Annotated in this window: 107 protein-coding genes, 1 tRNA gene and 1 riboswitch (2 of these 109 cut by a window edge); of the genes, 74 read left to right on the top strand and 34 right to left on the bottom strand. The window is 59.7% G+C overall.

The genetic code is table 11. From position 1 onward, the window contains the following. The 3 genes in view from B0H98_RS03060 to B0H98_RS03050 are tightly spaced (at most 8 nt apart) and all read left to right on the top strand, a layout consistent with a single transcriptional unit that may run on beyond the window. Positions 1-779 carry the 3' portion of a FecCD family ABC transporter permease gene (locus tag B0H98_RS03060; RefSeq protein WP_106373577.1) on the top strand. The gene continues 235 nt to the left of window position 1, outside the view, so only the last 779 of its 1,014 coding nucleotides appear in the window; the start codon falls outside the window, past its left edge; its stop codon occupies positions 777-779. A gap of 8 nt (positions 780-787) precedes the next feature. Next, the gene (locus B0H98_RS03055) at positions 788-1,921 is read left to right on the top strand and encodes a FecCD family ABC transporter permease (protein WP_106373576.1); all 1,134 of its coding nucleotides are present in this window, start codon (positions 788-790) and stop codon (positions 1,919-1,921) included. Continuing rightward, positions 1,918-2,727 (top strand): ABC transporter ATP-binding protein, encoded by an 810-nt coding sequence (locus B0H98_RS03050; protein ID WP_106373575.1) that lies wholly within the window; start codon positions 1,918-1,920, stop codon positions 2,725-2,727. Before B0H98_RS03055 ends, B0H98_RS03050 begins: the two co-directional genes overlap by 4 nt. Positions 2,728-2,769: 42 nt before the next feature. Here B0H98_RS03050 and B0H98_RS03045 read toward each other — a convergent pair whose 3' ends face one another. After that, on the bottom strand, positions 2,770-3,345 hold the full coding sequence (locus tag B0H98_RS03045) for a hypothetical protein (protein ID WP_244182952.1): 576 nt from the start codon (positions 3,343-3,345) through the stop codon (positions 2,770-2,772). A gap of 127 nt (positions 3,346-3,472) precedes the next feature. On the opposite strand from B0H98_RS03045, the gene B0H98_RS03040 reads away from it, so the two are divergent. Next, positions 3,473-3,549: transfer RNA gene (locus tag B0H98_RS03040), tRNA-Ile, on the top strand. Positions 3,550-3,717: 168 nt separating this feature from the next. On the opposite strand, the gene B0H98_RS03035 is transcribed toward B0H98_RS03040, so the two are convergent. The 3 genes from B0H98_RS03035 to B0H98_RS03025 form a co-directional block, all read right to left on the bottom strand. Then, positions 3,718-4,827, bottom strand: a complete 1,110-nt coding sequence (locus tag B0H98_RS03035) for an ABC transporter substrate-binding protein (protein ID WP_106373573.1) — start codon at positions 4,825-4,827, stop codon at positions 3,718-3,720. A gap of 305 nt (positions 4,828-5,132) precedes the next feature. After that, positions 5,133-6,023, bottom strand: a complete 891-nt coding sequence (locus B0H98_RS03030) for a sucrase ferredoxin (RefSeq protein ID WP_106373877.1) — start codon at positions 6,021-6,023, stop codon at positions 5,133-5,135. Next, positions 6,020-6,871 carry an ABC transporter ATP-binding protein gene (locus B0H98_RS03025; protein WP_106373572.1) on the bottom strand — a complete coding sequence of 284 codons (852 nt, stop codon included), beginning with the start codon at positions 6,869-6,871 and terminating at the stop codon, positions 6,020-6,022. The genes B0H98_RS03030 and B0H98_RS03025 overlap by 4 nt, the downstream gene beginning before the upstream one ends. Before the next feature lie 225 nt (positions 6,872-7,096). Between B0H98_RS03025 and B0H98_RS03020 the strand changes: the two genes are divergently transcribed. The 6 genes from B0H98_RS03020 to B0H98_RS02995 all read left to right on the top strand — a co-directional run bounded on the left by B0H98_RS03020 (position 7,097) and on the right by B0H98_RS02995 (position 17,123). Further along, positions 7,097-9,238: a TonB-dependent receptor gene (locus B0H98_RS03020; protein WP_208623570.1), complete on the top strand. Its 2,142-nt coding sequence runs from the start codon at positions 7,097-7,099 to the stop codon at positions 9,236-9,238. A gap of 187 nt (positions 9,239-9,425) precedes the next feature. Beyond that, the gene (locus tag B0H98_RS03015; protein ID WP_106373571.1) at positions 9,426-11,237 is read left to right on the top strand and encodes an IucA/IucC family protein; all 1,812 of its coding nucleotides are present in this window, start codon (positions 9,426-9,428) and stop codon (positions 11,235-11,237) included. Further along, positions 11,230-12,489, top strand: coding sequence for a type III PLP-dependent enzyme (locus B0H98_RS03010; RefSeq protein ID WP_106373570.1), 1,260 nt, complete (start codon positions 11,230-11,232; stop codon positions 12,487-12,489). The genes B0H98_RS03015 and B0H98_RS03010 overlap by 8 nt, the downstream gene beginning before the upstream one ends. A gap of 45 nt (positions 12,490-12,534) precedes the next feature. Continuing rightward, entirely contained in the window at positions 12,535-14,391 is a 1,857-nt protein-coding gene (locus tag B0H98_RS03005) for an IucA/IucC family protein (protein WP_106373569.1), read from the top strand. After that, a complete protein-coding gene (locus tag B0H98_RS03000) occupies positions 14,385-15,158 on the top strand; it encodes an HpcH/HpaI aldolase family protein (RefSeq protein ID WP_106373568.1) in 774 nt (257 codons plus the stop codon). Before B0H98_RS03005 ends, B0H98_RS03000 begins: the two co-directional genes overlap by 7 nt. 57 nt (positions 15,159-15,215) lie before the next feature. Next, positions 15,216-17,123: an IucA/IucC family protein gene (locus B0H98_RS02995; protein ID WP_106373567.1), complete on the top strand. Its 1,908-nt coding sequence runs from the start codon at positions 15,216-15,218 to the stop codon at positions 17,121-17,123. Between the two features lie 110 nt (positions 17,124-17,233). Here B0H98_RS02995 and B0H98_RS02990 read toward each other — a convergent pair whose 3' ends face one another. From B0H98_RS02990 to B0H98_RS02970, 5 genes are all read right to left on the bottom strand, one after another. Then, positions 17,234-17,857 carry an RraA family protein gene (locus B0H98_RS02990; RefSeq protein ID WP_106373875.1) on the bottom strand — a complete coding sequence of 208 codons (624 nt, stop codon included), beginning with the start codon at positions 17,855-17,857 and terminating at the stop codon, positions 17,234-17,236. 42 nt (positions 17,858-17,899) lie between these two features. Then, on the bottom strand, positions 17,900-18,940 hold the full coding sequence (locus tag B0H98_RS02985) for a FecCD family ABC transporter permease (RefSeq protein ID WP_106373566.1): 1,041 nt from the start codon (positions 18,938-18,940) through the stop codon (positions 17,900-17,902). Beyond that, complete coding sequence (locus B0H98_RS02980) at positions 18,937-19,941, bottom strand: FecCD family ABC transporter permease (RefSeq protein ID WP_106373565.1); 1,005 nt, start codon at positions 19,939-19,941, stop codon at positions 18,937-18,939. Before B0H98_RS02980 ends, B0H98_RS02985 begins: the two co-directional genes overlap by 4 nt. Beyond that, positions 19,935-20,855 carry an ABC transporter substrate-binding protein gene (locus tag B0H98_RS02975; protein WP_244182962.1) on the bottom strand — a complete coding sequence of 307 codons (921 nt, stop codon included), beginning with the start codon at positions 20,853-20,855 and terminating at the stop codon, positions 19,935-19,937. The genes B0H98_RS02980 and B0H98_RS02975 overlap by 7 nt, the downstream gene beginning before the upstream one ends. Positions 20,856-20,938: 83 nt before the next feature. Then, entirely contained in the window at positions 20,939-22,354 is a 1,416-nt protein-coding gene (locus tag B0H98_RS02970) for a DHA2 family efflux MFS transporter permease subunit (RefSeq protein WP_106373563.1), read from the bottom strand. A gap of 330 nt (positions 22,355-22,684) precedes the next feature. On the opposite strand from B0H98_RS02970, the gene B0H98_RS02965 reads away from it, so the two are divergent. Next, a complete protein-coding gene (locus B0H98_RS02965; protein ID WP_244182951.1) occupies positions 22,685-23,215 on the top strand; it encodes an MFS transporter in 531 nt (176 codons plus the stop codon). Positions 23,216-23,246: 31 nt separating this feature from the next. On the opposite strand, the gene B0H98_RS02960 is transcribed toward B0H98_RS02965, so the two are convergent. The 4 genes from B0H98_RS02960 to sstT all read right to left on the bottom strand — a co-directional run bounded on the left by B0H98_RS02960 (position 23,247) and on the right by sstT (position 26,164). After that, positions 23,247-23,591, bottom strand: a complete 345-nt coding sequence (locus tag B0H98_RS02960; protein ID WP_106373562.1) for an AzlD domain-containing protein — start codon at positions 23,589-23,591, stop codon at positions 23,247-23,249. After that, entirely contained in the window at positions 23,588-24,328 is a 741-nt protein-coding gene (locus B0H98_RS02955) for an AzlC family ABC transporter permease (RefSeq protein WP_106373561.1), read from the bottom strand. The genes B0H98_RS02960 and B0H98_RS02955 overlap by 4 nt, the downstream gene beginning before the upstream one ends. After that, positions 24,325-24,855: a helix-turn-helix domain-containing protein gene (locus B0H98_RS02950; protein ID WP_106373560.1), complete on the bottom strand. Its 531-nt coding sequence runs from the start codon at positions 24,853-24,855 to the stop codon at positions 24,325-24,327. Before B0H98_RS02950 ends, B0H98_RS02955 begins: the two co-directional genes overlap by 4 nt. Positions 24,856-24,943: 88 nt before the next feature. Continuing rightward, complete coding sequence (sstT, locus tag B0H98_RS02945; protein WP_106373559.1) at positions 24,944-26,164, bottom strand: serine/threonine transporter SstT; 1,221 nt, start codon at positions 26,162-26,164, stop codon at positions 24,944-24,946. A 287-nt stretch (positions 26,165-26,451) separates the two neighbouring features. On the opposite strand from sstT, the gene B0H98_RS02940 reads away from it, so the two are divergent. Beyond that, on the top strand, positions 26,452-26,781 hold the full coding sequence (locus B0H98_RS02940) for a hypothetical protein (RefSeq protein WP_106373558.1): 330 nt from the start codon (positions 26,452-26,454) through the stop codon (positions 26,779-26,781). Between the two features lie 68 nt (positions 26,782-26,849). Here B0H98_RS02940 and B0H98_RS02935 read toward each other — a convergent pair whose 3' ends face one another. Continuing rightward, entirely contained in the window at positions 26,850-27,164 is a 315-nt protein-coding gene (locus B0H98_RS02935; RefSeq protein WP_106373557.1) for a hypothetical protein, read from the bottom strand. 865 nt (positions 27,165-28,029) lie between these two features. Here B0H98_RS02935 and B0H98_RS02925 point away from each other — a divergent pair. The 7 genes from B0H98_RS02925 to B0H98_RS02895 all read left to right on the top strand — a co-directional run bounded on the left by B0H98_RS02925 (position 28,030) and on the right by B0H98_RS02895 (position 36,834). Further along, on the top strand, positions 28,030-29,673 hold the full coding sequence (locus B0H98_RS02925) for a DASS family sodium-coupled anion symporter (protein WP_106373555.1): 1,644 nt from the start codon (positions 28,030-28,032) through the stop codon (positions 29,671-29,673). 184 nt (positions 29,674-29,857) lie between these two features. After that, positions 29,858-30,367, top strand: a complete 510-nt coding sequence (locus B0H98_RS02920) for a CinA family protein (RefSeq protein ID WP_106373554.1) — start codon at positions 29,858-29,860, stop codon at positions 30,365-30,367. Between the two features lie 77 nt (positions 30,368-30,444). After that, positions 30,445-31,269 (top strand): ammonia-dependent NAD(+) synthetase, encoded by an 825-nt coding sequence (gene nadE, locus B0H98_RS02915; RefSeq protein ID WP_106373553.1) that lies wholly within the window; start codon positions 30,445-30,447, stop codon positions 31,267-31,269. A gap of 77 nt (positions 31,270-31,346) precedes the next feature. After that, positions 31,347-32,495 carry an exonuclease SbcCD subunit D gene (locus B0H98_RS02910; protein ID WP_106373552.1) on the top strand — a complete coding sequence of 383 codons (1,149 nt, stop codon included), beginning with the start codon at positions 31,347-31,349 and terminating at the stop codon, positions 32,493-32,495. Then, positions 32,492-35,560, top strand: a complete 3,069-nt coding sequence (locus B0H98_RS02905; protein WP_106373551.1) for an AAA family ATPase — start codon at positions 32,492-32,494, stop codon at positions 35,558-35,560. Before B0H98_RS02910 ends, B0H98_RS02905 begins: the two co-directional genes overlap by 4 nt. Before the next feature lie 66 nt (positions 35,561-35,626). Then, positions 35,627-36,355 carry a tellurite resistance TerB family protein gene (locus B0H98_RS02900; RefSeq protein ID WP_106373550.1) on the top strand — a complete coding sequence of 243 codons (729 nt, stop codon included), beginning with the start codon at positions 35,627-35,629 and terminating at the stop codon, positions 36,353-36,355. Beyond that, positions 36,355-36,834 (top strand): phosphatidylglycerophosphatase A family protein, encoded by a 480-nt coding sequence (locus B0H98_RS02895; RefSeq protein ID WP_106373549.1) that lies wholly within the window; start codon positions 36,355-36,357, stop codon positions 36,832-36,834. The genes B0H98_RS02900 and B0H98_RS02895 overlap by 1 nt, the downstream gene beginning before the upstream one ends. A gap of 78 nt (positions 36,835-36,912) precedes the next feature. Here the strand turns inward: B0H98_RS02895 and B0H98_RS02890 are convergent, their stop codons facing one another. Further along, positions 36,913-38,295 (bottom strand): NAD-dependent succinate-semialdehyde dehydrogenase, encoded by a 1,383-nt coding sequence (locus B0H98_RS02890; protein ID WP_106373548.1) that lies wholly within the window; start codon positions 38,293-38,295, stop codon positions 36,913-36,915. A gap of 243 nt (positions 38,296-38,538) precedes the next feature. On the opposite strand from B0H98_RS02890, the gene B0H98_RS02885 reads away from it, so the two are divergent. From B0H98_RS02885 to B0H98_RS02845, 9 genes are all read left to right on the top strand, one after another. Next, positions 38,539-40,200 carry a GMC family oxidoreductase gene (locus B0H98_RS02885; RefSeq protein WP_106373547.1) on the top strand — a complete coding sequence of 554 codons (1,662 nt, stop codon included), beginning with the start codon at positions 38,539-38,541 and terminating at the stop codon, positions 40,198-40,200. Positions 40,201-40,387: 187 nt separating this feature from the next. Beyond that, the gene (locus B0H98_RS02880; RefSeq protein ID WP_018916514.1) at positions 40,388-40,594 is read left to right on the top strand and encodes a cold-shock protein; all 207 of its coding nucleotides are present in this window, start codon (positions 40,388-40,390) and stop codon (positions 40,592-40,594) included. A gap of 195 nt (positions 40,595-40,789) precedes the next feature. Further along, positions 40,790-42,559 (top strand): SLC13 family permease, encoded by a 1,770-nt coding sequence (locus B0H98_RS02875; RefSeq protein ID WP_106373546.1) that lies wholly within the window; start codon positions 40,790-40,792, stop codon positions 42,557-42,559. A 70-nt stretch (positions 42,560-42,629) separates the two neighbouring features. Continuing rightward, the gene (locus B0H98_RS02870) at positions 42,630-43,295 is read left to right on the top strand and encodes an alpha/beta hydrolase (protein ID WP_106373545.1); all 666 of its coding nucleotides are present in this window, start codon (positions 42,630-42,632) and stop codon (positions 43,293-43,295) included. 74 nt (positions 43,296-43,369) lie between these two features. Then, entirely contained in the window at positions 43,370-44,050 is a 681-nt protein-coding gene (locus B0H98_RS02865) for an NADH-quinone oxidoreductase subunit K (RefSeq protein WP_244182950.1), read from the top strand. Continuing rightward, a complete protein-coding gene (locus B0H98_RS02860; RefSeq protein WP_106373544.1) occupies positions 44,047-45,537 on the top strand; it encodes a complex I subunit 5 family protein in 1,491 nt (496 codons plus the stop codon). The genes B0H98_RS02865 and B0H98_RS02860 overlap by 4 nt, the downstream gene beginning before the upstream one ends. Then, a complete protein-coding gene (locus B0H98_RS02855; RefSeq protein WP_106373543.1) occupies positions 45,534-47,039 on the top strand; it encodes a complex I subunit 5 family protein in 1,506 nt (501 codons plus the stop codon). Before B0H98_RS02860 ends, B0H98_RS02855 begins: the two co-directional genes overlap by 4 nt. Beyond that, complete coding sequence (locus B0H98_RS02850) at positions 47,036-48,808, top strand: proton-conducting transporter transmembrane domain-containing protein (RefSeq protein ID WP_106373542.1); 1,773 nt, start codon at positions 47,036-47,038, stop codon at positions 48,806-48,808. Before B0H98_RS02855 ends, B0H98_RS02850 begins: the two co-directional genes overlap by 4 nt. Next, the gene (locus B0H98_RS02845) at positions 48,805-49,803 is read left to right on the top strand and encodes a YihY/virulence factor BrkB family protein (protein ID WP_106373541.1); all 999 of its coding nucleotides are present in this window, start codon (positions 48,805-48,807) and stop codon (positions 49,801-49,803) included. Before B0H98_RS02850 ends, B0H98_RS02845 begins: the two co-directional genes overlap by 4 nt. Before the next feature lie 49 nt (positions 49,804-49,852). On the opposite strand, the gene B0H98_RS02840 is transcribed toward B0H98_RS02845, so the two are convergent. Beyond that, positions 49,853-51,262: a PhoH family protein gene (locus tag B0H98_RS02840; protein ID WP_106373540.1), complete on the bottom strand. Its 1,410-nt coding sequence runs from the start codon at positions 51,260-51,262 to the stop codon at positions 49,853-49,855. Positions 51,263-51,441: 179 nt separating this feature from the next. Next, positions 51,442-52,311, bottom strand: a complete 870-nt coding sequence (locus tag B0H98_RS02835; protein ID WP_106373539.1) for a LysR family transcriptional regulator — start codon at positions 52,309-52,311, stop codon at positions 51,442-51,444. 188 nt (positions 52,312-52,499) lie between these two features. Here B0H98_RS02835 and B0H98_RS02830 point away from each other — a divergent pair, with 188 nt between their 5' ends. Then, positions 52,500-53,366 carry a cation diffusion facilitator family transporter gene (locus B0H98_RS02830; RefSeq protein ID WP_106373538.1) on the top strand — a complete coding sequence of 289 codons (867 nt, stop codon included), beginning with the start codon at positions 52,500-52,502 and terminating at the stop codon, positions 53,364-53,366. Positions 53,367-53,478: 112 nt separating this feature from the next. Beyond that, a complete protein-coding gene (locus B0H98_RS02825; protein WP_106373537.1) occupies positions 53,479-53,748 on the top strand; it encodes a hypothetical protein in 270 nt (89 codons plus the stop codon). A 74-nt stretch (positions 53,749-53,822) separates the two neighbouring features. On the opposite strand, the gene B0H98_RS02820 is transcribed toward B0H98_RS02825, so the two are convergent. Beyond that, entirely contained in the window at positions 53,823-54,008 is a 186-nt protein-coding gene (locus B0H98_RS02820) for a DUF3008 family protein (protein WP_106373536.1), read from the bottom strand. 123 nt (positions 54,009-54,131) lie between these two features. Here B0H98_RS02820 and ybaK point away from each other — a divergent pair, with 123 nt between their 5' ends. From ybaK to B0H98_RS02790, 6 genes are all read left to right on the top strand, one after another. Next, positions 54,132-54,599: a Cys-tRNA(Pro) deacylase gene (gene ybaK / locus B0H98_RS02815; RefSeq protein ID WP_106373873.1), complete on the top strand. Its 468-nt coding sequence runs from the start codon at positions 54,132-54,134 to the stop codon at positions 54,597-54,599. 101 nt (positions 54,600-54,700) lie between these two features. Further along, positions 54,701-56,098 carry an ATP-dependent RNA helicase DbpA gene (dbpA, locus tag B0H98_RS02810; protein ID WP_106373872.1) on the top strand — a complete coding sequence of 466 codons (1,398 nt, stop codon included), beginning with the start codon at positions 54,701-54,703 and terminating at the stop codon, positions 56,096-56,098. A gap of 54 nt (positions 56,099-56,152) precedes the next feature. Continuing rightward, entirely contained in the window at positions 56,153-57,028 is an 876-nt protein-coding gene (locus B0H98_RS02805; RefSeq protein ID WP_106373535.1) for a PA4780 family RIO1-like protein kinase, read from the top strand. Between the two features lie 71 nt (positions 57,029-57,099). Beyond that, positions 57,100-58,143, top strand: coding sequence for an AbrB family transcriptional regulator (locus B0H98_RS02800; protein ID WP_106373534.1), 1,044 nt, complete (start codon positions 57,100-57,102; stop codon positions 58,141-58,143). A gap of 19 nt (positions 58,144-58,162) precedes the next feature. Next, a complete protein-coding gene (locus B0H98_RS02795) occupies positions 58,163-60,031 on the top strand; it encodes an ABC transporter ATP-binding protein (RefSeq protein WP_106373533.1) in 1,869 nt (622 codons plus the stop codon). Positions 60,032-60,088: 57 nt separating this feature from the next. Beyond that, entirely contained in the window at positions 60,089-61,096 is a 1,008-nt protein-coding gene (locus tag B0H98_RS02790) for a zinc-dependent alcohol dehydrogenase family protein (protein ID WP_106373532.1), read from the top strand. Between the two features lie 57 nt (positions 61,097-61,153). Here the strand turns inward: B0H98_RS02790 and B0H98_RS02785 are convergent, their stop codons facing one another. Continuing rightward, a complete protein-coding gene (locus B0H98_RS02785) occupies positions 61,154-61,420 on the bottom strand; it encodes a hypothetical protein (RefSeq protein WP_106373531.1) in 267 nt (88 codons plus the stop codon). 159 nt (positions 61,421-61,579) lie between these two features. On the opposite strand from B0H98_RS02785, the gene B0H98_RS02780 reads away from it, so the two are divergent. Further along, a complete protein-coding gene (locus tag B0H98_RS02780; protein WP_106373530.1) occupies positions 61,580-62,758 on the top strand; it encodes a hypothetical protein in 1,179 nt (392 codons plus the stop codon). Positions 62,759-62,766: 8 nt separating this feature from the next. Continuing rightward, complete coding sequence (locus tag B0H98_RS02775) at positions 62,767-63,621, top strand: mechanosensitive ion channel family protein (RefSeq protein WP_106373529.1); 855 nt, start codon at positions 62,767-62,769, stop codon at positions 63,619-63,621. Between the two features lie 24 nt (positions 63,622-63,645). On the opposite strand, the gene B0H98_RS02770 is transcribed toward B0H98_RS02775, so the two are convergent. Continuing rightward, positions 63,646-64,377, bottom strand: coding sequence for a YebC/PmpR family DNA-binding transcriptional regulator (locus tag B0H98_RS02770; RefSeq protein ID WP_106373528.1), 732 nt, complete (start codon positions 64,375-64,377; stop codon positions 63,646-63,648). 199 nt (positions 64,378-64,576) lie between these two features. Between B0H98_RS02770 and B0H98_RS02765 the strand changes: the two genes are divergently transcribed. Next, positions 64,577-65,200, top strand: a complete 624-nt coding sequence (locus B0H98_RS02765) for a LysE family translocator (protein WP_106373527.1) — start codon at positions 64,577-64,579, stop codon at positions 65,198-65,200. A gap of 76 nt (positions 65,201-65,276) precedes the next feature. Beyond that, positions 65,277-65,762: a glutathione peroxidase gene (locus B0H98_RS02760; protein WP_106373526.1), complete on the top strand. Its 486-nt coding sequence runs from the start codon at positions 65,277-65,279 to the stop codon at positions 65,760-65,762. Here the strand turns inward: B0H98_RS02760 and B0H98_RS02755 are convergent, their stop codons facing one another. Next, positions 65,763-66,146, bottom strand: coding sequence for a DUF7079 family protein (locus tag B0H98_RS02755; RefSeq protein ID WP_106373525.1), 384 nt, complete (start codon positions 66,144-66,146; stop codon positions 65,763-65,765). A 158-nt stretch (positions 66,147-66,304) separates the two neighbouring features. Between B0H98_RS02755 and fabV the strand changes: the two genes are divergently transcribed. The 10 genes from fabV to astB all read left to right on the top strand — a co-directional run bounded on the left by fabV (position 66,305) and on the right by astB (position 77,411). Continuing rightward, positions 66,305-67,501 carry an enoyl-ACP reductase FabV gene (fabV, locus tag B0H98_RS02750; RefSeq protein ID WP_106373524.1) on the top strand — a complete coding sequence of 399 codons (1,197 nt, stop codon included), beginning with the start codon at positions 66,305-66,307 and terminating at the stop codon, positions 67,499-67,501. Positions 67,502-67,647: 146 nt separating this feature from the next. After that, positions 67,648-68,175, top strand: coding sequence for a PRC-barrel domain-containing protein (locus B0H98_RS02745; RefSeq protein WP_106373523.1), 528 nt, complete (start codon positions 67,648-67,650; stop codon positions 68,173-68,175). A gap of 292 nt (positions 68,176-68,467) precedes the next feature. Next, positions 68,468-68,812, top strand: coding sequence for a hypothetical protein (locus B0H98_RS02740; RefSeq protein ID WP_106373522.1), 345 nt, complete (start codon positions 68,468-68,470; stop codon positions 68,810-68,812). A 264-nt stretch (positions 68,813-69,076) separates the two neighbouring features. Beyond that, positions 69,077-69,820: a PRC-barrel domain-containing protein gene (locus B0H98_RS02735; protein ID WP_244182948.1), complete on the top strand. Its 744-nt coding sequence runs from the start codon at positions 69,077-69,079 to the stop codon at positions 69,818-69,820. A gap of 255 nt (positions 69,821-70,075) precedes the next feature. Beyond that, positions 70,076-71,050, top strand: a complete 975-nt coding sequence (locus tag B0H98_RS02730) for a GlxA family transcriptional regulator (RefSeq protein ID WP_106373520.1) — start codon at positions 70,076-70,078, stop codon at positions 71,048-71,050. Between the two features lie 173 nt (positions 71,051-71,223). Next, positions 71,224-72,438 (top strand): aspartate aminotransferase family protein, encoded by a 1,215-nt coding sequence (locus tag B0H98_RS02725; protein ID WP_106373519.1) that lies wholly within the window; start codon positions 71,224-71,226, stop codon positions 72,436-72,438. Between the two features lie 37 nt (positions 72,439-72,475). Beyond that, on the top strand, positions 72,476-73,543 hold the full coding sequence (locus B0H98_RS02720) for an arginine N-succinyltransferase (protein ID WP_106373518.1): 1,068 nt from the start codon (positions 72,476-72,478) through the stop codon (positions 73,541-73,543). Next, positions 73,543-74,571 carry an arginine N-succinyltransferase gene (gene astA / locus B0H98_RS02715; protein WP_106373517.1) on the top strand — a complete coding sequence of 343 codons (1,029 nt, stop codon included), beginning with the start codon at positions 73,543-73,545 and terminating at the stop codon, positions 74,569-74,571. The genes B0H98_RS02720 and astA overlap by 1 nt, the downstream gene beginning before the upstream one ends. An 18-nt stretch (positions 74,572-74,589) precedes the next feature. Next, positions 74,590-76,062: a succinylglutamate-semialdehyde dehydrogenase gene (gene astD, locus B0H98_RS02710; RefSeq protein ID WP_106373516.1), complete on the top strand. Its 1,473-nt coding sequence runs from the start codon at positions 74,590-74,592 to the stop codon at positions 76,060-76,062. Beyond that, positions 76,059-77,411 (top strand): N-succinylarginine dihydrolase, encoded by a 1,353-nt coding sequence (gene astB / locus B0H98_RS02705; protein ID WP_106373515.1) that lies wholly within the window; start codon positions 76,059-76,061, stop codon positions 77,409-77,411. The genes astD and astB overlap by 4 nt, the downstream gene beginning before the upstream one ends. 4 nt (positions 77,412-77,415) lie before the next feature. Here astB and B0H98_RS02700 read toward each other — a convergent pair whose 3' ends face one another. Then, positions 77,416-78,012 carry a putative adenosine monophosphate-protein transferase Fic gene (locus B0H98_RS02700; RefSeq protein ID WP_208623568.1) on the bottom strand — a complete coding sequence of 199 codons (597 nt, stop codon included), beginning with the start codon at positions 78,010-78,012 and terminating at the stop codon, positions 77,416-77,418. Further along, positions 78,012-78,176, bottom strand: a complete 165-nt coding sequence (locus tag B0H98_RS02695; RefSeq protein ID WP_106373513.1) for a YhfG family protein — start codon at positions 78,174-78,176, stop codon at positions 78,012-78,014. Before B0H98_RS02695 ends, B0H98_RS02700 begins: the two co-directional genes overlap by 1 nt. Before the next feature lie 64 nt (positions 78,177-78,240). Between B0H98_RS02695 and B0H98_RS02690 the strand changes: the two genes are divergently transcribed. After that, on the top strand, positions 78,241-78,666 hold the full coding sequence (locus B0H98_RS02690) for a GNAT family N-acetyltransferase (RefSeq protein ID WP_106373512.1): 426 nt from the start codon (positions 78,241-78,243) through the stop codon (positions 78,664-78,666). A 15-nt stretch (positions 78,667-78,681) separates the two neighbouring features. On the opposite strand, the gene B0H98_RS02685 is transcribed toward B0H98_RS02690, so the two are convergent. Next, on the bottom strand, positions 78,682-79,626 hold the full coding sequence (locus tag B0H98_RS02685) for a DMT family transporter (protein ID WP_106373511.1): 945 nt from the start codon (positions 79,624-79,626) through the stop codon (positions 78,682-78,684). Positions 79,627-79,696: 70 nt separating this feature from the next. Between B0H98_RS02685 and B0H98_RS02680 the strand changes: the two genes are divergently transcribed. Next, positions 79,697-80,194 (top strand): MarR family winged helix-turn-helix transcriptional regulator, encoded by a 498-nt coding sequence (locus tag B0H98_RS02680; protein ID WP_340162373.1) that lies wholly within the window; start codon positions 79,697-79,699, stop codon positions 80,192-80,194. A gap of 265 nt (positions 80,195-80,459) precedes the next feature. Next, a complete protein-coding gene (locus tag B0H98_RS02675) occupies positions 80,460-81,977 on the top strand; it encodes a Na+/H+ antiporter NhaC family protein (protein ID WP_106373510.1) in 1,518 nt (505 codons plus the stop codon). A 99-nt stretch (positions 81,978-82,076) separates the two neighbouring features. On the opposite strand, the gene B0H98_RS02670 is transcribed toward B0H98_RS02675, so the two are convergent. Beyond that, a complete protein-coding gene (locus tag B0H98_RS02670) occupies positions 82,077-83,000 on the bottom strand; it encodes a LysR family transcriptional regulator (RefSeq protein WP_106373509.1) in 924 nt (307 codons plus the stop codon). A gap of 87 nt (positions 83,001-83,087) precedes the next feature. On the opposite strand from B0H98_RS02670, the gene B0H98_RS02665 reads away from it, so the two are divergent. From B0H98_RS02665 to B0H98_RS02635, 7 genes are all read left to right on the top strand, one after another. After that, complete coding sequence (locus tag B0H98_RS02665) at positions 83,088-83,840, top strand: NAD(P)H-dependent oxidoreductase (RefSeq protein WP_106373508.1); 753 nt, start codon at positions 83,088-83,090, stop codon at positions 83,838-83,840. A gap of 95 nt (positions 83,841-83,935) precedes the next feature. Continuing rightward, entirely contained in the window at positions 83,936-84,391 is a 456-nt protein-coding gene (locus B0H98_RS02660; RefSeq protein WP_106373507.1) for a GNAT family N-acetyltransferase, read from the top strand. A gap of 147 nt (positions 84,392-84,538) precedes the next feature. Next, entirely contained in the window at positions 84,539-85,228 is a 690-nt protein-coding gene (gene bluB / locus B0H98_RS02655; protein WP_106373506.1) for a 5,6-dimethylbenzimidazole synthase, read from the top strand. A 91-nt stretch (positions 85,229-85,319) separates the two neighbouring features. Next, complete coding sequence (locus B0H98_RS02650; RefSeq protein WP_106373505.1) at positions 85,320-85,808, top strand: GNAT family N-acetyltransferase; 489 nt, start codon at positions 85,320-85,322, stop codon at positions 85,806-85,808. A gap of 9 nt (positions 85,809-85,817) precedes the next feature. Then, positions 85,818-86,729 carry a LysR family transcriptional regulator gene (locus tag B0H98_RS02645; protein ID WP_106373504.1) on the top strand — a complete coding sequence of 304 codons (912 nt, stop codon included), beginning with the start codon at positions 85,818-85,820 and terminating at the stop codon, positions 86,727-86,729. A gap of 153 nt (positions 86,730-86,882) precedes the next feature. Further along, a complete protein-coding gene (locus B0H98_RS02640) occupies positions 86,883-87,110 on the top strand; it encodes a hypothetical protein (RefSeq protein WP_106373503.1) in 228 nt (75 codons plus the stop codon). Then, positions 87,103-88,620: a sodium:solute symporter family protein gene (locus B0H98_RS02635; RefSeq protein WP_106373502.1), complete on the top strand. Its 1,518-nt coding sequence runs from the start codon at positions 87,103-87,105 to the stop codon at positions 88,618-88,620. The genes B0H98_RS02640 and B0H98_RS02635 overlap by 8 nt, the downstream gene beginning before the upstream one ends. A 64-nt stretch (positions 88,621-88,684) precedes the next feature. Here the strand turns inward: B0H98_RS02635 and B0H98_RS02630 are convergent, their stop codons facing one another. Continuing rightward, positions 88,685-89,746, bottom strand: a complete 1,062-nt coding sequence (locus B0H98_RS02630; protein ID WP_106373501.1) for an SPFH domain-containing protein — start codon at positions 89,744-89,746, stop codon at positions 88,685-88,687. Between the two features lie 2 nt (positions 89,747-89,748). Next, complete coding sequence (locus B0H98_RS02625; RefSeq protein WP_106373500.1) at positions 89,749-90,246, bottom strand: nodulation efficiency, NfeD-like protein; 498 nt, start codon at positions 90,244-90,246, stop codon at positions 89,749-89,751. A 139-nt stretch (positions 90,247-90,385) separates the two neighbouring features. On the opposite strand from B0H98_RS02625, the gene B0H98_RS02620 reads away from it, so the two are divergent. Continuing rightward, positions 90,386-91,105, top strand: coding sequence for a trimeric intracellular cation channel family protein (locus B0H98_RS02620; RefSeq protein WP_106373499.1), 720 nt, complete (start codon positions 90,386-90,388; stop codon positions 91,103-91,105). 9 nt (positions 91,106-91,114) lie between these two features. Here the strand turns inward: B0H98_RS02620 and B0H98_RS02615 are convergent, their stop codons facing one another. Further along, positions 91,115-94,069, bottom strand: a complete 2,955-nt coding sequence (locus B0H98_RS02615; RefSeq protein ID WP_106373498.1) for a translocation/assembly module TamB domain-containing protein — start codon at positions 94,067-94,069, stop codon at positions 91,115-91,117. Between the two features lie 108 nt (positions 94,070-94,177). Here B0H98_RS02615 and B0H98_RS02610 point away from each other — a divergent pair, with 108 nt between their 5' ends. Continuing rightward, positions 94,178-94,885 (top strand): DUF3581 family protein, encoded by a 708-nt coding sequence (locus B0H98_RS02610; RefSeq protein WP_106373497.1) that lies wholly within the window; start codon positions 94,178-94,180, stop codon positions 94,883-94,885. 51 nt (positions 94,886-94,936) lie between these two features. On the opposite strand, the gene B0H98_RS02605 is transcribed toward B0H98_RS02610, so the two are convergent. Then, positions 94,937-96,676 (bottom strand): potassium/proton antiporter, encoded by a 1,740-nt coding sequence (locus B0H98_RS02605; protein WP_106373496.1) that lies wholly within the window; start codon positions 96,674-96,676, stop codon positions 94,937-94,939. Between the two features lie 353 nt (positions 96,677-97,029). On the opposite strand from B0H98_RS02605, the gene B0H98_RS02600 reads away from it, so the two are divergent. Further along, positions 97,030-98,529 carry a CoA-acylating methylmalonate-semialdehyde dehydrogenase gene (locus B0H98_RS02600; protein ID WP_106373495.1) on the top strand — a complete coding sequence of 500 codons (1,500 nt, stop codon included), beginning with the start codon at positions 97,030-97,032 and terminating at the stop codon, positions 98,527-98,529. 50 nt (positions 98,530-98,579) lie between these two features. Here B0H98_RS02600 and B0H98_RS02595 read toward each other — a convergent pair whose 3' ends face one another. Continuing rightward, entirely contained in the window at positions 98,580-99,278 is a 699-nt protein-coding gene (locus B0H98_RS02595; RefSeq protein WP_106373870.1) for a hypothetical protein, read from the bottom strand. A 310-nt stretch (positions 99,279-99,588) separates the two neighbouring features. After that, positions 99,589-99,691, top strand: a riboswitch (TPP riboswitch). Between B0H98_RS02595 and B0H98_RS02590 the strand changes: the two genes are divergently transcribed. From B0H98_RS02590 to B0H98_RS02570, 5 genes are all read left to right on the top strand, one after another. Beyond that, a complete protein-coding gene (locus B0H98_RS02590) occupies positions 99,681-101,066 on the top strand; it encodes a sodium:solute symporter family transporter (protein ID WP_106373494.1) in 1,386 nt (461 codons plus the stop codon). Its footprint overlaps the riboswitch before it by 11 nt. Positions 101,067-101,121: 55 nt before the next feature. Then, the gene (locus B0H98_RS02585; RefSeq protein WP_106373493.1) at positions 101,122-102,525 is read left to right on the top strand and encodes a diguanylate cyclase domain-containing protein; all 1,404 of its coding nucleotides are present in this window, start codon (positions 101,122-101,124) and stop codon (positions 102,523-102,525) included. 25 nt (positions 102,526-102,550) lie between these two features. Further along, positions 102,551-103,519 (top strand): magnesium/cobalt transporter CorA, encoded by a 969-nt coding sequence (gene corA, locus B0H98_RS02580; protein WP_106373492.1) that lies wholly within the window; start codon positions 102,551-102,553, stop codon positions 103,517-103,519. A 110-nt stretch (positions 103,520-103,629) separates the two neighbouring features. Then, the gene (locus tag B0H98_RS02575) at positions 103,630-104,805 is read left to right on the top strand and encodes an alcohol dehydrogenase catalytic domain-containing protein (RefSeq protein ID WP_106373491.1); all 1,176 of its coding nucleotides are present in this window, start codon (positions 103,630-103,632) and stop codon (positions 104,803-104,805) included. Then, complete coding sequence (locus B0H98_RS02570; protein ID WP_106373490.1) at positions 104,802-105,845, top strand: proline racemase family protein; 1,044 nt, start codon at positions 104,802-104,804, stop codon at positions 105,843-105,845. The genes B0H98_RS02575 and B0H98_RS02570 overlap by 4 nt, the downstream gene beginning before the upstream one ends. Before the next feature lie 5 nt (positions 105,846-105,850). Here B0H98_RS02570 and arfB read toward each other — a convergent pair whose 3' ends face one another. Then, the gene (gene arfB / locus B0H98_RS02565; RefSeq protein ID WP_106373489.1) at positions 105,851-106,267 is read right to left on the bottom strand and encodes an alternative ribosome rescue aminoacyl-tRNA hydrolase ArfB; all 417 of its coding nucleotides are present in this window, start codon (positions 106,265-106,267) and stop codon (positions 105,851-105,853) included. A 59-nt stretch (positions 106,268-106,326) separates the two neighbouring features. Continuing rightward, a complete protein-coding gene (locus B0H98_RS02560) occupies positions 106,327-107,274 on the bottom strand; it encodes a D-2-hydroxyacid dehydrogenase family protein (RefSeq protein ID WP_106373488.1) in 948 nt (315 codons plus the stop codon). A gap of 80 nt (positions 107,275-107,354) precedes the next feature. On the opposite strand from B0H98_RS02560, the gene B0H98_RS02555 reads away from it, so the two are divergent. The 4 genes from B0H98_RS02555 to B0H98_RS02540 all read left to right on the top strand — a co-directional run bounded on the left by B0H98_RS02555 (position 107,355) and on the right by B0H98_RS02540 (position 109,589). Beyond that, entirely contained in the window at positions 107,355-107,969 is a 615-nt protein-coding gene (locus B0H98_RS02555; RefSeq protein ID WP_106373487.1) for a flavin reductase family protein, read from the top strand. Positions 107,970-108,095: 126 nt separating this feature from the next. Next, a complete protein-coding gene (locus B0H98_RS02550) occupies positions 108,096-108,725 on the top strand; it encodes an SDR family oxidoreductase (RefSeq protein WP_106373486.1) in 630 nt (209 codons plus the stop codon). Further along, positions 108,709-109,215 carry a metallophosphoesterase family protein gene (locus B0H98_RS02545; RefSeq protein WP_106373485.1) on the top strand — a complete coding sequence of 169 codons (507 nt, stop codon included), beginning with the start codon at positions 108,709-108,711 and terminating at the stop codon, positions 109,213-109,215. The genes B0H98_RS02550 and B0H98_RS02545 overlap by 17 nt, the downstream gene beginning before the upstream one ends. A gap of 32 nt (positions 109,216-109,247) precedes the next feature. Then, positions 109,248-109,589, top strand: a complete 342-nt coding sequence (locus B0H98_RS02540) for a hypothetical protein (RefSeq protein WP_106373484.1) — start codon at positions 109,248-109,250, stop codon at positions 109,587-109,589. A gap of 1 nt (position 109,590) precedes the next feature. Here the strand turns inward: B0H98_RS02540 and B0H98_RS02535 are convergent, their stop codons facing one another. After that, on the bottom strand, positions 109,591-109,806 hold the full coding sequence (locus B0H98_RS02535; RefSeq protein WP_106373483.1) for a DUF3820 family protein: 216 nt from the start codon (positions 109,804-109,806) through the stop codon (positions 109,591-109,593). 141 nt (positions 109,807-109,947) lie between these two features. On the opposite strand from B0H98_RS02535, the gene mqo reads away from it, so the two are divergent. After that, a complete protein-coding gene (gene mqo, locus B0H98_RS02530) occupies positions 109,948-111,648 on the top strand; it encodes a malate dehydrogenase (quinone) (RefSeq protein WP_106373482.1) in 1,701 nt (566 codons plus the stop codon). Between the two features lie 85 nt (positions 111,649-111,733). Here the strand turns inward: mqo and B0H98_RS02525 are convergent, their stop codons facing one another. Then, positions 111,734-112,597 carry a LysR family transcriptional regulator gene (locus B0H98_RS02525; protein WP_340162372.1) on the bottom strand — a complete coding sequence of 288 codons (864 nt, stop codon included), beginning with the start codon at positions 112,595-112,597 and terminating at the stop codon, positions 111,734-111,736. A gap of 140 nt (positions 112,598-112,737) precedes the next feature. On the opposite strand from B0H98_RS02525, the gene B0H98_RS02520 reads away from it, so the two are divergent. Then, on the top strand, positions 112,738-112,891 hold the 5' portion of the coding sequence (locus B0H98_RS02520; RefSeq protein ID WP_106373480.1) for a VOC family protein. Its footprint extends 272 nt past the window's final position; only the first 154 of its 426 coding nucleotides appear in the window; it begins with the start codon at positions 112,738-112,740; its stop codon lies beyond the right edge, outside the window.

Here is a 112,891-nt window from a genome sequence, read left to right as displayed (position 1 = left end):
TTTCCGGCGCACTGCTGCAAGCCGTGGCGCGCAACCCGCTTGCCGAGCCCGGCCTGTTGGGCGTCAGTGCAGGGGCCGCCTTTGCCGTGGCGCTGGCGCTGGTGCTGGGGGCAAGCGCCGCCTCTCTGCGTATTTCCGTGGCCCAGGTGGGGGCGCTGGCGGGCTGTTTGTGCGTGCTGGGCGTGGCCCGCTGGCGTGGGGTGGGCAACGACCCTATACGCCTGGTGCTCGCCGGTGCCGCCTTTTCGGCGCTGCTGGGCGCGTTGACGTCATTGATGCTGCTGTTCGATCAGCGCTCCGCCGATGAAGTGCGCTTCTGGGTGATCGGCAGCCTGGCTGGGCGCCGCCTGGATGATCTATGGGCGGTGTTGCCTTCCATGGCATTTTGCACCGCGCTGATTGCTCTGATTGCCCGGCCGCTTTCGGCGCTGGCACTCGGCGAGCGCATGGCCTCGGGGCTTGGTCATCATCCTCAACTTATCCGTGCCCTGGTGGTACTTTGCGTTGCCCTGCTGGTAGGGGCGGCTACCGCCATTGCCGGCCCTATCATTTTTGTCGGGCTGGTGGTGCCTTTCATCGCCCGCGCCTTTGCCGGGCCGGACATTCGGCGTACGCTGTGGTTCTGCCTGCCGATTGGCCCCTTGATCATTCTGGCCGCCGATATCATTTCGCGGGTGGTGGTCGCGCCTTCCGAGCTGCCGCTTGGCGTGCTTACTGCCCTGTGCGGGGCGCCTGTACTGATCGCCGCCGTACGTGCCCGCCGGTTACCCATGCTATGAGCCTGTCTATGACCCCTCGCTGGTTAAAACCTGAATTCAGAAAACAGGGCGCGGCCGCACTGCTTTCCAGCGCGCCTTTGACAAGTACCGCGGAGGACGCGCCGGTAACGCCGCCCAGTGGCTATTGGTGGTGGGGCGGGCGTGGCGCCAGCGTTCTGATCGAGCAGCGCGCCGTGTGGGTCAACCTGGGGCTTTTGCTGGCGCTGGTACTCGCAAGTATCGCTTATCTGTGCCTGGGCAGCCTGGCCCTCGACCCGCGCGAGGTGATTGGGGCACTGGCCGGGCAGGGCAGCATGATGACCACCTTCATGGTTCAGGAGCTGCGCCTGCCGCGCCTGGTGGCCGCCTGCCTGACCGGCGGCGCCTTCGCCCTGGCGGGTATTCTGATGCAGACCCTGGCGCGCAACCGCCTGGCCACACCGGGTATTATCGGCATCGATAACGGCGCCACCGCGTTTGCGGTGGCTTCTGTAGTGGGGCTTAGCGTGTCGCTCGCGCCTTCCGCCATGGCGCTGACGGGTGCGGTGACCGCCGCCGTGCTGACCTTCGGACTGGCCGCGGGCAGCGGCACCCAGGGGTATCGCTTTATCGTGGCGGGTATTGGCGTGGGCGCCGTGTTCGGCGCCATCACCCAACTGCTGCTGGCGCGAGTGGCCATCGACACCGCCAACGCCGCCTACCCCTGGACGGTCGGGTCGCTCAACGCCCGTGCCGGTGGCTCGGTGCAACTGCTGGCCGTTGGGCTTGCGCTCGGATTAATAGCCGCACTGGCGCTGGCCCGCTCGCTGACCATTCTGCGATTTTCCGAAGCCACGGCCAACGGCCTGGGGGTAAACGCCAAGGCCCGGCGGATGCAGATTCTCCTGCTCTCGGTCGTGCTGACGGCGCTCGCGGTGGCCGTTGCCGGGCCGGTGGGCATGGTTGGGCTTATCGGCCCGGAAATCGCCCGGGCGCTTTCCACGCCGCGCCATGTGCCGGTGGTGGCCGCCACGCTTTCAGGGGCACTGGTGATGGTACTGGCGGACCTTGCCGGGCGCACGCTGCTGGCGCCCATCGAGCTTCCGGTAGGTATCGTGACCGCCATTATCGGCGGCCCCTGGCTTTTATGGATTTTGATGCGGCCGCAACGGAGCCACGCATGAACGATTTTCGCACCCCGCCAAGCCTTGCAACCGAAGCACTCTGCATGGGCTACGGCCCGCGGCGGATCATCGACGGCCTGGATGTCAGCCTGCCGGATGCCAAGGTAACCGCCATTGTAGGCCCCAACGGCTGCGGTAAATCGACCCTGCTCTCCGGGCTTGCCCGGCTGCACAAGCCCGATGGCGGCAGCGTGCTATTGAGCGGCGAGGATATTCAGCGCCTGCCTTCCCGCCAATTGGCTACGCAACTGGCGTTGCTGCCGCAAGAAGCCATTGCCCCGGAAGGGCTCACCGTGACCGAGCTGATCCGCTTTGGCCGCCAGCCCCACCAAGGGTGGCTGCGCCAGTGGTCGGCGGAAGATCAGCGCGTTGTACAGCACGCTTTGCTGGCCGCGGGGCTTGAAGACCTGGCCGACCGGCCCATCGATGCGCTTTCCGGCGGTCAGCGTCAGCGCGCCTGGATCGCCATGACCATCGCCCAGCAGACCCCGCTATTACTGCTGGATGAACCCACCTCGGCGCTGGATCTGGGCCACCAGATAGAAGTGTTCGAGCTGGTACGCCACCTGGCCGGGCACGGGCGTACGGTGGTCATGGTGCTCCACGACCTGGCCAGCGCCTGCCGCTATGCCGATCACCTGATTGCCATGTGCGATGGCAAGATTGTGGATCAGGGGGCGCCTGCGGAGGTGGTAACGCCGCAACTGGTACGCAAGCTCTACCAGGTAGAGTGCACACTGCTTACCGACCCGGATACCGGCAGCCCCTTGCTTGCCAACGTACGCCGCACCCGCCAGCCTGCCTGAGCGGCAGGTGGCAAAGCGTTATCGGTAATAAAGAGGGGAGGGCTAGCGATTGATCAGCAGCGCGTTCAGCGTGACCGGCACGTGTTCATCGATCTGCTGGTAGCCCAGCATGGAAAGCACGGTGCGCACCGTACTGTTGGACATCAAGGCCTTGCCATCCATCGCCAATGGCTCGGCGTGGGTAACGCGCACCTGATTGACGCCTTCCCGCGTAAAGCGCAGCGGCACCGCCTCCTGCTGGTTGACCGCATCGGCCTGCACCCGGAACGTCAGGGTTTCCACCAGCGACTCGCCAATATCCAGCGCATCCAGCCGCTCCGGCGGCATCTGCGCGGTCAGCGTGACCAGCGTGGTATTCGCCAACAGGCCCGCCCAGGGCGGCAGATCATTGAAGCGCGACAGCAGATCGGTCTGGCTCAGCTTGAGCGGCAGGCGCAGCGTGCCGTCCGGTGAGATATCCCCCTGAAGATCGCGCACCTCATGGTGGTGGGTTTGAGGGCTCGCGCCATCAAGCTGGGTAATGGTGGCTTGCACGCGCGACTGGCCGGGGTCCAGCTGCCAATCCGCCTGAACCGGCAGCGTCAACATAAGTGGAATAACCGCAAACAAAGCTTTCACAGCGCGTCTCCGCATAAAGGACTCCTCTCAAGACCCCCCAACCGCCAAAAAGTGCCGCCAGACGCTAAGATACGCGCTGAAGGGGTAGCCTCGCCCGGACACATTCGCTATTATATGCACGCTTTGCGGGCCTATAGCTCAGTTGGTTAGAGCAGGGGACTCATAATCCCTTGGTCGTAGGTTCAAGTCCTACTGGGCCCACCATTTTTCAATGATTTACCCTCGGTTTATTCCTTTCTCGTTGTACCCGTTGCCAAAAAACGTCGACCAAGTATTGGTTATACGCCTTATGCTGGCCCGCATCACGGCGTAATGTAGGGTGAGCGCAGCTATTGGTTTAAAGACTATGGTTGTCGTAATACGCAAGCAAACTCACCGCGAATAATTCAAACTCCAAAGATCCAGCCAATCTTGACGATTCTCCCAATCCGACCCCGCCGTATCCGTCCGGTACATCATCAGCTGATCACGAAATTGCTCGATACCCGATGCTTCCTCGGTGGGGAGTGCAAAGGCGGTGTTCGTCGACATCTTGCCGTCCATACTCTGCAGCTTGATGCCTTCTTCGGTCATCAGGTAGTAGAGGAAGAGCTTGGCGGCATTGGGGCTTCGGGTTTGTGTGGTCATCAGGCCAAACGTCGGGTAGCTGACCCCGATGAAGGGCTGCATGTCGTGACAGATGCCCAACGCCAGGCCGTTATTGTTGTCGCGAAACGCGGCGGTGCTGATCAGGCCCACGAAGCTGCCACCGGCGTCAACAGTGCCAATGGCGTCGGCGGCTTCGCTGTCGGAAGGTGTCATCAACGGGCCGTTTTGTGCCAGACGTTTAACGAACTCGGCCGTTGCCGATGCCTCGTCAGTGTCAAGCGGTTCGCCACTGAAGGCGTGAAACGCCTCGGCCATGGCCTGGTCGTGGTGGGTCGCCATCTGGTTGAACCAGTCTATATAGAGTGGCTTGATGGCAGGGTCCTGCAGGGTGATCTTGTTACGCCACTCGCCTTCAGTGAGCTGCCATATATTCGTGATTGGGCAGCTGTCGTACTCAGCGGTGTTATAGGCCCACACATTCGGCGCCAGAATGACGGCCAGCGGATTTTGATACTCGCTGATGATGTCATCGGTCATGTCCTCAGGCACCCAGCTGCTGACGTATTGCGAGTTGAGTAACAGCTCGGTGGCTCCGGGCGCGTCTTCAATCAGTACCACATCTGCCTGTACGTTATTGGCGCGCGCGCCGCGGCTCACGATTTCAATTGTTTGTGCTGCCTTCGCTTTAACGCCCACTGCGCTGACGCCATATTTTTCGGTGAAGTCCTCGGCTTGTTGAACGATCTTTCCGGTGGGCGCGTATACCGTGATAGTGGCTTCCTGTCGGGCGCTTTCAATCAGCGTTGGCAGGTCAAATTCTCCCTGTGCGTGCGCCGGTGCCATAACGCAGACGGCCATGGCCGTGAAGCTTGAGAGTGTACGATTGAATGTCATGTCAGATTGCCTCAATGAAGGTGCGCCTAGAATTTCAGCCATTGCCTGGGCGGGCAGTGATATAGGCTTTTCATCACTTTATGCACGTGGTTTTGATGAAGTAAATTTTTTAAATTATTGAAAATGTTGATTATTTATAAGCTTAGTTTAAATACTTGCTGTTACAGAAAGATGTCCATTGCAACTATGTGCAATGGTTCAGTGTGAAAAAGAGGCAATGAAAGGGGAAGAGTACTGCTAACAAGATTTGAGGGGCGCTACCCTCAATGCGCAGATAGACGCGAGCTGTTTATCGTTGAAAAGTACTACTTGATCTCAACCACTTGCCACACCACGCTCTCCGTTGGCCCCTGTTCAAGATCCGCGCAGGTATCCACACGCATGATCGTAAACGCTCGGCATGTAACGGTTAAGCAGCGCTGATTATCCTCCTGCTGCCAGCGCATGACGCGTTCCTGCTCATCGCCCGTATCCTCCAGCAGCGTTAACCGTGGCTGATAATCCTCTGTACTCACGTGCTGCAGGGCGGCCAGCTGGCTGCACTGCTGGGCAGAGGTGAGCGATGAGTCGCCCCGGTAGCCGGGCAGAAAACGCTGGCCTTTTGCTTCAGCCTGAAGAAAGGGGAGGGCCTGTTCGGGTGTGATGCGGCCGTATTTACGTACCTTGGGCAATACAATAATGCTGGCTGCCAGCCTGCAGCCGCCCAGATGGCTGCTTTCCCATATCTCGAACGGCAGTTGATGCCGGGTGGCTGCCTGCGCCAATGCCTTGTAAGCCTGGTAGCCGTACTTGGCGCAGCATTTGTCCTTTTTGCCATGAGTGCAGCAGAGCACCAGCTGGCATTCGAGGGCGGGCTGTTCCCACTGAGCCAAGCTGTCGCCTGCTTGCAGAGCATCCAGAAAGCCTTCCAGTTGCTCGCGCGCAACGTTGAAGCGTCGTCGCTCGGGCATCAGGAAAATCTGATGCTGCTCCTTTTCCATGCCCGGCTGTTGAATGAGGTTGATGCGTAGGCCGCGCTCAGCCGTGGTATCCAGCGACTGTTTCAGGGTGTCGCTCATGTCGCTGGCGTGGCGCATGCTGCGCTCCCACTTGGCGCGGGGCCAGCTGATCAGCAGATTGCACTCGGCGTGGGCGGCACTGCCCGCCAGCGGGTCATTCTGCTGTTGGCTCAGGTCGGCGCAGAAGGTGCGTTTCATGACACGCTGCATGGCTGTGCTTGGGGAGTGGGTTCTGTAGCCGCGAGGTGGCGCTTGCGCGGTACGCAGATCGGGCTGCCGCTTTCCGGGTCGTGAATGACCTGGGCATCCAGGTCAAAGACGCGTTTGAGGTTCGGTGCGGTAAACACTTCTGAAGGCGCGCCGCTGGTGACTATCTGGCCATCGCGCATCAGCACCAGGTGATCGGCGTAGGCCGCGGCAAGGTTCAGGTCGTGAAGCACCAGCAGTAGGGTGCGGTTTTTTTCATGGGCCAGGCGGGAAAGCAGCTCCAGCAGGTCTACCTGAACCTTCAGGTCCAGAAAGGTGGTGGGTTCATCGAGCAGAATCAGGTCGGTCTGTTGAGCCAGTACCATGGCAATCCAGCAGCGCTGGCGCTGGCCGCCAGAAAGCGCATCAACGCTGCGCTCGGCAAACTCGCTGATGTGGGTATACGCCATGGCTTCACGCACGGCTTCGGTATCCTGCCGAGCATTTTTCTGCCATAGCCCTTGGTGGGGAAAACGGCCCATGCCCACCAGCTGCTTCACACTCAGCCCTTCCGGGGCTATGGGGCCCTGGGGCAGGATTCCCAGGCGTTTGGCCACCTCTCGGGTGTTGCTGCGATGAATGTCCTTGCCGTCCAGGTAAACGTTGCCAGCGCCCGGGGTAAGTGTCCTTGCAAGCGTCTTGAGCAGTGTCGACTTGCCACAACCGTTGGGCCCCAGCAGCACGGTCAGCTTGCCCTCGTCGATGGCGATATTCACCCCTTTTAGCACGGGTTCGGCTTCATAGCCAACGCGTAAATCGTTGCCGAAAAGGCGAGGATGCAGGGATGGGGGTGCAGGCATGCGCGTTGTCATCGGGTAATCGGGATAGCCAGACCCTAAGGCAAAATATTCTCATTTTCAATCATTTCGCTTTTCAACCGCGTCCCTTCATGAGAATGATTCGCACATTCTAACGAACAGGGTGTTCCATTTCGTGAATAATACGTGCTTAATATGCGCAATATAATCATTATCATTTAGATTCATTGCTAATAAAACGCTGTTCGATCACGGGGGAAATACACAGTGCACGTCAATAAACGCTTGGTAATCTGGCCTACCGTTACCCTGGCAGGACTGGTGGCGGCTACCCAGGGGTATGCTCAGGAAACAAACGCGGCTGAGCCGCCGGCAGGGCGGGCCAATGCCGACCAGACCATGGTCGTCACCGCCTCGCGTACCAGTGCTACCAAGGAAGAGTCGCCGCAAACGGTGCGTATCATCAGCGAGGCAGAGATCAATCAGCAGCGCCAGCTGACCAGCGACTCATCGCAGATACTCAGTAACCTGCTGCCTTCCTACTCGCCCAGCCGCCAGAAAATGAGTGGCAGCGGTGAAACCCTGCGTGGCCGCACGCCGCTGATACTGATCGACGGCATTCCCCAGTCCAACCCGCTGCGCCCCACCGGGCGTGAGGCGCATGCCATTGATTTTTCGATGGTCGAACAGATCGAAGTGATTCAGGGCGCCAATGCGACCAACGGCGTGGGCGCGGCGGGTGGCGTTATCAACCTGATTACCAAGCGCCCCGAGCCGGGCTCGTTCAATCAGTATGTGGAAACGCAGATCACCACGCCCACCCGTGAGCTTGACGGCGATACGCTGAGCTATAAAACCAGCTACGGCTTAAGCGGCAACAGCGGTGATGTGGATTACCTGTTCTCGGCAAGCTATGAAGATCAGGGGCTGTTTCTGGATGGCAACGGCGATGCGGTCGGGGTGGACAACACCCAGGGCGATCTCATGGATGCGCGCTCCTTCGATATTCTGGGCAAGCTGGCTTACTGGGTGGATGACAACCAGCGCCTGCAGCTGACGCTCAACCACTACAACATCGAAGGTCACAATGACTACGTAAGCGTGACGGGGGATCGCGCCAATGGGGTGGTCACCACCTCCGAGCGCGGCACGCCGGAAGGCGATGCGCCCTATAATCGGGTGTGGACCACAGGGCTGAGCTACGACCACTACGACCTTGCCGGCATGCACCTGAGCGCCCAGGCGTTCTATCAGGATTACGAGGCGCTGTTCGGGGCAACCAATTCAGCGACCTTCCAGGACCCGGCCATTGCGCCCGTCGGAACCTTCTACGATCAGACCATGGCGGCGACCAGCAAGTTTGGTACCAAGGTCTCGCTGACCAAGGACGATCTGTGGGATGAGCGCCTGAAGCTGACGCTGGGCTTTGATACCCTGTTCGATGAAACCGAGCAGTATCTTTACACCAGCGACCGTACCTACGTGCCGCCCACCGAATACACGGATCTATCCCCTTTCCTGCAGGTGGACCTGCGCCCGGTAGACTCGCTGCTGCTTTCCGCTGGCGCGCGCTATGAGTATGCCAAGCTCGATATCGACAACTATCAGACGGTCGCGGCCAATAACGGGGTGGCTGTCGAGGGCGGCGACCCAAGTTTCAATGAAACGCTCTACAACGTCGGGGCAGTGTGGAAGCCGGTTGATCACTGGAGCCTGTTTGCCAATTATGCCGAAGGCTTTTCTATTCCCGATGTGGGACGTGCGCTGCGCGGCATCAGCACGCCTGGCCAGTCCGTGGGCAGTATCGATAACCTGAGCCCCATTGTTACCGATAATATCGAAACCGGGGTGCGTTTCGAGAACGGCCGCCTGGCGGCTGAGCTGAGCTATTACGAATCCTCTTCCGATTTCGGCAGCCGCCTTACAGAAGTCGATGATGTCTTCTACATGCAGCGCCAGGAAACCGAGATCAAGGGCTTCGAGGCTTCGGTGGACTATCAGTTTACCGATCAGCACCAAGGGCGCCTGGCCTACTCGCGCATGGAAGGACGTTACGACAGCAACGAGGATGGCAGTCTGGATGCCAAGCTATCAGGGCTTGATGTCTCACCAGATCGCCTGACCGCCAGTTGGGCAGCCAACTGGACCGATGACCTCTCCACTTTCGTACAGGCCAACTACGCCTTCGATAAATCCTTCGATGAAGCCAACCGTGAGTTTGACGGCTACCTGTTGATGGACGCCGCCGTGGGCTATCAGCTACCCGTCGGGCAGGTCAATGTAGGGGTTGCCAATCTGCTGGATGAGCAGTACGTCACCTACTACTCGCAGAGCGCGCTGGTCAATGACGAGCGCTATTTTGCCGGGCGTGGCCGCACGCTGACGCTGGGCTATCGGGTGGATTTCTAACGGTCTGGGCCAGACATATCATGTCAAGGGAGAGCTTCCGTCAGCTTGTCGGCAGCTCTCGCCCCTTGATCCATTCAACAATCAACATGCTAATAACAACGTCGCAAAGTGACTAGCCAGGGATGCGCCGATTCACATGCCCCAGGGTCTGTGAGTCTTAAATGGATGACATTTTTGCGGGGGCCTTATGAGCTACGCACGCTACTCTCGTTTACCTGGCGAGATCAGTCGACATGCCTCTGTGCATGCGCTGCTGAACTGTATTATCAAGGAAGTGGCAATACCCCATGGCACGCTATGCTATCGCTGGCCAGACTGCCGCGAAGGCTTGCCCGAGCATCTGCATGGCACACCGTTGCTGATTGAGTGGTCGACAACGCTCTCTCTGCTGGTGATGGTCGACCGGCGCTCACGTATTGGAAGCCATTACTACCTCTCCGACATCTATGTCAGAACCAGCGCGGCATCTGAATGGCGGGCGCCTGACATGGCAGTGTTGGTAAAGGCACTACTGGAGCACTGCGAGTGGCTGGACGGTGCGCCCAATGGCGAGCTGGTTGACCAGGTACTCCAGAGCCAGAAGGTAATGACCGCGATTGTTGCCCATGCCGCGGAACAACCCAGGCTCCACCCCCTGAAAGACTATCGCAACAGCGAGCAGGGGTTATGGTTTGGTCACCCCAACCACCCGACTCCCAAGGCCAGGCAGTGGCCCGTCCACCTCCTTCAAGAAAAGCCCCCGTATGCGCCGGAGTTCAGTGCCACTACGGCCCTGCACCAGTTTTCGTTTCCCCTTGAAGGGCTGAATGTCCAAGCCAATAGAATGAATGCACTGGATGTGCTGCCCTACATTGCCGATCAGCGCAGGGCGGAAAATAGCCAGCGTGTCGTGCTTGCCATGCACCCGGTACAGGCGGCGCTTTTCAGACAGGATGCCAGCGTAGCCAGGATGATAGAGGAGGGCGTGATTGGTGATCTTGGCAAGGGCGGCTGGCAGGCTGCACCAACTGCCTCAATGCGCACCTGGTATGTCGAAGGGCAGCCGTGGTTCATAAAAGGCTCGCTCAACGTCCGTATTACCAACTGTGTACGCAAGAATGCCTGGTACGAGCAGGAAAGCACGCTAGTAATTGATCGCATCATGCATCGACTTCTGCAACGCAAGGACACCGCACTGGAGGCGCTGTGCGTGGCACAGGAGCCGGCTACCGTGCACTGGCAGCCGGTAAACGGTGATGATGAAAATAAGCGCTGGTTCCGCGAGCAGACTGGAGTAATTCTGCGTGAGAACTTCTGCCAGCGCTATGCGCCACAGAACTGTCTGCTCAGCGCCACGCTGTTTGCCCGCGATGCACGTCTGGCGCCCATGATTCACTCCTTCATTGATCAAACGATGCTTTCGGCCAGGCATGATCCCTTGCCGACGGAGTGGCGGATACGGCAGTGGTTCCAGGCATATTTACGCACGCTGGTGGCTCCGGTCATGGCGCTGTTCTTTCGGCACGGTATCGTCATGGAGCCGCACCTGCAGAACTGTGTGCTGATTCATGCTCAGGGCGAGCCCCGAAAAATGCTGCTGCGGGATTTCGAAGGGGTCAAGCTGACCAGTGACAAGGGAGTGGACTTTTTGGCGGGAGAAGCCCTTGACCCTCGCGTTGAGGCATCGATGATCTATAGCCGCGAGCAGGGCTGGAACCGGATCGCGTACTGCTTGCTGGTCAACCATATTGCCGAGGCGGTCCTTGCTCTGAGCTGGCAGCGCCCTGCTCTGGCCGATCAGCTGTGGCAAGACACTCTGGAAGAGCTGCGCCACGTGAGGCAAGCGCTGGATGTCGCCGCCCCTGAGCTGGACGCCTTGCTGGAGGGCGGCAGCCTGCCATGTAAAACCAACTTCAAGCTGCGCCTGATGGCAAGACCTGACCGCCAGGCACAGTACGTGCTGCTGCCTAGTCCATGGCAGGTCAACCGGATTAAGACTCGGGAGGTAGCTTATGGTTGAGCAGATCACCATACCAAGCCACGTGCTTGCCGCCATTGAGGAGCATCAGCGGCACTGCAGCGATCCCATGGCGGCCTTTTTTTATGACCTGCCAGCGCTTGAAGCCCATGGGCGCGCGGTCAAGGCTGCGCTGCCTGAAAACGTCGAGCTGTACTACGCCATCAAGGCCAATAGCGAATCTGCAATTATTGATACGCTGGCCTCCGTTGTCGATGGGCTGGAGCTGTCATCCGGCGGAGAAATCGAGCGCGCCTGCAACAGCGCAACGCCACTTCCATGGGTCCTTTCAGGGCCTGGAAAGCTTGACTCCGACATGCGCCATGCGATGTTGCAAGGGGTAGAGGCCTTTCACATTGAAAGCCTGGGTGAAATTGCCCGGCTGCAGGTGATAGCGGCCTCGCTCCAGCGCATTCAGCCCGTGCTGCTGCGCATCAACCCCACCCTGCCGGACGAGCTTTCCAGCCGTTTGAAAATGGCCGGCACCGCCACCCCCTTTGGTATTGATGAGGCGCAGCTGGAAGAAGCCGTTGCCGCCGTGGATAGTGCGCCGAACCTATCGCTGCGCGGCTTTCATATCCATGCCATGTCGCATCAGAAAAGCGTGCAGCGTCATCAGCGGCTATTGAGTTTCTATCTGCAGCGCTGGCCGAAGTGGCGAGCACTCGCGCGTGAGCCCAAGCAGATCACCCAACTGAACGTGGGGGGAGGTATTGGCGTGAACTACCTTCATCCAGCGCAGCAGTTTGACTGGCCCGGCCTGTGCAGAACGCTCGGGCAGCAGCTGGAAGCCATGCCCGAACCGCCGCGGGTGCGCTTTGAAATCGGCCGGTTTCTTTCCGCTTTTTGTGGCTACTACGTGGTTGAGGTGATGGATACCAAGATAAGCCACGGAGAAGATTTTCTGGTCTGTCGTGGCGGTACCCATCAATTCCGGTTGCCCGTTGCTCAAGCCCACGACCATCCGGTTATTCACCTGCCGCGCTACGCCCATCCGTCAAACCAGGCCGAATACCAGCCGTGGACGATCGTCGGCCAACTGTGTACGCCCAAAGATGTGCTGAGTCGACATCAGCCGCTGCGTGGTGTGGCCATTGGCGATCTGCTGGTACTGCCCCTGGCGGGGGCCTATGGCTACAACATCTCTCACGCAGACTTTCTCTGCCACCCACGTCCTGAGCAAATTTTCGTCGGGCGCGCCTCCGAGCGTCCCGCTCCTGAGGCGTCGCATGTGCAGAGCGAGCTGGTGGAGTGATCAGGCTGTTTAGTTAACCCATTATTTATGTCTTGAAGGTATCCCATGTCATCGCATGAACGCATATCCGGTGCGCCAGCGACACCGTTCGCTTCATTAGCAAGCTGGCGCCATCATCAGCGGATCGAACAGCGCGTAGTTGGTCAGCTTCTGCAGACGCTGCTGTTTGAAGACGTGCTTCGCTATGAAGCAGTGACAGTATCAAACCCGGCGTTTTCAGGCGATACGCTGTTCACCATCACGCTGGGAAGCCGTTGTTACCAGGTTTACGGTTGGCGGTGCCATAGCTTTCGGCTTATCCGGCTTGAGCACTCCTCGCTAGCTATCGTTACGCATAACGGGGCGTCTGAACCTGTCAGCCTGCAGTCATTTATCGACGATATCGAGAGCGTGTTGGGCGGCGGCGCGATCCAGCCCGGTTTCGTGAACGAGTTGAAGCAGACTCTGATCAAGGATATTCACTCCTCGACTGCTCAAGTAGCCTTAACCGATTCACCGCAATCGCTGGATGCTGATGCCCTGGAACACTACTTTACCGATGCGCATAGCTATCATCCCTGCTACAAGTCACGGCTTGGCTTTTCGTTGCAGGATAACCAGCGTTATGGCCCCGAGTTTTCCCAACCGCTCCAGATACTGTGGCTTGCAGTGCCGCGTCAGTTGGCGCACCAGGGGGGTGTTGAGGGCAATCTGACGACCGAAAGCGTGGAGCAGTACGCGGGCCCTGGCGTTCAGGCACGCCTTGAGGAGTTTCTGGCGCAGCGGGCATTGGCTCGTACCGATGTGGTACTGATGCCGGTACACCCTTGGCAGTGGGAGAATGCTCTGGTACCTGCGCTCTATCCGGAGCTTGCCAAAGGCGACATCGCCCTGCTGGGCGCAGGTGAGACGAGGTATACCCCTCAGCAGTCGATTCGCACACTCGCCCCCCGCGATACTCGCCAGCCCTATCTCAAGCTGGCGATGAGCATTACCAATACATCAAGCACGCGAATTCTGGCGCGCCATACCGTCACTAATGCCACGATCATTACCCGGTGGCTTCAACAGCTAGTTGACACCGATAGCACCGCTCAGTCGGCGGGCTTCGTTATCCTGGGTGAAGTGGCCGGTGTGGCTCTGGATGAACGGGCCTTTCCGCCAACGCGTTACCACGATATCTATGGCAAGGTTGGTGCTATATGGCGGCAGAATATCCGTCAGTTTTTACAGTCGGGCGAGCAGGCCGTGCCCTTCAACGGTCTGAGTCAGCGAACGCGAAGCCCCACAGGTGAACCTTCCGCTCCCTTTATCGAACCCTGGATAGCAAACCATGGTCTGGAGGCCTGGACACGCCAGCTTATTCATGTAGCTACACTGCCGATCATCCACTTGCTGTTTGCCGAAGGCATCGGTATGGAGTCCCATGGCCAGAATATCGTGGTCATCCATCGCGACGGCTGGCCGACCAGAGTCGCGCTGAAGGATTTCCACGATGGGGTGCGCTTCAGCACCGATCATCTGGCAAGGCCTGAACTAGCCCCTGTGCTTGAACCCGTGCCAGCAAGCCATGCAGCCCTGAATCGTAACTCCTTTATTCTGACCAACGATGTGGCCGCCGTGCGCGACTACTCCTGTGACGCCTTTTTCTTTATTGCACTGGCCGAGATGGCGATTTTCCTGCAGCGCCATTATGGCCTGGAGGAGTCTCGGTTTTGGGCAATGACCGCTACCGTCATCAAGGAGTACCAGCGCGCGCACCCCGAGCATGCCAAGCGCTACCAGTGTTTCGATGTGTTTGCGCCTGAATGGGAAGTGGAGGCCCTTACCCGGCGTCGTCTGTTTGGCGATGAGCGACCACAGGTCAAGCAGGTACCCAACCCGCTGGCCACCTACGCCGAGCCGCGGGAGATCCCATGCTGAGAACCAATCGACTCAAGCAGGCGCTTTTCGAAGGCCGGGAAGTCTACGGTGTCATGGCCTCGATACCTTCGGCGGCTTCCATAGAACTGATCGGTGAAGCCGGTTTCGACTTCGTGGTAATCGATACCGAGCATGTGCTGATCAACCCGGAAACCATCGAGCACATGATTCGTACCGCCGAAAGTTACGCGTTGACGCCGCTGGTACGCGTTGCCGACAGCCACCCCAAAACGCTGCTGCGCCTGCTGGATGGCGGCGCCCAGGGCATCGTGCTGCCCAATGTCGAAGACGCCGATACCTTGGCCCAGGCTGTTTCTGCCTGCAAATACGCGCCAGAAGGGCAGCGCAGTCTCAATGCTGGGCGCCCTGGTGCGTTTGGCAAAAACTCATTGGCGGAGTATGTGGTTCAGGCGAATCGGGAAATCATGCTGATAGCCATGCTTGAAAGCCATCATGGCGTGGCGAACATCCAGGAAATCTGTTCGGTGCCGGGGCTCGATATGGTGCTGGAAGGCGCGGCTGATCTATCCCAATCCCTGGGAGTGACATGGCAGCCAGAGCATTCCGCGGTTATCGATGCACTTGAAACGGTGCAGCGCGTGGCTTGTGAACACGGGATTCCCTACTGCGCTTTTCTGCGCCAACCAAACGCACAAGCGAGGTGGCGAGCAAAAGGAGTGAGCGCCTTCATGCTGGGCGATGAGCGGGGGATTGCCTTTCGGGCTTTGCAAACGCGCCTTGAAGAAACCAGGAGCGCCCCGCCGTGACCCGTTCGATGACACCTTGGCAACGACCCGCAAACATCATTTTTGGAGTTCGCTATCATGAAACCTCTTGATGCCAGACACTATTCGCAACAGATGATCATGCAGTTCCTGATAGATGGATTACTGGTTGAAGGCCTGTTCGATACTCTCGATGTCCAATGGATCAACCCAGCGCAAGCCAGTGAGCTGCTGACTCAATTACCCACGTTTGATCGTTACCGTAACGACGTTTCAAAACGGTTATGGATGTGGCAACAGGATGAGCAGCATAGCGTTGTCATGCTGCTCAGGCCCGGTATTACCCAAGCATGGGAGAAAGTACCGGAAACCTGCGTGATGTTGCTGAATCAGGAAAACCACCAGGGGCGGGCGCTGGACCCTGAGGAGATCACTCGACGCCTTTTCTGTGCCATCACCCCTCATGAGCAAAGCCTTGATCAGGGCCAAATGGTGTTTCTTCAGGCGCTATTAGACAGCCTCTGGCAGGCCGAAAGCTCTGTGAAGCACCAGGTGAAAACGCAGGCCTTGAGCTCGCTATCCACGTCCAGGCACTTTACCGTCATGGAGCAGTGGGCATCGCTCATGGATCGTCCTTACCACCCTACCGCAAAGGCCAAGCAAGGGCTCTGTGAGGTGGAATACCAGGCCTATATGGCCGAGTTCAATGAACCTATTCAACTATGCTGGGTGGCAATCAGAACCCGCTGGATGCTGACCGGGGCGGGCGTCAACCAGAAGAGTCCTGTTCACTGGCTGGCAGGCGATAAGTATGCCAAGGCGCTGGAGCAGGAGATGGAAGCAAAAGGGTTGGTGCACACGCATACCGCCATCCCCGTACACCCCTGGCAGCATGAGCATGCGTTGCCTCGTTGGCTAAAGGAGAGCTTTGATGCAGGCGACTGTGTGGCACTTTCATCGGTTACTGAGCCTTGGCTGGCAACCTCTTCGCTGCGCTCATTGGCTCCTACAACGGCCAGTCCCCATTTCCTGAAACTGCCCATGGCCATTCACTCTCTGGGAGCTTCCCGTTACCTGCCTGCGGTCAAGATGGTGAATGGAGATCTCAGCGCCCAGCTGCTGGAGCAGGCCAGGCAACTGGATGGCAGGCTTGATGAGAGGCTTTATCTATGTGACGAGAGCAAGTGGTGGGCCTATATGCCGGAAGAGGCCACGCTGTTTGATGAAGCACCACGCCATCTATCGGCCATGGTACGCAGTTATCCAAGTGTGCTACTGGAGGACCCCAGCGTGCGTCTGGTTCCCATGGCCACGCTGGGAACACCGCTACCGGCCGGCGAGCACCATGTGTTCGACGATTGGCTGGCGCAACGGGGCCTGGAGGTTGGGGCAGAGGCGGTAAAACGGCTATTTGAAGAGCTTTGCGATTGTTTCTTCGAAATCAATCTGCGCATGCTGCGGCTGGGTATGCTGGCAGAAGTGCATGGACAGAACGCCGTGCTGGTCTTCAAGCAGGGGCAGTGTCACGGATTACTGCTGCGCGACCACGACTCGCTGCGTATCACCGTTGAGCGCCTGGAGCAGCACGGCATGCAGGATCCGTGTTATCGCATCAAGCCAGGCCACTCCAATACGCTCTATCACGATAGTCTCGAAGCTCTGCTGTTCTGGCTGCAGACCTTGGCCATTCAGGTCAACCTGCGAGCCATCATCGACAATCTTGCCCACTATTACAGCCTTTCGCAACGCGAGCTTTGGCAGGTGATGGCAACGTGCCTGGAAAGCCAGATAGGAGGGCTACCTTTCGAACAGCATGATCGTGAGATGCTTCGAAAGCAGCTGTTCGGGCGAGAGCAGTGGCCCTACAAGCGCCTTATCGGGCCCATTATCGAGCGTGCGGGTGGGCCTGGCAGCATGCCCTTCGGCACCAGCGCTACCTGTAATCCCTTCAGGCGCGTGGACGCTCACGCGGTTGATATCAAGGAGGAGGCGCTGACGGAGAACTGAAAGTGATTGACCGCCCGTTTTATCGGGCGGTTTTTTCATTGCTTTGGTGCAGGTTGCAGGAGAAGTGCTCCAGACAAACGGTGTGGTGTAAAACGAGGCCGTAACATCAGTCAGCGAAACCACTCGGGAAACTCTGCTTTCAGTGTGTGACGCTTCTCTTCTTCCTGCATCTGCTTGGCGTTTGCTGCCTCTGCTAGTGCGTCAGCCCGGTGAGGTGGAATGATAAATAGACCATCGTCATCGCCCACGACCAGATCGCCGGGGTTGATGGTGACACCCTCAATGGCGATGGCCGTATTGATCTCTCCTTCCAGTTCCAGCGACCGGGTGGTCAGCGGGCTTGAGGCACGTGCGTACGTCGGTAGCGTCAGCTGGGTCAATGCGTTCCAGTCAGTGACCGCGCCATTGGTTACCACCCCTGCCAGCTGTTTGCGTAGTGCCGCATAGGCGCGGAACTCGCCCCAGCAGGCGCGCTGGTGGTCGCCGGAGACGTCGATCACCAGCACGTCACCCGGGCATGCCATTTTTAGCGCTTCGCGGATGATACTGCCATCCACGTAGGGAATCCTGACCGTCAAGGCCGTGCCCAACAGGCGTGCTGGACGTTGGAGCGGCATCAAGGAGGTAATGGCACCAAAGTCAGTGAAGTGGCCCAGGGTTGACGTAGCAATATGCCGGTAGCGAGAGCGCTGTTCGGCACTCAGTGTGGCCTTGCGGGGTTCGATATGAAACATGCCTCTCCCGTTTGAAAACATCAGCAAACCTGCCTTGGGCATTTAACGCTGCTGGTAACGCGTCCTGTGCAGTAGATACACGAAGAAGGGCGCACCTATCCCGGCCACGAAAATGCCAGCAGGAAGGTCTTTGGGTAAAAAAGCCACTCGGCCCAGCAGGTCGGCGTAAAGCACTATCAAGGCGCCGACCAGCGCCGAGCCTGGTACCAGTCTTGCCAGGTTGCGCCCTACCAGCCTGGCCGCCAGGTGAGGCGCAATCAGGCCGACAAAGCTCAAGCCCCCGGCAAATGCCACGGCCGCGCCTGCCAGGGCCACGCTGCAGGCCAGCAGCGTCAATCGGCTGCGAAGAATAGCCACGCCAAGGCCTTCGGCGACGCTATCGCCCAGCGCCATGGCATCTGCATGGCGGGCGAACATCAGGCAGACCGGTACCGTGACCAGCAGCCAGGGCAACATACCCTGAACATCCTTCCACTGCGCTGCGTAAAGGCTGCCGGTCAGCCACACGTAAGCCGTCATGGCGGCAGCGTCATCGCTGAGCACGATCATCAGCGTGGTGCCAGCGCCCATGGCCGCCGCCAGGCCAATGCCGACCAGTACCAGGCGTGCTGGGCTGATGCCGTTTTTCCAGCTCAGGCAAGCCACGGCAAGTGCTGCAAGAAGCGCTCCGAGCATGGCCGCAACGGGCAGCCAGCGAATGCTCAAGGTAGTGCCCAGAAGTGCCAGAAACAGCACGGCCGCAAACGCGGCACCGCTGGTGATGCCGATCACATCAGGAGAAGCCAGCGGGTTGCGCACGATGCTCTGCAGAATCGCCCCGGCAATTGCCAGAGCAGCGCCCACCAGCATTGCCAGAGTGATTCGTGGAAGGCGCAATTCCCAGATGATAAAGGCAATATCGCTACTATCGGGTGCTGCCAGTGCGCGCATTACCTGCATGAATGACGTGGGAAAACTGCCTAGACACAGTGAAAACGCAGCGCTGGCCAGCAGTAGAAAGCCTAGCAGCAGTAGGTTTTGACATAAGCGATCACGTTTGTCTTGAACGGTGCCCGGAGAGGGTAGCGCTGTCTCTATTCTCATTGGGCTACCATCTTGCGTCGGGCCAGATAAATGAAGAAAGGAGTGCCGATCAGCGCCGTCATCACGCCAACCGGTATCTCTTGAGGCGGCATTAAAAACCGCGAGGCCAGGTCGGCCAGCAGCAGTAGGCTGGCGCCCAGCAGAGCGCAGGCTGGCAGCATCCAACGGTGATCAATGCCAAACAGCCCGCGGGCCATGTGGGGCACAATCAACCCGACAAAGCCGATCATGCCCGCCAGCGCCACGGAGCTGCCCGCCAGCACAATCACGGTCAGCCCCAAAAGCAGTTTGATGGTGGTGGCCTGCATGCCAAGCCCAGTGACCATATCATCACCGAGCAGCAGCGCATTGGCATGGCGCACCAGCAGCGCACAGAGCAGCAGCGCTGCACCAAAAAGTGGTAATAACGGTGTCACCAGTGAAAGATCACGTCCTGATACCGAGCCTGCCAGCCAATAGAGCACGCTTTCAAAGCTTTGCTGGTCGATTACCAGTAGCCCTTGGCTGAAGGATACGAACATTGCCGTGACGGCAACGCCTGCCAGTACCACTCGCAGCGGAGAGAGCTCTCCATGGCGCCCCCGGCTGAGTATCACGACCAGAATGGCCGCGACCAGCGCGCCCGTAAGCGCGGCCCAGACATAGTGCGCAGGAGTATGCAGCGGCAAAAGCGACACTGACACCACCACAAAAAACATGGCCCCTGCGTTGATACCCAGGATACCCGGCGAGGCCAGCGGGTTACGCGTCATGGTCTGCATCAGGGCGCCGGCAATGGCCAGGCTGGCGCCCACCAGTGTGGCAATCACCGCCCGGGGGAGGCGCTCGGTCAGAAGAATGATGTGCTCTATGCTGGTCGGGTCATGGTGGCTAAGTGCCGCCCATAGCGATGACCATGCAATATCGGTGGTGCCCAGCATGACACTGGCAAGGAAGGCGCCCAGCGCCACCAGCGCTCCAGCCAGAAGGCCCAGGCTTTTTGCGCGGGTGCTGCCTAGCATGACAACGGCTCCGCAATGCCCGCGGTGTAGGGGTGGCAAACGCGCTGGTGCGGCGTTTCGGATTGCGCTAGGCCATAGTGGACAAAAAGATCATCCAGCATGGCGTTGGCTGCCAGTATGCCGCCCCCCATCATCCAACTGACCGGGTCTACCTCATACACTCGCCCATGCTGTACGGCGCTCAACTGTTGCCACAGTGGATGGGTGGACCAATGCCGGTAGTTATCCGCAATTGCCGGATCATCCGGCTCGAGCAATACAAACATCACGTCGGCATCCAGTATGGGAATGTTCTCGGTACTGGAGAGCTTCATGCCCCAGCCCTGACTCTGCAGCGTATCAGGCTGCTCAAAACCCAGTTCATCAAGGATCGAGCCTGCAAAGCCGTTGTTGTAAATACGTACGTGGTCGCTCTTGAAGCGCACCACGGCGGCCTTTTGCGGCCACTCGCTGCCTAGCCGGACGGCAATCTGCTGGCGAAAGTCGGTGACTCTATCATCCCATTGCTGAAGCAGCGCATTCGCCTGTGACTCGCGGCCAGTGGCATTGGCCACCATGGTGAGCGTGCTCTTGAAGTCGAACACCGTCGGCGCTGACACTGCAGGAGCAATGGTGGTGAGTAGTGGTGCTATGCGCGCGTGGCGAAAATCGCTGGCAATGACAAGATCAGGATCAAGCCAGGCAATTTTTTCCAGATTGGGCTGAGTTTCGAGCCCTACATGCTCAACGCCTGAAAGCGCATCGCGCAGGTAGCGATACATGGGTTTTTCCAGCCAGGCGTCGACCACGCCAACCGGTGTCAGTCCCAGAGCAATAGCGCTATCGGTAGCCCCCTGGTAAAGCGTGACGATACGCGTTGGCACGCTGGAGGATGCCATTTCGGTGCTATCGATATCAGGGGAGCTGGCTGCCATGCTCGTCGCTGAGGAGAGCAGGCCGGCCAGCGTAAGCGCCGAGGCAAGAATGCGCATGCCGAATCGAGATAAGCTCACTGACTTCATATCGTTCTGACACTCGGGGGTGTTTGAATCACGCGACCCAACTGCCACGCCAGGGGCAAACAGAGAGCCGCTATGCCAGCCAAGGCAAAAAAAGCGTAATGAAGGCTCGATGCGCTAGCCTCAATGTAGGTAGCCCCCTGGCTCAGGGCCGTGTTGACCGCCATATCGTAGTAGACCGACAGGGCAACAATGCCTACGGACGCGCTTAAACGGCGCGACATGTTGTTCATTGCCGAAGCCTGGGCAACACTCGATTCAGGCAGGTCTTTCATGCCCACCGTGGTGGCAGGCAGGTAGGCACAGCCCAGGCCAATGCCACGCATCCCCATCCAGGCGCCAATTACCCACACCGGCGTGGCCGCGGTTAGCGTGCCGAGCCCGACCAAGCTGGCAACCGTGATAACCAGCCCGATGCTCATGCACCACTGGGGCGGATAGCGGTCAATGAGTTGCCCTGCCACGGGTGAGCAGGCGGCGGCGGCGAGCGCGGTGGCCAGAAATACCACGCCGGTGGTCAATGGGCTAAACCCCATGGCATTCTGCATCCATAAGGGAACCAGCAGAATACAGCCAAACAAAATGACAGATTGCAGGCAGGCGAGTACCACGCTGATACGAAAGCCCTGATGAGTGAATAGCGAAAGGTCGAGCAGGGGGGTGGGATGGCGCCGCTCAACGTAGATAAAACTCAGCAGCGCCAACACACCCATCATCAGCGGTGCGATTATCTGGATATGCAGAAGATCAGTAAGCGTTTCCACCCGGCTCAGCGACAACAACACGGTACCCAAACCCAGCGTAATCAGCAGGAAACCGACAGTATCAAAGCGCCGCGGCTTAACAGGGGGCTCTGCTTCCAGGTACCGGTAAGCACATAGTAATCCTAGCAGTGCAAACGGCATATTCATCAAGAACAGCATCCGCCAATGGCTTAATTCCAGCAGCAGCCCACCCACCGTTGGGCCGATAGCGGGCGCAATCATGACCGCTGCCCCCCATATGCCGCTTGCACGTCCACGCTGATGTGCAGGGTAGGCAGAAAAAATCAGCGATAGTGATAACGGCATCATGAGTCCCGCAGCAATGCCTTGAATACCCCGGGCAAGAATAATGCCGCTGAGCGACTGCGCGAGAGCACCCAGCCCAGAGCCTGCCAGAAAACCCATAAGCCCGAACATATAAATTCGTTTGCGACCAAATTTCCCGGCCAGATAGCCGGTGAGCGGCATGGTCATCCCCATGGTGATCATGAACAGGGTCACCACCCAGCTCACCTGACTGGCGCTGGCATTGAATGTCATCATCAGCTCAGCTACGGCGAGGTTCAGGGCACTATTGTTGAGGCTGACGGTAAAGGTGCCAAACAGCACGCTGATCAGCACCTTTTCGCCATGGCCTTTTGCATTCTGCATGACTCTCACTTGATACAACGGTTATCGACCTTGCTTGGTGCCAGGCCGATAACCGTTACGCAGGTGTAAAGGGCATGAATAATTGCATGGCATAAAAAATAATGCAAATCGTTATCATATGGTAAATGATGCTTTCTTGAGCATTTGATCAATCAAGATAATAACGGTGTAGTGAGAACCCTCCATGGCACTTTTTATGCATGAATTTGAAGATGGTGGCCTGCGTTACACAGACTCTCCTGCCAGATCTGCCAATTTTATGTAACGCCCAGCCGTGGGGAGGCGCAATGCGTTCGTTGATAATGCTCAGGCCGGTCAAGTCGATGGTCGATGACGCCAATCTACGCTGCTCGGCTGGGCTTTGATATTGGTGGTATCGGGCTGATCATGAGTGCTGCCATTGTGGGAGGAGCGTTGCTGCAGATCACTATCGGGCGCTTTTCGGATAGGCATGACCGGCCTGTGGTCATGATCTGGGTAGTCTCACTTGCAGCGCTGTTGGCAGCAGCCATGCCGTTTGCCCCAAGTCACAGCCTGCTGCTGGGACTCTACTTCATGTGGGACGGCTTGGCGTTCTCACTCTACCCGCTGGCGGTAGCGCAACTGCATCTGGTCGGTAGTGACGGGCTGCCGATCTATACTGCCTGTGTATTTACCCTGTCGGGCGTATATGCGCTCTATCGCCGCCGCCGTTTAAGGGCTTTAGTAACCCGTACCGCTCACTTCGAGCCGATGGTACAAAGCAGTGCCGTGGTTCTGAGCATGATGTTTGATGATGTGCAGCCGGACCTGTTCGGTGATCCTGCTTTTTACGAGGAGCACGAACGCCAGTGCCTGGCGGATATGATCAAATCATGGTGAGCTGATCCCTGTGCGATTCTCGGGCAGGCCGTCAACCTGGCAGGATAACCCCGCAGGCCAGCACCACCACGCCGAAAATCGCAACGCCTGCCGCGACCGGCCAGCCAAGTGAGTGAACACGTCGCCATACCAGCAGTGTGGCGAGCAGGCCTGCCACCGTAGCGAGCCAGGAGGCTGGGCCAGGATTGACCGGCATGATCGATACGCCAAGCACCGCAGCAATCATCAAGGGCCCAAGCACGGTAAGCCACTGCGGCATGGCGTTGAGGCCGGCGGCGCTGTTCAGGCGCCGCTGCATCCAGAGAAACGGCACCACGCGTATCAGTAGCGTGCCGAAGGCGCTGGCGAACACGGCGATCCATAGCGCACTGCTCATAAGGCGCGGCTCCTGGTGGTGAACCTGATGCTATAGAAACACAGTGCGCCCAAGGCGGCGGCCAGAGGGATGGCCACGTTGCTCAAGCCATACAGGGTCAGCATAAGCGCTGCAATAATCGTTGTGAGCATGGCGAGCGCCCAGCGTTTGTCGGTGAAGCGTGGCGCTACCATGGTCAGGAACAGGGCGGGGAGGGCAAACGGCATCACCTCGCCCAGCAGTGGCCAGCGGGCGGTGACTGCTTCGCCAGCTGTGGCGCCCACGGCGGTGCCTATAATCCAAGCGCCCCAGGCAAACAGGGAAGCGCCCAGAAACCAGCCAAAGCGCTTTACTTCCGGCAGCTGCGGCAGGCGCGTCAATGCCAGGGCAAATACCTGGTCGGTCAAACCGTGCATCAGCCACGGCCAGTGACGGCTGCGGGGCAGCAGGGCCGCGAGGTTAGGGCCATACACCACGTGGCGAATATTGATCAGCAGCGTCATGGTCACCACCAGCCATAGCGGGGCACCCGCGGCAATCATGCCCACAAACAGGAACTGCGACGCCCCGGCGTAGATCAGCGCTGAAATCGCGACGGCTTCCCAAGTGGTGAACCCGGCCTGGGTCGCGACCAGGCCAAAGGAGAGCGCAACGGGGACGTAGCCACCCAGCAGGGGGATCGCCTCGCGTACCCCCTGAAGCGCCGAGCGAACCGGCGAGTGGTGGGCGGGTATCAGGTGATCGGCTGGCTGGTTCATAGGGTAGCGTCTTCATGTCCGTAAATGATGGTGACCAGCAGCGTGGCACTCTCGGCCCGGGTACGGTAAAGATGGGGCCGGTCGGCGGGAAAGGTCACGGTTTCACCGGGAGAGAGGGCGGTGGTGTCGCTTTCGGGACCTGCTTCCAGATGGCCGCTGATCAGCGTCAGGGTTTCCCTTGTGCCCGGCGGATGCGCCTCGGAATGGCGGTGCGTGTGGGGCGCACAGTGCATCCAGTAGACATCCACCGGGGGCGAGCTCTGGCCCTGATCGATCAGCTGTACCTGTACATCATTGTCGCCAAGCGGTACCTGGATCGGGGCGACCAGCGTGCCGAAGGGCACCTCCAACTGAGCGGCCAGGCGCCAGATCGTATCCAGGGTGGGGTTGCCGTTACCCTGTTCCAGGCGGCACAGGTTGGATTTGGCGATGCCCGCAGCGCTGGCAAGCTGGCTAAGCGAAAGCCCCCGCGCCTGGCGCAGGGTCTGAAGATGTTTACCCAGGGTGTGAAGTGCGTCTTGATTCATGCATCGGCTCGGTGTTCCTTTTATAGAACGTTCTATATAAAGAACACCGCGCCGTCAACCCGGCACGCCATGGCGCCGGCAAGATAGATCAGGAAGGAGTGTTACGCGCCCGGCAGGCGGCGGCGGTAAACAGCACGTCGGTTGAGGAGTTGAGCGCGGTTTCCGTGGAGTCCTGCACCACGCTGATTACAAAGCCGATGGCGACGGCCTGCATGGCTACTTCCGTGGGAATGCCAAACAGGTTGGCGGCCATGGGGATCAGCATGAGCGAGCCGCCCGCCACGCCGGAAACGCCGCAGGCGGCAAGGGCAGATACCACGCACAGCAGCAGCGCCGTGGGAAAGTCGACATTGATGCCCAGAGTATGCGTGGTGGCCAGGGTAATCACGGTGATGGTGATTGCCGCGCCGCACATGTTGATGGTGGCACCCAGCGGGATCGAGATGGAGTAGGTGTCAGGGTCGAGGTCCAGCTTGCGGCACAGCTCCAGGTTGACCGGAATGTTGGCCGCCGAGCTGCGGGTGAAAAAGGCGGTAATTGCGCTGCCGCGCAGGCAGGCGAGTACCAGCGGGTAAGGGTTCTGGCGAGTGGCGATATAGACCAGCAGCGGGTTGCTCACCAGGGCGACAAACACCATGCAGCCAACAATGATGCTGAGCAGCTGCGCATAGTTCAAAAGCGCATCGACGCCGGATTCGGCCAGTGTGCCCGCCACCAGGCCAAAGATGCCCAGCGGTGCGAAGCGGATCACCAGTGCCACGATGCGTGAAACGGCGTTGGAAAGATCGTTAAGCGCCACACGGGTGGTGTCGCTTGCCTGGCGCAGCATCAGACCCAGCGCCACTGCCCAGGCAAGGATGGCGATGAAGTTGGCTTCCATCAGCGCGCTCACCGGGTTGGCGACCGCATTGAGCAGCAGATTGCGTAGAATCTGGAAAATATCCCCCGGCGGATTACCGTCTGCCTGAGGGGCATCCAGAGCAAGTTCGGTAGGAAACGCAAAGCTTGCTGCCACGGCAATCAAGGCGGCAATCAGAGTGCCCACGATATAAAGCACCAGTACCGAACGGATATGGGTAGGCTGCCCCTGGCGATGTGCGGCAATGGCGGCGGCGACCAGTACAAATACCAGAATAGGCGCTACGGCTTGAAGTGCGGCAATGAACAGTTGGCCAAGCAGGGCGACATCGCCAGCAATGCCCGGCACAAGGGTGGCAAGCAGCGCGCCGGCCACGATGCCGATCAGTATCTGAGGAATAAGGCCCAGCTGCAGAAGCGGGCGGAACAAGCCGGTGGCGGTTGCAATCATCGCGCGTCACTCAGGTAGTAGAAGATGGACTGGCGTCATGAACGCCTCCCGAAAGGGGCCGCATTCTATCATCTGTGGGTCTATTGCGGGCTTTTGGCCGGCAAGTTTCTCGTATGAACCACCCGTCGGGCTGTCTGGTTACGATTGGCCAAGGGGGAGGGGGCAGAAGTGACAGAATTGATCCCGCTGCTGTTTTCCTGCCAAGCGCTTTATAATCGCCCGTGAGTACAGCGCTTGATGTAAGCCTGCACCGGCAATCAATAAAATATGCAAAAGGGAGCAGTCAAATGCGATTCGTATCAGGCTTGGTAGCCATCATGATGGTGTGCTTTTCGACAGTGGCAAGTGCTGCCGACTACTATGTCGACATCACCAACCGAACCGGCTATGCCATCCATTACATGTACGTGAGCCCGGCAAGTTCCAAAACCTGGGAAGAGGATGTGCTAGGGCAGGATATAATGCGCAATGGCGAAACGCAGCGCGTCACGCTGACGGGATACACCAATCCGCACTTTGATATTCGCCTGGTGGATGAAGATGGCGACAGCTATACCTATTGGACGGTGGATGTGGAAAAGCAGGATATCGTGGTGACGCTGGAACATCTTGATTGAGAGGCTGCTTCCCTTGCCGTTGAATTAGAACGGCAAGGGAAGCATCAAGAGATCAGGACTTGAAGAGATCATGCCGCAGCGGTTTCGGCACGCGCTGGCTTGGGTGCAGCTACGCTTTGCAGTTTCTCGGCAACTGCGCTGGCACTCATGGTTGCTACAAGGGTGTAGCCTTTCTCGGTCAGTTCGATTACATCGGGTGAAGAGCCCCATTTCAGCAGCATGTCATCCAACTGACGTTCTGCGGCTTCAAACTGGCTGCAATGGCATAGCAGTTTGGCAATGGTGTAATCACACTCGGGGGTATCGAACATTTCATCCTTGATTTCCTGAATAGCAAGTTGAAGACCGGCTTTGGAAATCTCTGCTAGTTGGATACGTTGCATGCCACTACTCCTTGTGAATGCTGGGGTTTATTTGTACGCATCTTGTACTCTTCGAGGGTAATATAGCTTTTCCTCAGAAGCAAACACCAAATGGTCTTATAGGTGTTTTTTAAACCACAAAAAAATCCCCCTACGCCAGGTAGAGGGATTTCGCTGGTCTTTTCCCTTGCCACTACATGGGTAGTGTCGCAAGCAGTGTTACCACGCAGCCGGCTAGAAACGCTAGTGAAGCGAGCTTCATCATCTCGGCTTCCTGATTTTTAGAGCGTCTATGCCGCTGTTCCATAAGGTAATTTTCCAAATGTTCGCGGCTGCCTGGTTTTGCTCCATTGTAAAGATGTTGACGTATCATCTCGACTCCTTGAGCGTTGCGGTTAGTGAATCCCCTCTTCCCCGCCTTCCAAAACCCGATACCCTGGGTAACTCCATCACATTTATTGAAATACGCTATTTGCTTCAGCATAGACCACAGAGAGCAAAATTTGCTCACTAAAAGCTATACAAAAAGTTAATAATGGCGTCACAACTGTGTCATGAAGCGCCGGATGGGAGAGGGTGGCGTCAATTAACCTCAGCATTTCAAGCGCGTGCCTTGAAGTCTGATTCGAGATGTGTCGAGTAAAAAAGTGACCAACAGGAAAGGATGATGCCGTCATACAACCAAAGTTGTTAGACTTTGGTTGTAATTGTGGGTGAATTACTGGACTAATGGCCTATGGCAGTGAATAAAGGGCGCCAAGAAATGGTTGGGCCTTTGCAAGAGAACGTCCTTGCCAAGCGACAGTAAGTTGCCCGCTAATCTTCTAACGTGCTTTTTCGTTTACCTGACACGAGCGGTACCTTTCCAATGCGCAGAACTGCCACAATGACGCTCTGGGATCAGCTTTGGCATTCCCATGACCAAGTCAAAAACCTGCTGATGTGTGCGCTGCCGACATCAGGCACACCCCGTGCACCCACTGCTTCTGATGACAATCAGGGTGGTTCGGGTTCCCAGCCAGGCCCAAAACCGCCGGCCTATACCACGCCGCAAAAGATTGGCCTGGTGTTGGGGCCGGTATTGTTTGCCTTTGTGCTGATGTTTTTCCATCCGGCCGACCTGAGCGTTGAAGGGCGAATGGTGCTGGCGACCACGCTTTGGGTAGCCGTCTGGTGGATTACCGAGGCGATTCCCATTCCGGTAACGTCGCTGCTGCCCATCGTGCTGCTGCCGATTACCGGTGCGCTGGAAGGAGGCGCTGTCACGGCGGCTTACGGCAATCCGATCATCTTCCTGTTCCTGGGCGGCTTCATGATTGCGCTGGCCATGGAAAAGTGGGATCTGCACAAGCGCATCGCGCTGACGATCATTTCGGTACTGGGTACCAGCATCAACAACATCGTCTTCGGTTTCATGGCGGCCACCGGCTTTCTGTCGATGTGGGTGTCCAATACGGCGGCGGTCATGATGATGCTGCCGATCGGTACGGCGATTGTTTATCAGGTCACCCAGGAGCTGAACAAGACCGAAGGCGATCACACTACCGAAATCGATAAATTCAGCAAGGCGCTGATTTTCGGTATTGGCTACGGCGGTACTATCGGCGGCTTGGGTACGCTGATTGGTACGCCGCCCAACATCATTCTGGCCGCCGTGGTCAGCGAGCTGTTCGGCGTTGAAATCTCCTTTGCCGGTTGGCTGATGTTCGCCTTTCCGGTGGTCGTGGCGCTGCTCATGATCAGCTGGCTGCTGTTGACCCGGGTCATCTACCCGATCAACTTCAACAAGCTGCCGGGCGGCAAGGACATGATCAAGAAGGAGAAGGCGGCCCTGGGCACTATCTCGTTCGAAGAGAAAGCCGTTCTGGGTATCTTCCTGTTCGCGGCCTTCATGTGGATTACCCGCTCTTTCCTGTGGCAGGGCCAGATCATCAATATCCCTGGTATCAGCGATACCATGATCGCCATTGTCGCTGCCATCCTGCTGTTTCTGGTGCCTTCGCCCAACAAGGGTGGTTGCCTGCTGGGTTGGGATGTGGCCAAGGACGTGCCCTGGGGCATCCTCTTGCTGTTCGGGGGCGGGCTTGCCATTGCCGCCGGTTTCGGCTCCACTGGCCTTGCGTCCTGGATCGGTGGGCAGATGAGCGTGCTGGAAGGGGTCAACTTCCTGCTGGTCATCCTGCTGGCCACGGGCATGGTGCTTTTCCTTACCGAAATCACCTCCAATACCGCAACGGCCACCATGATTCTTCCCGTACTGGCGTCGCTGGCGCTGGCGCTGGATATTCACCCCTTCGTACTCATGGTGCCGGCGGCCATGGCCGCCAACTGCGCCTTCATGCTGCCGGTGGGTACACCGCCCAACGCGATCATCTTTGCCACCGGCAAGATCAAGATCATCGAAATGGTGCGTAACGGATTCTGGCTCAATATCGCCGCCATGTTGCTGATCGTGGCTGCTGTCTACTTCCTGCTGCCTATGCTTTGGGGCGTTGACTTGACCAATTATCCAGACGCCTTCCGCGACTAACGCCACCGGCGCTATCGCTGCATCCCTCGAGCCCCTATCCTGTGATAGGGGCTTTTTTGCGCTTTTTTATTAACAAATGGCGAACGTTACCCAAGGGTTTTGAATCCCCGCCGAGACGCGCTACGTTTTCCATAATCTAAAGGAGGTAAATCAATACGTACGCGATGGGTTGAGGAGGAGTGCAATGGAATTGCTTGAACGGGTTACCCAATATTTACAGCACCACGAGCTCAAGCTGATAACGGCCGAGTCGTGCACCGCCGGCCTGATGGTTTCCGAGCTGGCCCGCGTGCCCGGTAGCGGGCAATCTATCGATAGCGGCCTGGCCGTCTACTCGCCGGAAGCCAAGAATCGCTATCTGTCGGTCAGTTTCGATACGATCGATACCTTTGGGCTTACCAGTGAAGAAACGGCGCGGGAAATGGCCAGAGGATCGCTCGATAACAGCGACGCCAACGTTAGTGTGGCCAATACGGGCATTGCAGGACCCAAGCCCCAGGATGACATTCCGGTGGGTACAGTGTGTTTTGCCTGGGCATTTCGCCACGATCAAAAAACCTATCTGGCAACCGAAACGCGGCGCTTCCCTGGCGAGCGCAACGAGGTACGTCTAGCCGCGGCGCACTACGCGCTGGAGAATATTCCCGTGCTTCATCGCCAGATGCTCGAGGGCAACCTGCCCATTGATAGGTAGAACCCGCTGTATTTGTGACCTAGCCTGCTAAAACGCATTCACCGCTTATACAGGTATAACACCGCAAGGAGGCCAAGATGACGGATCGCCCAGAGACACAGTCGCATATTCAACAGGTATTGCAGGTAAAGCCGCGTATCGACCCAGAGCAGGAAGTGGAAGCCCGCGTGGCGTTCCTATGCCGAAAGATGCTGGAAAGCGGTCAGCATGCCCTGGTGTTGGGCATTAGTGGCGGGGTAGATTCCACTGTAGGCGGCCGGCTGGCCCAGCTGGCCGTCGAGCGCGCCCGCGATCAAGGGGTGAATGCTTACTTCTACGCCATGCGCCTGCCTTACGGCACCCAGCATGATGAAGACGATGCCCAGCAGGCGCTTGGTTTCATCAAGCCGGACCATGTGCTCACCGTCGACGTCAAACCGGCAAGCGATGCGTTGCTGGACGCGCTGGAAGAGGGCGAGCTGACGTTTGAAGACGCCAACAGGCGTGATTTCGTGCTGGGTAATATCAAGGCGCGCCAGCGCATGGTGGCGCAATATGCTGCTGCCGGCGCACGGGGCGGCCTGGTCGTCGGTACGGATCAGGCGGCCGAGGCGCTGATGGGCTTTTTCACCAAGTATGGCGACGGCGCTTGCGATGTCGCGCCACTCTCCGGGCTTACCAAGAGCCAGGTGCGTGAAGTGGGTGCTGCGCTAGGGGCACCTGCCGCGCTGGTGGAAAAGCAGCCCACTGCGGATCTTGAAACGCTCAAGCCCCAGCTGGCTGACGAAGTAGCTCTGGGCGTTACCTACGTCGATATCGACGCCTTCCTGGTGGGCGAATCCGTAAGCGATGAGGCCTACAACACCATCATCAAGACCTACACGCGCACCGAGCATAAGCGTCAGTTGCCTATCACGCCCTAAAAGCAGGTCAGCTTGGGCTAAACGCCGCACGGTTAGGTTGTTATGATGCTACAACCTAACCTGCTGTTGAGCCTGCCATGCGTTTACTGCATACCGCCGATTGGCATCTGGGGCGGCTGTTTCACAACGTCTCTTTGCTTGAAGACCAGCGCCACGTTCTAGAGCAACTGATCGAGATAGTCGATCGCGAAGCCGTCGACGCGGTCCTTATCGCGGGCGATATCTTTGACCGCTCGGTGCCGCCTGCTGCGGCGGTAACGCTGCTCGACGACGTGCTGGGCGAGCTTTGCCAGGCCCGCGGCCTGCCGGTCGTCATCATTTCAGGCAACCATGACGGCGCCGAACGCCTGCGCTTCGGCGCCCGCCACCTGCGCCAGGCTGGCCTGCATATTCTTTCTGATCTGGCCAACTGCTTCTCCCCGGTGACCCTGTCGCTTGGCGGCCTCGAGGTCGATATCTTTGGCGTGCCCTACGCCGACCCGGAATACGTGCGCAGCCAGTTTGGCGTTGAAGTGCGCGATTTCGACAGCGCCCACCGCTATCTGGTCGAGCGTATCGACGAGCAGCGCCACGCTACCCGCCCGACGCTTCTCATGAGCCACTGCTTCGTGGATGGCGGCAGCGCGTCAGACTCCGAGCGGCCGCTCACCCTGGGTGGGGCGGAAAGCGTCGCCTGGGAGCCCATGCAGCACTTCACCTATGTGGCCCTTGGCCACCTGCACGGCCCGCAGTTCCGTGGCGGGGAACATATTCGCTACAGCGGCTCGCTGCTCAAGTACAGTTTTTCCGAGGCGTCCCAGCGTAAGGGCGTGACGCTGGTGGATATCGACGAGGCGGGCAGCGTTCAGACCGAGCACATTCCACTTACGCCGCGTCGCGATGTGCGCGTGCTCGAGGGTGAGCTTGACGCCTTGCTGACACAGGGCCAAGGCGATCCCAAGGCCGATGACTACCTGCTGGTGCGGCTGACCGACCGCCACGCCATTCTCGATCCCATGGGTAAACTGCGCGCGGTATACCCCAACGTGCTGCACCTGGAAAAGCCCGGCATGCTCGGCAGCCAGCAGCGCCAGCAGCTTAGTCGTGAGCGGCTGCGCTTCGATGCGCTGGACATGTTCAGCGACTTTTTTGCGCAGACCAGCGGCGAGCCCATGAACACCGAGCAGGCGAGCGCCATGAGCAAGCTGATTGGCGAGCTCAAGCGTGATGAGGAGCAAGGCCCATGACCCCGCTGGCGCTGACCATGCAGGCCTTCGGGCCTTTCGCCGCCGTTGAAACCATCGATTTCGCACAGTTGGGCAAGAGCCCGCTTTTTCTGATCAACGGGCCGACAGGAGCGGGCAAGAGCTCGATTCTGGACGCCATCTGTTTCGCCCTCTACGGCCAGACCACCGGCGACGAGCGTTCGGGCACGCAGATGCGCTGCGATCAGGCGGATGCTTCACTATTGACCGAGGTTTCGCTGGATTTTTACCTTCGCGGTAGCGCCTACCGGGTACGCCGAGTGCCCCAGCAGGAGCGGCCCAAGGCGCGGGGGGAAGGCACCACTACCCAGAGCGCGGAAGCCCAGTTATGGACATTGACCGCAACGGGAGAAGAGGACGAGTGCCTGGTAGCCCGAAGCGTCAGCGATGCCAACACCCAGGTGCAGACGCTGCTGGGCCTGGATGCCAGCCAGTTTCGCCAGGTGATGGTGCTGCCCCAGGGCAAGTTCCGTGAGCTGCTGCTGGCCGAGTCCAAGGACCGCGAAAAGATCTTCTCCCAGCTGTTTCAGACGCACATTTTCCAGCGCATCGAAGAGCGCCTGCGCACCCAGGCCAACCAGATCGAGCGCGCGGTGAACGATCACCGCCAGCATATCCGCGGCATTCTGACCGGCGGCGCACTGGAAAGCGAACCCGCCCTGGAGCAGGAGTGGCAGGCGCTGACCCCGCAGGTAGCGAGCGCACTGCAAGCCTTTGAAGTCGCACAGCAGCGCAGGCGCCAGGCTGAAAAGCGGCGCAACGACGCCCAGGCGCTGCAACGTCAGTTCGAGGCGCGCGAAGCGCTGGCCGCGGACAAGGCCCGCCATCTTGAGCAGCAGGGCGCCATCGCGCAGTCGCAGCGTCGCTTGGAGCAGGCGGCGCGCGCCCAGGCACTGCACCCCCAGCAAACGGCTCTGTTGCAGGCAAAGGAGGCGCGAACCAGCGCCCAAACCGAGCAGCATCAGGCCCAGGCCGGGCTTACTGCCCAGCACGCGCAGACTCAGCATGCTGTCAAGGCACTCGAAGCCGCCCGTCAGCGCAGTGAAGAGCTGCCCGCCCTACGCGAACGCCACCGCCAGCTGGGCGAGTTTATCCACCAAGGGCAGCAGTTAAGCGAACTGCAGGCGCGCTTTGTCCACGCGCAGAGCGCTTGGCAGCAGGTAGACGGCGCGCTCAAGCGTGATGAAGCCCAGCTGGAAAGCATTCGTAAACAAGGCGAGGCCATCGGCACGCGCCTTGAACAGTTACAGCAAGAGTTCCAGCGCTTGGCCAGCGCCCCTTCAGCGCTTGAGCGCCATGAGCAGCTGTACGCTCAGCGCCAGGAGCTGGAGAAGCTTGATCGCCAAGGGCAGGAGCTGGCCGTTCAGCAGCAGCGGGCAAGTGAAGCGCTAGACCAGCGCCAAGATGAAGCCACTCAGGCCGAACGCTACGCCACCGAGCAGGAGATGCGTTGGCATCAGGGTCAGGCCGCGGCGCTGGCGCTGACCTTGGCGTATCAGGCACCTTGCCCGGTCTGCGGCAGCCTGGAGCATCCGTCACCGGCGACGGAGGGTGGCGATGTGGTGACTCAGGCGCAGGTTGAAAAGGCTCGCGCCGCCCAGGAAACTGCCCGGCAGACGCTTGAAAAAGCCCAGCGGCAGCAGGCACAGCTTGCCCAGCAGTTCGGCTATCACCGCGAACAGCACCAGCGGCTGCGCCAGCAGCTAGGCACGTGGGCCGAACAACCGCTGTCGGCGCTGGACAGCGCCTGCGAAAGCCTTCGCGAGCAGGCCCAGCGCCGCTTGCGCGTTGAGCGCGATATCGCCGAGCAGCACGCCGCACGGGAGGGATTGCGGCGCGAGTGGGGGGCGCTCGACAGAACCCTCAAGACCCAGCGGCCAGCGGTGGAAAAGGCGCGAGAAGAGGCGTTGCGCCTTGAAAGCCAGCGCGACCAGCTGAGCCAGGCGCTGCCTGAAGACGCCCGCGACCCCGATGCCCTGCGCCGAACCCTGGGGGTACTGGAGCAGCAAATCGCCACGCGTGAGAAGGAGTGGGAGCAGGCCCGCCAAGCGCTGGCCGATAGCCAGACTCGGCAGGCCAGGGCCGAAGAGCAGTTGAGTGGTGCGACCCAGCGCCTGGAGCGCAGTGGGCAGGCGCTTGAAATGGCGCAGGCCGAATGGCAGGCAGCCCTCGCCCAGAGCCCGTTTGAAGATGAGGCAGCGTTTGGCGCTGCCCAGTTGGATGACGCCGCGCGCCAGTCGCTTACCGCCCAGGTAGAGGCGTATCAGCGCCGCCTGGCGGAGCTTGAAGGTGCGTTGCAGAATTATCACGCCCAGCTTGCCGAACAGGCACCGCCGGATATGCCGGCGCTCAAGGCGTTGAGTGACGCAGCCCAGGCCGAAGAGCAGGCTCGGCTGGATGAGTGGCGAGCCCTGGACAGCCGGCGTAACACTCTGGAAGGTATTCGTAGAACACTCGCCGCCGCGCATGCAGCCCAGGCCGAGCTCGAGGCGGATTACCGGTTGTGGGGCACGCTAAGCGAAATAGCCAACGGCCGCACCGGACACCGCATCAGCCTGCAACGCTTTGTGCTCGGCGTGCTGCTCGATGACGTGCTGATCCAGGCCTCCGAGCGCCTGGTGCGCATGAGCCGTGGGCGCTATCAGCTGGTGCGCCGGGAAGACCCGTCCAAAGGCAACAAGGCCTCGGGCCTGGAGCTGGACGTGGCGGATACCTACACCGGCAAGAACCGGCCGGTCGCCACGCTGTCCGGCGGCGAGTCGTTCATGGCGGCGTTAGCGCTGGCGCTCGGGCTTTCCGATGTGGTGCAGGCCTACGCCGGCGGCATACAGCTGGACACGCTGTTTATCGATGAAGGCTTTGGCAGCCTGGATCAGGACGCGCTTGACCAGGCTATCAACATGTTGAGCGAACTGCAGATGGGCGGGCGCATGATCGGGATTATTTCCCATGTCAGCGAACTCAAGGAGCAGATGCCGGTTCGTATAGAGGTGCGCGCCAGCCGCCAGGGAAGTACGGTGCAGGTGCAGGGCGTGCTGGCACCCTGATCGACCTGGCGTCGGTCAAACGGTGGCTATACGAACCCCCATTTCATTCGTCAAAGGAGTACAAGAATGAACGCGAGCAAGATTCTTCAGCAGTTGATGCAGCAGGCCAGCGGTAGCCAGCAAGGCGGCAGTGGTGTCGATGTCAAAGGCATGCTGAGCGGCCTTTCAAAGCAGCTGGGTGGCAGCGGTGGTCAGGGCAGCTCATCGAGCGGGCTGGATATCAAAAGCCTGCTCGGCGGTGGCGCCATGGGCATGCTGGTCGGCTCCAAACGCGGGCGCAGCATGGGCGGCAAGGTGCTCAAGTACGGTGCCATCGCCGGCGTGGGCATGCTGGCCTGGAAAGCGTGGCAGAGTTCCCTGGCGGCCAAGAGCGGCGGTGGTGCGGATTCCCGGGCGCAAGCAACCGAAGGCGAGCGGGTAGAGGTGCTCAGCGGCGAGATTCAGGAGCGGCGCAGCCTGGAGCTCTTGCAGGCGATGATCATGGCCGCTCGCGCCGATGGTCATATCGACGAGCAGGAGCAGGCGCTGATTACCGAACAGATTGACGCGCTGGGCGCTGACCAGGAGATGCATGACTGGGTAGCGCAGCAGTTGAAAACACCGTTGGACGCCGAGGCGCTAGCGCGTGAGGCGGATTCGCCCCAGGCTGCCCGCGAGATGTACCTGATCAGCGTAGCGGTAGTGGATGACCAGAACCCCATGGAGCGCGCCTGGCTTGATCAGTTGGCCAGCGCCCTGAATCTGCCTGAAGAGATGGCCCGCGAGCTCGAGCGCCAGGCAGTGCAGGCGGGTTGATGCTGGATACCGCCAACTTCTGGATAGCCGCCGGCTTTGGTTTGGGAATGCTTCCCGTCGCACCGGGCACGTTTGGTTCCCTGTTGGGGATACCCCTGGCGTGGTGGCTGCTTGGCCGTCCAACCGGCCAGCAGTGGCTGATCATGGCCGGGCTGCTGGCCCTGGCGGTACCTATCTGCCATGTGGCTGCCTGGCACTACGCGGGGCTGGATCATGGCAGCATCGTGGCCGATGAGTATCTGGCCTTTCCGCTGACAGTGATCGGCATGCAGGCTGCGCGTACGCCATGGATAATGGCCCTTGCCTTTGTGGTTTACCGTTTTTTTGACGCGCTGAAACCGCCGCCGATTCATTTGGCCGAGTACGCGCAAGGGGGGCTGGGGATCGTGCTGGATGATGTGATTGCCGCGCTGGTCACCTGGGTGGTGGTCGCCGTACTGGTCACGCTCTACAAGCGTCGTACTTTGCAGCGGGGTTAGGCAGTTAAAGAAAACGCCGCACGCCTTGATAGGCGTGCGGCGCACTTCTTGACGCAGCAGCGTCGCGGTTAAGCGGTTTTACTCGCTGACCACGATGACCGCCTTGGCGTTGACAAACTCATGCATGCCAAAGCCGCCGTGCTCGCGGCCATAGCCGGAGTCCTTGACGCCGCCAAACGGCATTTCCGGGGTGGCTACACCAAAGCCGTTGATGAATACCATGCCGGTATCGAAGTACTTGCTGGCAAGTTCCGTGGCACGCTTGGTGTCCTTGGAAATGATGCCGCCGCCCAGGCCATAGCGGCTGTCGTTGGCAATGCGCATGGCGTCTTCATCATCCTTGGCACGAATCAGCGCCGCTACCGGGCCGAACAGCTCATCATCATACGCTGGCTGGCCGGGGGTGACGTTGTCCAGCACGGTGACCGGATAGAACGCGCCTTTACCTGCGGGTTTTTCACCGCCGCACAGTATCTTGGCACCGTTCTTGACGCTCTCTTCTACCTGCTCGTGCAGCGCATCGCGCAGATCGACACGCGCCATGGGGCCAAGGTCCGTATCACTGTCATTCGGGTCACCGACTTTCAGCGACTTCATCTTCTCGACGAAGCGCTCCTTGAAGGCGTCATAGTTGGCTTCGGTGACCACAAAACGCTTGGCCGCCACACACGTCTGGCCTCCGTTGAAGACCCGGCCCTGCACGCAGGTGTTCACCGCAACGTCAAGATCAGCATCATCGAGTACCAGGAACGCGTCGTTAGAGCCCAGCTCCAGTACGGTCTTCTTCAGGTTCTCGGCGGCTTTCGCGGCAACCTTGCGCCCGGCGCCGTCGCTGCCGGTAAGCGTGACACCGCGCACGGCTTTATGGGCGATCACTTCATCGGATACATCGTGAGAGATCACCAGCGTGCGGAAGACGTTTTCCGGCAGACCCGCTTCGCGGTAAATCTTTTCCAGCAAAAGGCCGCTGCCGGTCACGTTTTCGGCGTGTTTCAGCAGTACGCTATTACCCGCCATGATGTTGGCGATCGAGTAGCGCACCACCTGATAGGCCGGGAAGTTCCACGGCTGAATGCCGTAGATGACGCCCATGGGCGAATAAGTAATGAAGCCACGCTCGCCGTTACCGGGTTTGCGCTCTTCATCGGCCAGTTTTTTCGGACCCTGCTCCGCCGTGTAGTCACAGATACCTACGCACAGATCCACTTCCTGGCGCGCCTGTTCGGGCGGCTTGCCCATCTCCTTGACCATGAGCTCGGCCAACGCTTCCTTATTGTCGCCTAGCGCTTGGCCAATGGCTTTGACCACCTTGGCGCGCTGTTCAAGTGACTGTAGGCGCCAATCGAGAAAGGCCTGGTAGCTGGCCTCGACAATCTGCTTTGCCTGGCTGGAATCCATCAGCGTGTAGGTGTTCAGCGTTTCGCCGGTGGTCGGATTAACAGTAGTGATGCTGTTGCTCATAAGATCTCCTATCTTTAGATCAACGCTTCAAGGTCCATATCGGCCTAAACCGACTGGTCTAATCAAGTTCGTTATCCACTTTAGTAGACAACCCGCCTGTCTGTCTAATCTTGTGGCAACTCTGTTTTCAAAGCGTTCACTCACTGTTTTTCTTCTGCCTTCTGCATCGCTCAGTGTGTGCCCTGGCGCGCCTCTTTGAATCTGCGCTATGTTCTGTAAGCGTTGCTTATAAAGGTAGTAGTAATGACACAACAACAAACGTCGTTCGACTACATCGTGATAGGCGCCGGTACGGCCGGTTGCCTGATGGCCAACCGGCTAAGTGCCAATCCTGAAAACCGCGTGCTGTTGATCGAAGCGGGCGGGCGCGATAACTACCATTGGATCCATATTCCGGTGGGCTATCTCTACTGTATCAACAACCCGCGCACCGACTGGCTGTTCAAGACCGAAGCGGAGGAGGGGCTCAACGGCCGCTCGTTGATCTATCCGCGCGGCAAGACTCTGGGCGGGTGCTCGAGCATTAATGGCATGATCTACATGCGCGGCCAGGCGCGAGATTACGACCACTGGGCACAGGTGGCAGGCGATGACGCCTGGCGCTGGAAAAACTGCCTGCCAGATTTCATCAGGCATGAAGATCACTACCGGCTGGATGGTGGCGGTGAAGCTGATGCCCAGCATCGTGACTTTCACGGCCATGGAGGCGAGTGGCGGGTCGAGAAGCAGCGCCTCAAGTGGGAAGTGCTGGATGACTTTGCCCGCGCCGCCGAGCAGGCCGGCATTCCACGCACCGAGGATTTCAATCGCGGCACCAACGAAGGCGTGGCCTACTTTGACGTCAACCAGCGCAACGGTTGGCGCTGGAACACGGCCAAGGCCTTTTTACGCCCAGCGCTGAAGCGCGCCAACCTGACCTTATGGCACTCCACCCAAGTGAACCGGCTCTGCTTTGATGATGATCAGGGCACGCCCCGTTGCAGCGGGGCGCAGCTGCTTCGCCAGAGCCGGCAGTTGACGGCAAAGGCCTCCAAGGAGGTGATCTTGTGTGCCGGTGCCATCGGCACACCGCATCTTTTGCAGCTTTCTGGCGTGGGGCCCAAGGCGCTTCTGCAAGCGCATGCCATTAACGTGGTGCAGGATCTTCCGGGCGTTGGCGAGAATCTGCAAGATCACCTCCAGATCCGTTCGGTGTATCGTGTCACCAAGGCTAAAACACTTAATGCCTTGGCAAGTACCTGGTGGGGGAAAGCGGGAATTGGCTGGGAGTATTTAAGCAAGCGCACAGGCCCCATGAGCATGGCGCCTTCACAGCTGGGCGCCTTTACCCGCAGTGCGCCGGAGTACGCGCATCCCAATATTCAGTACCATGTGCAGCCGCTGAGTCTTGAAGCATTTGGCCAACCGTTGCACCCATACCCCGCGATTACCGCCAGCGTATGCAACCTGAACCCGAGCAGCCGGGGGACAGTGCGCCTGAAAAGCGCCGACCCGAGCGAGCCGCCGGCCATCGCGCCCAACTACCTGAGCACGCCGGAAGACCGCAAGGTGGCCGCCGACTCACTGAGAATGACCCGACGTATTGCCGGAATGCCTGCGTTTGCCAAGTACGCCCCCGAGGAGGTGAAGCCGGGCGTGGAGTATCAAACCGACGAAGAGCTTGCACGTCTGGCGGGGGATATCGGCACCACGATCTTTCACCCGGTGGGCACTACGCGAATGGGGCGTACAGACGATGCCATGGCGGTTGTAGATGCGCGGCTACGCGTGCGCGGTATCAAGGGGTTGCGGATTGCCGACGCTGGCGTCATGCCGACGATCACCAGCGGCAACACCAATTCACCCACGCTGATGATCGCCGAAAAGGCGGCGAATTGGGTTTTAAACGAAAATTCATTGCATTAAGTTTTTTTCAAGCCTATTGTTGACGTGCGCTTTTGTTGAGCGCATGCTTTATGCAGTTGGTTAGCAAGTCGAACGTTGTCAGCAGTACCGAACGCCCATGCGTAAGTCTGGTGAAAGTTTCTTGTCCTACCCACTGCAATTCGGGTATTGCCCGGCTTTACATTAAGATATATCGAGGATTTCGATCATGGCAACTGGTACCGTTAAGTGGTTTAACGACACTAAAGGTTTCGGCTTCATTTCTCCGGACGACAATGGCGACGATCTGTTCGCGCACTTCTCCGAAATTCAAGCTGACGGCTTCAAAACTCTGCAAGACGGCCAGAAGGTTTCCTTCGACGTCACCCAGGGTAAAAAAGGCCTTCAAGCTTCCAACATCAAAGTTGTGAACTAATTCACAACCCTTGATGTTCGCCGCTAGCGGTCAACGCTAGCGTGCTGAAAAACCCCGCTCAACAAGCGGGGTTTTTTGTGTGCGCAAAAAAACATATATTCTATTTTGATATTTAAATGTTTCTAAAAATAACTTTTTAGAATATGGCGCAGGCTTCACAATAGCGCAGGCTTTTATTGTTAAGGATGCTGCGTTATGTCGCTGGATGCCTGGATTGCGGTGGCCGTGGTCGTCACTATTTTTCCGTTAATGGCCACCTCTCGTCTGGGGCCGGATATCATTTTGCTGGGCGCGGTAATCGTGCTGATGACGCTGGGTGTGCTGACGCCTGTCGAAGCGCTTAGCGGGTTTTCCAATAGTGGTCTGTTTACCGTAGCGTTCATGTACGTGCTGGTGGCCAGCATTCGTGAAACCGGCGGTATCGACCTGATCATCCGCTACGTTTTGGGGCGGCCAAAAACCGAGCGCGGGGCCTTGATGCGTCTGCTGCTGCCGGTGGCCTCCCTTAGCGGGTTCTTGAACAACACGCCGGTCGTTGCCACCTACATTCCCGCCGTGATGAGCTGGAGCCGGCGGTTGCGTCGTTCGCCTCAGCGGCTTTTGATGCCGTTAAGCTTTGCCTCGATTCTGGGCGGCACCATTACCTTGTTTGGTACCAGCACCAACCTGGTCGTTCACGGGCTGCTGGTCGACCGCTATCCGGATCTGGCCATGGGGCTTTTTGACCTTGCCTGGGTGGGGCTTCCGGTCGCGGTGGCCGGGCTTGCCTACCTGATCATACTCGGCCCCCGCCTGCTGCCTGCGCGCGAAGGGCTTGCCAATGTGTTTGCCAATCCACGCGAGTTCACTATCGAAATGGAGGTGGACCGCGAAGGCGTGCTGGTAAATCGCACCGTGGAAGAGGCGGGGCTGCGCCACTTGCAGGAGCTGTTCCTGGTCGAGATCGAGCGCGACGGCAACGTGGTCAGCGTGGTTGGTCCCGGCGAGCAGTTGAAAGGCGGGGACCGCCTGGTATTCACCGGCACCAGCGACGCCGCCGTCGAGCTGCAGCAGATCCGCGGGCTGGTGCCGTCTCGTGAAAGCGCCTCGAGCCTTGAAAAGGAGTTCAAGGAGCGCCGTCTGGTCGAAGCGGTGGTTTCCAGCCAGTGCCAGTTTATTGGCCAGCGGATTCGCGACGGACGCTTTCGAACGCTATACGGCGCTGCGGTGCTGGCGATCTGCCGGGGCGGCGAACGCGTCAAGGGCAACCTGGGGCAGGTGCGCCTGCAGCCAGCGGATGTGCTGCTGCTCGAGGCCCGGCCGCCGTTTATCGAGCGCCACCGCCAGTCAAAGGATTTTCTGCTCATCAGCGAACTTAACGGCTCGGCACGGCCGGTGCATGAAAAGGCCCCGCTGGCCTGGGGGATATTGCTGGGCGCGGTGCTGCTGGCAGCCCTTGGCGTGGTCAGCATGCTCAATGCCGCCATGCTCGGAGCGGCGCTGGCGCTTTTGACCGGCTGCTGCTCGGTCGAGGCCGCCAAGCGCGGGCTGGATAGTCAGGTGCTGCTGACCATCGCGGCGTCTTTCGGCGTGGGGGCGGCACTGCAAAGCTCTGGCGCGGCGGATGCCATAGCGGGGGGCGTTTTGAATATCGTGGGCGGAAGCCCCTGGCTACTTCTGTTGGGTACCTACTGCGTGGTGGCGCTGTTGACCGAGATGGTGACCAACAATGGTGCTGCGGTGATCATCTTTCCGGTGGTGATGGCCGCCGCCGAAAGCCTGGGCGTCAACCCGATGCCTTACGTGGTAACCGTCATGTTTGCCGCTTCGGCCAGTTTCCTGACGCCCATTGGCTATCAGACCAATTTGATGGTGTATGGCCCCGGTGGCTATCGCATCAGCGATTTTCTGCGCGTGGGCGGCGGGTTGAACGTGCTTACCGGCGCGATTGCGGTGGCCTTGATTCCCCTGGTGTGGCCCTTTTAAGCGTAACTTCTCGCCGTGAGTGCCGGTTTACGCTAGGGTGCTTTTTTTCAATCAAGTAAGGATGTAGCCGATGACCGCTCCGGGCGAACTGATTATTGAGCCGCAAAATGGTCAACCCGCCGATGCCTGTGTGTTTATCATTCACGGGCTGGGGGCCGACGGGCACGATTTCGAGCCGCTGATCCCCGCGCTGAACCTGCCGAGTGAAGCGAACGTGCGCTTTATCATGCCCCACGCGCCCAAGCTTGCCGTTACCGTCAATGGCGGCATGGTCATGCCCGCCTGGTACGATATCCTTGCCATGGACCTGGGGCGCCGGGTGGACGAAGTGCAGCTCAAGCACTCGGCCGAGCGTATTCAGGCGCTGATTCAGGAGCAGATCGATCAAGGCATCGACAGTCGGCGAATCATCGTGGCGGGCTTCTCCCAAGGCGGCGCCGTGGCTTATCAGGCCGCACTTTCATTTCCGCAGCCGCTGGGCGGGTTGCTGGCCATGTCGACCTACTTCGCCACGGCGGACAGCATCGATGCGAGCGAGGCCAACCGTACGCTGCCGATCGAGATACACCACGGCAACTTTGACCCCATCGTGGCTGAAACCCTGGGGCGGGCAGCGTTTGATCGCCTCAAGGCTCAGGGCTACAACGCCAACTATCGCCAGTACCCCATGGCCCATGCACTCTGCCCGCAGCAGGTGGGCGATATCGGCCAGTGGCTCACCAAGCTTCTTGGCTGAGAGGTACATCGACAAGTAGCGCAAAGGCAGGCACAGTAAACTCCCTATAAGCCGGTGCAAGGATAGCAAAGGCCGTGATCGCGTCTGTTGATCTTATCGAAGTCGTTCTAGCGCTCTGTCTGGTGACAGCAGCGCTATTCTGTCTATTTGACCGTCACCTGCTGCGCGCCTGCAGCTTCTTTGTTGCCTTTACCCTGTGCATGGCGTTGGCCTGGCTGACCCTTGCCGCGCCCTGGCTTGCCTTGATGGAGGGCATCATCGGAGCGCTTTTGACCACGCCGTGCTTCTTTTATGCTCTGGGCGTCTTTACGCCCGCTTCTGAAAAATTGCCGTCTCACGATCACTTCAAGGAGCCGCTTTCCCGCGGCGTCATGCGCACGCTGCTGGCACTTGCCTGGTGTTTAATGGTGGGGGCCGTGGTGCGTTTTATCTTTCCCGCCATGGTGTACTCGCCCACCGAACACCCGCTGCTGCTGGCCGGGGTGGTGATGGTGGCCGCCGCCATGGGCGCGTTTGCCTGGCACCGGCATCTGGTGCGCCGGCTGCTGGCCTTCAACGTGCTGGGTTCCGGTGTCTTTCTGCTGCTGGCCGGGCTTGCGGGTACCGACCCTCAGGGCCAGGCGCTGATTACCACGGCCCTGGTGGTTGCCTGGCTTGGCTCGCTGTTGGGTGCGTTGGTGATTCGCAGGCTTTATCGGCTGGAAGGGGAGAACGCCTTGCTGGGTAGCCGTGGGCTCAAGGAGACACGTCAATGAACTGGCGGTTTGGCCTGACGGGCAGCACCTTCGACCCTCTGATGACAAGCCACTGGGCGCTGGCCGCGGCGCTGTTATTGCCGCTTGTATTCGGCGCCTTGGCCGCCATTTTTCCGCCCCGGCGGATGTGGCCCGTGGCACTGGCGTGCGCGGTGATTCTGACTGCCGGAATTTTTCTGCTTATCGATACCCGGCAGGCGGGCGTGTTGCGCTGGCAGTGGGAGTTTTCCGGTATTGGCGTGGCGCTGCGCTTGAACGGTGTCAGCATGCTGTTGTTGCTGCTGACCCAGTGGCTGGGCGCGGCAGCGGCGCTTTATACGCCGGGGCTTTTACGTATTTCCGACCCCGAGCGTTTTGCCCGCTGGCTCTGGCCGTTGATGGGAGCGGTCATCAGTGCGCTGTCGCTTGCCTGGGTGGCAACGGATCTGCTGACGCTATACATCGCTCTGGAAACTATGGGGCTGGCGGCGGTGGCCATGCTGCTGCTGTCTGGACAGGCGGATGCGCTGCTGGCCGGTATGCGCTATCTACTGCTTACGCTGGTAGGCTCGCTTGCCTATCTGCTGGGGGTTGCGCTGATTCTGGGCTACTGGGGGCGGCTGGATCTGGCCGGGCTTGCCGAGGTGGTGGAGCCTGGCCCGGTCGCCTGGGTGGCGGCGGCTTTGATGGGCGCGGGGCTTGCCCTGAAAGCGGCCTTGTTTCCGCTGCATGCCTGGCTTTCGCCGGTACACTCCAGTGCCTGGACGCCGGTCAGCGCACTGCACGCAGGTCTGGTGGTCAAGGCGTCGCTGTTCGTGCTGCTTGAGCTCTGGAGCATTCTGCTGTTCGAGACCTTCTGGGCGCCGCGGGTCATCGCCTGGATGGGCATGCTGGCGGTCGTGTGGGGCGGGCTGATTGCCTGGCGGGCGGAATCGCTGAAAACCCTGGTGGCATCATCCACCGTAGCGCAACTGGGCTATCTGATGGTGGTGTTTCCGCTGCTGCTGGGGCCGGATATCAGCCCGCTTGCCCGGGCGCTTGCCTGGGACGGTTTCTGGCTGCAATTGATGGGCCACGCTCTGGCCAAGGCGGCCATGTTCATGGCTGCCGGCAACCTGATACTGGCCACCGGTGAAAAGACCCTTGAGGGCCTTGCCGGTACCAGCCGGCGGCTGCCGCTTTCGCTGCTGGTGTTCGGGGTTGCCTCGGTCACCTTGATGGGCCTGCCGCCCAGCGCGGGTTTCACGGCCAAGTGGCTGCTGCTGCAATCCATGGTCATCTCTGGGCAGTGGTGGGCAGTGGCCGCGCTGCTGGTCGGTACGCTGCTGACGGCTGCCTATATCTTCCGTTTCTTTCGCTACTCGTTCATGGAAACGGCGCCGCGCCATCGCTATCAGCCGCTGGCACCGGGAATGGATGTCATCGCTCTGGGTCTGGCGCTGGCGGCTTTCGCACTGGGGCTCTTGGCACACTTTCCGCTGGATCTTCTGCATGGAGGTAGCGCATGAACGCCGCCTGGCTACCTCTTACGGCGCTGGCCGCTTCGCTGCTGGCGGCGGTGATCATCTTCTCGCTGCCGGAAGAGGCAAGGCGGGTGCGCACCAGTGTCAACCTGACCGCCGCGGTCATCAAGATCAGCCTGGTGGCGCTGATGGTCAAGCGGATCACCAATGGCGATGAGGCGGTCTTCAGCTTCCAGGTCGTGGGCAATATCGATTTTGTGCTGCGCGCCGATGCGCTCGGGGTAATGTTTGCCGGGCTCTCCTCGGTGCTTTGGCTATGTACGACGGTCTACGCCATCGGTTATCTGGAAGGCACTGCCAACCGCAAGCGCTTCTTTGGGTTCTTCAGCCTCTGTGTGGCCAGTACCCTGGGCATTGCGCTAGCCGGTAACCTGTTCACCTTCCTGATCTTCTACGAGATGCTGACGCTTTCGACCTACCCGCTGGTCGTGCATTCGGGGACCGACAAGGCGCTCAATGCCGGTCGTATCTATCTGCGCTATACCTTGACTGCGGGCGTCGTGCTGCTGTTTGGCGTGGTACTGCTTTACAGCTTGACCGGGGATCACTCCTTTGCCTCCGAGCGCGGGCTGGGTGACTATCTGGACGATCACCGCGTGCTGCTGACGCTGATATTTGCCCTGCTGGTGGGCGGGTTTGCGGTCAAGGCGGCCATGGTGCCGCTGCACGGCTGGCTGCCCCGGGCGATGGTGGCACCGGCGCCGGTCAGCGCGCTGCTGCATGCGGTGGCCGTGGTCAAGGCGGGAGCTTTCGGCATCCTGCGCATCATCTACGATCTGTATGGCATTGAGCTCAGCGTTGAGCTGGGTGTAACCACGGCACTGGCCGTGGCGTCCTGTATCACCATTATCTACGGGTCGATGCGCGCCATTGCCCAGCAGGAATTGAAGCCCCGGCTGGCGTTCTCGACCATCAGCCAGGTCTCCTACGTGATACTCGGCGTCAGCCTGTTCGGGCCCTTTGGCACCATCGGGGCGCTTGCCCATCTGCTGCATCAGGGGCTGATGAAGGTTACGCTGTTCTTCTGTGCGGGCATCTACGCCGAAGAGCTGGGCATTCACCGGATCGATGAAATGGACGGTGCCGGCAAGCGCATGCCGCTGACCAGCCTGGCCTTTACCATCGGCGCGTTCGGCATGATCGGCCTGCCGCCGGTGGCGGGGTTCATCACCAAGTGGTACCTGGGCATTGGCGCTATCCAGGCGGACATGTACTGGGTAGTCGCGGTACTGGTGGCCAGTAGCACGCTCAACGCGATCTATTTTCTGCCCATTGTGCATCGTCTGTGGTTTCGCGTGGGGCCGGCCCACGGCCATGGCCACTGGCCCGACGAGCAGCGCCTGGGGCGCCTTGAAACTCACGGCTGGCTGCTCTGGCCTGCGGTATTCACCGCGGCTATCAGCCTGGCCGCCGGGCTGTTTGCCGGGCTGCCGTTCAGCCCGCTGGACTGGGCGACCCGGGTGGCGGTTGGGGAGTATCTGCCATGACCACGCTGCTGCTGATACTCGCCCTTGGCTGGCCGCTGTGTGTAGCGGCACTCGGGATATGGCAGGCCTACCGCACGCCGGTGGCGCGCCGGCGCTACTTTACCGGGTGGTGGCTAAGCGCCGCGTGGCCGGCACTCTTGCTGGCGTACGCCGGCGAGGCCCAGTGGGCAATGGATGCCTGGATGCTGGGTAGTCAGTGGTCGCTTGATGCGCTCAGCCGCCCCTGGCTTGCCTTTACCGCGCTGCTTTGGAGTTTTGCCGCGGTTCACGCACGCGGCTACTTTGCCAAGGAGCAGGCGCGCGCCCAGACGGGTGATAGCGCCGCCGAGCGCCGGCTGCTGCGCCTGGCGCTGCTGTGGCCGGTGACGCTTTCGGGCAACGTGCTGCTGATCATTGCCCAGGATATTGCCAGCTTCTACCTGGGCTTTGCGGTGATGACGTTCGCCGCCTATGCCCTGGTGGTGCACAACGGCACTGCTGATGCCAAGCTTGGCGCCAGGGCGTATCTGATCCTGGCGGTGCTGGGGGAGGGGATGATTCTGGGGGGCCTTTTATGGGCCGCGGGCGATACGCAAAGTGTGATGCTGGAGGGCGTTCGCGAGGCGGTGGCAACCTCTGACTACGGCGTGGCCATGGCGGCGTTGCTGTGGCTGGGGCTGGGCGTCAAGGCGGGAGTGATCGGCTTGCATGTCTGGCTGCCGCTGGCCCACCCGGCAGCTCCGGCCCCGGCCAGCGCCGTGCTGAGTGGCGCCATGATCAAGGCAGGGCTGCTGGGGTGGATCTACGTGCTCCCGCTGGGCGAGGCGTCGCTGTCACCGGCGCTGACCCAGCTGGGCAACATCATGCTGATCGCGGGGCTTGCGGCGGCGTTCGGCGCCGCACTCTACGGCGTCTGGCAGCATCATCCCAAGGCGGTGCTGGCGTATTCGAGCATCAGTCAGATGGGTATGCTGACCGCCATGGTGGCCATGGGTCTGGCAGCCCCCGAAGTATGGCCGCTGCTGCTGCCGGGCGTGGTGCTGTTTGCCGCCCACCACGCGCTTGCCAAGGGGGCGCTGTTCATGGGCACCAGCATCAGCGAGCATATGCCACGCTGGTCGCCGGTGGTCATCTGGATGCTGCTTGCGCTGCCCGCGCTGTCGCTGACCGGCGCCTTTGCCGGGGGCTTGATCAGCAAGTGGAGCGTGAAAAGCGCGCTGTATGAAATGCACCATGAAACGCTGATCAGCCTGCTTACCTGGGCAGCCGTAGGGACGTCGGCGCTGGTCAGCGTCAGCCTGTGGCGCCAGTGGCAGCAGCGCAGTGCTGGTGGTAGCCACCCCGGGCAGTGGGGCGCCTGGCTTGCAGCGCTCGTTGCGGCGTTGATCACTCCGCTGTGGCTGCCGCTTCCCGAGGGCAGCGCCGTCGTACCGCCGCTCAAGGAGTGGACAAGCCTCATGTGGCCGCTGCCGGCGGGCGTGCTGGTGGTAGCGTTTGGCTTGCTGGTAACGCGCTATGGACGCCTGGCCACGCCGCCCGCCGGCGATTTGTGGTGGCCTTACGCCTGGCTTGGCCAACACGTCTTGAAAGGCGTGCGCCGGGCAGGGCATGGCTTTGCTGCTCTCAAGGCCAGGTGTGTGGATATTGCCCTGGCCATCGAGACGCGGGCGATGAAGTCGGTTACGCAGCTGACGGCCATGGAAGGCTGGATGCGACACCATACAAGTGGGCTGATGATGGCCCTTGCTGTCATGCTGGCCCTGTTATTACTGTGGGAAGGAGCGTCATGAGTCAGGTCAATCTACCCCATCGCCGCGGGCGGCGTGCCCGGTCGCCGGAAGACATCCCGAGCCGGGGCTGGTTCGATATCGTGTGGCGAGTGCTGCGTGCCGCCAAGCGCGACCGTATTACTATCCTGGCCGCCGGCGTGGCCTTCTATTCGCTGCTTGCCCTGTTTCCCACGATCGCGGCGGTCATTTCACTGTGGGGGCTTTTTTTCAATCCTATAGAAGCTGGCCAGCAGCTTTATGAAGTCAGCCGCTTCATGCCACCGGATGCCGCCAACCTGATCGACCAGCAGGCGCAGCAGGTGGTGGAGAGTACTGAGTCCGGTAACACCATGACGGCGCTGGTCGGGCTGCTGGTCGCGATGTTCATTGCCTCCAAGGCGGTGGGTGTACTGGTGATCGGACTCAACGTGGTGTACGGCGAGCAGGAGAAACGCCCGATTTTATGGCGCGGCGTGGTGCTGACTCTGCTGACCTTTGGGCTGATCGGCATGACGCTGGTATCGCTTGGCTTTATCGCCGTGGTGCCGGCGGTAGTGGATAGCCTGATGATCGAGTCGCCGGTGGATATCGTGCTGAAGTGGCTGCGCTGGCCGGCGCTGCTAATCATCATGAGTTTCTTGATTGCCCTCTTGTACCGCTACGCGCCTTACCGGCGCTCGGCCCAGTGGCGCTGGCTAAGTTATGGCACGCTGCTGGCGACGCTGCTGTGGCTTCTCGGGTCGGGCGGGCTATCACTTTACGTGCGCTACTTCTCGAGCTTCAGCGAGCTTTATGGCTCGTTGGGTGCCGTGGTGGCGCTGATGATGTGGTTCTGGATGTCGGCGTTTGTGGTGTTGCTGGGCGCCGAGGTGAATAGCGAGATGGAGCGCCAGACCTGTAACGACACGACGGTGGGCGAGGAGCGCCCGCTGGGCGACCGTGAAGCCTTTGCCGCCGATACGCTGGGCGTGGAAAACCCCTGGAACGATGAAGATGAAAAAACCCGCGAGCGCTAGGCCGGCGGGTTTGAGTGGTGCGTGACGCTTGAAGGGCCCAGGCGCGCCGCTACAAGAGCTCCTCGGCGGCCAGAGCCAGACGTGAGCGCTCCACGCTTTTCAGGGTGATGTGCCCGGCATGAGGCCAGTCGCGAAAGCGCTCGACCACGGCGGCCATGCCACAGGTGTTGGCGGTCAGGTAGGGCGTATCGATCTGGCCGACGTTGCCCAGGCACACAATCTTGGTATTACGCCCGGCCCGGGTAACCAGGGATTTGAGCTGTTTCGGGGTGAAGTTCTGCGCCTCGTCGATGATCAGAAAAGTGTCGTTCAGAGTGCGCCCACGCATGAAGCTTGGCGAGCGGATCTGCACCCGCGAGCCGATCAGTTGGCGCGTAGCACCGTTGTCCCAGCTGGATTCACCCTCTTCGTTACGCAGCAGGTTATCCATGTTGTCGTGGAAGGCGCCCATCCACGGCGACATCTTCTCCTCTTCGGTACCCGGCAGAAAGCCGATATCCTCGCCCATGGGAATGGGGGCGCGGGTGAACACGATCCGCTCGAACAGCTTGGCATCCAGGGTCTGCTGAAAGGCGGCGGCAAGCGTCATGAAGGTTTTACCCGTGCCCGCGTTGCCGGCAATGGTGACCAGGTCAATGTCGGGGTCCATCAGCAGGTTAAGGGTAAAGTTCTGGCGACTATCGTGGGCGTGAACGCCCCAGACACCGGCGTGGTGGCGGTAGTTGGTCAAGAGTTGCAGGCGGGCGGAGGCGGGCGAGAGCTCGCGGATGATGGCTTCGAACTCGGCGCCATTTTCACTATCGGATACCAGCATGCCCAGATGCCAGTGGCGCGGCATGGTGCCGCTCAGCTGATAGAAGGTCTGGTGGCCGACGCGTTCCACGCTGACCTCCACGTTCAATGCCTCCCAGAGTGACGCGCCGTTCAGGCCTGCATCGGCGTACACCTGGGCGCCTTCGATCATGGCGTCGCTGTCGGAATATGCTCGGTCGTTGAGGTAGTCCTCCACCGGCACCTTGAGCGCGGCGGCCTTGACGCGCAGATTGATATCCTTGGTGATCAGGATGACCGAGGCGTCCGGACGCTCATCGCGAAGACGGCAGGTTTCAGCCAGAATGCGGTTGTCCGGGCTATCGTTTAAAGCGTCAAAGGGTTTTAGGTCGCTGTAGCAGAGAAAGTGGAGCCGGCCGGTTTCGCCGCTGATACGAGGAATGGGTATACCGCGTTGAATCTCGCTGAAGGTGACCTGACTGGTGAGGTCAGAGAGCGTACGGCTGATTTGCCGCGCCGTACGGGCAAGTTCACGACTGCCGTTTTTATGCTTGTCCAGCTCCTCAAGAACCGTCATGGGAATCACCACGTCATGCTCATCGAAGTGATAGAGCGCGGCGGGGTCATGAATCAGGACATTGGTGTCCAGCACGTAAAGCCTGGTCGCTTTCTTATCGAGTTTTACCATCGGGGATATAACTCCTTGGTTGACGGCAATACCGACACTGGCAGTTACATCTTACGCTTTTATGACACTCGCCGGTGTCGCTCCCTGGGTGCGGCCCGTGATCTCCTTATGCGGCGCTTTTTATTAGCGTGGAAGGCAAACGCGTTTTTTTCCACTGCTATATTTCAGTCGCGTTGCGTTCAGCGGGTATCGCCCAGGAAGTGCGCCACCTTATTTAGCAGGGCAGTGGCCACCACACCTAGATTTTCCCCCTCCACGTAGCGGTAGTAGTGGCTGTCCAGCGCAAGATCATGATTCAGCGCGCATAGACGTTTGTCGTCGATGGCATTCTTGACCAGCGGGTGGGGCAGCAGTGCCCAGCCGGTGCCGTTGATCACCGCGTCACGAATTACCTCGAACATGGTGAATCCCAGGTAGTTGGCGGAAAACAGTGCCTCATTGACCAGCCTATCTTCCTGAATATGGGTCAGGCATACCTGGGTGTACTGCGCGAGATCATCCCGGTTGACGCTGGGCAGCCGGCTCAACGGGTGATGCGGCGAGGCGACCAGGCGCATGCCTACAGGGGCCAGGTTGGCGGCATTGGTGACCACGCCTTCAGCGGTATACAGGCCAAAGGCGATATCCACCGTCTGGCGCAGAATGAACTGGCTATGCTCCTGGGGTGGAACCAGGTAGACGGAGATCGCGGTCAGGGGAAACTGCTGTTTCAAGTCGTGCATTACCTGGCGCCAGAAAATTTCCGGCAGCGCATCGTCGCGGGCAATGCACAGCTGGCTCTCGACGCCTTGCAGGTGCTGGTGGCAGTGCTTTTTGATGCGACTGGCGCTGGTCAGGAAACGGTAGCAGTCAGGCAGTACGCTTTCGCCCACCGGGGTGAGCTGAAGGCTGTTGCCGGAGCGTTCGAACAGCGCCACGCCAAGGCTATCTTCAAGTGCATGAACGGCCGCACTCAGCGTGCTGCGCTTGATGCCCGACTGGCGGGCGGCGGCGGCGAATGAGCCGTGTTCGGTAACTTCCACAAAAGCCTGGACCTGTTCAGCGCGCATAGCGTCTTCCCGATTGAGCGCCAATTTTTATAGCGCTGAGCGATTCGTTAAACCTTAGCATGCCGGTTACCATGCGGCACGATTTCCTAAGTGCTGTATGTAATAAGTACTGTATGAAAATTACCGGTACTTAGGATTTTAGCCCACCCTACTTTTGTTAAAGACCTCTTTGAAACGGAGTTTTCAGCGTGACCCCCTTTGTTGCCGAGCGCCGTGCGCTAAGATTTTCCGCCATTTCCGCAAGCCTGTTTGCATTGACCGGGCTGGTACTGGGATTGGCCAGCGGTTCCATCACCATCTTGTTTGACAGCGGCTATTCGCTGTTGAGCCTTGCTCTGGCGTCGCTCTCGCTGCTTGCCCTGCAGCAGGCGCGTAAACCGGCGGATGATCACTACCCCTTTGGGCGGCTGACGGTAGAGCCTCTTGCCGTACTGCTCAAAGGCGTAATGATTGCGCTGGTGTGCCTGTTTTCGATGGTGTCAGCGGTATGGAGCCTGTTGCAGGGCGGGCGCCTGGTAACGCTTGACCTGGCGATCCTGTTCAGCCTGGCCAACGTGGGCGGCTGCCTGTTGACCTGGTGGTGGCTCAAGCGCTATGCGCGCATTGCCCGCTCTTCCTTGCTTGCCGCTGAGCTGCGCCAGTGGCAGATGGACACCGGGCTGAGTGCGGCGGTCATGTTCGGCTTCGCGCTGACCTGGCTTCTGACCCTGACCCCCTGGGCGGGCTACGCACGCTTTGCCGACCCGGTCATGGTGCTGATTATCGCGGGCTACTTTCTGCCCATGCCGGTGCGCATGGTGCGCGGAGCGCTGCGCGAGCTGATGTTTGGCGAGCCGGTGGGCCGCATTCGCCAGGAAATGGTCGATGAAGTGGCTGACTTCGATATCGCCAGTGGCGATGTGCGCCTGGCTCAGGTGGGCAGTTTCCTGATGGTGGATATTCAGCTTGACAAGCAGCAGATCGATGATGCCGAAGAGATTGTCGAAAGCGTGGAGCAGCATTGTGTGCAGCGTAATCTGCGCCCGATTACCAGTATCACGCTGGTCACCAGCTAGCGCGGGAAAAGCAGGCTTGCTAAAAAGATTGACGGTAAAAGGGCAGAATGATATCTAGCGCTACCGACAAAGCGTGTCGGCCCCATACCGTACTTTCGAGGGTTTACGAAACATGCCACTGCGCCGCTGTTTGCCCGTGCTGCTTGCAACCGTTCTGGTTGCGGGATGCGCAAGTTCCACCGTTGCACCACGCTATACCACGAATAACCCGGATGTGATCCGCATCGGCGGTGAGCGCCCCTCCAATGCCGACCCGCGCACGGAAGATGCCGGCTCCTACTGCATGGAAACCGCCGAGCGTTGGAACGAGCATGGCCGGACTCCCGATGGCCAGACGCTATGGGCCAAGGATACCCTGCGCCGGGTGGTACCCTGTCAGTAAGCACCTGCCTGTATCAGCATGACGCCAGCTCGATAAGCTGGCGTCATGCTGTCAAGCGCTTGCACCTGGGGTAGCTAATCGCCTTTCTTTTGCGGCTTGCCCTTGCGCTGGGTGCTTGCCATCTCCTCGAGTTCCTCTTCGCTCATCGAGTCGTACATGTCCTTGGATGATTCATGAAGCTCGCTCGGCTTGGTTTCTCCACGTTTGGCGGAAAGCGCGGCACCCGCGGCCTTTTGCTGGGCCTTCGATTTGGCTGGCATGATAAAGCTCCTGTCGATTGACTTTGCTTTAGGGCTTACGCTATTTAGCCTAGCAGTGGGGAAGCGGCTTTCCAGCGCTCTGAAAGAGCGCTGTACATGTTTACCAATCATCAAGAGAGCACCATGACACCAGCGATCGACGCGGCACGAAAAGCCGGTATCCCGTTCGACATTCATGACTACCATCACGATGCAGCGGCGCAGTCCTATGGTCTGGAAGCCGCTGAAAAGCTGGGCGTTCCCGCCGAACGGGTGTTCAAGACCCTGGTGGTCAAACTCGATGGCAAGACGCTTGCGGTCGGTATCGTGCCGGTCACCCGCCAACTGGGGCTTAAGCAGATCGCCAAAGCCGCCGGGGCCAAGAAAGCGGTGATGGGCGTACCTGCCGAGGTCGAGCGTGCGACCGGCTATGTGCTGGGGGGCGTGAGCCCGCTTGGCCAGAAAAAGCGCTTGGCCACCTATATCGACGAGACGGCCAGGGGCTTTGCCAGTATCTACGTGAGCGCCGGACGGCGCGGGCTTGAAATAGAGCTTGGCCCCGACGATCTGGCCGCCCTTTGCCAGGCGGGCTTTGCGCCCCTTGGCGTATGAGAAGCACGCAGGGGTAGGCACTTTCTGGTATGGTGCTTGCCTTTAAAGTGCATTCTTTTCGTTATTTTTACTGGCCGTTGAACGGCCCTGCAGGTCTTATCGTGTCAGACGTCTCGTTCTCGTCGCTTGCCTTGCCGGCAGCGCTGCTTTCCAACCTTGAGTCGCTGGGCTATCACCAGATGACGCCGGTGCAGGCCCAGAGCCTGCCGCCCATGCTTGCCGGGCGCGATGTCATGGCACAGGCCAGAACCGGCTCGGGTAAAACGGCGGCGTTTGGGCTGGCACTGCTTGCCGAGCTGCGCGTGGAGGCGTTTTCCGTGCAGGGGCTGGTGCTTTGCCCCACCCGCGAACTGGCCGACCAGGTGGCCGAAGAGCTGCGCCGCCTGGCGCGAGCCATGGCCAACGTCAAGGTATTGACGCTTTGCGGCGGCGCCCCGTTCGGCCCCCAGCTCGGCTCGCTCGAGCACGGCGCCCATATCGTGGTGGGCACGCCGGGTCGTATTGATGAACACTTGCGCAAGGGCTCCCTGACGCTTGGTTCCCTGCGCACGCTGGTGCTGGATGAAGCCGATCGCATGCTGGACATGGGCTTTCAGGCGACCCTGGATGCCATCATCGCCGAGACCCCGGCGGATCGTCAGACACTGCTGTTCAGCGCCACCTTCCCGGATGAGCAGGAAGCCGGCGGGCTTGCCACCATGACGCGTGGCGTGATGGTGGACCCCGTCTCGGTCAAGGTAGCCGAGATGCACGATGCCACCACTATCGAGCAGCATTTCTATGAAGTGCCCAATGAAGAGGCCCGCTTTGCCGCGCTGAAGCAGCTTCTGCTGGTCAACCGGCCCACCACCAGCGTGGTGTTCTGCAACACCAAGCGCGAGACTCAGGCGGTGGCCGATAGTCTGGTGGATGCCGGGTTCAGCGCCGTGGCACTGCACGGTGATCTGGAGCAGAAGGATCGCGACCGCATTCTGATACTGTTTGCCAACCAGAGTGCCTCGATTCTGGTGGCCACCGACGTGGCCGCCCGCGGGTTGGATATTGCTCAGCTGGACGCCGTGTTCAACTACCAGATTGCCCGTGAGCTGGACGTTCACGTTCACCGGGTAGGGCGCACCGGCCGCGCCGGGGCCAGTGGCATCGCCTGCACATTGGTGACTCCGCAGGAGACCTACCGGTTAGGGCGCCTTTCAGAGCTGCTGGGCGAGCCGCTTGCCACCGAGGCGCTGCCCAAGGCGTCGCACTCTGCCCCCTTCGAGCCGCCCATGGCGACGCTGCAACTCTCCGGCGGCAAGAAGGACAAGCTGCGCCCGGGGGATATTCTTGGCGCGCTGACCAGCGAAGGCGGGCTCAAGGGCGATCAGGTAGGCAAGATCAAGGTGCTCGCGCGCAGCGCCTATGTGGCCGTCACCTACTCGGCGGTTGACAAGGCCCAAGCGAAGCTTGAGCGCGACAAGTTGAAAGGGCGGGCCTTTCGCGTTCGCCGGATTCGTTATTAGACACTCGATACCGTTGGCCATGCCGACTCATCAAAGGAGCCATTACCGCTAACCATGAAGACACCCAAACGATTACAGCCCCTGGTCGATGACGGCCTGATCGATGAGGTGCTGACGCAGTTGATGAGCGGCAAGGAAGCTCAGGTTTTCGTTGTGCGCTGTGGTGACGATGTGCGCTGTGCCAAGGTGTTCAAGGAAGCCAAGCAGCGCAGCTTCAAGCAGGCCGTGCAGTACCAGGAAGGCCGCAAGGAGCGCAACAGCCGCCGCGCCCGCGCCATGTCGAAGAAAACCCGCTACGGCCAGAAAGAGCAGGAACAGGCGTGGCTGACCGCTGAGGTGGATGCGCTTTATCGACTGGCGGCCGCCGACGTGCGTGTGCCCAAGCCCTACGGCTTTGTCGATGGCGTACTGCTGATGGAAATGATCACCGACGCGCAAGGCGCTGTGGCACCGCGCCTGGATGATGTCACGCTGACCCACGAGCAGGCGCTACGCTACCACGACAAGGTCATCACGGACGTGGTGCGCATGCTGTGCGCGGGCCTGATCCACGGCGATCTGTCGGAATTCAACGTGCTGGTGGATGCCGAAGGCCCGGTCATCATCGACTTGCCCCAGGCCGTTGACGCTGCCGGTAACAATAGCGCGGCCGCCATGCTCGAGCGCGACGTGGATAACATGCGCGCCTACTTTGGCCGCTATGCGCCGGAGCTTCTGAACACGCACTACGCCAAGGAAATGTGGGCCTTGTATGAGGCAGGCGAGCTGCACCCGGACAGCAAGCTGACGGGTCACTTCACCTTCTCGACCCACATTGCGAACGTGGATGAGCTGATGGAAGTGATCGACGACGCCAAGGAAGAAGAGGCCGAACGTCAGGCGCGTATGCGCGACGATGACGACAGCGACGAGATTCCCCAGCCCTACTAGGCGGCTCTGGGCGGGCAAGAAGCGCTGAGGCGTCAAGCACGATACAAGGAGCCGGTGTGAAGGGCATCAGGATGAGCGCGGGGACGGCAAGAGGGTTATTCACATCGCTTGCGGTGGGCGCGCTCGGGGGTGTCGTCTTCGAACTTACCGGCCTGCCGCTTGCCTGGATGCTGGGCCCGCTGATTGCCAATCTGCTGGTATCGTCCCGGGGCGTGAACGTGGTGATTCCCGAGCGGCTGCGCAGCGTCTTTCTGGCGGTGATGGGGCTGGTGCTGGGCAGCCAGGTCACGCCGGAACTTGCCAGCCGCGTGGTGGACTGGCCGCTTTCCGCCTTGCTGTTGCTCTTGGGAGTAGCGGCGTCCACCGCCGTGGCCGCGGCCTGGTATCGGCGCTGCGGGTTTGACCCGGTAAGCGCCTGGTTCGGGGCTGCCCCCGGTGCCATGACCGCCATGATCCTGCTGGGCGACAAGTGCGGCGGCGACCCCCAGCGCATTGCCGTTGCCCAGTCGCTGCGCGTAATTCTGGTGATCCTGTTTCTGCCGCCGCTGTTCTGGGCCTACGAAGGCGGCAGCGTGGCAGGCGCGACACAGGCGTCCGGATTTGAACACGCCTGGATGCTGCTGCTGATTCCACTGCTGTTGACGCTAGGTCGCTGGCTGCGCCTGCCTACCCCGGCACTGCTGGCCCCGCTGCTTGCCGCTGCGCTGCTTTCCGGCTTCGATGTCGCAAGCCTTGCGCTGCCCGAGTGGGGCATGAACGTGATGCTCTGGGTGCTGGGCAGCGCCATCGGCTCGCGCTTCAAGGGCATGACGCGCAGGCTTTTAGGTCGCTATCTGTGGCAGTCGGGCATTGCCACGCTTTTGGCGCTGTGCGTGCTTGGGCTGTTTGCCGAGCTGATTCATCAGCTGCTGGGCGTCGGGCGCGATGTGGCCCTGCTGGCCCTGGCACCGGGCGGGATTGGCGAAATGGCCATTCTGGCGGTGGCGCTGAATATCGACCCCGTGTTTGTCGCCTTTCATCATCTTTTACGCATGGTGGCGCTCATGCTGTTTGCGCCGTTCTGGGCCCGCTGGCTGCTGCGTCGGCAGAGCGCTCCTTCATCCCGCGATGGATAAGTAACGTAAGGAACCTTCCATGTTGTCTCGTTTGCTGCACCCGCTGTTTCGTTACTTTGAAACCCGTGTGAATCCTTACCCGGCAGGTGAGGTTCAGACCCCACCCAAGGGGCTTTTGCCGTTTATCTGGCACTTCTCGCGCCCCGTGCTGCCACTGCTGGTCGCCATGACGCTGTTCACGGCGCTGGTGTCATCCGCGGAGGTATTCTTCTTCAGCTACATGGGCGAGCTGGTGGACTGGCTTGGCAACGTCGAGCGCGAAGGCTTCTGGTCGGCCCACGGGCCGTGGCTGATAGGGGTTGGCGTCATGGTGCTGGTGGGGCTGCCGCTGCTGGTGCTGGCGCAGTCGCTGGTGACTCATCAAAGCATCTTCGGCAACTACCCGATGATTGGCCGCTGGCTCTCGCACCGCCACATGCTCAACCAGAGTCTGGCGTTCTATCAGGATGAGTTTGCCGGCCGGGTATCGCAGAAAGTGATGCAGACGGCGCTGGCCATTCGCGAGACGGTCACCAAGGTGATGGGCCTGCTGGTCTACGCCATCGTGTATTTCACCGGGGCGGCCATCCTGCTCGGTCGGGCGGATTTGTGGCTGCTGCTGCCGCTGGGCCTGTGGCTTGTGGGTTATCTCGCCATCATGCGCTTTTTCGTGCCCCGGCTGCGCGATGTGTCCATGGCCCAGGCCAATGCGCGCGCCCAGATGACCGGCCGGGTAGTGGACAGCTACAGCAATATCCAGACCATCAAGCTGTTTGCTGATACCGAGCGCGAACAGCGCTATGCCCGCGACGCCATGGAGGGATTCATGGACACCGTGCATCAGCAGATGCGTCTGGTCACCATCATGAGCGTGTGCCTGACGCTGTTGAACACCGCACTGCTGGTGGGCACCGCCGGCATGGCCATCAGCACCTGGTATTACGACGCCATCTCGGTGGGGGTACTGACCATCGCCATTGCCCTGGTGATGCGCATACGTTTCATGTCCGACTGGATACTTTGGGAAGTGGCCGGGCTGTTCGAGAACATCGGCACCGTGCAGGACGGCATGAACACCATTGCCCAGGAGCCGAGCATTCGCGATATCCCTGATGCTCCCGCGCTTGCAGTACCCCAGGGCGAGATACACTTTGACGGTTTGTGCTTTGGCTATGCACAGGCCAAGGGCGAAAGCCGCACGGTGTTTGATGGCCTGGACCTGACCATCGCGCCAGGTGAAAAGATCGGCCTGATCGGGCGCTCCGGGGCGGGCAAGTCGACTCTTGCTAACCTGCTGCTGCGCTTTTACGACGTGCAGGGCGGGCGCATTCTGATCGACGGCCAGGATATCTCCCAGGTCAATCAGACCTCGCTGCGCCATCAGATCGGCATGGTGACTCAGGATACCTCGCTTTTACACCGTTCACTGCGCGACAACATCCGCTACGGGAGCCCGCAGGCCAGCGACGAGGATGTCTGGACCGCTGTATGCCGTGCCCACGCCGATGCGTTTATCAACGATCTGGTTGACCCCGAGGGCCGCCGGGGGCTCGATGCCCACGTGGGCGAGCGGGGCGTCAAGCTCTCCGGCGGGCAACGCCAGCGAATTGCCATCGCCCGGGTACTGTTGAAGAACGCGCCCATTCTGGTGCTCGATGAAGCCACCTCGGCGCTCGATTCTGAAGTGGAGGCGGCGATTCAGGAGCAGCTCGACGAGCTGATGGAAGGCAAGACCGTGATCGCCATCGCGCATCGGCTCTCCACCATTGCCATGCTTGATCGGCTGATCGTGGTCGAGCAGGGGCGGATCGTGGAAAGCGGCACCCATACGCAGCTGCTGGCAAAAAACGGTATCTACGCCAGCCTGTGGAAGCGCCAGTCGGGTGGTTTTTTGGGCGTGGATGTGTGAGAAGTCTGATCGTCTGCTAACGTGTCTTTCACAGATAGCGCAATCAGGAGATGCCTCATGCAAGTGGTCACGCTACAAGCGCCCGGTGGACTGGATAAGCTGAACGTACAGGATGCGCCGAACCCGGGAGCACCGGGTCCGGGCGAGATTCGGGTTCGTGTGCATGCAAGCTCTTTGAACTTTCACGATTACGGCGTCGTGGCCGGCATGATGCCTACCGCCGATGGGCGTATTCCCATGTCCGATGGGGCCGGGATCGTCGAAGAAGTCGGGGATGGCGTGAGCGAATTCGCTGTGGGTGACCGCGTGGTATCGACATTCTTTCCGCATTGGCTGGAAGGGCCGGCGCGGATTGCCGATTTCACCACCACCCCCGGCGACGGCGTGGACGGCTACGCCTGCGAGCAGGTGGTTCGTCCGGTGGAGTGGTTTACTCACCAGCCCAAGGGCTATAGCCATGCAGAGTCGGCCACGCTGACCACCGCCGGCCTTACCGCCTGGCGCGCGCTGGTGGTCGACGGCGGCCTGAAAGCCGGCGATACGGTGCTGGTGCTGGGTTCCGGCGGGGTGTCCGTGTTTGCGCTTCAGTTTGCGCGCATGATGGGCGCCGAGGTGATTGCCACGTCCTCCTCCAACGAGAAGCTGGCCCGCCTCAAGGAACTGGGCGCGGCGCATACCATCAACTACAAGGAAGAGCCGGAGTGGGGCAAGAGAGTGAAAGCGCTGACCGGCGGTGAAGGCGTGGACCATATCGTCGAAGTCGGCGGGCCCGGCACGCTGCCTCAGTCCATCGATGCGATCAAGATTGGCGGGCATATTTCACTGATTGGCGTGCTGACCGGCCGCCAGGGCGATGTACCCACCGCCAAGCTGATGGCCAAGCAGGCGCGCCTGCAGGGGCTGATTGTAGGCAGCCGCCGCCATCAGATGGAAATGATCAGAGCACTTGAGGCCAATGACATGCGTCCGGTCATTGACCGTGAGTTTGCCCTTACCGATATCGCTGACGCGTTTCGCTACCAGGAAGACGGCAAGCACCTGGGCAAGATCTGCCTGACCTATTAGACGACGTCTTGCACCATCGCCTGCCGCGTGGTCTGCGTACCACGCGGCAGGCAGTGTTCACTCCGCCTGACGACTATAGACCACTCCCTTGATCTCCAGCTCCCAGATGGTGTCGTAGGGCACGGTGATGCTGCTGATCTCATCGGCGTCGCCATGATTATCCAGAAGCTCTCTTTCGGGAATGACAGTGGCATCCATTCCCCGTGCGTTCTGAATACGGGCACTGAAGCGCTTGCCTTCCCGATCAATCAGCACACGCTCTCCCGCCATACATTTTTCAAGCTTGGCATACAGCTCTTTCTCGCTGACATGAACAATGCTCATGATCGCCTCCTGGGTAAACGCTCGACGTTTGCGGGTTGAAAAGGGGTCCCTTAAAGAGTTCATTTTAGTCGATAAGTTCGAATAGACCGCAATGGCATCAGGCTGCGTGCTAATCTTGATCTTCCTTTACTCTTCTTACGACAAGCCCTGAGATTGACGATGACGCAGCGTTCGACAAAAGCCGTTTCAGCGCCCTGGGCGGTGGTGGCGCTCGATGAATTCACCACACCGGAAAGTACCCAGGCGAGCCAGTGGCGCAGAACCTGGCGGGCGGTGGCTTCCCGAATGGTGGGCAAGCGCGATGCCGAGCAGCAGGCAAAGCAAGAGCACGAGCTGCGCATGCTGCCGGAGATAAGGCTTGCACATCTGGTGCCGAGCATCGATTGGTCGCCCGCTGCCGAACAGCTTTCCCGGACGCTTTTTCAGCAGAAGCTGGAGAGTGAACCGGTGGTGTTCTTTATTACCCCACCTCACGGCGGCCATGCGGCGGTCGTTAGCCACTGGGCTCGGCAGCAGGGCATCAACGAGATAGCACCGCCCACCTATCAGGCGCTGAGCGATGGTTGCCTTGAGTGGGTAGAACACTGTGCGCCGTTCAAGCGCTGGGCGCTCCCCGCCCTTGAGCGCCATATGCTGCGTCATTCCCAAGGGCTTCAGGGCGTGCGAGCGTTCCTGGAGCGCGCCATGAGCGGACGTTTGGGCCACGGCGTGATTGGCTGCGACAGCTGGACCTACGCTTACCTGCAGCATGCGGTAGGCGTGGAAGGCGCGCCCGTGTTTACCCTCCAGGCACTGGAGGGTGAGCAGCTGGCCGACTATTTTTCCGCCATTGCCGATAGCGGCAAGAATGGACTCGCCGTGTATAGCACGCGCACCGGCAAGCCGGTGCTGGCGAGTTCTGACGATAGCGAGCGTGCTCGTAAAGCGCCTGTAAATAAAGAGCTGCAGCGCCTGGCGGCGCACTGCCGTGGGCATCTGGGCGTTGCCTGGCACTACTGGCGCGAACAGCTGCGCGAACCCGCATCCAGACACGGTTCTGAAGATGGCTCTCACGAGCTGTGGCTGCTGGATGCTCTAGCGGATGCCGAGCTTCCGGCGGCGACCGGCGATGTGGCCATGCTGGTACTGCACGCGCTATTGCTTCACGGGGGGCTTGACGATCAGGCGCTGGGCGATGTGCTGCCGTTTTCCCACCATGAGGCGTTGAACGCCCGGCTGGCGCTGACGCGTCAGGGCATTGTGGCGCGTCAGGACAACCGTTGGCAGGTGGCCCCGCTAAGCTATGCCAGCGTCCGGCAACTGCTGGAATCTCGTAACTACCTTGTCGACCCGCTGTAGGAGCCTCGATGGACGATCCAAAGCAGTACGCCCGGCTGTTTAACGATATTGATGGTCAGACATTGATCACGCTGGCGGTGATACTCACAAGCGTGGTCCTGCTGATTATCGTCAGCCAGCGGGGGCTGAACTGGCTGGCCAACCGGCTGCACGGGCAGGTGCGTTTTCGCGTATTTGCTCTGGTGCCCCTGACCCGGCTGATCATCCTGATCACTGCGTTGGCCATTGCCGTACCGATCGTGATCGAACCTTCGCTGCGCAATATGGTGACGGTACTGGGCGCGGTGGGCCTGGCGATTGGCTTTGCCTTGAAAGATTATGTCAGCAGCCTGATTGCCGGGGTGGTATCGGCCATTGAGCTGCCTTACCGGCCGGGGGACTGGGTGGATATCGAAGGCACCTACGGTGAGGTGCGGCATGTGGGCATGCGCACCGTGAAGATTCTGACCCCGGATGATGATCTGGTGGCGATGCCGCATCTCAAGCTGTGGGATACGGCTGTCTATAATGCCAATAACGGCGAGACCAGCCTGCAGTGCGTGGCGAGTTTCTATCTTCACCCGGAGCATGAAGCAGGCTGGGTACGCAAGGCGCTGCGCGATATTGCCCTGACCAGCGCCTATCTCAAGTTTGACCAGCCGATCATCGTGGTGGCCGAAGAGCAGCCCTGGGGTACGCACTACCGTATCCGCGCCTACCCCGTGGACCCACGTCAGCAGTTTCTGTTTATCACCGACCTGACCGTGCGCGGCAAGCGGGTACTGAGTCAGGCGGGCGTCAAGGCGGCGCTGCTGCCGCCTGATGCGGTGATGGACTCATCGGACAGCGCAGGCGGAAGGCGTGGGCAGCATCCAGGCCGCTAAAGGCGGCCCTAAGGCCGGGGCCGGTTACTCGCTCTGTTCGGGAAGCTCGGCGCTGTGGAAAACGTTCTGCACGTCGTCCAGCTCGTTGAGCATGCCCAGAAACTTCTCGAACATGACCAGATCGTCGCCTTCGATGGGCGTGGTGTTCTGCGGTACAAACTGAATCTCATCGACTTCAAAATCGATCTCGCCAAACGCATCGATCAGCGCCTGCTTGGCCTTGGCGTATTCGGTGTGCGGGGCGAATACGGTGAGCTGACCCTCTTCCTGCTCGATGTCGGTAACGTCGACATCGGCTTCCATCAGCGCTTCCAGCACGCTCTCTTCATCCTGGCCTGCAAAGACGAAGATCGCGCAGTGATCGAACATGTGGCTGACGCTGCCGGGGGTGCCGATCTTGCTCTTTGTCTTGGTAAAGCAGCCGCGCACGTCGCCGAAGGTGCGGTTGGGGTTATCGGTCAGACAGTCGACGATCACCATGGCGTTGCCGGGGCCAAAGCCTTCGTAGCGCGCCGGGGAGAAATCCTCGCCGCCAGCGCCGCTGGCCTTGTCCAGCGCCTTGTCGATGACGTGCGAAGGCACCTGATCCTTTTTCGCCCGCTCCATCAAGCCACGCAGCGCCAGGTTGCCGTTAGGATCGGTACCACCTGCCTTGGCGACGACGTAAATTTCACGCCCGTACTTGCTGTAGACCTTGGTTTTCGCTGCGGCCGTCTTGGCCATAGATTCCTTACGGTTTTGAAACGCCCTACCCATATCGAAGTCCTTTATTAGCCATGCACCGCCTGTCGTGATAGCAGGCGCCATTTCATGAAAAGGGGAAAATTTTACCCAACAGCGTACCATGCTAACAGCGTTATTTAAGCGTGTTGGCGTTATGCGAAGGCCACCTCTGTCACACAGCGGTATTGGCGTATACTGGCGACTATTCATTACCCAAGGAATTTGCACCAAAATGCCGTTTTCACTCTGGTTATCGTTGGCCGCGATCTGCGCCATGGGGGCCATGTCGCCAGGGCCGAGTCTGGCCCTGGTACTGCGCCATACGCTGGGCGGCGGGCGTCTGCCCGGAATGACAGCGGCACTTTTTCACGCGCTGGGTGTGGGGTTCTATGCGCTTTTAACCGTCTGGGGCCTGGGCGCCTTGATTACCCGCTCGCCAGAGGTCTTTCAATTGATTACCTGGTGCGGCGCGGCGTATCTGGCCTGGCTGGGTATCAAGGCGCTGCGCGCGGGCCGGGAAGGTGATATCCGAGCGAACGCCGTTGCCACGACAAGCCGCCAGGCGGCAAAAGAGGGCGTGCTGGTAGCCCTGGGCAACCCCAAGCTGATCATCTTTTTTGTTGCCCTGCTTAGCCAGTTCGTGACTCCGGACATGAGCGCCATGGCCAAGACTATCGTGGTACTGACCGCCATGTTGATTGATGGCGGCTGGTACGTGCTGGTGGCAGTGGGGTTATCGCACTCACGGGTGCTGCCCTGGCTGCAGCGTCACGCCCACTGGGTCAACCGACTGACCGGCGTACTCTTGATTGCCCTGGCCCTGCGAGTGGTGGCCGGGCCTATCACCTTTAGCTGAAGTATGGGTGCTGGCGTCCATGCGTTGGTCGTGGCAAGGTAATCTCTATATCGCCTAGAAGGTTCAAGGCCCAACCATGACAATCTACGATCAAGACTGCTATACCCACCAAGGCCAGCCGTTCAACCTGCGTGCCCTGCGCGGGCAGGTGCTGCTGGTGGTCAATGTGGCCAGCCAGTGCGGATTTACGCCTCAGCTTGAAGAGCTTGAAACGCTCTATCAGCGCTACCGTGACCGCGGTTTTACCGTGCTGGGCTTCCCATGCAACCAGTTTGGCCGGCAGTCGCCGGAAAATGCCGAGGCGTTCTGTGCGTTTGGCGAACAGACCTATGGTGTCAGCTTTCCGCTGATGGAGAAGGTCAACGTCAATGGCGGTAGTGCGCACCCGCTGTTTGTGCTGCTTAAAAAGCAGGCGCCGGGCGTGCTGGGCACCCAGGCCATCAAGTGGAATTTCACCAAGTTTCTGGTGGGCCGCGATGGCAAGGCAGTGGCGCGTTTTGGTCCGCGTGATCACGGTTATCCGCTGCGCCGGGCGGTCGAGGCGGCGCTCGATCAGCCGTGATCAGAGCTCGCCGCGCGCTACCTTGACCCGGTTCATCAGTTCCACCCAGCGATGGCGTACCATCATGGTGGTCAGGCCCGAAAAGAGTGCCCAGCTTTTGCGCCGCCAGCCCTTCAGGCGCAGGTTGTGCCTGACCAACTGCTGCATCAGCTTGTAATCGTCGAACTTGCGCCACTCGCTGGCAATCGAGAGCTGGTGGCGCGACATCACAGGTGCAAGCTCCAGACGGAACATCCACTCCAGATCCATCAACGTCATTTCATGCTGTTCGATGACCTCGACCATACGGGCGTAGTCGCGTTCGCTGGGTTCGCGGTCCAGCCACAAAGGGGCCAGGGCAAGCCAAAGGTCGCCGCGTTCGTCGACTAGCTGCTGTGCGTTCATCATGGCCTCTTGGGCTTTGGCGGGAGGGGGCACTATCGTGCCGTGAAAGGCAACTAAGCTCAAGAGCGGACAGCGCTCGCCTGGCAGGCTAAAATAGCCTCCATCGCTTGCGGCATTGTCATGCCGATAATGAAATCAATCCGATAACGAGGTCCGATGTGATTATTAAACCTAAAGTGCGCGGCTTTATCTGCACGACGACTCATCCCAAGGGCTGTGAGCAGAACGTTCGCGAGCAGATCGAAGCGACCCGTGCACGCGGTTTGGATAAAAGCGCCGGCCCCAAGAAGGTGTTGGTAATTGGTGCCTCCAGCGGCTATGGCCTGGCTGCGCGTATTACCGCCGCCTTCGGCTACGGCGCCGATACCCTTGGCGTATTCTTTGAAAAGCCCAGCAGCGACAAGAAAACAGGCACCGCGGGCTGGTACAACAGCGCTGCTTTCGACAAGTTCGCCAAGCAAGAAGGCCTTTACAGCAAATCCATCAATGGCGATGCCTTCTCCCATGAAGCGCGTGAAAAGGCCATCGAGCTGATCAAGCAGGACATGGGCGAGATTGATCTGGTGGTGTATTCGCTGGCATCCCCGGTGCGCAAGCTGCCGGACAGCGGTGAGCTCAAGCGCTCCAGCCTGAAACCGATTGGCGAGACCTACCGCGCGACCGCCATCGATACCAACAAGGATACGATCATCGAGGCCGAAGTCGAGCCAGCTACCCAGCAGGAAATCGATGACACCATCACCGTGATGGGCGGCGAAGATTGGGAATTGTGGATGGAGGCGCTCGACCAGGCAGGCGTGCTGGCCCAGGGCGCGCGCAGCGTGGCGTTCAGCTACATTGGCACGGAAATCACCTGGCCGATCTACTGGCACGGTGCGCTTGGCAAGGCGAAAGAGGATCTGGACCGCGCCGCTACGGCCATCGACGACAAGCTGAAAACCAGCGGCGGCGGTGCCAACGTTGCGGTGCTGAAATCCGTGGTCACCCAGGCAAGTGCTGCCATTCCGGTCATGCCGCTATATATCGCCATGGTATATCGCATCATGAAAGAGCAGGGCGTGCACGAAGGCACCATCGACCAGTTGAACCGCCTCTTTGGTGAGCGCCTTTATGGTTCGGATATGAGCACCGATGAGAAAGGTCGGCTGCGCCTGGACGACTGGGAGCTGCGCGATGATATTCAGCAGGCTTGCCAGGATCTCTGGCCGGAAGTCACCACGGAAAACCTGTTCGAGATCACCGATTACGCCGGTTACAAGCACGAATTCCTGAAGCTGTTCGGTTTTGAACGTGACGATGTCGACTACGATGCAGACGTGGACCCCAACGTCGAGTTCGACGTCATCAATCTGTAAGCCTCAACGAGGTTGCTGAATTGCCGGGCCATAGCGCCCGGCAATTTGCGTTTTATTCATCATCGGGGGCGGGCTTTTTTTAGAAGTTGGTTGTTTTTCACCAGGTCGACTAATCTGTAGTAGCCGCTTACTCAAGGAGAAGCTCTATGAAACGGACTACGTTAGCCATTGCCATTGCTGCACTCTGTACAGGAATTTCCGGGGGCGCCTTCGCCCAGGATAGCGATAGCACTGTGAGAGATAGCGAGGTTATCGAGGAGCAAGGCACTCCCGGTGAAAAGCACCCGGCTGCCATGGGCGGGGGCAATCGACCGGCGGATAACGACGAAAAGCGCGACTCCAATGAGCTGATGTCTCAGGAGATGCGCGACCTGGAGGGCGAGTCGGTCGTCAACCAGAAGGATGAAGAGATCGGTAACATCAGCCGTATCGTGGAGCATAAAGAGTCCGGCGAGCTTTACGCCATTATTTCGATTGGCGGTCTGTGGGGTATCGGCGATGAAGAAGTCGCCTTGCCGCTTTCCGAAATCGAGCTGCAAGACGATCAGCTGGTCACCAATACCACTTACGGCAGCGATGAAATCGAAGCGTCTGCGGAAAAGTACGATGAAGACAACTACAGCCAGATTGATAACAACATGACGCTGGAAGAAGCTCAGCGCCATCCTAATTGAAGGCGAAAGCTTTTATGGATAGGGATAGCAGTTGTTGAAGCATCAAATGCTCATTGATAAGGCCGTTCTAACTAACAGGTAGTTTAACGGTAGTGTAAGACTAGCGATTCAATGATCTGTCAAAGCGTCTTGTTTATCTTATCAAGGTAGGCAAGGCGCTTTTTAATGCCTGGCATATTTAATAGTAATTGATAACTTTCATTCAACTTTCAGTGAAGGGCGGTTTTGCATTGCTTGATATGACGTTGCTCAACTAGCTTTATTAAAGCACGCCAACTCAGGGAGAGAACCCATGAAAAGAATGCTATTAATTACCTTCATTGGTGCAACATGTACCGGTCTGTCTCTAGGTGCTTTTGCCAACAGCGCCAGCCACCATGATAGCCAATCAGCACAACAAGAAGATACGACGGCAGGACAGCTGCGTAGTATCGACGACTCGGCCAATTCAGATCACGAGTCAGGTAATAACGACAGCCATGATCATCAAAACGATAAAAACAGCCGCGATACAGGTTCACAAGGCCCTCAGCAAGGCCAGGATGGAAGCGATCTCGATATGGAAGACCAATCGAGCATGAATCGTGAGCTCCAAGAAGAACAGCGGGGCGCAGGCAACAGTAATACTCGGGATTAATTAGGCGCGGTTCGCAGCTGCATATGAGGATATATTGCCTGATTCTGATTTATCGAAGAAGTCAGGTATTTCAAGATCTGGAATCTTGCATGCCTCACTTTCATATTTGTTAACATTTGTAAGTTTTGGCGACTGACTTTGCGTTATTGTACCTTCATCTACTAGCCTTCATAAGTGTAAGCCAACCCAAGGAGAGATCTAATGAAACGGACAACACTCGCTATTGCTATCGGTGCGATTTTTACAGGTATGTCAGGTGGCCTTATGGCGCAGGACAATAACCAGAACGATACCGATAATGCTGATCGCATGACGACACAGCAGCAAAATGCCCCGGCAACCACACAAGATGCGACTCAGGCACGCACAGAAGAAGACACCATGGACGTACAGGTGGAGCAAGAGCCTGCCGACGTTCAGGTAGAGCAGGAATCACCGGATATCACCGTCGAGCAGTCTCAACCGGAAGTGACTATCGAGCAGCCTGAACCTGAGGTAACCATTGAGCAGCCCGAGCCAAACGTCACCGTCGAGCGCGCTGAGCCCAATGTTACCGTTGAGCAGGGCGGCGAACCTGATGTAAACGTTGAACAGGCTGACGATGCTCAGGTAGACGTCAATCAGCAAGAGAATGACCGCGACCATAACGACAACGCGCGGGCTGATCAAGATGAGCGTACCACTACGTTGATGTCTCACAATGTCAGCGACCTGGAAGGCATGACGGTAGTCAACCAGGATGACGAAGAGATCGGTGATGTGCAGCACATCGCCAAGCACAATGACTCAGGCGAGCTGTATGCGATCATCTCAGTTGGCGGTATCTGGGGCTTTGGCGCTACCGATATTGCCCTGCCGCTCGAGGAAATGCAGCTCGAAGACGATCGCCTGGTAATGGATACCACCTATGGCAGCGACCAGATCGAAGAGTCTTCCGATGAGTACAACGAAGATCACTATACCGAAGTCGATAGCGACATGACGCTATCTGAAGCGCACCAGCAGTAAGCGTTTCATGGCACGTCGTTTGGCTAACGCTTTAAAGACAGCATTGCCTGGGATGTAGTTTAAATAGTTTCAGGTTCAGCGAGCGCCAGCGACAGGGGCAAGACGTTTTCGTCTTGCCCCTTTTTTATTGGGGTAGGCAAACCATTGCGGGCAGAGCAGACGTTGCGACGCATTTTTTCAGCTATGGCTAACGGGCGCTGCCTCGCGGTGTGCAATTGGTTAAGATGGGGCCTCATTTTTTGACGGCGTTTTGGCATGCAGCATAGCACCCAGGCCTCTTCTTCCACGTTTACGCGTCAGCGTATAGGCGTATTACTGCTGCCCGGCTTTTCCATGCTCTCTCATGCCTGCGCGGTAGAGCCGCTGTTCATGGCCAACCAGCTGAGCGGCCAGCTGCTCTATCAGATATTTACACTGCACAGCGATGAGCAGCCCGTGCGCAGCAGCGCTCAGTTGACCTGTAATACCGACTATGCCCTTGAGACCTCGCCCCCGGGGCTGGACATGGTGCTGGTCTGCGCGCCTTCGCCACTCCCTTATGCGCTGCCTGCAAGACTCGTTGAGTGGCTGCGCCAGCAGCCAAATCGCACGGTGCTTGGCGGGCTTGCCGGCGGTGCAGAAGTGCTGGCGCGCGCCGGCTTGCTGGATGGCTACCGGGCCACGTTGCCCTGGGAGCGCTTTGCCACCTTTGCCCAGGCCTATCCCCAGGTCACGCTATCGCAGCAGCTTTTCGAGATCGACCGTAACCGCATGACCTGTGCCAGCGGCACGGCGGCCATGGACATGATGCTGACCCTGGTACGCCAACAGCACAGCGGCCGCCTGGTGGAGCAGGTATCAGAGCACTTCATGTGCGAGCGCATTCGTCTGGCGGACGAGCGCCAGCATGTACCGCTGCGCCATCGCCTTGGACATGCCCCGCAAAGCCTGGTAGACGCCGTCACGCTGATGGAAGCCAACATAGAAGAGCCGCTCTCCACGCTGGAGCTTTCCGAGCACCTGGGGATCTCCCGCCGTCAGCTTGAGCGGCTGTTCAAGAAGTATCTGCAGGCGGTACCCAGCCGTTACTATCTGAATCTGCGCCTGCAGGATGCGCGTAAACAGCTGCGCGAAAGCGACCGGGCAGTCGGTGACATCGCGCTGGCGACAGGCTTCTCCTCCGGCGCGCACTTCTCGACCGCCTACCGCAACCATTTTGGCCTGACCCCACGCGAAGAGCGCTTAGGCTGAGCAGGCCAGCGCTCTAAAAGCCTTGCGGCTGTCAGAAGCGCGCCTGCACCGTTTGTGAATAATCGTGAAATAGGTGCCGCTTTTCATAACTTACCGTCACATTGCTGAAAGCGGGCCGCGGCGTTTGACCCGTATACTGATGCTATTGACTGACTCGACTGGAGATATCGACCATGAGCACGACCCCGACCCGGCAGGATTTCGACCACTACATGACACCCAACTACGCGCCCCAGCAGATCATTCCGGTGCGCGGCGAGGGCAGTCGCCTGTGGGATCAGCAGGGGCGTGAGTACATCGATTTTGCTGGCGGGATCGCGGTGAATTCGCTCGGCCACTGCCATCCGGTGCTGGTCAATGCGCTTAAAGAGCAGGGTGAAAAGCTCTGGCATCTCTCCAACATCTACACCAACGAGCCGGCGCTCAAGCTTGCCAGAACGCTGGTCGAGCGCACCTTCGCCGACAAGGTGTACCTGTGCTCTTCCGGTGGTGAAGCCAACGAAGCCGCACTGAAGCTTGCCCGCCGCTACGCCGTGGATCATTACGGCGAGCAGAAGGACAAGATCATCTCCTTCAGCCAGTCCTTTCATGGCCGCACGCTGTTTACGGTGAGTGTGGGTGGCCAGCCCAAGTACTCCCAAGGATTTGGCCCGGTACCCGGCGGCATTCTGCACGCCACCTTCAATGACCTTGAAAGCGTGCGCCAGCTGGTCGGCGATGATACCTGTGCGATCATGGTCGAACCCATGCAGGGCGAAGGCGGCATCATCCCGGCAACGCCGGAATTTCTCACGGGGCTGCGCGAACTGTGCGACAAGCACAACGCGCTGCTGGTCTTTGACGAAGTGCAGACCGGCGCCGGGCGCACGGGCGAGCTCTACGCCTACAAGAATTATGGTATCACCCCGGATATTCTCACCAGCGCCAAGTCGCTGGGGGGCGGCTTCCCGGTAGGTGCCATGCTGACAAGTGACAAGGTAGCGAAGTCGCTTGCCTTTGGTACCCACGGCTCGACCTACGGCGGCAACGCTCTGGGGTCGGCGATTGCGCTGGCGGCCATTGAATTTATCGATACGCCGGAGGTGCTGGAAGGCGTGAAAACGCGCCACGACCTGTTCCGCGAGCACCTTGAAACCATCAACCGCAAGCACGGTGTGTTCAAGGAGATCCGCGGTATGGGCCTGTTGATTGGCGCCCAGATGTCGGACGCCTTTGAAGGCCGCGCCAAGGACATTCTGCCGCTGGCCATTGAAGAGGGCCTGATGGCGCTGATTGCCGGACCCAACGTGCTGCGCATGGCGCCCTCGCTGGTAATTCCTGAAGCGGATATTGCCGAAGGCATGGCGCGTCTGGAGCGGGCGATCGAGCGGCTTGTTGCCAACGCATGAGTCTGCCAACGGCAGTATCGAGAGAGGGAGCAGCCCCATGCTGGTGATTCGCCCGGTCAAGATGGCGGATATCGACGCGTTGGTGAACCTGGCCGAACACGCCACCCCCAGGCTCACCAACCTGCCCGCCAACCGTGAACGTCTAGAGGAGCGCATTGCGCGCTCCCAGGCAGCGTTTGACGGTGATATCGAGTTTCCAGGCAACGAGCACTACACCTTCGTTCTCGTGGATGAAGCGCGGGGCGACGAAGTGCTGGGAACGGCCACCATTCGCGCCCAGGCGGGTGCTCAGGAGGCCTACTACACCTACCGCCAGGAAACCCTGATTCACGCCTCGCAGCAGCTCAACGTACGCCGCGAGGTGCAGACTCTGGCGCTGTCTCATGAGGTGTCCGATGCCACGCTGCTGTGCGCCTACTCGCTGAATCCGCGCTATAAAGGCACTAGCGCTGAGAGCCTGTTGCGCCGTGCCCGGCTGATGTTTATCGCCCAATACCCCGAGCGCTTTTCGCGCATCCTGGCCGTGGCGTTTCCCGGCTATCTGGATGCTCAGAACGAGTCGCCCTTCTGGGAGAGCGTGGGGCGGCATTTCTTCGCCCGAAGCTTTCACGATATCAACCACATCGCTGGCGTGCGCTCCAAAAGCTTCATTGCCGAAGTCATGCCGCAGTTCCCGCTCTACCTGCCGCTGCTGACGCCCCAGGCGCGGGCGGCTATCGGGCGTGAACACCCGGCTCACGAAGAAGCGCTTCAGGAGATGCTCGCCGAGGGCTTCGTGCGCTCGCGGCATGTGGATATTTTCGACGCCGGCCCGATCGTCAAGGCCGAGCGCGAGCGCCTGGCCACCTTCTGCCGGGCGGCCTGGCACCCGGTGCGCCTGCGCCCGGAAGAGAGCCTGCCCGATGCCGAACCCGCCCTGATTGCCAACCAGGCCCTGGAAGGCTTTCGCTGCATCGTGGCCCGCTACGCGCTTTCCACCACCGGACAGCTGATGCTGTCAGAGGCCGATGCTCAGCGTCTGGGCGTTGAAGAGGGGAGGGCCGTGTTTGCCGCACCGCTCACGCTACCCACGGCGGTGGATGCCTTTGATGAAGGAGAAATATGATGCGCATTCGTCCCATTGCCCGTGCTGACGTGGACGGGTTGCTGGCGCTTGCGCAGCAGGCGGGGGTCGGCTTTACCTCGCTGCCCAGCAACCGCGAGTTCCTGGCCGGCAAGATCGAGTCCTCCGCCCGTGCTTTTGAAGAGCGCACCCCGGTCAACAATCGGCTCTACTTCTTTGTGCTTGAAGATGAGCAAAACGGCGAGCTGGCAGGCTGCTGCGCCATCGAGGGTCAGGTGGGCCATGAAGTGCCGTTCTACAACTACCGGCTGGGCCGGTTGGCACACTCCTCGGTTCAACTGGACCTGCACCGCACCATCGATACGCTGTTTCTGAGCTCGGATCATACCGGCGATGCCGAAGTGTGTTCGCTGTTTCTGCGCCCGGAATACCGGGGCGAGGAGAATCGGCACCTGCGCAACGGCGCGCTGCTTTCCAAGGCGCGCTGGCTGTTCATTGCCCAGTTTCGTGACCGTTTCCCCGAGAAGGTACTCGCAGAAATGCGCGGCGTGTTCGATGAGAACAACAAGAGCCCGTTCTGGGAAAGCCTTGGCAAGCACTTCTTTCCCATGGATTTCAACGAGGCGGACCGGCTCACGGGCCTGGGCCAGAAAAGCTTCATCGGCGAGCTGATGCCGCGCTTTCCCATCTACACCACGTTCATGGCCGAAGAGGCCCGGGCGTGTATCGGCCAGGTGCATCGCCATACCCGCCCGGCGCTTGAGATGCTCAAGAAAGAGGGCCTGCGCTGGGAAGGCTATATCGACATCTTCGACGGCGGCCCCACGGTAGAAGCCTATATCGATGACGTGCGCGCCGTGCGCAACTCCTCGCTCTATCAGGTGGAAGTGGCAACCGACGCGCCGGACGAGAGCGTCAGCCGCTGGCTGGCGGCAACCACGGATCTGGCATCGTTTACCGCCGCCTGGGTAGGGCGCGCACCGGTTGGCGACACCATCGTTTTAAGCAGTGCAGAAGCCAAGCGCCTGGGCGTTGCCACCGGCGACTCCCTGCGCCTTCTGGAAACCTGAAACCGTTAGGAGAGCATGATGCACGCCCAACAGCAGCAGCTTATCAACGGCGCCTGGGTAGATGGCGCGGCAGCATCGTTTGCCAAGCACGATCCCGTATCCGGCCATTTACTTTGGCAAGCCGCCTGTGCCGGCGATGACCAGGTGAAAGCAGCGGTTGCCGCGGCACGCACGGCTTTCCCCGGCTGGGCAAGAACCCCCTTCAGCGAGCGCCAGGCACTGGTGGAGCGCTTTGCCGACGTGCTTAAAGCACGCAGCGAGACGCTGGCCCGGGCCATCGCCTCGGAAACCGGCAAGCCGCTGTGGGAGGCTCGTACCGAAGCCGGCGCCATGGTGGGCAAGGTAGCGCTCTCGATCAAGGCCTACAACGAGCGCACCGGTGAGCGAGAGAAGGACGTCGGCAGCGCCAAGGCTGTACTGCGCCACCGCCCGCACGGCGTGATGGCGGTGTTCGGCCCTTACAACTTCCCTGGCCATCTGCCCAATGGGCATATGGTGCCTGCGCTGCTCGCAGGCAACTGCGTGGTGTTCAAGCCCAGCGACCAGACCCCGCTCACCGCGGATCTGACCCTGCAGTGCTGGCTGGAAGCCGGCCTGCCCGCCGGTGTCATCAACCTGGTACAAGGCGGCGTGCCGGTCGGGCAGGCGCTTTCTGCCCATCCCGGTATCGATGGCCTGCTGTTTACCGGCAGTGCCAAGGTGGGTGGCATGCTGCAACAGCAGTTTGCCGGTCAGCTGGACAAGATTCTGGCACTCGAGTTGGGCGGCAATAACCCGCTGGTGGTCAAGGATGTCAGTGACCAGCGCGCTGCCGTGCTGACCATTTTGCAGTCGGCGTTTCTCTCCGGCGGCCAGCGCTGCACCTGCGCCCGGCGTTTGATGGTGCCCAAGGGGGAGGCGGGCGATCGGCTGATAGAGGCGCTGAGCGAGGCCATTGCCAAGCTGCACGTGGCGGGCCAGTTCGAGGAAGAACCCGCGCCGTTTTATTCGGGCCTTGTCAGCGTGGCCGCCGCCGACGGCCTGCTGAAAGCGCAGGATGACCTGGAAGCCCTGGGTGGCACGGTGATCAACCGCATGCAGCGCGTGCAGGAGAATACCAGCCTTGTCAGCCCTGCGCTGATTGATGTCACCGGTCTTCAAGTACCTGATGAAGAGCATTTTGGCCCGCTGTTGAAAATCCACCGCTATCGCGATTGGGACGAGGCCATGGCGCTTGCCAACGATACTCGCTACGGGCTCTCTGCCGGGCTGATCGGCGGCGAGCAGGCCGATTGGGATGACTTTCTGCTGCGTATCCGCGCGGGTATCGTCAACTGGAACCGCCAGACCACCGGCGCCTCGGGGGATGCGCCCTTCGGCGGCGTGGGCGATAGCGGCAATCACCGCCCCAGCGCCTATTACGCGGCGGACTACTGCGCCTACCCGGTCGCCTCCATGGAAGCCGACACCCTGGAGATGCCCGAAACCCTGCCACCGGGAGTCAGCCTGTGAATACTCAGCCGAGTAGCCTTCGGGAAGTCAATTTCGACGGCCTGGTTGGCCCGACGCACAACTACGCCGGGCTGGCTGCCGGCAACCTGGCCTCAATGCGCCACGAGGGGTTGGTTGCCAATCCTAAAGAGGGCGCGCTTCAGGGGCTTTTGAAAATGAAGTCCCTGCTGGACGCAGGCTACGCCCAGGGTGTTCTGCCGCCCCAGCAGCGTCCGGATATCGGCGCGCTGAGAGATCTGGGCTTTAGCGGCAGCAATAGTGAAGTACTCGCCAGTGCTGCGCGCAAGGCACCGCAGCTGCTGCGCGCCGTGTGCTCGGCGTCCAGCATGTGGACGGCCAATGCGGGTACGGTCACGCCAAGCCTGGATGCGCCGGATGGCCGCGTGCACTTCACCCCGGCCAATCTGCAGTCGAGCTTTCACCGCTTTCTCGAACCGCAAACGACCGGTCGCGTGCTCCAGGCCATTTTTCGCAACGAGCAGCACTTCACTCACCACCCGGTACTGCCGGCAACGCCCGCTTTTTCCGATGAGGGCGCGGCCAACCATACCAGGCTTTGCGGCGAACACGGTGAGCCGGGCGTGCATCTGTTCGTGTATGGCCGCAAGGCGTTCGGCGGCGAGCATGAGCCCAGGCGCTACCCCGCGCGCCAGACCCTGGAGGCAAGCCAGGCGGTGGCCCGCCAGCATGGTTTGACCGAGGCACAAACCGTGTTCGCCCAGCAGCATCCGGATGCCATCGACGCCGGCGTGTTCCATAACGATGTCATCGCCGTGGGCAATGGAGCGGTACTGCTCTATCACGAAATGGCCTTTCTGGATGAACAGGGCACGCTCGATGAGCTGCGCGCCAAGATGGTAACGCCCTTGATTCCGGTGCGGGTGCCGGTGGAGGCGGTGAGCCTGGAAGACGCCGTTGCCTCGTACCTGTTCAACTCCCAGCTGCTCTCCAATCCGGACGGAACCATGACCCTGGTGGTGCCCGGCGAGTGTCAGGAGAACGAAGCGGTATGGCGCACGGTTCAGAATTATCTGCTGGCGGGCAACAACCCGATCAGCGAGGTCATCGTCAAGGATGTGAAGCAGAGCATGCGCAATGGCGGCGGCCCTGCCTGCCTGCGCCTGCGTGTAGTGCTGACTGAGGCCGAGCGCGCCGCGCTCTCAGGCCGCGTACTGCTCGACAATGCGCTGTACGAGGATCTCACCGCCTGGGTCAATCGCCACTACCGCGACCGCCTCGCACCGGAGGATCTTGCCGACCCGCAGCTTGCCAAGGAGTCGCTTGCCGCATTGGACGAGCTTACCCAGCTTTTGAGGACCGGTTCGGTTTATCCGTTTCAGTTGGGATAGAGGGTCAATCAGCAAGAGGTAAGCCGATACAGCGTTCAAAGATGGATGATAGAGGTCGATAGTCGCAATAATAGCCAGCGATATTCGCCTCTATCCACTCATCGCGCCCAAGGGGATGCCACGAAAGGCGATAGCCACAATTGATGATCAGGTGCTCGAAAAACAGCCGTTGAGCGCGGCCGTTTCCTTCACGAAAGGGATGAACGACATTTAGATCGCCATATAACTCAGCGCAGGCTGCTACGAGATCGGCTCTGCCAAGCTCTATAAAATAGTTCTGTTCTGCCAATTTCGTGAAAAGCTTTTCGGCTTCGGGAGTGATGCGATTGACATTGCAAAAGCGCGTATCGCCTTTGGCTATATCAATGGTGCGTATCTCGCCGGCCCAGCCATAGAGGTCATTGAATAGCTGGTAGTGGAGGTATTTAAAATACGAAAAATCGTAGGGGGGAGGCGAAAGATCGATGTTGTCAGCGTTGATAAGCGATAGCTCGCGCTCTGCCTCTTCAAGCTCTGCGGCGTCAACAATCCCGAGCTTATTGCGCAGAACTTGTGTGCCGACATAGCAATAAGGGTCTTGCCCAGTACCGTATTTATCCATCAACGAGCTTTATACTTTGTATATTTCGCCAATACATCCGCCTTGTCGGCTTTGGGCGCTTGAGGGTCGACGTTAATTCCTTCCAGCGCCATACTCGCCTGATAATTGGAACGTCTTACCTTTGCATGATAGCGGCGCTTTGTTTCCATGGAGACACTGTTCATAACCCATCCTTCGCCATTGCCTGTACTACTGACGAGTATAGCGGATCAAGAAAGAAGGCTCATCATGACGCCGCTCATTCAACCAACCAGCGATAAGGCCTTTGCCGAGCGGCTGGTTCGCCAGAACATGTCCAGCTACTACGATCAGTTGGGAATGCACTGGGATAGCGCCCTGTTCGAGCGCGACTGGTGTCGCTTTGAGGCATATCAGCTGATCATCAACGCCTGCCCGGTGGGGCTTTTGTGTCTCAATCACGATACGCAGGCCTTCTATATCCGCGAGCTGCAGATCGAGCCTGCCTGGCAGCGCCAGGGCTTCGGGGCAGCGGCCATCCGTTATACCATCGACAGAGCGCGCCAGACGAGCATCGACACGCTGCGCCTGCGGGTATTCTGCATCAACCCAGCCATGGCACTTTACCAACGCATGGGCTTTTACGTTCTTAAAACAGAAGGGAATACCCATTATATGGAGCGGCGTATCGTTTAGCCCGCAATCAGCCGGTTATCTGCTGGCCCGGTTGCGGGCGGGCCGCTTCACTTTATCCATGTTGAGAAGCGCGATGCCGGTTGCAATGAACGCTGCCCCCAGCAGCAAACCCTCAGGAGCGCTTTCGCCCTGAACGAAGATGGCTACCGGCACGCCGAACAGCGCACCCACCGACCCTAGAAGGCTCAGCAGCACCGGGCCACCGGTTTTCTGCAGCAGAAAGAGCAGCAGGAACTGCCCCGCAAAAACGACTGCCTGAACGGCGATTAACAGTATTACCACGGGTTGGTTGCCCGCAAGGCCCAGCGAAAGGCCCGGTATCAGGCTCACCCCCAGCAGCAGTACGACGGCAGCGACCAGCATGCCCGGCGCCAGCGCCTCGCCGGAAACGCCTTCTGGCCAGCGCAGCGTGCGGTAAAGATTGCCGATGGCGAGCAGTACCGGACCCAGCAGGGCCAGCAGGATCCAGCGCACGTCGGCATCGGGAGCGGCCATCTTGTGGGCGGCGAGGGTGATGGCGCCCGCCAGCGCCGAGGCAACACCTACGGCGCGCATGACCTGGAATCGCTCCATCTTCAACACCAGCGCGCCGAGATAGGTGAGAAGCGGCGGCAGGGTGATGACCAGCGCGACAAAGCCGGCGCCAATGTGTGCAATGGCCGAAAAGAACAGCAGGTTGGAACCTGCTACACCCACCAGCGCCGACACTGTGTAGTACTCGAGAGTACGCGCGTTGACCGGCGGTAGCCTGCCCCGCGCCGCAGCAAGCGCCAGCAGAATGAGCGCGGCGCCACTCAGCGACCAGAACAGAAACGCCAGAGGCGAAAGTGCCACGTCACCGGCCAGCTTGGCCAGGTTGGTGGAAAGACCCAGCAGGGCGCCGCCCGTCAGAAGATAAAAAAGCGCACGGAACCGGCTCTGTTGGGGAATTGCGTTACGTGACGCTTGCGTCTGTTGCATGGGTAGTCTCGTCTATTTATCTCGATATCAAGGTATCTGGGTTTTTAGCTTGACGTCAAGGTAAAAAGACATGAGCATGGCCGTTATGGATCATGTCGATAGAATACTCACGCAGTGGCAGCGCCAGCGCCCGGACCTGAACGTGGCGCCAATGGGGACGCTTGGCCGTCTCAAGCGGCTTAACCACGTGCTCATGCGCGCCATGGAGAAAACCTGGGCAGAATACGGGCTGAATGACTCGAGCTTTGACGTGCTGGCCACGCTGCGCCGCGAAGGGCCACCTTATGCGCTTTCGCCAAGCGACCTGATGGCTTCCACCATGGTGACCTCAGGCACCATGACTCACCGGCTCCAGCAGCTGGAAAAAGCGGGATTGATTGAGCGCGTAAAGAACCCCGCTGATGGCCGAGGGTTTCTGATTTCGCTTTCCGACAAGGGCTTCGCGCTGATTGATGAAGCGGTGGCTGCTCATGTCGAAACCCAGAAAGTGCTAGTGAGCAGTCTGAGTGAAGAGCAGCGCAGCCAGCTCGATGCGTTGCTGAAGCAACTGCTGGCGAATTTATCCTGATAGAGCAAGGCGGTAACCGAGCGCTTACTTGTATGAGAGATTGATTATATTTCTGCAATATACGATATTGTGCGCCGCAATGAGCGGGTAACGTGCTGGCGCACTCACCCCAAGCCTTCGAAGACGCCATTACGCTAATCGAACCTGTCAGTGCTGGTCTTCTCTAACTCTCCATCATCCTGAAAAGGGCGCATGAGTCATTGGCGGCGCTTATCCGGGCATTTGCGATTTTCAATAAAGGCCACCCTTTCAGGAGTAGAACGATATGGAGAATATGGGATTCGTATCCCTAGTCCCCCCGCTTTTGTCCATCGCGCTTGCCGTTACGTTTAGAAATGTGATCATTTCGCTTTTCGTGGGCCTGTTTACGGGAATATTGATTCTGACCGGGGGCAATCCGCTCGAGGCAACTACCAGCACCATCCGCGATTACCTCTCCCCGCAACTGACCGATAGCTACAACGCTGCCGTTATCGTTCTGCTGTTTTTTATCGGTGGGTTTGTCTCCCTGGTGGAGCATTCCGGTGGTGGGGCGGCAATGGCGAGACGCACCGTTGCCTATCTGAACACCAAGGCCAAGACGCAGCTGGCGGCATGGTGTGGTGGCCTGATCATCTTCTTTTCAGATATGGGTACGCCCCTGATCGTAGGACCCGTGTTCGAAAAGATCTTCGACAAGGTCAATGCCTCCCGTGAAAAGCTTGCCTGGATTCTGGACTCCACGTCGTCGCCGGTCGCTATCCTGATCCCCTTTATCGGTTGGGGGGTCTATGTGATGGGGCTTATTGGCGAAGAGTTCGATCACCTGGGTATCGCGACACCGGAATTCAGCGCCTTCGTGCAAGCCATCCCCTTTCAGTTCTATGCGATTCTGACAGTGCTGGCAGTGCCTACGGTTGCCATCGCGCGTATCGACTTTGGCGCGATGAGGCGGGCAGATCAGCGTGTCAAGGAAACCGGCCAGCTCTATTGGCCAGGCTCGAGGCCGCTACGCAACGTAGATGCCGATCAGGCGCATACAGGAGTCGAAAGTCATCCTTCTCTGATCTGGCTGCCTCTGGGCGTTCTTTTCGTGACTCTTTTCGGACTTTTGATAGCAGCCGGTTTTCCCTTTGAAACCGTGCCGGGAAGCGATTTTCGAGTGGCGCTGAGCACGGCCTACCTCTTTGCGTCTGTCGTCCTTATCGCGATGATGCTCTATTTCAAGGTAAAGCGGCTAGAGGCCATCTTCGATACCTACCTCGCCGGCCTGCAAAAAATGGTCAGCGTGGTGCTGATTCTGGTGCTTGCCTGGTCGCTTGGGTCGCTGCTCAAGGAAATGGGCACTGCCAGTTATATCGTGGAGTTGACGAAAGGCACGATTCCGCCCTTCATTGTGCCCACGATCATTTTTCTTTCGGCGGCAGGCATGTCCTTCGCTACGGGCAGCTCCTGGGGAACGTTCGCCATCATGCTGCCATTGGCCATCCCCATGGCGGCGGGTCTAGAGGCGCCAGTGATCGTCAGCATCGCAGCGGTATTGTCAGGCGGTATCTTCGGTGATCATTGCTCACCAATTTCCGATTCAACCATTCTTGCCTCAACCGGGGCCGGGTGTGATCACATCGATCATGTCAAGACGCAGCTGCCCTATGCGCTGATCAATGGCGGCATAGCGCTGGTGTCCTTCATTATCGCCGGGATAACGCAGAGTAGCCTCACCGTACTGGTCAGCGTGGTGGCAATGGTTGCGATATTCTACTTGCTGGCAAAGCTGCAGAGTAAAAAAGCGCTAGCGTATTAGCGTTCAGGGCGCGCCTTTCGGCCTTCGAGAAAGGCGCCCTTGTTACTTCGCTCAAGCAGTCGCAGGTCAGGCTCAAATAACAGGCACATGAATGTGGTTTTACTCCGCCTGAGCATTCTGCTTCGATGCAGTGGCGCGACTGGCCTTGGCGAGCTTTTCGGACACGCCTTCGGTGATGGCGGCCATGAAAGCGCGCACTCGGGCAACGTGGCGCAAATCCGGGTGGGTCAATAGCCAGAGCTGTGTTGTCAGCGCGTCAATCGGCTGACTAAGCCTCAGCAGCATTTGATCCGCATCGCCCAGGTAGCAGGGCAGCACGGTGATGCCCGTGCCCTGACGGGCCGCCAGTTGCATCCCCAGCATGCTGTCCAACCGGTAGGTCGCGTTTTTATCCATCATCCACTTTTCAAGCGCTGCATCACCCAGGTGAACGTCGGGGCCTATCCAGTTCTCTTTTAGCATCAAGGAAGGCTCGAACAGGGCAGGAGTAGCCTGCCAGTGCTCCTTCTGACCATAAACCGCCAGCGTGATATCGCCTACCGCGCGGCCCACCAGCGTTTCAGGCGGTTTACGGGTCGGGCGTATGGCAATATCCGCCTCTCTGCGTGAAAGGCTTTGCACCTGATTGGAAATCACCACTTCAAGCGTGATGCTGGGATACTGCTGGCGAAACTCGGCTATCACCGGGCACAGCAACCCAGCAAACAGCGTATCCGTGGTGGTAATACGCAGAGTGCCGGAAAGCTTCAAATCCTGTCCGATGACACGTCGCTCGGCGCTGTTGACCTCGTCTTGAACACGCTCGGCCGTCGCCGCCAGGTCTTCCCCGGCCAGTGTCGGAGTATAGCCGTGGCGGTGGCGTTCAAACAGGGTGGCGCCCAGGCGGGCTTCAATCGCGTTGAGTCTGCGAAACACGGTGGCATGGCTGATATGCAATCGGCGGCTGGCACCGGATAGCGAACCTGCCCGTGCTATCGCAAGCACCACCTGTAGATCATCCCACTTTAAATGCTGTTCATTCATGCAAAGCCGTTTCTCGATTTCAGGGAATAGGTAAGCAGATATGAGCAGGTTAGCCTTTCGCAACACTCCGCGACAGGTAACTAACGCATGAACGTATTGATCATCATGGCGCACCCTGAGCGCCATTCGTTGAATGGCGGGCTCGTTGATATCGCCGTTGAACAGTTGCAAAAAAGTGGCCACGCGGTCGAGGTCGACGACCTGTATGTCGAACAGTTCGACCCGGTTGAACGCGCGGGCCACTACACTCAACGGGCCAATGACACCTACTTTGCCCCGCTTGATGAGCAGCGCCACCACTACGATGAAAAGGCGCTGCCCGCGGATGTTCAGCGCGAGCTTGCAAGGCTTGAATGGGCGGATCTGGTGATCTTTCAGTTTCCGCTATGGTGGCATGCAGAGCCTGCCATCCTGAAGGGTTGGTTTGATCGCGTGCTGGTCTATGGCGGACGTTACTCGAGCCGCATGCGCTACGACCGCGGCTATTTTAGCGGCAAGCGCGCGCTGCTCTGCGTGACCGCCGGCTCGCCGGAGGCCGCCTTTCAGCCTTTTGGGCGGGCGGGGAATATGGCCGCCTGGCTATGGCCCATACACGCTTCGCTGTATTACGTGGGCTTTGACGTTCTAGCACCCCAGGTCAGCTATGGCGTGCAGGGCGGCGGAATCGAGTACCAGAAGGAAAGCGCGCTGCGCGAACACCTCGATGGCTGCAAACAGCGCTGGGTCGAACGCCTTGAGCACTGGGAGGGTGAAAGGCCGATACCCTTTGCCGGCTGGGAAGACTGGGACAGCGACGGCGTATTAATGAGAGCAAGCCCCTGGCGCTGGCGACTGGGCTGAGCGGGCGTTTTTTTTGATGCCAGGATAAAGGCTCGTCTTATCAATCTTCTGTACACTCGACGCTCAAGATAACGCCCTAGGCAGGAGGAGCCGGTATGTCCCTGGATTTTCGCTGGTCGCGGTTTGATGAGCTCAGTACACGCGAGTTTTACGAGATTGTGAAAGCACGCGAGGCGGTATTCGTGGTGGAGCAGCAGTGTGCTTATCAGGAAGTGGACGAGCTGGATCCGCTGGCCTGGCATCTAATGGCCACCAACGATGGGGAGCTTGCCGCTTATATCCGCCTGGTGGGGCCTGGGGACAAGTTCACCGAACCCTCGATCGGGCGGGTGATGACACTGAAGGCCTTTCGTGGTCGCCAATACGGCCGAGAACTGATGGCCGAGGCGATTCGCTTCACCGAGCAGCGCTATCCTGGCCTGGGTATCAAGATAGGCGCGCAGGTGTATCTCACCGCTTTCTACGCCTCTTTCGGGTTTGAGGCGGTGAGCGATGTCTATGATGAAGATGGCATACCGCATATCGATATGCGCAAATCCGCTGTGGCGTAACGGGTGCACATTGCTATGGATCGCCTGTCGCTTGAATTACGCTTCATCAGTCGTACGTATCCAGGGTATGTTGGCCTGCTTTGCTTGCCCGCCTGGGGTTACCCGGCGGGCGAATCCCCGTCTTCATGACAAGGCCTGGCCTGCATAATGAGTACCCGAAATAACGCTTTTTCCGAAACGCAGCGTCGCGGTGTCTACCGCGCCATTCATGAGCGGCGCGATGTGCGCTCGCAGTTTCTTCCCGACCCGATTCCTCTGGAAGTGCTTGAGCGCCTCTTGCGGGCAGCGCATCACGCACCTTCTGTCGGGTTCATGCAGCCCTGGGATTTCATCGTCATTGAAAGCCGTGAAGTCAGAGCATCGATTCTGGCGCTGTTCGAGCAGGAGAACGCTCGAGCTGCCGAACGTTTCAGCGGCGAGCGTCAGGATCTTTACCGGGGCCTCAAGCTGCAGGGGATTCTGGAAAGCCCGCTCAATCTCTGCATTACCTGCGACCGTCGCCGGGGTGGCCCCCATGTGCTGGGGCGCAACAGCATCATGGATACCGACCTGTTCAGCACCTGCCTTGCCGTACAGAACCTGTGGCTGGCGGCGCGGGCAGAGGGCGTGGGGGTGGGCTGGGTAAGCATTCTTGATCAGGCCGAGCTAAGTCAGGTCTTGAACCTGCCCGATCACGTGTATCCCGTGGCCTATCTCTGCCTTGGTTATGTCAGCGAGTTTCTGGATCAACCGGAGCTTGAGGCCAAGGGCTGGCGCTCGCGATTGCCGCTGGAGGAGCTGATGCATGGCGATACCTGGGGTCAGCCCTTCACCAGCGCTTTCGCAAACGGCAGGTGATCAGCCGTGCTGGAACTCCTGGATTTGACACTTGATCTCGCCGAGGCGACTTCCCATCGTATCCATCGTTGCCAAACAAGGTGAAAATAGCATGCAAGAGACCCTCGTGCTTCAGCGATTGCAGGCGGATAGCCCCCATGTGCCCATCGTCGCCAGATGGACGTTTGACACCTGGGGAGAGCAGCTGTACCCGGGGCGTACGTTTGTTGAGGCGGTCGAAGAGACGCGTCAGGAGTGCGGCGAGCAGGGCGTACCGTCGCTGTTCGTGGCGCTGGCAGGCGGCGTGGCGGTAGGCACGGCCAGCCTGGTTGCCGACGATATTCCATGCCGGCCTGAGCTGACGCCTTGGCTTGCCTCGGTGTTCGTGCGGCCCGAATGGCGCGGGCGCGGTATCGCCTCACGCCTGGTGCAGCGCGTGGAGCAGGAGGCGCGGGAAAGTGGTATCGAACATTTTTATCTGTATACACCGGACCAGCAGGCGCTTTACCGGCGCCTGGGTTGGCAGGACATCGAACGACTCGCGTATGGCGGAGAAGCGGTGACCATCATGGTCCGCCAGTTGCGAGCAGAAAATCATTAAGGAGGCGTTATGATCAGCGGCCGCGCGCTGCACTACTTCGATACCGTGGCACGCTGTCGCTCACTGCGTCAGGCGGCGGCAAGACTCAATATTGCCCCCACGGCCATCAGCCGCCAGATCGATCTGCTGGAAGAGCAGTTGGGCGCGCCCTTGCTGGAGCGCGGTCCCAGCGGTATCAGCCTGACCGCCGCGGGCGAGCTGCTTGCCGACCAGGCGCAGCATACGCTGCGCGACCTGGAGCGCGTGCAAGAGCATATCGCCGACTTGCAGGGCCTGCGCACCGGGCGCGTTCGCCTGGAAGCCGCCGAAGGCGTGGTGGCCGGGCTTCTGGCGCCGACACTGGCCGATATGGGAAAGCGCTACCCGCAGCTGCGCTTTAACATCGGCATCGCAAGTGCCGGGCAAATAGTGGAGCGGCTGCGCCTGGGGACGGCGGATATCGGGCTTTCATTTTTCATGCCCCGCCACGAGGATATCGTCATTCTGGACAGCGCCCGGCTCGAGCACCACGCGGTCATGGCGGTGGATCATCCGCTGGCCGGTGCCCAGGAAGTGTCGCTTGAGTGCCTGGCCAAGCACCGCATCATCTTGCCGGGTGAGTCGTTCGGCGCGCGCCAGGCGCTTGAACGCAGCGCTCACCGCGCCGGTATCACGCTCATCCCCGCCTTTGATACCGCCTCGCTCGAAACCCAGAAGGCGCTGGCGCTAAATGGGGCGGGCGTGCTGATCCTGCCCCCCATGGCGGTCGCGCGCGAGTGCAGGCGCCATGAGCTCATCAGCGTGCCGCTGGCACCCGATGAGCTGGAGCCGGCGCGCATCGATCTGTGCGTTTACCGCCACCGCACAAGAAGCTTTGCAGTCGACACCTGCCTCTCCCATCTCGGTGAATCTCTCCAGGCCCTGGAGAACCTGCCGACATAAAGTGCACACAAAAAGTGGACACTGCCGCATTAAATTGGAATAGTGTGTGTCACCTGCGCACGCTATCAACGCTTATGAGCGGCGCTGGCAACCTTTCAAATAACGAATGCTGGCGCTGATCGTGACTCGCGAACGCGCCAATAGGGAACTGCTATGCGACGTTTGTTCGTTCTGCCCACTTCGCGTGCCGGGTGGGGGCTTTTAGCGGCCTTCATCTGCCTGGTCCTGGCGGGCATATGGCCGGTGATCGGACTGGTCAACCGGGCTGTACTGGTCCTTGGCCTACCGCTGATCATCGTGTGGGGCTACATGATCATCTTTGCCTGTGTAGGCGTAATGCTGGTGGGAAACCGCATTGTCGAGAGGGATGGGCATGAATAGTCTCTGGCCGCTTGTGATCACGCTGGGTTATGTGGCCGTCACCATGGTCATCGGCCTCAAGGCCCGCGCCGGCCACCGCATGGATACCCTGGAGCAGTGGGGCGTGGCCGGACGCAGCATGGGGCCGGTTACACTGTATCTTCTGATTGCCGCAGGCAGCGTCAGCGCCTACACCTTCATGGGCGCGCCGGGCTGGGCCTACTCCAAGGGCGTGGCGGTCTTTTATGTGGCGATCTATCTGGCCTACCTGGCACTGGTCGCCTGGTACTTCGGCCCCAAGGTGTGGCAGTTCGGCGAGCAGTTCGGTCACGTGACCCAGGCAAGCGCCATTGCCGACCGTTACCAGAGCCCGGCGCTCGGCGCATTGGCGGCGCTGGTCATGTCGGTCGGGTCCGTTGCCTACGCGGTGCTGCAGACCGTGGGCTCGGCGTACATCCTGTTCGTGATGAGCGGCGGCACCATCCCCGTCTGGCTCGGGGTGATCATCGTGCTCGCCTGTATCGCGGTGTATCTCTACATCAGCGGCCAGCGCGCCATCGGGCGTACCAATGCCTTTCAGGGCGCGCTGATGCTTGTCGTCGCCTGGGCGGTCGGGCTCTGGGCGGTACATAGCGCCACCGGCGGGCTCAACATGGCCGCGGTGTTCGAGCGCATTCAGGCCGAGCATGGCGAGTTTCTGACCCTGCCGGGGGCGCGTGGCGACATGAGCTTCAGCTTCTGGACCACCTCGATCATCGTGTCGATGTTCTCGTTCATGCCCCCGGTGTGGACCCAGTGGATGTGTGCTTCATCGGCGCGGACCATTCGCCGTAGCGCGACATGGCTGCCCACCTATTACGTCGTCATTCTGCCGATGGTGATCGTGGGGTTCATCGGGATTTACTCGCTGCCGGACCTGGCGCGCGCCGATACCGTGGTGCTGGAGTACGCCATGGCGAACCTGCCGGTCGTGCTGGTCGGCCTTCTGGGTGCTGGAACGCTTGCCGCCTCCATGTCATCAAGCGAGCCCTTTATTCACTCGGTGGCGCTTTCCATCACCAAGGATGTGCTGCAGCCGCTGTTTAAACTCAGCGATGCCTTCACCGCGAAGCTGGCGCGCTGGCTGCTGCTGCCTGTCATGGCGCTGGTCATCGCGCCGCTGGCGATTGCCGAGCCGGGGAGTCTGGTGATGATTCTGCTGGTAGGGCTGGGGTTTGCCTCCCAGGTACTGCCGGCGTTTATCGGCATGTTCTTCTGGCCCCGGGCGTCCAAGCTGGGCGTCATGGCGGGTATCGTGGCGGGCTTTCTGGTGACCGTGGCATTTACCACCGTGTGGTCGCACCCGCTGGGCATTCATGCAGGCTTCTGGGGGCTGATGCTTAACCTGCCGGTCTTTATTGGCGTATCGCTGATAACTCCTGCCACCCAGGCGGATGTGGTCGAGCGGTTTTTCCGCATTGCCGCGCCGCGTGGTTTCAAGCGTCTGGGTAAACAGAAGGGGAGTCAAGCCGCCTCGACAACCTCGCGATAAATAACCAGGCAAAGACCTAAAAAAACCGGGTATCGATGACCCGGTTTTTTTGCAACATGGAGAATTAGCTCCCGCTGATGCCACCGCCTACTACGCCACTGCGAAAGCTGTTGGAGGGGCTGGCATTACCGCTACGCTGTTTAAGGTGCTCCCCCACGGCATCTTCCGGTGAACCCGCTAGTTCGCGGAACATGCCCATCGAACCGAGCAGGGCAGAGGACTCGTAAGGCACGAATACCCGCTCGCCATCCTTGGCCATATTGGGCAAGCCCTTGATATAGCTCTGGCCCAGCAGGTAGCCGACCACGGTACGCTTGTTCTCTTCGCTGTCGCCTATCGCGTTAAGCACCAGCTTGATGGACTCCTGTTCGCCCTGGGCGCGCAGAATAGCCGACTCTTTATCGCCCTGGGCGTTGAGGATGGACGATTCGCGCTGGCCCTGGGCCATGGCGATTGCCGCAGATTTTTCACCCTCGGCTTCGGTGACGGTGGCGCGGCGCTTACGCTCGGCAGCCATCTGCAGGCGCATGGCGGTCTCCACCTCTTCGGGCATGGCGATATCCTGTACCTCGACCCGGGAGATCTTTACACCCCACTTGGAGGCGGGCTCTTCCATCGCCGCCTGAATCTCGTTGTTGACCTCAGCGCGGGATTCAAACAGCTTGTCGAGCTCCATCTTGCCGACGACCGAGCGCAGCGTCGTCTTGGCGAGTACTTCCACCGCCTGGCTCATGTTGACGACTTCGTACACGGCGCGTTTGGGGTCGATGATCTGGTAGTAGAGTGCGCCGTTGATGCGCACGGTCACGTTGTCGGTGGTGACCACCGGCTGGCCGGGGAAATCCATCACCGTTTCACGCCGGTCGATGCGAATTTCGTCGGTGGTGATCGCCTGGTACTCTTCGCCCATCTTGCGATAGCGCAGCATGGTGATGGCGCGAGGCTGCTCGATAAACGGCACGATGATATTGATGCCGCTTTCGAGCACGCGGTTGAACGAGCCAAGGCGTTCGACCACCATGACCTCGGATTGGCGCACGATCACCAGTCCCTTGGAAATGATCAGTATGCCGATCACGACAATGATAAGGCTGATCAACAGGCCGGGGCTAACGGGTAGATCCATGATTAGGGCTCCTTGCGTGGTGTGGTCGTATCCGGTGAAGCGTCGATGGGCGCCTGTTCTGGCAGTACCACCAGCGCCGTGGTGCCTTCAAAACGCTGAAAGATGACGGGGGTATGCGGTGGAAGCTCGGTGGCGCCGCTATCCACGACGCGCAGGCGGTAGAAGTCGCCGTTGACCTTGATGCCGGTGGCGTCATCGTAATCACGCCGCAGGGTAGTGTAGCGTTTGCCTTTCTCCACCCCGGTGCCGGTGGTGCCGTAGGCAACGCCGCGAGGAGAAAAACGCGGACGAATGACCCAGATGCCTAAAGGCACCAGCACGCCGGTAAAAAGGCCCATGCTCAGAAGCTGCCAGGGTAGCGACAATCCAAGCGCGGTCACGGCGGCGGTCAAGGCCGCTGCAATGCCTAGCGCCAGCAGTACCATGGCGCCCGAGGTCAGTTCTGCAAGGCTCAGCAGCAGGGCGAGCACCAGCCAGGTATAAGCGGGATTCCAGTCCATAGCGCCTCCTTTAAAAGCGGTAACAGCAGCCTACCTCAAGCGCTGGGTTAAGTCTGCTTCATTTGCAAGGCATTCCCCCTGCTTCAAGGGTTATTGGATTAGAATGACCCTTTGAAAATAGTCTACAAAGGAGAGCCGCGTGACGGGTGTGGTCTACTGGCTGGACATGGCGGGGGTAATCGTTTTTGCGCTGTCCGGCGTTATTCTGGCGTGCCGCTCCAGGATGGACCCCTTTGGCATGCTGGTGCTGGCTTCGGTCACCGGTATCGGCGGTGGTACGCTGCGCGATCTGGTGCTGGGCATACGCCCCGTGTTCTGGATCAGCGACCCGAGCTACCTGTGGGTCATTCTGGCCACGGTAGGCGTTTCGCTGGTGGGGTTTCACTACATTCACCGTCTTTCACGCGGGTTTCTGCCCATTGCCGATGCGTTTGGCCTGGCGCTGTTCACGGTCATTGGTACCCATAAGGCGCTGCTGCTGGGCACCTCCGGCGTGGTCGCGGTACTGATGGGCATGATGACCGGCGTTGCCGGTGGGATGATTCGCGATATGCTGGCCCAGCGGGTGCCCATGGTACTGCGCGAGGAGATCTATGCCACGGCGGCCATGGCCGGCGGAATCGCCTACGTGGCACTTCAAGCCTTGAGTGCCCCCTTATACGTCAGTATCGGCGTGGCCCTGGTGGTAACGCTGGGGCTTCGTCTGGCGGCCATCCACTGGCAGCTGGCACTGCCGGTGTTTGCCTGGGTAACCATTCCGCCCAAGGAGTCGGATACCGCGACCCCGCTCTCTACGCCACAAAAGGCCAAGGAGCGGGTGCGCATGATTCGCCGCGAGAAGGGCAAGACAAAGCGCTAGCGAAGGCGGTCAATCATCGAGTGCAGGCAGCCGGGCCTGACGCCAGCGCTCAAACCAGCGGCGGGGCTGCAACAGGTGCAGGTCCGGCTGGTTCTCCTCAAGCTCGACCGCTATCCCAAGTGCCCCCAGGCGGGCATAGAGCGCGCCGCTGGCGCTTTTCTCCGTCAGCGTGATATCCGAAAGCAGGGTCAAGGGCCCGCCATCAAGGCGTAGCCCCCGCAGGCTTACCCGATCGCCGTTGATGACCAGAGCCGCCGTGCCGCTGATACCGCGCACGCTGAGCAGGCGCCCAAGCCACTCTGTTTCTCGCGCGCGGGCAAGAAACAGCCGCGCCAGCAGCCCCGTATCGCGCATATCAAGGCCTATCTGGCTTTCCAGGCGAATCGGGTCTGCCCAGTCAAGCCTGGCCTGGTTCATGGAGAGCTGTACCCACCAGCCGGCATCCGCCGAAGGGCCGTCGTCCGGTCGGATGATGTTTTCCAGACGCAGAAAAGAGTCGTCGGCGGTAAAGCGGCGCGTTTCAAGGTCACCTTCGGTCAGGTTCAAGGAGAGATGCAGGTCGCCGCGTAGACGCTGGTCGAGCAGCGCCATATCCGCACCGTAAGCACGTAGCGAAAGCGTGCCTTGTGCGTTCATGCCGTCGAGCAGCCATTCACTGGCAAGGCTTGCCTGGCCACCCAGCAGTGTTATGCCCGCGCTCTCGGGCAGGTAGCGGTTGTAGCGGGTAAAGTCCGGCACTTCGGTGATCGGCAGGGCGATGCGCGTGACGAAATATTCCGGCGCCGGGGATTCCAGTACCTCACTCAACTGTTCTGTCTGGGTGGTCAGCGCAAAGTGGCGCCCTTCGACGTGGGGCCGGTCATCGCCCTGGCGCTGCAAGGCAAATTGCGGAATGCCGAGCGACAGCCGCGCCTGTTCGGCGCTGTCGATCTGGGCGGTCAGCTCGCCGCGCCCGGTGGCCAGGTAATCCAGAAATGCCACTTCAAGCTGGTTGGCGTCGATGCGCAGCCGGGTAGGTGCCAGCAAGCGTTTATCGCGAAACGCGCCCTGGGCAAACAGCTGCCCGTTACCTGAAAGTGCAAGCCCATGGGCATCGGGTAAAAAGGCGTTGAGAAACCCCAGGCGCTGCACGCTGCCCTCAAGGCGGAACTGCCCGCTGGGCACGTCGTTCGCCCGCGCAAAGCGCGCTTCGCGAATGGCCAAAATGCTTTCCAGTCGCTCGCCAGCCTGACTATTTTCAGCCACCTGCCAACGCAGGCGGCTTCCGCTGATATCAAGCGAAGTGCCGTCGAGGGCAGCCTGGTTGAGCCTGAGCGCAAGCTGCATGTCGCTGGTCAGGGTCGTATCCTCATCGCTACGCTGCCAGCGCGTGGTCAGCCCGTTACCCGACAGATGAATATCGCCACTCAGATGCGCGTGATTGATACTCAGCGCGCCGTGACTTTGCGCCTGACCCCTGATCAGCTCAAGCGGTGCCGGGTCAGGCAGGTAGGCGTTGAGATAGGGTTGCAGCACCCGGATATCCGGCAGGCGGGCGGCGTGCCAGTCAAGCGTGGCCGTGGCGAGCTCACGGGCACGTGCCGGGTCGATGGGGCTTTGCAGGTTTACCTCAAGGGCGGCGCCGTCAAGCAGGGTGCGTTCATGGTGAGTAAGCGTAGCCTGAGTAAAATCCAGCGTGGCGGTCAGGGTATCCGCTGCGGCAAGTTTGGCCTCCAGGGTGCCGTTACCTTCGACCCGGAAATCAAGCGCTCTGGCCGCGAGGGCCTCGGCCTCGACCCACAGATGGCCGCTATGCGCCTGGGTGTCGCGCACGCTCACCTCAGCGTCTATCCGGCCACTGCCCGACAGTCGGATACCCTGACCTTCGAGCGTCTCGGCCAGGTAGCGGTCCAGCATGTCCAGCCGGGTGATATTGCCCTCCAGCGTCAGCTCGGCATCGGCAGGTGACTCCAGCCGGTCAAGGCGCTGATTGGTGATGTCACTGGTCAGGCGCAGCGCGGTATCCAGCGCGTAGGGTCGAGTATCGGCCAAGGTCACCTCGGTAAGCTGGGTGGCAAAGCCAAGCCGGCCATCCTTTACGCTCAGCGCGACGCTGCCCTGGCCAGTGGCGGTGTGGCGAGGCGGCGGCTCGTCGGCAATGATCCAGGCAGGCGGGTGTGTGGAAGCCTGAAGTTGGCGCTCATCCAGCGTCAGGCGCAGTTCCGGCGCGTTCAGGGTCAGGCGGCTTTGTTCTTCAAGCGTGCCTTCGCGAAGCTCGATATTGCCCGTCAGTTCGCCCCGGCCATTGAGGAAGAGCCAGGGCAGGGCATCCAGGTAGGGCATGAACACGTCCCAGGCGTCGGCCTGGGCATGGATATCAAGGGAGGCCGAAAGTGCCGCCAGCAGTTCCGGGTTCAGCTCGCCGGTAGCGGGGTCGGTGGGCGTGACTTCATCAAGCGAAGCGGAGGCAGTGAGATCGATGGCGTTGACCAGGGTGGTCTGATCGCTCAGGCGTACCAGGCGCCCTTGAGTAATGGCCAGCGTCATCTCCGGCACGGCCAGGCGCTCGCGGCCAAGTGCGGTATCGGCTACGTGCAGCGCCCCCTGGGCTTCAAGGGCAATATCGCCCACCGTAAAACGGCGGATACCCTCGGCATCCAGCGCATTGATAAAAAGCTCGCCGCGCAGCAGTGACAGAAGCGACAGGCTCAGCGTGGCGCGTTCGGCTTCGATGCTGATGGGGAGCGTCTCGTCTTCTCGGGCAAGGTATAGGTTCTCCAACTCCCAGCGGCCGGGGTGGCGGCTTGAACCTTGGCTCCAGCGGATTTCAATGCCCTCAAACTGCGAAATCCGCTTGGGCAGCCACTGGCTGTTGAGTAGCCAGTAGCTGCCAATCAGCCAAACCGTTATGATGAGCGCCACGCTGATCAACGTAGCTAACGCAAGGCGCGACAAGCGTTTTTTAGCGATATTCGTGTCTGGCATACTCGCTTCCTGGCCGATGACTCCTGTTGGCGCGTGTTTTATGGCATTATGCGCGACGTTGGGCAGTTATGGGTTTTCGATTTCAACGCTAGGCAGGCAGCAAACGCCATGTTCAAGGATTTTTACGCGCAGCGCGGAGAGTACGTGGTCATCTCCGCAGAGCAGGCCAGCCGTTTCGCCAAAGGCGTGGCCGGCGATTACAACCCGATTCATAATCCGGATGCGCGGCGCTTCTGCGTGCCTGGTGACTTGCTATTCACGCTGATACTGGTGAAGTTCGGGCTGTCGCGGCAAATGGAATTTCGCTTCACCAATATGGTAAGTGCTGACACGCCGTTGTGCTTTAGCGAAGCAGATAATGGCGAACTTCATGTATGCGACGAGAGCGGCAAGTGCTACCTGCAGGTGGTGCGCAGTGGTGAAACGACCCACGACGCCGATGCTGTCGAAGCCTTTGCGCGTTGCTACGTGGCGTTTTCCGGCAAGAACTTTCCCCACTATTTAAAGCCGCTGATGGAAGAGCACGGCGTGATGTTCAACCCGAAACGCCCGCTGGTTATCTATGACAGCATGGGGTTCTCCCTTGAGCGGCTGGATGGCTTTACCCCGGATCTTGCCCTGACCCGTTCGTCGCTTGACGTGCAGGGCAAGCGCGCCGATGCCTTGCTGGAGTTCTCGATCGAGTCCGCGGGGAACGCCGTGGGGGTTGGCTCCAAGAAGCTGGTGGTCAGTGGCCTTTGTCACTACGATTCGGCCGAAATGGCTGCCATCGTGGATGAGTTTTACCGCCTGAAAGCGGCCTACGAAGCCGCCTGATACTCAACCCCTCAAGTGGCCACGCCCCTACGCGTGGCCGCCTGGTTTTGGCTAGGTCAGGACTGTCTCCTGAGAGTAGGCCGGTTGTATGACCGCAAGCCCCGCCGTTGTGATACGTCCATCCAGTACTCCCTCGACCGATAGCCTCACGTTACCTACCGATAACGTATCGCCTTCGCTCAGGCCATCGCCTAGTCGGTCTTGTAAAAGCGCATCCAGGGTAAGGCTCATGTCGTTATCCAATGCCACCCCGTAGGAGTGGCGCACTTCACCTACACAGGTGTTGCCTTTCAGGTACAGCTTTCTGTCTGGAAAGTCGCGACCTGCGTGCGCTTCACTTTCGGCAAACACGCAGTCGACAAACGGGCGTGTATCCGGGCGCAGCACCACGAACAGATGATCGCCCGGCAGCAGTACGGTAGAGCCCCTAGGTGGAATCACTTCCTTGCCGCGCGTGACCATGGCGATTACGGTGCCATCGGGCAGGGCAATCTGCGAAAGGCGCTGGTTGGCAGCGCGAGCGCCGTCGCCTAACCGGTATTCCACGATATCGGCATCGACGTCCTCAAGGGCGGTAATTTCCAGACTGGCCGCAGGCAGCTCCGGCGGCGGTTCGGTCAGCCCCAGCTTGCGTGCCACGTAGGGCAACGTGGTGCCCTGCAGCGTGGCCGAGATCAGCACCACGAAGAACACCACGTTAAACAGAAGCTCGGCGCCTTCAAGGCCAAAGATCAGCGGGAAGATGGCCAGAATGATAGGCACCGAACCGCGCAGGCCGACCCAGGCGACAAGGCTGGTTTCGCGCAGGTTGAATCCGAACAGCTTGAGAATCGGCACCACGGCCACCGGACGCGCTACCAGCACCAGAATCGCGGCGATCGCAAGCCCCTCACGCCATACGTCCAGTAGCGATACAGGATTGATCAGCAGACCCAGCACCACGAACATGACGATCTGGCTCATCCACGCCAGGCCATCGTGAAACAGAAAGGTGCTGCGCTGAAAGGCGATAGGGCGGTTGCCGATCATCACGCCGGCCACGAAGATGGCCAGAAACCCGCTACCGCCCAGGTTGGCAGCCACGCCAAAGGCAAACAGGCCGCAGGCGGCCACCATGACGGGATAAAGTCCCGAGGTTACCAGCTGGATACGGTTGATCAGTTGAACCGACGACCAGCCGACCAGCAGGCCCACCGCCCCGCCCACGCCAATCTGCAGGATAAAGAGCTTCAAGAGTCCTGCCCCGAGCGGCATGTCGTTGACCAGTACTTCCAGAAGACCGATGGTCAGAAATATCGCCATGGGGTCGTTCGAGGCACTCTCTATCTCAAGGGTCGCCTTGAGCCGCCGGTTGATATGAATACCGGCATTGCGCAGCAGCGAAAACACTGCGGCGGCATCGGTCGAGCCAACGATGGCGCCAAGCAGCAGGCCATTGAGCAGCGGCAGGTCGAGAATATACGCCGCCGCCACGCCGGTAATCATCGACGTAGTCAGCACTCCGAGCGTGGCCAGTAGCGAGGCCGGTTTCCAGACCATGCGAATCGAGGACGTTGGCGTCTGCAGGCCACCGTCGAACAGAATCATGGCCAGCGCCATGGTGCCCAGTGCGTGAGCCAGAATGGGGTTGTCGAAGTCGATGCCGCCGATACCGGCTTCGCCGGCCAGCATGCCGGTGCCCATGAAAAGTACCAGCACCGGCATGCCCAGCCGCGCCGAGAGCTTGCTCGAAACAATTCCGATCAGCAGCAGGATGGCTGCCAGTAAAATAAGTTGATCCACCTGAAACATGTACGTTTCCTACCGTGATTCGATACAGGGAGGCGCCCGATAAAAGCGTGGTGTCGTGCCGCCGCTATCTGTCTTGATAATAATGCGTGCTGTCGTGCTAGTGCGTGTTGATAGCTGATAAGACCAAGTGTCATCTCCTCTGTTATTCCAGCCATAATCCTCTATTGGTAAGGCAGGTCAAGCTGTTAAGAACGTCGCTCGCTTGTTTTATGAATCGCCTCAAGGCGCTATGCCCATTGCCCTGAATCGCTAATTGACGTTTACGTCAACTAGCTGATATACCCTGTTGACGCCTTCACGACGTTATCGATCACGATCCAATAACAAGCACAGTCATCGACAGGAGCAGCGTAATGGCCGTTCGCGAAATTCCCATGATCATTGATGGTCAAGCCGTCACTTCCCAGAGCCAGGAGTGGCGTGACGTGGTCAATCCGGCTACCCAGGCAGTGGTGGCCCGAGTGCCCTTTTGTACCCCTGAGGAAGTGGAGCGCGCCATCGCCAGCGCTCAGCAGGCTTTCAAGGAGTGGCGCAAGGTGCCGCAGGGTAAGCGCATGCGCATCATGCTCAAGCTGCAAGCGCTGATTCGGGACAACACCGAGGAGCTGGCCGCACTGATTACCGAAGAGCATGGCAAGACGTTGCCGGACGCTAGAGGCGAGGTTGGCCGCGGCCTTGAGGTCGTTGAGCACGCTTGTTCGATTACCTCGCTTCAACTGGGTGAGGTGGCCGAGAACGCGGCAAGCGAGGTGGATGTTTACACCTTGCATCAGCCGCTGGGCGTGGGGGCGGGCATTACTGCGTTCAACTTTCCCATCATGTTGCCCTGCTTCATGTTTCCGCTGGCGATTGCCACGGGCAATACCTTCGTGCTCAAACCCTCTGAACAGGACCCGAGCTCGACCATGCGCCTGGTCGAGCTGGCCCATGAGGCGGGCGTACCGGCCGGTGTACTGAATGTGGTTCACGGCGGGCCGGAGGTCGCCAACCAGATTGCTGACCACCCCACCATCAAGGCGCTATCGTTTATCGGCTCGAGCCATGTCGGGTCACTTCTGTATAAGCGTGCCGCCGCCGCGGGCAAACGTATGCAGGCGATGATGGGCGCAAAGAATCACTTCGTGGTGATGCCCGATGCCAACCGCAGCCAGGCGATCAATAACCTGCTTGGTTCAGCCTTTGGTGCCGCCGGGCAGCGCTGCATGGCCAACTCGGTAGTGGTGCTGGTGGGCGAGGCGCGTCAGTGGATCGACGATATTGTAGAAGGCGCGCGTAACATGAAAGTGGGGCCCGGCACCCAGGAAGATGCGGACCTGGGGCCGCTGGTGTCGCCTTCGGCAAGAGACCGCGTTGTGCGTCTGATCGATGCCGGCGAGAAAGAGGGGGCCACGCTCAAGGTGGATGGACGTCATTGCCACGTCGAAGGCTATCCAGAGGGCAATTTCGTTGGTCCTACGCTGTTTACCGATGTGCGTGCGGACATGACGATCTACCGTGAAGAGATATTCGGCCCGGTGCTGTGCGTGGTCAATGTCGAGACGCTGGATGAGGCGATTGCCTTTATCAATGAAAACCCCAACGGTAACGGTACGTCGATCTTTACCAACTCGGGCTGGGTAGCGCGCCGGTTCGAAACCGATATTGATGTGGGGCAGGTGGGCATCAATGTGCCGATTCCGGTGCCGGTGGCGTATTTCAGCTTTACCGGCTCGCGCGGCTCCAAGCTGGGTGATCTGGGGCCCAACGGCAAGCAAGCCATTGCATTCTGGACCCAGACCAAGACGGTCACCGCCCGCTGGTTCGAGCCGGAAAACGTGTCCAGCGGTATCAACAGCACCATTTCGTTGAGCTAGGGCGCAGGTCAGCTGCCCAGGGTTCTGGGTGGCTGACCCTTTCACGCCGGTTAGAAATCTCTCAGCAGGCTGACACTCTCTTCCAGCAGCGTTTCAAGCGGCTGAAGCTGGCTTTCGTGCAGTACCAGCAGCGAAGGCGACGCCTTCATGTCCTCTTCTTTACTTAACGGTACCAGCAGCGCGAACTCGCCCTCTTCGAGATGGAATTCATGAATCTCGCGCAGCCCGTGCGGCGTTTGGCACTGGGAGCAGCGGTAGGCATCATCCTCGCCGTACACCAGTCGGTGGTACATCTTGAACAGCGTATAAAGCGCAAGCCCTCCTTCAAAAGCCGGCCAGCGCGCGGGCGTGGTCTGGATATCGTCGGTCAACTCCTGCCCTTCCGCCTGGGCGTCGGCAATCGCGTCGGCAAGCGGCGTGGCCAGAATGGCAGAGTCTTCCGCAGGCAGCGGCGCGTTGTGTTTGGCGGCCTGTTCAAAGTCGATGGCAGCGCGCTTGAAATCGTCAAGCGTATGCAGGGGGTAGTCGACGTGGTGAAGATCCTCCGGCGCGAAGCCGCCGTTTTCCCAGCCGTGAATGACCCTGAGCGTTACATTGCCGCGCGCCATGGGGCGCGCCAGCAGCATGTACAGCATCACGTGAAGATGCAGCTGTCGCTCTTCGGCATCGTTTTCAAAGGCGCGGTAGGGGTCGGCAAAGAGTGCGTTGAGCCGACCTTGGGTATGCTCCTTGGCTTCGGTGTAGGGCATGGCGATATCCTTTATGTGAGCCACTTTCATGGCATGCATGGCATGGCTCTTCTGGTCTGGCCTGAAAAGTGTGGCCGCCTGAAGGTCTGATTTTCACTTGCCCGATGCCACTATTGTATTGACGCTGCAAACTTTTATTAGTTTATGCAAGGTGCTGAGTAATGGATAGCTGAAGTAAGCCGGTTTCCGTTGGTTTATTTGACGCATCGTTTCACCGTACGTTCAACACCTGGCCGGTTGGTCGTTAGCGGCCTCGTTGCGCCAAGGTTTTGACGACCTGAGATTTTTGACTCAGGATACATGCCCGATTAACTGTCGCCAGGGGAGCCACGCATGTGGCTGAGAATGCAGCCTGCAGACCCTGGAACCTGATCCGGTTAGTACCGGCGGAGGAAGTGCGACATGCCATACCTGACGTCAGCCGTGCTGGGCGCGGCGCTTTGCTGTTTTGCTTTTCTGGGCTTGAGAGCCCGCGGGCGCACCGGGTCGCTGGATGACTACGTGACCGCGCGCAACTCACAAACCGGCACCTCGCTGGGGCTTTCGTTCGTGGCGTCCGGCATGGGCGCATGGATTTTATTCGCGCCGCCCGAGATTGGTGCCTTTATAGGCCCGGTGGCGCTGGCTGGCTACGCCCTGGGCTCTGCGCTGCCGCTGGTGGTATTGGGGCTTTACGGGCCTGTGATTCGCCGAGCGCTGCCCGAAGGGCGCAGCATCGCAGAGTTTGCCGAGGCCTGTTACGGGCGTGGCGTGCGCCGCTGGGTCACCTTGGTGTCGGTGGCCTACATGGGGTGCTTTCTGGCCGCTGAGCTGACCGCCATCGGCGCGATTACTGCGCTGCTATCCGATGTGCCGCCTGGCTGGGTCATTATCGGCGTGACGCTGACCACACTGCTTTACACGGTACGCGGCGGGCTGCGGGCAAGCCTTGCCACCGACCGTTGGCAGGCGTGGCTGCTGCTGACACTGCTGATGGCTGTGGTTGGAGTAACGCTTGCATACCTGCCCGCGCTGCCCGAGCCGTCGGCGCTGCCATCGGTGCCCGCCTTCAGCGCGCTAAGCGTGGCGCTCACGCTGGTCATTGCCGTTACCGCGGCCAACTTGTTCCATCAGGGGTATTGGCAGCGGGTGTGGGCGGCGCGCGATGATCGCAGCCTCGGCCAGGGTGCCTGGCTTGGTGGCGTTGTCACTGTGATCGTCATCATGCTGATTGGCAGCCTGGGGATGCTGGCGGCCGCCAGCGGGGTTGGCCTGGGTGAGCCGCCCATGCCGTTTTTCGCCCTGCTGAACCGTGCCCCGGCCTGGATTGGCGTAGTAGCGCTAGTGCTGGCCGTCACGCTGGTGGCCTCGAGTGTGGATACGCTGCAAAGCGGTATTGCCTCACTGCTCTCTTCACGCCGCGCTGAGGCGGGGGCTTCCATTGCCCGGGCGCGGTGGATCACCGTAGCGCTAATGGTGCCGGTCGTGGCAATCGCCTTGCAGGGATTATCGGTGCTGCGGCTTTTCCTGATAGCCGATTTGTTGTGCGCCGCAACGGTCGTGCCGGTGCTGCTTGGCCTGTGGTCGCGCATGACGCCTCTGGCTGCCGTTGCGGGTGGTCTGGCGGGGCTGTTGGGTGCCATTGCTCCGGGCTGGGTGGCTTACGGCGGCCCGGTCGCCGGGGTGGTTGCCGCAAGCTTTCCTGATAGTGTGCCCACACTGGGGCCTTTTTTGGGAGCACTACTGGCCTCTACGGGTATGAGCCTCTTGATTGCTTTATTGGGGTGGCGCCAGCGTATGACGCAGTAAAAACGGTTTAACGCTATGATAAATACAACCAACTGACGCTAGTGTGGAATATTCAATGAGTTGTCCCATACCGCCTAACGAAAAGGCCCGCCTGGCAGCGCTTTACGAGCTTGCGCTGCTCGATACGCCGAATGAGCCGGTATTTGATCGTATCACTCGGCTGGCGACCAAGCTGTTGAGCGTGCCGGTTGCCACGGTGTCCTTGATGGATGCCAAACGGCAGTGGTTCAAGGCGCGACTGGGACTGAGTATGCGTGAGGTGCCTCGAGATATCGCCTTTTGTGCCTATCCGGTAATGGAGGCAGCGCCGTTGATTGTGGAGGACGCTTGCAAGGATAGTCGCTTTGCGCAGAACCCGTTGGTGACCGAATCTCAGGGGATACGCTTTTATGCAGGTATACCGCTGAAGAACTCTCAAGGGCTGGTGCTGGGCACACTGTGCGTGACAGATACCCGGCCCCGGGAGCTGAGTGAGATGGACTTCAAGGCGCTGCTCGATCTGGCCGATATCGTGACCGACGAGATTAAGCTGCGCGAGCGTGTGGTTCGTGAGCAGAAAGAGAAGGAGGCTTCCCAGCGGGCGCTGAGCAAGCTTCATCATAGTCTCGAGGCGCAGATCGAGCAGCGCACCCACGAATTGAGGCTGGTGATCGAAACCGCCTACGATGGCTATGCCAGTATTGATGCCCACAACCGCGTGCTGGACTGGAACCTGGCGGCAGCGACCATGTTTGGCTGGACGCGCGATGAGGCGCTGGGCCAGCCCATCAGTACGCTGATGCTGCCTGACGGGGTGCCGTCTGACGCGGAAAAAGCGCCGGTGACTACTCAGGCAACCCGCCGAGATGGCGGTCTACTGCCCGTTGAAGTTCGCTGCAAGTCGCTCGCTTTTCATGACCGTCAGTGGCGCAGTCTGTTCATTCACGATATCAGCGAGCGTCAGCAGCTGGAGCGGTTACGCGACCAGCAGGCCCGTGAGGATGTGCTCACCAAGCTTGCCAACCGCCGTGCGCTTGATGAGCGGCTGCCCGAGGCCATGGCCCGCGCTCGGCGCTTGAAAAAGCCGTTGGCGGTGCTGTTTCTGGATCTGGATGGCTTCAAGAGAGTCAACGACAATTACGGCCACGGCGTAGGTGATGAACTGTTGCGTGAAGTGGCCAAGCGCTTGACTGCCTCGGCGCGCGAGACGGACTTCGTGGCCCGCTGGGCAGGCGACGAGTTCGTGTTGATTCTGGAAGGCGTCGAGCCGGAGGCGATCACGCCGCTGGCGCAAAAGATTATCCGTCGGGTAGAGCAGCCGCTGACCATGGGGGAGGCGACTCTTGCGATAAGCACAAGCATCGGCGTTGCCATGTACCTGCCCGATGCCCCTGAAACGGCACAGCAGCTGGTCAAGCGCGCTGACGTTGCCATGTACGAAGCGAAACGGGCCGGCAAGGCACAGGTGCGCATCGCCTAGCCTATTACGTTAAACAGGGACGACTATGATTCGCAGTATTCTGACCACGCCCGATGGAAGCATCCGGGAAGGTAATGAACAGCTGTTCGAGCAGTGGCAGGTAGAGCCGGATAGCCACATCTGGATCGATATGCAGGGGGAGTCGGACGAGCGCGTGCAGCAGCTGCTCGAGGGTTTCGAGTGCCACCCGATGGCCATTCAGGATGCCCAGAAAGAGCGCCATCCGCCCAAGATAGAAGAGTTTGAAAATCATACGCTGATCATCTATCGCGGCATTTCATCCTTCGATGCCAAGCTCAACTTCGTCCCCCAGCAGGTGTGCTTCTTTATTGGCGAGCGTTTTCTCGTGACTCTGCACGCAGGAGTGGCCATGAGTATTGACCGGCTGTTTGGTGAAAGCGGCCGTGCGTTGCTTGTGCATTCACCCCAGCATGTCGCGCTGAAAGTGATGTACACCTCGGCGGGCTACTATATCGACAGTCTGCTGGAGTTCGAGGAAGAGCTCAGCGACCTGGAAGACGAGCTGTTGGATAACGGCAACGACGTACTGATGCGCAAGATCACCGCTTACCGTTCCCGGCTGGTCAAGATGCGCCGCGTCTTCAGCTATCACAAGGGCATTACCCAGGAACTGACGGCCTACGACTATAACCACCTGCCGAGAGAAGACAGCGAGACGCTGCACGCGATTACCGATGTGGCCGAGCGCTTTGAGCGCCTCTATACGCTGACCCAGATGTATTACGACATCTGCGGCGATCTGGTGGATGGCTACATCTCCATCTCCTCGCACCAGTTGAACATCACCATGCGGGTATTGACGGTCATCACCGCCATTTTCGTGCCGTTGACCTTCATTGCGGGTATCTACGGCATGAACTTCGAGTACATGCCCGAGCTTGGCTATCGCTACGGCTACTTCTTCGTGTGGGGCGTCATGATCGGGATCGGCGCGGCGCTGATCTGGCTGTTCCGGCGCAAGGGCTGGTTCTAGGCAAAGGCAGGCGGCAGGGCGCCAGGGCTTAAGCGATTAGCCGTTTGAGCCGCGCCGGGAGTTTGTTATGGTCGGGTAGTGGTTTCATTCCTTTACCAAGGAGACTGCCAATGGCCGATGCTGCTTTTGACGTTCCTGCCACCATGGCCGCCATGCTGCTGACCGGGCATGGCGATGTCGAGACGCTGCACTACCGTGAAGACGTCAAGACACCCACCCCCGGCCCGGGCGAAGTGCTGGTGCAGGTCACCGCCACGGCAAAGAACAACACCGACCGCAAGGCCCGCGAAGGGCTTTACCCGACCAGAGAGAAGGGCGAAGTAACGTCCTTCGCTATGGGCAAGGCGCCTACACTGACGTTCCCGCGTATTCAAGGCGCAGACGTGGCTGGCCGCGTGGTGGCGGTCGGTAAGGGGGTGGAGATCGCCCGCATCGGCGAACGTGGTCTGCTCGATTTCAATATCTACGCCGACGACCGGCGTACGATCAACCTGACCCCTGATTACTACGGCCACGGCGCCGACGGCGGCTATGCCGAATATACTGCCGTGCCCGCCGATCAGTTTCACGCGATACCCAATCCCGAACTGCGTGACGCGGAGCTTGCCGCCATGGGCATGTGCTCGTATCAGACCGCCTACCATATGCTGACGTCTGCCGGCGTAGCGGCGGGGGAGCGTGTGCTGGTCAGCGGCGCCAGCGGCGGCGTGGGCACCGCGCTTGTTCAACTGTGCCGCATCATTGGGGCAATTCCTTACGCGGTCAGCCAGCCGGACAAGACTGACGGCCTGCTTGCGCTGGGTGCCGAGGCGGTGATTGACCGAGGCGATCTGCCAAGCCTTGTTGATCGTGTGCTCGAGGTCACCCATGGCCTGCCCATTGATGCGGTCATGGATCTGGTAGGCGGTGAGATGACCGATCGGTTCATCGATACCATGATCGTGGACATGCAGGCACGCCAGACCTACCCGCGGCTCTCCATTGCCGGCGCCAGCGGCGGCAACCTCAGCGAAATCATGTGGACGCGTATCTATCTCTACCAGGTGCAGATATTCGGTGTTTCCCACGGCACGCGTGAAGAGGCTGAACAGCTGATTGCCTGGATTCGCAGTGGCGAGCTCAAGCCGGTACTGCACGCCGCCTTCAAGCTTTCCGAGCTGCACGCCGCCGAGCGCTACTTCGTCAACCGGGGCAGCAACTTTCTGGGCAAGATCGTGATTGTACCGGACGCCCAGTGGGGTGCCCACGGCGCAGCCTTTGCCCTTGCACAGGAGCCTCGCCCGTGAAGCATATCCATACCCTTCAATTGATGGATACCCATGCCGGTGGCGATGTCAGCCGAATCGTGACCGGCGGCATCGACGCGCTGCCGGGTGCCACGGTGCGCCAAAAGATGGAGTACCTGCGCGACGATGCCGACGGCCTGCGCCGGCTGCTGCTTGAAGAGCCCTATGGCATTCCAGAAATGTCGGTTGACCTGCTGGTGCCCGCCACGCACCCGGAAGCGGCGGCGGGTTACATCATCATGGAAGTGATGGGTTACCCGATCTATTCGGGCTCAAACACGCTGTGCACTGCGACTGCCGTGCTTGAGTGCGGCATCGTGGCCAAGCAGGAAGGTGTCCAGCGGTTTGCCCTGGAAGCCCCGGCAGGGCTTGTGCAGATCGAGGCGCGGGTACGTAATGGCGTGGTTGAATCAGTCACCTGTGAAGGTCTGCCCAGCTACATCGATACCTACCGCAATACCCTTCATGTGCCAGGGTTTGGTGAGGTGACCTACTCGGTAGCTTACAGCGGTGGGTTCTACGCGCTGGTGGATGCCACTGAACTTGGGTTCAAGCTGACCCGTGATGAAGAGCAGGCGCTTTCGGCCTGCGCCTACAAGATCGTCGAGGCCATCAAGGCCCGGCGCGGCTTTTCCCACTATACGCTGGGCGATGTGGGGCCCTTGCCATTTCTGCATTTCATGGGGCCTGAAGAGCAGGTGGCCGAAGGCTACGTGCGCTCGCGCTCGACCACTTACGTGCATCCGGGCGTCATCTGCCGCAGTACCACGGGAACGGGCACTTCGGCGCGGCTGGCACTGATGAATTACGAAGGTCGCCTCAACGTGGGCGACAAGCTTGAAACGATATCACTGCGTGAAACCGGATTTATCGGCACCTGTACCGGTATCCGTCAGGAGGGCGCTTATCAGGTGGTGGAAAATACCATTACCGGGCGCAGCTACGTGCTGGCCCAATCTGAAATCGTCATCAACTGCGATGACCCGCTGGTGGCCTGTGGCGAGCTGCACCCTATCCTGAGCGATCGGCATCTCGCCTGAGCAGTCTAGGAAGAGGTGACCTTGCCGCGCAGCGACTTGATCTTGCCCTTGCGCGTCTTGTGATCGACCCGGCGGCGCTGGGAACCCTTGGTCGGCTTCGTCGGGCGGCGCACCTTCTGCTGGCGGGTGGCGCTGACGATAAGCTCCTTGAGGCGTGCCAGGGCATCTTCCTTGTTAAGCTCCAGCGTACGGTAGCTTTGCGCCTTGATGATCACCACGCCTTCCTTGCTGATGCGCTGATCGTTGAGCGTCATCAGGCGCTCCTTGTAGAACACAGGAAGCGTGGAGCGCTGAATGTCAAAGCGCAGGTGAACCGCCGAAGCGACCTTGTTGACGTTCTGGCCACCCGCGCCCTGAGCGCGAATCTGGCTGATGTCGATTTCCCAATCTGCCAGGGCTACATGGCTGGAAATAGTGAGCATCCGGTCCTCAATGTTACGCGTGAGCTTATAGGCTAGCACATGGCGGCTCCCCTGACGCCTCAGGCGGTAAGGCTTGCGACCGGTTCCCCGTTGATGAAGGCGATCAGGTTGGTAAAGGCATCGCCAAAGTAGAGCTCGTAACCATCCTGCTCCACGTAACCCAGATGCGGCGTTGCCACACAGTTGGGCAGAGTCAGCAACGGATCGTGAGGCGCAGGCTCCTCTTCGAAGACATCCACCGCCGCCCGACCGGGCCGGCCCGCCTTGAGGGCGTTGAAGAGTGCGCCGGAAGCCACCAGCGGGGCGCGGCTGGTGTTGACCAGAAGCGCCTCGGGTTTCATCAAGGCCAGGTGCTCAGCCGTGACGATGCCCCGGGTGTCGCTATTCAAACGTAGATGCAGGCTGAGCACATCGGCGCTTTGAAACAGGTCCTCCTGGCTCTGCGCCACGCGCAGGCCGTCTTCCAGGGCGCGTTGACGGGTGCCTTCGCGCCCCCAGACCAGCACGTCCATCTCAAACGCCTTGCCGTAACGGGCGACCAGGCTACCGATTTTACCGTAGCCGAAAATGCCCAGCGTTCGGCCTTTAAGCCCGGTGCCGAGTGTGCGCTGCCAGCCGCCCGCCTTGAGGTTGGCGACTTCTTGCGGCAGGTGACGCATTGCCGAAAGAATCAACCCCCAGGTCAACTCGGCTGCGGCGTAGGGCGACCCACGGCCGGTCATGACGGTAATGCCTCGGCGGCGACAGGCGTCGAGGTCCACATGCGCGGCACCGCCGCCGGTCTGGCTGATTACCTTCAGGTTGGGCAGGCGTTCTAAAAGTTCTGCGGTAATGGGCGTGCGTTCACGAATCAGCACCAGCGCCTCGGCAGGCTGAAAGCGCGCCACCAGGGCATCCAGGTCGGTCAGCGTGTCGTTATAGATCGTCACATCGTGACCCTTGAGTAGATCGAACGCCGCCAGATGGCGGACGCAATCCTGGTAGTCGTCTGAAATGACAATGTTCATCAGCCGCTCCTTATGGGCAACATGGGTGGGCACGTTATACAGTGATACTACCTTCTCAACCGGCAAACAGGGAGCGCTACATGAGCGACTATCTTCTGGAGGAATCACCGCTAAGCGCCGGTGTCATCTACCGGCTGCTCTCGGGAAGCATCTGCCCCCGGCCCATCGCCTGGGTGGCGACACAGGATCTGCGCGGCAATGCCAATCTGGCGCCGTTTTCGTTCTTCAACGTGGCAAGCGTCAACCCGCCAGTGCTTGCCATCGCACCGCTGCTCAACGGCGATGCCCAACCCAAGGATACCGTGCGCAACCTTGAAGAGCTGCCCGAGTGCGTGGTGCATGTTGGCAGCGAAGCGCTGGTGGAGGCGCTCAACACGACCAGTGCCAGTTTGCCCCGGGGAGAAGACGAGTTTGCCTTGGCGGGTCTTGAAAAAGCGGTCATGCCCGGCGTCTGCGTGCCGCGAATTGCCGATGCGCCGGTAGCCTTTGGTTGCAGGCTTTATGACCTGATCCGCTTTGGCGACCAGCCGCTGGCGGGCACCCTGGTGCTGGCGCAGGTTATCTCGATTCATATCGATGACCACTTATGGGATGGCCGCCATGTGGATATCGACGTGTTGAACCCAGTAGGCCGCCTGGCAGGAAGCGACTATGTGCGTGCGACCGACCGCTTTGCCATTGAGCGGCCAGCGTAAGACGAACGTTGCCATGATGCGGGCAAATTTCTTTGCGGGGTTGATTTATGCCCGCGCTGCCTGCACTCATTGATGGGTAGCCATACAGGCCAGTCGAACGATGAGCAGCATTCACAAGGAGGCAAGATGACCACATTAGTGATAGGTGCCAATGGACAGATCGGCAAACAGTTCTGCGAACTTGCCCAGCAGGCCGGTGAACCCGTCAAGGCGATGATTCGCGAGCAAAGCCAGGCCAAATGGTTTGAAGAGCGCCATATTCCGACGGTAGTGGCCGATCTCGAAGGGGAGCTTGAGCATGCGTTTGATGGTTGCGACAGCGTGGTATTTACCGCCGGTTCAGGCCCGCACACCGGTCCTGATAAAACCCTCATGATCGACCTGTTGGGTGCCATTCGCACAGCCGATATTGCCAAACACAAAGGCCTCAAGCGCTATATCATGGTCAGCGCCATGCGCGCCGAGCAGCCGTTGGAAGCCACGGAAAAGATGCGCCCCTACATGGCCGCCAAATTTGCCGCCGATGCGCACCTGCGTCAAAGCGGCGTTCCCTACGTGATCCTGAAGCCTGGTAGGCTGACCGATGACGCCGCCAGCCAGCGCTTAGCAGATTCCGTTGAAGAGGCCGGGGACAATCAGATCTCTCGGGCCAACGTTGCCCACGCGCTGCTCTACACGTTACAGAATCCTGCCATCATCAATCAGGAGTATCTCCTGCTGGACGGCGAGCGCGCCATCGATGACATCATCGCCTGAGCTGCCCAGTCATGTACTGCCCGATGGGGTGCCGGTCGGTATCATTGCCGATACCCATGGCCTGTTACGTGAAGAAGCCCTCACCTGCCTTGGCGGGTGCGGGCTGATTCTGCACCTGGGTGATGTCGGGCAGAAGGCGGAGGATGAGGAAATGCTGTCTCATCTGGCAGCCATCGCGCCGCTCTACACTGTCAGGGGCAATATCGATACCGCCCCTTGGGCCGAGGAGCTGCCCATGACGCAAACGCTGACGGTCAACGGTTGGCGGCTGCACCTGGTGCACCGTCTTGAAGATTTCGACGCTGCCACGCCTTGCGATGTGATACTTCACGGCCACTCCCACAAGCCGCGCAACGAATGGCAAGGCGAAAGACTGCTGTTCAACCCCGGGGCGGCGGGCAAGCGCCGTTTCAAGCTCCCCATTACGGTGGGCAAGCTGTGGCTCGGAGACGCGGGAATCAGGCGCGCCATCCTTCATCTACCCATATAATCCAGCCGTTCGCCATTCAGTAGGAGGGCCTCATGCCCGCATCCGTGCCGCTAGCCGACGCCATTCGCCAACTCTTGGCCACTGCTCCCGAGAGCACCTTGCCGATGACCTATCAGCAGGTCGCACAGCGACTTGATTTAACCCCACCGCGAACGATTCAGCGGGTGGCTCAAGCGCTTGAACAACTGATGCGCGAGGACGCGGCGTCTCGTCAGCCGTTGATGGCTGCACTGGTGGTAAGCAGGCGCGGCGAGCCTCTACCGGCAGCGGGTTTTTTTGAGCTGGCGGTGGCACTTGGACGCTTTCCCGATGACCCTTCACGTCACGCGGCCGCCTACCGTGCGGAATACGCTCAGGCGCTTGCCTCGCGTTAGCTCACGAGGATTTGCGCAGCGGGTCGAGAAGAGCGCTCAGCCCGTTATGGTCAATTTCGTGCATCAGGTGGAGCAGTTGACCAATCTCGCCGGAGGGGAACCCTTCCCGTGCAAACCAGTTGAGATAGGGCCCTGGCAGGTCAGCAATCAGCCAGCCTTGGTATTTACCGTAAGGCATTGTTTGGACAACCAGTTTTTCCAGATCTTCAGGTCTCATGCCTCACTTTCCTTTGCGCTTGTCTATCATGCTGGTTTCCGAAAAGCAGTAATCTTGTTAGACTTTCGTCGACATATAATACCCCCTCGATACCGGGCTTTCATCGCTCCGGTAAGTTTTTTCGTATCGTCAGGATATGACATGCATAAACGTTTAAGTTTTTTACTCTGTTCACCGCTTCTGGCGATGGCAGCGATGCCCGTTTCGGCGGATGAGCCGGTTGACGTTGTATTGATTGGTGGCGGCATCATGAGCGCCACGCTGGGTACCTATCTTCAGGAGCTGGAACCCGAGTGGGACATTCATCTTTATGAGCGTCTGGGTCAGGTAGCCGACGAGAGCTCCAACGCCTGGAACAATGCGGGCAGCGGTCACTCTGCCTTCATGGAAATGAACTATACGCCTGGCGACGGCAACCACGTTGAAATCGAGCGCGCGGTGAACGTGACCGAGCAGTTCGAGCTTTCCCGCCAGTTCTGGGCGCACCAGGTCGACCAGGGTATCCTGAGCAACCCGGCTGAATTTATCAACACGGTACCCCACCATGCGCTGGTATGGGGCGAGGACGATGTTGCCTTCCTGCGCGAGCGCTATGCGCGCATGACCGAGAACCCGCTGTACGAAGGCATGGAGTATTCAGAGGATCGTGAAGAGATCGCTGAGTGGATGCCGTTGGTGATGGCTGGCCGTGATGAAGATACCCCGGTAGCTGCGACCCGCATGCAGATGGGTACCGAGGTCAACTACGGCGCCCAGACCCGTCAGATGATTGAAGCGCTCGGCGATAGCGACAACTTCACGCTGTCACTCAACAGTGAAGTGCGTGGCCTTGAGCGCAACGATGACGACAGCTGGCACGTCACGGTCAAGAACCTTGAAAGCGGTGATGAAACAAGCATCGACGCGCGCTTTGTCTTTATCGGTGCCGGCGGTGCGGCACTGCCGCTGCTGCAGGAAGCCGGTATTCCTGAAGCCGATGCCTACGCCGGTTTCCCGGTGGGTGGCCAGTTTCTGTACACCACCAATCCTGATGTCGTAGCCCAGCATCAGATCAAGGTATATGCCAAGGCCGGTGAAGGTTCTCCGCCGATGTCGGTGCCGCATATGGACTTTCGTAACCTGGATGGCGAGCCGGCCCTGTTCTTTGGCCCGTTTGCCACCTTCTCGAGCAAGTTCCTGAAAGAGGGCTCCTGGACCGACCTGTTTGGTTCCATCACGTTCAACAACGTATGGCCGACCGCTCAGGTAGGTATGCACAACTTCAACCTGGTGCGCTACCTGATAGGCCAGGTAATGATGTCCGATGACGACCGCTTTGAGGCGCTGCAGGACTTCTATCCACAAGCGAATCCCGATGACTGGACGCTGTGGACCGCCGGCCAGCGTGTTCAGATCATCAAGAATGACCCGGACGAGGGTGGCAAGCTTCAGTTCGGTACCGAAGTGGTCAGCGCTGAAGACGGCTCCATTGCCGCACTTTTGGGTGCATCGCCGGGGGCTTCTACCTCGCCGACCATCATGCTGCGTCTACTGGAAAACGTATTCGCCGAGCAGGTAGCAAGCGACGAGTGGCAGGAAAAACTGCTTGAGATCGTGCCGTCTTACGGCCAGCGTCTGTCGGAGAACCCCGAGCTTTTACGCGAAATGCGTGCTTATACGGCGCAAACGCTGGCCTTGAATGAGCCAATGAATTCAGTAGAGCAGGACACTGACGCATTGACGGAAGTGGAAAATGCCGAGCCTGAATCAGAAGCTACCGACGCCGGCAGTGAAAGCAGTGCCGAGCAGGGCGCGGCTGAAAGCGAAGCTCAGAACGACGAAGCAGAAGAAGTCGCCCTGTAAGGCGACGAAGGCCCGGGTTGGCAACGACCCGTGTCAATGGATGTAACGTGTAAAAACGCCAGCCCTTTACGGGGCTGGCGTTTTTTTACAGGTCGGTTCTGGCGGCCTCGCAGATAAACTGGGCAAGTGCCCGGGCCGGTTCGCTTAACTGACTGCTTGCCCGGTGTATCAGGCCAACATCACGATGAAAGGTGTGCACGCCCAGATTCACTGCGCGTACCGTGGCAGGCCAGGGCTGAAGCGCGGCCACCTGGGGCACCAGGGCGATACCCACCCCATGAGCCACGAGTTGGATAATGGTATCCAGCTCGTCCACTTCGCATATCTCCTTCACTTGAACATGATGGCCGCGTAGAAAGCGGTCTACCTGACGCCCCCCGAAAGATGAGCGGTCGTAGCGCACGAAGGGTTCACGGCCAAGCAGCTCACGCCAGTCATCACCTTCAACAGCGGCCGGAACCATCAGGCGAAAAGGTTCATGGGCCAGCGGTGTCCAGCGCAGGTCGCTGTGCAGCGTGAATGAGGGGCGAATGATGGCCGCCATATCAAGCTCGCCGGCATCCACCTGATTGACCAGCGCCATGGAAAGCCCGGGCAGTACCCGCGTGCGGCAGCCTGGGTAAGCATGATGAAAGCGCGCCAGCGCCTCGGGTAACAGCGAGCGTTGAATAGAGGCAATGGCGCCAATAGTGACTGGAGTCATTGCCTGCATGTCGGTATTGGCTTCCCCCAGGTTCCGGTAAAGCGCCAGCAGGGTATGGGCCTGTTGCAGCACCTCCTGACCCTGCGGCGTCAGCGCCGCCGAACGGCCCTTGCGAACGAACAGGGCAACATTCAGCGCCTCTTCAAGGCGCTTCATCTGGGCGCTGACCGCGGCCTGGGTCAAGCCGATCTTGTGCGCGGCAGCGGCGAAGGTGCCTTCCTGGGCAACGGCAGTAAGGGTTTTCAACTCGCGTATCATTGATAAATAGTTTTTGTGGGTTGGCGAAAAATATATTGATTTTATTTTCCCATGGCCCGGCCTAGGATGGCTATCACTACCGGCTGGCCGCCGCTAGCCACCTTACAATGACCGTGCAGGAGATCACCATGAGCCTTTCCCCGTTCCATCTGGCCATCCCCGTTTACGATGTGGCGCTGGCCCGCGCGTTCTATAACGACGTATTCGGCCTGGAAGAAGGGCGTTCCAGCGAGAACTGGGTCGACTTCAATTTCTTCGGCCATCAGCTGGTCATTCACGGCC

It is taken from the genome of Vreelandella songnenensis (assembly GCF_003002925.1).
Taxonomy (GTDB): domain Bacteria; phylum Pseudomonadota; class Gammaproteobacteria; order Pseudomonadales; family Halomonadaceae; genus Vreelandella; species Vreelandella songnenensis.
Note: the sequence above shows the minus strand (reverse complement) of the source record. Positions and strands in the feature narration are given on the sequence as shown.

Coding starts and splice junctions, on each gene's coding strand:
- B0H98_RS02825 (WP_106373537.1), top strand. CDS start 53,479: ATGCCACTGCGCCGCTGTTTGCCCGTGCTGCTTGCAACCGTTCTGGTT.
- B0H98_RS02910 (WP_106373552.1), top strand. CDS start 31,347: ATGCGTTTACTGCATACCGCCGATTGGCATCTGGGGCGGCTGTTTCAC.
- bluB (WP_106373506.1), top strand. CDS start 84,539: ATGAGTACCCGAAATAACGCTTTTTCCGAAACGCAGCGTCGCGGTGTC.
- B0H98_RS02585 (WP_106373493.1), top strand. CDS start 101,122: ATGAGTTGTCCCATACCGCCTAACGAAAAGGCCCGCCTGGCAGCGCTT.
- B0H98_RS02610 (WP_106373497.1), top strand. CDS start 94,178: ATGTTCAAGGATTTTTACGCGCAGCGCGGAGAGTACGTGGTCATCTCC.
- B0H98_RS02870 (WP_106373545.1), top strand. CDS start 42,630: ATGACCGCTCCGGGCGAACTGATTATTGAGCCGCAAAATGGTCAACCC.
- B0H98_RS03055 (WP_106373576.1), top strand. CDS start 788: ATGACCCCTCGCTGGTTAAAACCTGAATTCAGAAAACAGGGCGCGGCC.
- B0H98_RS02600 (WP_106373495.1), top strand. CDS start 97,030: ATGGCCGTTCGCGAAATTCCCATGATCATTGATGGTCAAGCCGTCACT.
- ybaK (WP_106373873.1), top strand. CDS start 54,132: ATGACACCAGCGATCGACGCGGCACGAAAAGCCGGTATCCCGTTCGAC.
- B0H98_RS02925 (WP_106373555.1), top strand. CDS start 28,030: ATGACGCTCTGGGATCAGCTTTGGCATTCCCATGACCAAGTCAAAAAC.
- B0H98_RS02590 (WP_106373494.1), top strand. CDS start 99,681: ATGCCATACCTGACGTCAGCCGTGCTGGGCGCGGCGCTTTGCTGTTTT.
- B0H98_RS02720 (WP_106373518.1), top strand. CDS start 72,476: ATGCTGGTGATTCGCCCGGTCAAGATGGCGGATATCGACGCGTTGGTG.
- sstT (WP_106373559.1), bottom strand. CDS start 26,164: ATGATTGCAACCGCCACCGGCTTGTTCCGCCCGCTTCTGCAGCTGGGC.
- B0H98_RS02920 (WP_106373554.1), top strand. CDS start 29,858: ATGGAATTGCTTGAACGGGTTACCCAATATTTACAGCACCACGAGCTC.
- B0H98_RS02660 (WP_106373507.1), top strand. CDS start 83,936: ATGTCCCTGGATTTTCGCTGGTCGCGGTTTGATGAGCTCAGTACACGC.
- B0H98_RS02935 (WP_106373557.1), bottom strand. CDS start 27,164: ATGCAACGTATCCAACTAGCAGAGATTTCCAAAGCCGGTCTTCAACTT.
- B0H98_RS02625 (WP_106373500.1), bottom strand. CDS start 90,246: ATGGACTGGAATCCCGCTTATACCTGGCTGGTGCTCGCCCTGCTGCTG.
- B0H98_RS02630 (WP_106373501.1), bottom strand. CDS start 89,746: ATGGATCTACCCGTTAGCCCCGGCCTGTTGATCAGCCTTATCATTGTC.
- B0H98_RS02900 (WP_106373550.1), top strand. CDS start 35,627: ATGAACGCGAGCAAGATTCTTCAGCAGTTGATGCAGCAGGCCAGCGGT.
- nadE (WP_106373553.1), top strand. CDS start 30,445: ATGACGGATCGCCCAGAGACACAGTCGCATATTCAACAGGTATTGCAG.
- B0H98_RS02560 (WP_106373488.1), bottom strand. CDS start 107,274: ATGAACATTGTCATTTCAGACGACTACCAGGATTGCGTCCGCCATCTG.
- astD (WP_106373516.1), top strand. CDS start 74,590: ATGCACGCCCAACAGCAGCAGCTTATCAACGGCGCCTGGGTAGATGGC.
- B0H98_RS02780 (WP_106373530.1), top strand. CDS start 61,580: ATGACGCAGCGTTCGACAAAAGCCGTTTCAGCGCCCTGGGCGGTGGTG.
- corA (WP_106373492.1), top strand. CDS start 102,551: ATGATTCGCAGTATTCTGACCACGCCCGATGGAAGCATCCGGGAAGGT.
- B0H98_RS02555 (WP_106373487.1), top strand. CDS start 107,355: ATGAGCGACTATCTTCTGGAGGAATCACCGCTAAGCGCCGGTGTCATC.
- B0H98_RS02605 (WP_106373496.1), bottom strand. CDS start 96,676: ATGTTTCAGGTGGATCAACTTATTTTACTGGCAGCCATCCTGCTGCTG.
- B0H98_RS02550 (WP_106373486.1), top strand. CDS start 108,096: ATGACCACATTAGTGATAGGTGCCAATGGACAGATCGGCAAACAGTTC.
- B0H98_RS02795 (WP_106373533.1), top strand. CDS start 58,163: ATGTTGTCTCGTTTGCTGCACCCGCTGTTTCGTTACTTTGAAACCCGT.
- B0H98_RS03000 (WP_106373568.1), top strand. CDS start 14,385: ATGCTGAGAACCAATCGACTCAAGCAGGCGCTTTTCGAAGGCCGGGAA.
- B0H98_RS02595 (WP_106373870.1), bottom strand. CDS start 99,278: ATGCCCTACACCGAAGCCAAGGAGCATACCCAAGGTCGGCTCAACGCA.
- B0H98_RS02975 (WP_244182962.1), bottom strand. CDS start 20,855: ATGGCAGCCAGCTCCCCTGATATCGATAGCACCGAAATGGCATCCTCC.
- B0H98_RS03005 (WP_106373569.1), top strand. CDS start 12,535: ATGTCATCGCATGAACGCATATCCGGTGCGCCAGCGACACCGTTCGCT.
- B0H98_RS02895 (WP_106373549.1), top strand. CDS start 36,355: ATGCTGGATACCGCCAACTTCTGGATAGCCGCCGGCTTTGGTTTGGGA.
- B0H98_RS02690 (WP_106373512.1), top strand. CDS start 78,241: ATGACGCCGCTCATTCAACCAACCAGCGATAAGGCCTTTGCCGAGCGG.
- B0H98_RS02540 (WP_106373484.1), top strand. CDS start 109,248: ATGCCCGCATCCGTGCCGCTAGCCGACGCCATTCGCCAACTCTTGGCC.
- B0H98_RS02635 (WP_106373502.1), top strand. CDS start 87,103: ATGAATAGTCTCTGGCCGCTTGTGATCACGCTGGGTTATGTGGCCGTC.
- B0H98_RS02670 (WP_106373509.1), bottom strand. CDS start 83,000: ATGAATGAACAGCATTTAAAGTGGGATGATCTACAGGTGGTGCTTGCG.
- B0H98_RS02685 (WP_106373511.1), bottom strand. CDS start 79,626: ATGCAACAGACGCAAGCGTCACGTAACGCAATTCCCCAACAGAGCCGG.
- B0H98_RS02985 (WP_106373566.1), bottom strand. CDS start 18,940: ATGAGAATAGAGACAGCGCTACCCTCTCCGGGCACCGTTCAAGACAAA.
- B0H98_RS02905 (WP_106373551.1), top strand. CDS start 32,492: ATGACCCCGCTGGCGCTGACCATGCAGGCCTTCGGGCCTTTCGCCGCC.
- B0H98_RS03010 (WP_106373570.1), top strand. CDS start 11,230: ATGGTTGAGCAGATCACCATACCAAGCCACGTGCTTGCCGCCATTGAG.
- B0H98_RS02775 (WP_106373529.1), top strand. CDS start 62,767: ATGGACGATCCAAAGCAGTACGCCCGGCTGTTTAACGATATTGATGGT.
- B0H98_RS02760 (WP_106373526.1), top strand. CDS start 65,277: ATGACAATCTACGATCAAGACTGCTATACCCACCAAGGCCAGCCGTTC.
- B0H98_RS02950 (WP_106373560.1), bottom strand. CDS start 24,855: ATGAATCAAGACGCACTTCACACCCTGGGTAAACATCTTCAGACCCTG.
- B0H98_RS03050 (WP_106373575.1), top strand. CDS start 1,918: ATGAACGATTTTCGCACCCCGCCAAGCCTTGCAACCGAAGCACTCTGC.
- B0H98_RS02995 (WP_106373567.1), top strand. CDS start 15,216: ATGAAACCTCTTGATGCCAGACACTATTCGCAACAGATGATCATGCAG.
- B0H98_RS02675 (WP_106373510.1), top strand. CDS start 80,460: ATGGAGAATATGGGATTCGTATCCCTAGTCCCCCCGCTTTTGTCCATC.
- B0H98_RS02665 (WP_106373508.1), top strand. CDS start 83,088: ATGAACGTATTGATCATCATGGCGCACCCTGAGCGCCATTCGTTGAAT.
- B0H98_RS02785 (WP_106373531.1), bottom strand. CDS start 61,420: ATGAGCATTGTTCATGTCAGCGAGAAAGAGCTGTATGCCAAGCTTGAA.
- B0H98_RS02650 (WP_106373505.1), top strand. CDS start 85,320: ATGCAAGAGACCCTCGTGCTTCAGCGATTGCAGGCGGATAGCCCCCAT.
- B0H98_RS02965 (WP_244182951.1), top strand. CDS start 22,685: ATGACGCCAATCTACGCTGCTCGGCTGGGCTTTGATATTGGTGGTATC.
- B0H98_RS03015 (WP_106373571.1), top strand. CDS start 9,426: ATGAGCTACGCACGCTACTCTCGTTTACCTGGCGAGATCAGTCGACAT.
- B0H98_RS02845 (WP_106373541.1), top strand. CDS start 48,805: ATGAGTCAGGTCAATCTACCCCATCGCCGCGGGCGGCGTGCCCGGTCG.
- B0H98_RS02680 (WP_340162373.1), top strand. CDS start 79,697: ATGAGCATGGCCGTTATGGATCATGTCGATAGAATACTCACGCAGTGG.
- B0H98_RS02700 (WP_208623568.1), bottom strand. CDS start 78,012: ATGGATAAATACGGTACTGGGCAAGACCCTTATTGCTATGTCGGCACA.
- B0H98_RS02765 (WP_106373527.1), top strand. CDS start 64,577: ATGCCGTTTTCACTCTGGTTATCGTTGGCCGCGATCTGCGCCATGGGG.
- B0H98_RS02990 (WP_106373875.1), bottom strand. CDS start 17,857: ATGTTTCATATCGAACCCCGCAAGGCCACACTGAGTGCCGAACAGCGC.
- B0H98_RS02970 (WP_106373563.1), bottom strand. CDS start 22,354: ATGCAGAATGCAAAAGGCCATGGCGAAAAGGTGCTGATCAGCGTGCTG.
- B0H98_RS02855 (WP_106373543.1), top strand. CDS start 45,534: ATGAACGCCGCCTGGCTACCTCTTACGGCGCTGGCCGCTTCGCTGCTG.
- B0H98_RS02615 (WP_106373498.1), bottom strand. CDS start 94,069: ATGCCAGACACGAATATCGCTAAAAAACGCTTGTCGCGCCTTGCGTTA.
- B0H98_RS02890 (WP_106373548.1), bottom strand. CDS start 38,295: ATGAGCAACAGCATCACTACTGTTAATCCGACCACCGGCGAAACGCTG.
- B0H98_RS02645 (WP_106373504.1), top strand. CDS start 85,818: ATGATCAGCGGCCGCGCGCTGCACTACTTCGATACCGTGGCACGCTGT.
- B0H98_RS02885 (WP_106373547.1), top strand. CDS start 38,539: ATGACACAACAACAAACGTCGTTCGACTACATCGTGATAGGCGCCGGT.
- B0H98_RS02960 (WP_106373562.1), bottom strand. CDS start 23,591: ATGAGCAGTGCGCTATGGATCGCCGTGTTCGCCAGCGCCTTCGGCACG.
- B0H98_RS02740 (WP_106373522.1), top strand. CDS start 68,468: ATGAAAAGAATGCTATTAATTACCTTCATTGGTGCAACATGTACCGGT.
- B0H98_RS02735 (WP_244182948.1), top strand. CDS start 69,077: ATGGCGCAGGACAATAACCAGAACGATACCGATAATGCTGATCGCATG.
- B0H98_RS03035 (WP_106373573.1), bottom strand. CDS start 4,827: ATGACATTCAATCGTACACTCTCAAGCTTCACGGCCATGGCCGTCTGC.
- B0H98_RS02730 (WP_106373520.1), top strand. CDS start 70,076: ATGCAGCATAGCACCCAGGCCTCTTCTTCCACGTTTACGCGTCAGCGT.
- mqo (WP_106373482.1), top strand. CDS start 109,948: ATGCATAAACGTTTAAGTTTTTTACTCTGTTCACCGCTTCTGGCGATG.
- B0H98_RS02860 (WP_106373544.1), top strand. CDS start 44,047: ATGAACTGGCGGTTTGGCCTGACGGGCAGCACCTTCGACCCTCTGATG.
- B0H98_RS02955 (WP_106373561.1), bottom strand. CDS start 24,328: ATGAACCAGCCAGCCGATCACCTGATACCCGCCCACCACTCGCCGGTT.
- B0H98_RS02805 (WP_106373535.1), top strand. CDS start 56,153: ATGAAGACACCCAAACGATTACAGCCCCTGGTCGATGACGGCCTGATC.
- B0H98_RS03030 (WP_106373877.1), bottom strand. CDS start 6,023: ATGAAACGCACCTTCTGCGCCGACCTGAGCCAACAGCAGAATGACCCG.
- B0H98_RS02535 (WP_106373483.1), bottom strand. CDS start 109,806: ATGAGACCTGAAGATCTGGAAAAACTGGTTGTCCAAACAATGCCTTAC.
- B0H98_RS02770 (WP_106373528.1), bottom strand. CDS start 64,377: ATGGGTAGGGCGTTTCAAAACCGTAAGGAATCTATGGCCAAGACGGCC.
- B0H98_RS02835 (WP_106373539.1), bottom strand. CDS start 52,311: ATGCGCGCTGAACAGGTCCAGGCTTTTGTGGAAGTTACCGAACACGGC.
- B0H98_RS02575 (WP_106373491.1), top strand. CDS start 103,630: ATGGCCGATGCTGCTTTTGACGTTCCTGCCACCATGGCCGCCATGCTG.
- B0H98_RS02880 (WP_018916514.1), top strand. CDS start 40,388: ATGGCAACTGGTACCGTTAAGTGGTTTAACGACACTAAAGGTTTCGGC.
- B0H98_RS02790 (WP_106373532.1), top strand. CDS start 60,089: ATGCAAGTGGTCACGCTACAAGCGCCCGGTGGACTGGATAAGCTGAAC.
- B0H98_RS02725 (WP_106373519.1), top strand. CDS start 71,224: ATGAGCACGACCCCGACCCGGCAGGATTTCGACCACTACATGACACCC.
- B0H98_RS02875 (WP_106373546.1), top strand. CDS start 40,790: ATGTCGCTGGATGCCTGGATTGCGGTGGCCGTGGTCGTCACTATTTTT.
- B0H98_RS02755 (WP_106373525.1), bottom strand. CDS start 66,146: ATGAACGCACAGCAGCTAGTCGACGAACGCGGCGACCTTTGGCTTGCC.
- B0H98_RS02545 (WP_106373485.1), top strand. CDS start 108,709: ATGACATCATCGCCTGAGCTGCCCAGTCATGTACTGCCCGATGGGGTG.
- B0H98_RS02800 (WP_106373534.1), top strand. CDS start 57,100: ATGAGCGCGGGGACGGCAAGAGGGTTATTCACATCGCTTGCGGTGGGC.
- B0H98_RS02840 (WP_106373540.1), bottom strand. CDS start 51,262: ATGGTAAAACTCGATAAGAAAGCGACCAGGCTTTACGTGCTGGACACC.
- B0H98_RS02940 (WP_106373558.1), top strand. CDS start 26,452: ATGCGATTCGTATCAGGCTTGGTAGCCATCATGATGGTGTGCTTTTCG.
- astA (WP_106373517.1), top strand. CDS start 73,543: ATGCGCATTCGTCCCATTGCCCGTGCTGACGTGGACGGGTTGCTGGCG.
- B0H98_RS03025 (WP_106373572.1), bottom strand. CDS start 6,871: ATGCCTGCACCCCCATCCCTGCATCCTCGCCTTTTCGGCAACGATTTA.
- B0H98_RS02980 (WP_106373565.1), bottom strand. CDS start 19,941: ATGCTAGGCAGCACCCGCGCAAAAAGCCTGGGCCTTCTGGCTGGAGCG.
- B0H98_RS02850 (WP_106373542.1), top strand. CDS start 47,036: ATGACCACGCTGCTGCTGATACTCGCCCTTGGCTGGCCGCTGTGTGTA.
- B0H98_RS02820 (WP_106373536.1), bottom strand. CDS start 54,008: ATGCCAGCCAAATCGAAGGCCCAGCAAAAGGCCGCGGGTGCCGCGCTT.
- B0H98_RS02745 (WP_106373523.1), top strand. CDS start 67,648: ATGAAACGGACTACGTTAGCCATTGCCATTGCTGCACTCTGTACAGGA.
- B0H98_RS02640 (WP_106373503.1), top strand. CDS start 86,883: ATGCGACGTTTGTTCGTTCTGCCCACTTCGCGTGCCGGGTGGGGGCTT.
- arfB (WP_106373489.1), bottom strand. CDS start 106,267: ATGCTCACTATTTCCAGCCATGTAGCCCTGGCAGATTGGGAAATCGAC.
- B0H98_RS02695 (WP_106373513.1), bottom strand. CDS start 78,176: ATGAACAGTGTCTCCATGGAAACAAAGCGCCGCTATCATGCAAAGGTA.